Source organism: Staphylococcus sp. Z5-21 (assembly GCF_056529615.1).
In genome coordinates, this window is the sequence record NZ_CP096462.1 from 1,384,116 (window position 1) to 1,499,458 (window position 115,343).

Annotated in this window: 107 protein-coding genes, 1 pseudogene and 1 riboswitch (1 of these 109 only partly in view); of the genes and pseudogenes, 33 read left to right on the forward strand and 75 right to left on the reverse strand. The window is 31.9% G+C overall.

What is annotated here, in order from left to right:
* The 3 genes and pseudogenes from M1D64_RS06885 to M1D64_RS06895 all read left to right on the forward strand — a co-directional run.
* A protein-coding gene (locus M1D64_RS06885; protein WP_480977432.1) for a Gfo/Idh/MocA family oxidoreductase crosses the window boundary here: on the forward strand, window positions 1-226 show its end. 230 nt of this gene lie to the left of the window's left edge; the window shows 226 of its 456 coding nt (coding positions 231-456); the start codon falls outside the window, past its left edge; the stop codon is at window positions 224-226.
* A 176-nt stretch (window positions 227-402) separates the two neighbouring features.
* Window positions 403-960 (forward strand): annotated as a pseudogene (locus tag M1D64_RS06890) (dihydrofolate reductase family protein).
* Window positions 961-980: 20 nt separating this feature from the next.
* Window positions 981-1,463, forward strand: a complete 483-nt coding sequence (locus tag M1D64_RS06895) for an ATP-binding cassette domain-containing protein (RefSeq protein ID WP_228482877.1) — start codon at window positions 981-983, stop codon at window positions 1,461-1,463.
* 1,138 nt (window positions 1,464-2,601) lie between these two features.
* On the opposite strand, the gene M1D64_RS06900 is transcribed toward M1D64_RS06895, so the two are convergent.
* Window positions 2,602-2,802: a hypothetical protein gene (locus tag M1D64_RS06900; RefSeq protein ID WP_041080683.1), complete on the reverse strand. Its 201-nt coding sequence runs from the start codon at window positions 2,800-2,802 to the stop codon at window positions 2,602-2,604.
* A 217-nt stretch (window positions 2,803-3,019) separates the two neighbouring features.
* Here M1D64_RS06900 and M1D64_RS06905 point away from each other — a divergent pair, with 217 nt between their 5' ends.
* The 6 genes from M1D64_RS06905 to M1D64_RS06930 all read left to right on the forward strand — a co-directional run bounded on the left by M1D64_RS06905 (window position 3,020) and on the right by M1D64_RS06930 (window position 10,227).
* Window positions 3,020-3,832, forward strand: coding sequence for a VOC family protein (locus tag M1D64_RS06905; protein ID WP_480977433.1), 813 nt, complete (start codon window positions 3,020-3,022; stop codon window positions 3,830-3,832).
* Between the two features lie 14 nt (window positions 3,833-3,846).
* Entirely contained in the window at window positions 3,847-4,050 is a 204-nt protein-coding gene (locus M1D64_RS06910) for a DUF6501 family protein (RefSeq protein WP_002483310.1), read from the forward strand.
* Between the two features lie 154 nt (window positions 4,051-4,204).
* A complete protein-coding gene (locus M1D64_RS06915) occupies window positions 4,205-4,996 on the forward strand; it encodes an ATP-binding protein (RefSeq protein ID WP_041080685.1) in 792 nt (263 codons plus the stop codon).
* Window positions 4,997-5,008: 12 nt separating this feature from the next.
* Entirely contained in the window at window positions 5,009-6,901 is a 1,893-nt protein-coding gene (locus tag M1D64_RS06920; protein WP_480977434.1) for a vWA domain-containing protein, read from the forward strand.
* A gap of 122 nt (window positions 6,902-7,023) precedes the next feature.
* On the forward strand, window positions 7,024-8,367 hold the full coding sequence (brnQ3, locus tag M1D64_RS06925) for a branched-chain amino acid-like transporter carrier protein BrnQ3 (protein ID WP_002483313.1): 1,344 nt from the start codon (window positions 7,024-7,026) through the stop codon (window positions 8,365-8,367).
* Between the two features lie 228 nt (window positions 8,368-8,595).
* A complete protein-coding gene (locus tag M1D64_RS06930; RefSeq protein WP_069821984.1) occupies window positions 8,596-10,227 on the forward strand; it encodes a BCCT family transporter in 1,632 nt (543 codons plus the stop codon).
* Window positions 10,228-10,276: 49 nt separating this feature from the next.
* On the opposite strand, the gene M1D64_RS06935 is transcribed toward M1D64_RS06930, so the two are convergent.
* The 3 genes from M1D64_RS06935 to M1D64_RS06945 are packed head-to-tail and all read right to left on the reverse strand — an operon-like array spanning window position 10,277 to window position 12,348.
* Window positions 10,277-11,410, reverse strand: a complete 1,134-nt coding sequence (locus M1D64_RS06935; protein WP_002483315.1) for a toxic anion resistance protein — start codon at window positions 11,408-11,410, stop codon at window positions 10,277-10,279.
* 34 nt (window positions 11,411-11,444) lie between these two features.
* On the reverse strand, window positions 11,445-12,065 hold the full coding sequence (locus M1D64_RS06940; protein WP_002483316.1) for a 5-bromo-4-chloroindolyl phosphate hydrolysis family protein: 621 nt from the start codon (window positions 12,063-12,065) through the stop codon (window positions 11,445-11,447).
* Between the two features lie 13 nt (window positions 12,066-12,078).
* A complete protein-coding gene (locus M1D64_RS06945; RefSeq protein ID WP_037538434.1) occupies window positions 12,079-12,348 on the reverse strand; it encodes an acylphosphatase in 270 nt (89 codons plus the stop codon).
* 347 nt (window positions 12,349-12,695) lie between these two features.
* On the opposite strand from M1D64_RS06945, the gene msaA reads away from it, so the two are divergent.
* Both msaA and cspA read left to right on the forward strand, forming a co-directional pair.
* Entirely contained in the window at window positions 12,696-13,004 is a 309-nt protein-coding gene (msaA, locus tag M1D64_RS06950) for a regulatory protein MsaA (protein ID WP_002483318.1), read from the forward strand.
* A 187-nt stretch (window positions 13,005-13,191) separates the two neighbouring features.
* Window positions 13,192-13,392 (forward strand): cold shock protein CspA, encoded by a 201-nt coding sequence (cspA, locus tag M1D64_RS06955; protein WP_001831260.1) that lies wholly within the window; start codon window positions 13,192-13,194, stop codon window positions 13,390-13,392.
* Window positions 13,393-13,733: 341 nt separating this feature from the next.
* On the opposite strand, the gene lysA is transcribed toward cspA, so the two are convergent.
* The 10 genes from lysA to M1D64_RS07005 form a co-directional block, all read right to left on the reverse strand.
* The gene (gene lysA / locus M1D64_RS06960; protein WP_069821983.1) at window positions 13,734-14,999 is read right to left on the reverse strand and encodes a diaminopimelate decarboxylase; all 1,266 of its coding nucleotides are present in this window, start codon (window positions 14,997-14,999) and stop codon (window positions 13,734-13,736) included.
* 3 nt (window positions 15,000-15,002) lie between these two features.
* Complete coding sequence (locus M1D64_RS06965) at window positions 15,003-16,076, reverse strand: alanine racemase (protein ID WP_480977435.1); 1,074 nt, start codon at window positions 16,074-16,076, stop codon at window positions 15,003-15,005.
* A complete protein-coding gene (locus M1D64_RS06970; RefSeq protein ID WP_041080545.1) occupies window positions 16,073-17,230 on the reverse strand; it encodes a M20 metallopeptidase family protein in 1,158 nt (385 codons plus the stop codon). Before M1D64_RS06970 ends, M1D64_RS06965 begins: the two co-directional genes overlap by 4 nt.
* A gap of 278 nt (window positions 17,231-17,508) precedes the next feature.
* Entirely contained in the window at window positions 17,509-18,228 is a 720-nt protein-coding gene (gene dapD, locus M1D64_RS06975) for a 2,3,4,5-tetrahydropyridine-2,6-dicarboxylate N-acetyltransferase (protein ID WP_069821980.1), read from the reverse strand.
* 22 nt (window positions 18,229-18,250) lie between these two features.
* Window positions 18,251-18,973, reverse strand: a complete 723-nt coding sequence (dapB, locus tag M1D64_RS06980) for a 4-hydroxy-tetrahydrodipicolinate reductase (RefSeq protein ID WP_041080544.1) — start codon at window positions 18,971-18,973, stop codon at window positions 18,251-18,253.
* Window positions 18,970-19,857, reverse strand: coding sequence for a 4-hydroxy-tetrahydrodipicolinate synthase (gene dapA / locus M1D64_RS06985; RefSeq protein WP_002483324.1), 888 nt, complete (start codon window positions 19,855-19,857; stop codon window positions 18,970-18,972). Before dapA ends, dapB begins: the two co-directional genes overlap by 4 nt.
* Before the next feature lies 1 nt (window position 19,858).
* Window positions 19,859-20,848 (reverse strand): aspartate-semialdehyde dehydrogenase, encoded by a 990-nt coding sequence (locus M1D64_RS06990; RefSeq protein ID WP_002483325.1) that lies wholly within the window; start codon window positions 20,846-20,848, stop codon window positions 19,859-19,861.
* Window positions 20,849-20,898: 50 nt separating this feature from the next.
* The gene (locus M1D64_RS06995) at window positions 20,899-22,107 is read right to left on the reverse strand and encodes an aspartate kinase (protein WP_164548945.1); all 1,209 of its coding nucleotides are present in this window, start codon (window positions 22,105-22,107) and stop codon (window positions 20,899-20,901) included.
* Window positions 22,108-22,189: 82 nt separating this feature from the next.
* Window positions 22,190-22,368: riboswitch (Lysine riboswitch) on the reverse strand.
* Window positions 22,369-22,548: 180 nt separating this feature from the next.
* Window positions 22,549-23,379: an aldo/keto reductase gene (locus tag M1D64_RS07000; protein ID WP_002483327.1), complete on the reverse strand. Its 831-nt coding sequence runs from the start codon at window positions 23,377-23,379 to the stop codon at window positions 22,549-22,551.
* Window positions 23,380-23,599: 220 nt separating this feature from the next.
* The gene (locus M1D64_RS07005; protein WP_002483328.1) at window positions 23,600-25,204 is read right to left on the reverse strand and encodes an ABC-F family ATP-binding cassette domain-containing protein; all 1,605 of its coding nucleotides are present in this window, start codon (window positions 25,202-25,204) and stop codon (window positions 23,600-23,602) included.
* Between the two features lie 144 nt (window positions 25,205-25,348).
* Here M1D64_RS07005 and cvfB point away from each other — a divergent pair, with 144 nt between their 5' ends.
* From cvfB to phoU, 6 genes are all read left to right on the forward strand, one after another.
* Window positions 25,349-26,248, forward strand: coding sequence for an RNA-binding virulence regulatory protein CvfB (gene cvfB, locus M1D64_RS07010; protein ID WP_069821978.1), 900 nt, complete (start codon window positions 25,349-25,351; stop codon window positions 26,246-26,248).
* A gap of 417 nt (window positions 26,249-26,665) precedes the next feature.
* Window positions 26,666-27,625, forward strand: coding sequence for a PstS family phosphate ABC transporter substrate-binding protein (locus M1D64_RS07015; RefSeq protein ID WP_002483330.1), 960 nt, complete (start codon window positions 26,666-26,668; stop codon window positions 27,623-27,625).
* Window positions 27,626-27,752: 127 nt separating this feature from the next.
* Window positions 27,753-28,682, forward strand: coding sequence for a phosphate ABC transporter permease subunit PstC (pstC, locus tag M1D64_RS07020; RefSeq protein ID WP_069838000.1), 930 nt, complete (start codon window positions 27,753-27,755; stop codon window positions 28,680-28,682).
* Window position 28,683: 1 nt separating this feature from the next.
* The gene (gene pstA / locus M1D64_RS07025) at window positions 28,684-29,601 is read left to right on the forward strand and encodes a phosphate ABC transporter permease PstA (RefSeq protein WP_011303140.1); all 918 of its coding nucleotides are present in this window, start codon (window positions 28,684-28,686) and stop codon (window positions 29,599-29,601) included.
* Window positions 29,602-29,709: 108 nt separating this feature from the next.
* Complete coding sequence (gene pstB / locus M1D64_RS07030; protein WP_011303141.1) at window positions 29,710-30,585, forward strand: phosphate ABC transporter ATP-binding protein PstB; 876 nt, start codon at window positions 29,710-29,712, stop codon at window positions 30,583-30,585.
* Window positions 30,586-30,592: 7 nt separating this feature from the next.
* Window positions 30,593-31,243, forward strand: coding sequence for a phosphate signaling complex protein PhoU (gene phoU / locus M1D64_RS07035; RefSeq protein WP_002483334.1), 651 nt, complete (start codon window positions 30,593-30,595; stop codon window positions 31,241-31,243).
* Window positions 31,244-31,297: 54 nt separating this feature from the next.
* On the opposite strand, the gene pepF is transcribed toward phoU, so the two are convergent.
* Window positions 31,298-33,109: an oligoendopeptidase F gene (gene pepF / locus M1D64_RS07040; RefSeq protein ID WP_069821977.1), complete on the reverse strand. Its 1,812-nt coding sequence runs from the start codon at window positions 33,107-33,109 to the stop codon at window positions 31,298-31,300.
* Window positions 33,110-33,358: 249 nt separating this feature from the next.
* Here pepF and M1D64_RS07045 point away from each other — a divergent pair, with 249 nt between their 5' ends.
* Window positions 33,359-33,709: a membrane protein gene (locus M1D64_RS07045; RefSeq protein WP_011303144.1), complete on the forward strand. Its 351-nt coding sequence runs from the start codon at window positions 33,359-33,361 to the stop codon at window positions 33,707-33,709.
* Here the strand turns inward: M1D64_RS07045 and M1D64_RS07050 are convergent.
* Window positions 33,691-34,740 (reverse strand): siderophore ABC transporter substrate-binding protein, encoded by a 1,050-nt coding sequence (locus M1D64_RS07050; RefSeq protein WP_480977436.1) that lies wholly within the window; start codon window positions 34,738-34,740, stop codon window positions 33,691-33,693. The two genes, M1D64_RS07045 and M1D64_RS07050, sit on opposite strands and share 19 nt — an antisense overlap.
* 911 nt (window positions 34,741-35,651) lie before the next feature.
* Here M1D64_RS07050 and M1D64_RS07055 point away from each other — a divergent pair.
* On the forward strand, window positions 35,652-36,173 hold the full coding sequence (locus tag M1D64_RS07055) for an HdeD family acid-resistance protein (RefSeq protein ID WP_041080531.1): 522 nt from the start codon (window positions 35,652-35,654) through the stop codon (window positions 36,171-36,173).
* Window positions 36,174-36,539: 366 nt separating this feature from the next.
* On the opposite strand, the gene M1D64_RS07060 is transcribed toward M1D64_RS07055, so the two are convergent.
* From M1D64_RS07060 to M1D64_RS07130, 15 genes are all read right to left on the reverse strand, one after another.
* Window positions 36,540-37,799 carry an aminoacyltransferase gene (locus tag M1D64_RS07060; protein ID WP_041080529.1) on the reverse strand — a complete coding sequence of 420 codons (1,260 nt, stop codon included), beginning with the start codon at window positions 37,797-37,799 and terminating at the stop codon, window positions 36,540-36,542.
* Between the two features lie 27 nt (window positions 37,800-37,826).
* The gene (locus M1D64_RS07065) at window positions 37,827-39,089 is read right to left on the reverse strand and encodes an aminoacyltransferase (protein ID WP_002483340.1); all 1,263 of its coding nucleotides are present in this window, start codon (window positions 39,087-39,089) and stop codon (window positions 37,827-37,829) included.
* A gap of 361 nt (window positions 39,090-39,450) precedes the next feature.
* A complete protein-coding gene (locus M1D64_RS07070) occupies window positions 39,451-40,107 on the reverse strand; it encodes a type 1 glutamine amidotransferase domain-containing protein (protein ID WP_002483341.1) in 657 nt (218 codons plus the stop codon).
* A gap of 135 nt (window positions 40,108-40,242) precedes the next feature.
* Window positions 40,243-40,968: a tryptophan synthase subunit alpha gene (gene trpA / locus M1D64_RS07075; protein ID WP_037538451.1), complete on the reverse strand. Its 726-nt coding sequence runs from the start codon at window positions 40,966-40,968 to the stop codon at window positions 40,243-40,245.
* Window positions 40,961-42,175: a tryptophan synthase subunit beta gene (gene trpB, locus M1D64_RS07080; protein ID WP_069821975.1), complete on the reverse strand. Its 1,215-nt coding sequence runs from the start codon at window positions 42,173-42,175 to the stop codon at window positions 40,961-40,963. Before trpB ends, trpA begins: the two co-directional genes overlap by 8 nt.
* A 3-nt stretch (window positions 42,176-42,178) precedes the next feature.
* Window positions 42,179-42,808, reverse strand: coding sequence for a phosphoribosylanthranilate isomerase (locus tag M1D64_RS07085; protein ID WP_002483344.1), 630 nt, complete (start codon window positions 42,806-42,808; stop codon window positions 42,179-42,181).
* Window positions 42,805-43,587 carry an indole-3-glycerol phosphate synthase TrpC gene (gene trpC / locus M1D64_RS07090; RefSeq protein ID WP_037538453.1) on the reverse strand — a complete coding sequence of 261 codons (783 nt, stop codon included), beginning with the start codon at window positions 43,585-43,587 and terminating at the stop codon, window positions 42,805-42,807. Before trpC ends, M1D64_RS07085 begins: the two co-directional genes overlap by 4 nt.
* A complete protein-coding gene (trpD, locus tag M1D64_RS07095) occupies window positions 43,571-44,587 on the reverse strand; it encodes an anthranilate phosphoribosyltransferase (RefSeq protein WP_041080524.1) in 1,017 nt (338 codons plus the stop codon). The genes trpC and trpD overlap by 17 nt, the downstream gene beginning before the upstream one ends.
* Window positions 44,556-45,152, reverse strand: a complete 597-nt coding sequence (locus M1D64_RS07100) for an anthranilate synthase component II (RefSeq protein ID WP_002483347.1) — start codon at window positions 45,150-45,152, stop codon at window positions 44,556-44,558. Before M1D64_RS07100 ends, trpD begins: the two co-directional genes overlap by 32 nt.
* On the reverse strand, window positions 45,149-46,555 hold the full coding sequence (locus tag M1D64_RS07105; RefSeq protein ID WP_069821974.1) for an anthranilate synthase component I: 1,407 nt from the start codon (window positions 46,553-46,555) through the stop codon (window positions 45,149-45,151). The genes M1D64_RS07100 and M1D64_RS07105 overlap by 4 nt, the downstream gene beginning before the upstream one ends.
* Before the next feature lie 592 nt (window positions 46,556-47,147).
* A complete protein-coding gene (locus M1D64_RS07110; protein WP_069821973.1) occupies window positions 47,148-47,360 on the reverse strand; it encodes a hypothetical protein in 213 nt (70 codons plus the stop codon).
* Between the two features lie 297 nt (window positions 47,361-47,657).
* Window positions 47,658-48,554 carry an ABC transporter substrate-binding protein gene (locus M1D64_RS07115; protein WP_069821972.1) on the reverse strand — a complete coding sequence of 299 codons (897 nt, stop codon included), beginning with the start codon at window positions 48,552-48,554 and terminating at the stop codon, window positions 47,658-47,660.
* A 261-nt stretch (window positions 48,555-48,815) separates the two neighbouring features.
* Window positions 48,816-48,998, reverse strand: coding sequence for a hypothetical protein (locus M1D64_RS07120; protein WP_075339762.1), 183 nt, complete (start codon window positions 48,996-48,998; stop codon window positions 48,816-48,818).
* 47 nt (window positions 48,999-49,045) lie between these two features.
* Window positions 49,046-50,083 (reverse strand): M42 family metallopeptidase, encoded by a 1,038-nt coding sequence (locus M1D64_RS07125; protein ID WP_069821971.1) that lies wholly within the window; start codon window positions 50,081-50,083, stop codon window positions 49,046-49,048.
* A gap of 767 nt (window positions 50,084-50,850) precedes the next feature.
* On the reverse strand, window positions 50,851-51,783 hold the full coding sequence (locus M1D64_RS07130; protein WP_069821969.1) for a D-2-hydroxyacid dehydrogenase: 933 nt from the start codon (window positions 51,781-51,783) through the stop codon (window positions 50,851-50,853).
* A 175-nt stretch (window positions 51,784-51,958) separates the two neighbouring features.
* On the opposite strand from M1D64_RS07130, the gene M1D64_RS07135 reads away from it, so the two are divergent.
* Complete coding sequence (locus M1D64_RS07135) at window positions 51,959-53,050, forward strand: prephenate dehydrogenase (RefSeq protein WP_002483353.1); 1,092 nt, start codon at window positions 51,959-51,961, stop codon at window positions 53,048-53,050.
* A gap of 148 nt (window positions 53,051-53,198) precedes the next feature.
* Here the strand turns inward: M1D64_RS07135 and M1D64_RS07140 are convergent, their stop codons facing one another.
* Complete coding sequence (locus M1D64_RS07140) at window positions 53,199-54,461, reverse strand: Y-family DNA polymerase (RefSeq protein ID WP_002483354.1); 1,263 nt, start codon at window positions 54,459-54,461, stop codon at window positions 53,199-53,201.
* 149 nt (window positions 54,462-54,610) lie between these two features.
* Here M1D64_RS07140 and M1D64_RS07145 point away from each other — a divergent pair, with 149 nt between their 5' ends.
* A complete protein-coding gene (locus tag M1D64_RS07145; protein ID WP_002483355.1) occupies window positions 54,611-54,796 on the forward strand; it encodes a 2-hydroxymuconate tautomerase in 186 nt (61 codons plus the stop codon).
* 136 nt (window positions 54,797-54,932) lie between these two features.
* Here the strand turns inward: M1D64_RS07145 and M1D64_RS07150 are convergent, their stop codons facing one another.
* Window positions 54,933-55,916, reverse strand: a complete 984-nt coding sequence (locus tag M1D64_RS07150; RefSeq protein ID WP_037538458.1) for an LCP family protein — start codon at window positions 55,914-55,916, stop codon at window positions 54,933-54,935.
* Window positions 55,917-56,055: 139 nt separating this feature from the next.
* On the opposite strand from M1D64_RS07150, the gene msrA reads away from it, so the two are divergent.
* A complete protein-coding gene (gene msrA, locus M1D64_RS07155; RefSeq protein WP_069821967.1) occupies window positions 56,056-56,571 on the forward strand; it encodes a peptide-methionine (S)-S-oxide reductase MsrA in 516 nt (171 codons plus the stop codon).
* A 55-nt stretch (window positions 56,572-56,626) separates the two neighbouring features.
* Here msrA and M1D64_RS07160 read toward each other — a convergent pair whose 3' ends face one another.
* The 8 genes from M1D64_RS07160 to M1D64_RS07195 form a co-directional block, all read right to left on the reverse strand.
* Window positions 56,627-57,541, reverse strand: coding sequence for a D-ribose ABC transporter substrate-binding protein (locus M1D64_RS07160; RefSeq protein ID WP_069821966.1), 915 nt, complete (start codon window positions 57,539-57,541; stop codon window positions 56,627-56,629).
* A gap of 15 nt (window positions 57,542-57,556) precedes the next feature.
* Complete coding sequence (locus M1D64_RS07165; protein WP_069821965.1) at window positions 57,557-58,498, reverse strand: ABC transporter permease; 942 nt, start codon at window positions 58,496-58,498, stop codon at window positions 57,557-57,559.
* On the reverse strand, window positions 58,485-59,975 hold the full coding sequence (locus tag M1D64_RS07170) for a sugar ABC transporter ATP-binding protein (protein ID WP_069821964.1): 1,491 nt from the start codon (window positions 59,973-59,975) through the stop codon (window positions 58,485-58,487). The genes M1D64_RS07165 and M1D64_RS07170 overlap by 14 nt, the downstream gene beginning before the upstream one ends.
* 15 nt (window positions 59,976-59,990) lie before the next feature.
* Complete coding sequence (gene rbsD / locus M1D64_RS07175) at window positions 59,991-60,380, reverse strand: D-ribose pyranase (RefSeq protein ID WP_002483361.1); 390 nt, start codon at window positions 60,378-60,380, stop codon at window positions 59,991-59,993.
* 41 nt (window positions 60,381-60,421) lie between these two features.
* On the reverse strand, window positions 60,422-61,387 hold the full coding sequence (locus M1D64_RS07180) for a LacI family DNA-binding transcriptional regulator (RefSeq protein ID WP_129303522.1): 966 nt from the start codon (window positions 61,385-61,387) through the stop codon (window positions 60,422-60,424).
* Between the two features lie 510 nt (window positions 61,388-61,897).
* Window positions 61,898-64,423 (reverse strand): bifunctional lysylphosphatidylglycerol flippase/synthetase MprF, encoded by a 2,526-nt coding sequence (gene mprF, locus M1D64_RS07185; protein WP_075339761.1) that lies wholly within the window; start codon window positions 64,421-64,423, stop codon window positions 61,898-61,900.
* A 271-nt stretch (window positions 64,424-64,694) separates the two neighbouring features.
* Window positions 64,695-65,921, reverse strand: coding sequence for an AI-2E family transporter (locus M1D64_RS07190; RefSeq protein WP_069821961.1), 1,227 nt, complete (start codon window positions 65,919-65,921; stop codon window positions 64,695-64,697).
* A gap of 306 nt (window positions 65,922-66,227) precedes the next feature.
* Window positions 66,228-67,328: an acyltransferase gene (locus tag M1D64_RS07195; RefSeq protein WP_069821960.1), complete on the reverse strand. Its 1,101-nt coding sequence runs from the start codon at window positions 67,326-67,328 to the stop codon at window positions 66,228-66,230.
* Window positions 67,329-67,583: 255 nt separating this feature from the next.
* Between M1D64_RS07195 and M1D64_RS07200 the strand changes: the two genes are divergently transcribed.
* Window positions 67,584-68,153 (forward strand): hypothetical protein, encoded by a 570-nt coding sequence (locus M1D64_RS07200; RefSeq protein WP_002483366.1) that lies wholly within the window; start codon window positions 67,584-67,586, stop codon window positions 68,151-68,153.
* A 163-nt stretch (window positions 68,154-68,316) separates the two neighbouring features.
* Here the strand turns inward: M1D64_RS07200 and glcT are convergent, their stop codons facing one another.
* The 4 genes from glcT to parE all read right to left on the reverse strand — a co-directional run bounded on the left by glcT (window position 68,317) and on the right by parE (window position 75,446).
* Window positions 68,317-69,162 carry a glucose PTS transporter transcription antiterminator GlcT gene (glcT, locus tag M1D64_RS07205; RefSeq protein ID WP_011303175.1) on the reverse strand — a complete coding sequence of 282 codons (846 nt, stop codon included), beginning with the start codon at window positions 69,160-69,162 and terminating at the stop codon, window positions 68,317-68,319.
* Between the two features lie 199 nt (window positions 69,163-69,361).
* Complete coding sequence (alsT, locus tag M1D64_RS07210) at window positions 69,362-70,804, reverse strand: glutamine transporter AlsT (protein ID WP_037538464.1); 1,443 nt, start codon at window positions 70,802-70,804, stop codon at window positions 69,362-69,364.
* 248 nt (window positions 70,805-71,052) lie between these two features.
* Window positions 71,053-73,455, reverse strand: a complete 2,403-nt coding sequence (gene parC, locus M1D64_RS07215; RefSeq protein ID WP_002483369.1) for a DNA topoisomerase IV subunit A — start codon at window positions 73,453-73,455, stop codon at window positions 71,053-71,055.
* Window positions 73,452-75,446 carry a DNA topoisomerase IV subunit B gene (gene parE, locus M1D64_RS07220; protein ID WP_100217393.1) on the reverse strand — a complete coding sequence of 665 codons (1,995 nt, stop codon included), beginning with the start codon at window positions 75,444-75,446 and terminating at the stop codon, window positions 73,452-73,454. Before parE ends, parC begins: the two co-directional genes overlap by 4 nt.
* Before the next feature lie 200 nt (window positions 75,447-75,646).
* On the opposite strand from parE, the gene plsY reads away from it, so the two are divergent.
* Window positions 75,647-76,255, forward strand: a complete 609-nt coding sequence (gene plsY, locus M1D64_RS07225) for a glycerol-3-phosphate 1-O-acyltransferase PlsY (protein ID WP_002483371.1) — start codon at window positions 75,647-75,649, stop codon at window positions 76,253-76,255.
* Between the two features lie 331 nt (window positions 76,256-76,586).
* A complete protein-coding gene (locus M1D64_RS07230) occupies window positions 76,587-76,883 on the forward strand; it encodes a HesB/YadR/YfhF family protein (RefSeq protein ID WP_002483372.1) in 297 nt (98 codons plus the stop codon).
* A gap of 78 nt (window positions 76,884-76,961) precedes the next feature.
* On the opposite strand, the gene menI is transcribed toward M1D64_RS07230, so the two are convergent.
* The 3 genes from menI to M1D64_RS07245 form a co-directional block, all read right to left on the reverse strand.
* The gene (gene menI, locus M1D64_RS07235; RefSeq protein WP_011303179.1) at window positions 76,962-77,420 is read right to left on the reverse strand and encodes a 1,4-dihydroxy-2-naphthoyl-CoA hydrolase MenI; all 459 of its coding nucleotides are present in this window, start codon (window positions 77,418-77,420) and stop codon (window positions 76,962-76,964) included.
* 119 nt (window positions 77,421-77,539) lie between these two features.
* On the reverse strand, window positions 77,540-80,248 hold the full coding sequence (gene acnA, locus M1D64_RS07240) for an aconitate hydratase AcnA (protein WP_002483374.1): 2,709 nt from the start codon (window positions 80,246-80,248) through the stop codon (window positions 77,540-77,542).
* Between the two features lie 261 nt (window positions 80,249-80,509).
* Entirely contained in the window at window positions 80,510-82,153 is a 1,644-nt protein-coding gene (locus M1D64_RS07245) for a BCCT family transporter (RefSeq protein WP_002483375.1), read from the reverse strand.
* Window positions 82,154-82,360: 207 nt separating this feature from the next.
* Here M1D64_RS07245 and mscL point away from each other — a divergent pair, with 207 nt between their 5' ends.
* Window positions 82,361-82,714, forward strand: coding sequence for a large conductance mechanosensitive channel protein MscL (gene mscL, locus M1D64_RS07250; RefSeq protein WP_002483376.1), 354 nt, complete (start codon window positions 82,361-82,363; stop codon window positions 82,712-82,714).
* Window positions 82,715-82,852: 138 nt separating this feature from the next.
* Here the strand turns inward: mscL and sbcC are convergent, their stop codons facing one another.
* From sbcC to sosA, 9 genes are all read right to left on the reverse strand, one after another.
* Complete coding sequence (gene sbcC, locus M1D64_RS07255) at window positions 82,853-85,882, reverse strand: exonuclease subunit SbcC (protein WP_041080502.1); 3,030 nt, start codon at window positions 85,880-85,882, stop codon at window positions 82,853-82,855.
* Window positions 85,883-87,013 carry an exonuclease subunit SbcD gene (gene sbcD / locus M1D64_RS07260; protein WP_069821959.1) on the reverse strand — a complete coding sequence of 377 codons (1,131 nt, stop codon included), beginning with the start codon at window positions 87,011-87,013 and terminating at the stop codon, window positions 85,883-85,885.
* 111 nt (window positions 87,014-87,124) lie between these two features.
* Window positions 87,125-87,592, reverse strand: coding sequence for a CcdC family protein (locus M1D64_RS07265; RefSeq protein ID WP_002483379.1), 468 nt, complete (start codon window positions 87,590-87,592; stop codon window positions 87,125-87,127).
* A gap of 234 nt (window positions 87,593-87,826) precedes the next feature.
* The gene (locus tag M1D64_RS07270; RefSeq protein WP_002483380.1) at window positions 87,827-88,012 is read right to left on the reverse strand and encodes a hypothetical protein; all 186 of its coding nucleotides are present in this window, start codon (window positions 88,010-88,012) and stop codon (window positions 87,827-87,829) included.
* 230 nt (window positions 88,013-88,242) lie between these two features.
* A complete protein-coding gene (locus M1D64_RS07275; protein WP_129320797.1) occupies window positions 88,243-88,467 on the reverse strand; it encodes a hypothetical protein in 225 nt (74 codons plus the stop codon).
* A gap of 190 nt (window positions 88,468-88,657) precedes the next feature.
* Complete coding sequence (locus M1D64_RS07280; protein ID WP_011303187.1) at window positions 88,658-88,897, reverse strand: YneF family protein; 240 nt, start codon at window positions 88,895-88,897, stop codon at window positions 88,658-88,660.
* Window positions 88,898-89,103: 206 nt separating this feature from the next.
* Window positions 89,104-91,092, reverse strand: a complete 1,989-nt coding sequence (gene tkt / locus M1D64_RS07285; RefSeq protein ID WP_069821958.1) for a transketolase — start codon at window positions 91,090-91,092, stop codon at window positions 89,104-89,106.
* Window positions 91,093-91,171: 79 nt separating this feature from the next.
* Complete coding sequence (locus M1D64_RS07290; protein ID WP_069821957.1) at window positions 91,172-91,417, reverse strand: DUF896 domain-containing protein; 246 nt, start codon at window positions 91,415-91,417, stop codon at window positions 91,172-91,174.
* A 120-nt stretch (window positions 91,418-91,537) separates the two neighbouring features.
* Window positions 91,538-91,771 carry a DNA damage-induced cell division inhibitor SosA gene (gene sosA / locus M1D64_RS07295; RefSeq protein WP_069821956.1) on the reverse strand — a complete coding sequence of 78 codons (234 nt, stop codon included), beginning with the start codon at window positions 91,769-91,771 and terminating at the stop codon, window positions 91,538-91,540.
* 142 nt (window positions 91,772-91,913) lie between these two features.
* On the opposite strand from sosA, the gene lexA reads away from it, so the two are divergent.
* Complete coding sequence (gene lexA, locus M1D64_RS07300; RefSeq protein WP_002483386.1) at window positions 91,914-92,537, forward strand: transcriptional repressor LexA; 624 nt, start codon at window positions 91,914-91,916, stop codon at window positions 92,535-92,537.
* 199 nt (window positions 92,538-92,736) lie between these two features.
* Here the strand turns inward: lexA and M1D64_RS07305 are convergent, their stop codons facing one another.
* The 3 genes from M1D64_RS07305 to rpsN all read right to left on the reverse strand — a co-directional run bounded on the left by M1D64_RS07305 (window position 92,737) and on the right by rpsN (window position 95,208).
* Window positions 92,737-93,759 (reverse strand): CAP domain-containing protein, encoded by a 1,023-nt coding sequence (locus M1D64_RS07305; protein WP_069821955.1) that lies wholly within the window; start codon window positions 93,757-93,759, stop codon window positions 92,737-92,739.
* A gap of 3 nt (window positions 93,760-93,762) precedes the next feature.
* Window positions 93,763-94,749 carry a GMP reductase gene (gene guaC, locus M1D64_RS07310; protein ID WP_037538477.1) on the reverse strand — a complete coding sequence of 329 codons (987 nt, stop codon included), beginning with the start codon at window positions 94,747-94,749 and terminating at the stop codon, window positions 93,763-93,765.
* A 189-nt stretch (window positions 94,750-94,938) separates the two neighbouring features.
* Window positions 94,939-95,208: a 30S ribosomal protein S14 gene (gene rpsN, locus M1D64_RS07315; protein WP_002483389.1), complete on the reverse strand. Its 270-nt coding sequence runs from the start codon at window positions 95,206-95,208 to the stop codon at window positions 94,939-94,941.
* Between the two features lie 215 nt (window positions 95,209-95,423).
* Here rpsN and rpmG point away from each other — a divergent pair, with 215 nt between their 5' ends.
* On the forward strand, window positions 95,424-95,573 hold the full coding sequence (gene rpmG / locus M1D64_RS07320) for a 50S ribosomal protein L33 (protein WP_011303194.1): 150 nt from the start codon (window positions 95,424-95,426) through the stop codon (window positions 95,571-95,573).
* 427 nt (window positions 95,574-96,000) lie between these two features.
* On the opposite strand, the gene M1D64_RS07325 is transcribed toward rpmG, so the two are convergent.
* The gene (locus M1D64_RS07325; protein WP_002483391.1) at window positions 96,001-97,488 is read right to left on the reverse strand and encodes a catalase; all 1,488 of its coding nucleotides are present in this window, start codon (window positions 97,486-97,488) and stop codon (window positions 96,001-96,003) included.
* A gap of 225 nt (window positions 97,489-97,713) precedes the next feature.
* Between M1D64_RS07325 and M1D64_RS07330 the strand changes: the two genes are divergently transcribed.
* Window positions 97,714-99,159, forward strand: coding sequence for an amino acid permease (locus M1D64_RS07330; RefSeq protein ID WP_037538480.1), 1,446 nt, complete (start codon window positions 97,714-97,716; stop codon window positions 99,157-99,159).
* 148 nt (window positions 99,160-99,307) lie between these two features.
* Window positions 99,308-99,622, forward strand: coding sequence for a hypothetical protein (locus tag M1D64_RS07335; RefSeq protein WP_011303205.1), 315 nt, complete (start codon window positions 99,308-99,310; stop codon window positions 99,620-99,622).
* Between the two features lie 140 nt (window positions 99,623-99,762).
* On the opposite strand, the gene M1D64_RS07340 is transcribed toward M1D64_RS07335, so the two are convergent.
* From M1D64_RS07340 to M1D64_RS07355, 4 genes are read right to left on the reverse strand one after another with little or no spacing between them, the layout of a single operon-like run.
* Window positions 99,763-100,566: a Cof-type HAD-IIB family hydrolase gene (locus tag M1D64_RS07340; protein ID WP_041080494.1), complete on the reverse strand. Its 804-nt coding sequence runs from the start codon at window positions 100,564-100,566 to the stop codon at window positions 99,763-99,765.
* 47 nt (window positions 100,567-100,613) lie between these two features.
* Window positions 100,614-101,531: a homoserine kinase gene (thrB, locus tag M1D64_RS07345; protein WP_069821954.1), complete on the reverse strand. Its 918-nt coding sequence runs from the start codon at window positions 101,529-101,531 to the stop codon at window positions 100,614-100,616.
* Window position 101,532: 1 nt separating this feature from the next.
* Window positions 101,533-102,594 (reverse strand): threonine synthase, encoded by a 1,062-nt coding sequence (thrC, locus tag M1D64_RS07350; RefSeq protein ID WP_041080492.1) that lies wholly within the window; start codon window positions 102,592-102,594, stop codon window positions 101,533-101,535.
* 5 nt (window positions 102,595-102,599) lie between these two features.
* Window positions 102,600-103,880: a homoserine dehydrogenase gene (locus M1D64_RS07355; protein ID WP_011303208.1), complete on the reverse strand. Its 1,281-nt coding sequence runs from the start codon at window positions 103,878-103,880 to the stop codon at window positions 102,600-102,602.
* Window positions 103,881-104,068: 188 nt separating this feature from the next.
* Here M1D64_RS07355 and M1D64_RS07360 point away from each other — a divergent pair, with 188 nt between their 5' ends.
* Window positions 104,069-105,436: an aspartate kinase gene (locus M1D64_RS07360; protein ID WP_069821953.1), complete on the forward strand. Its 1,368-nt coding sequence runs from the start codon at window positions 104,069-104,071 to the stop codon at window positions 105,434-105,436.
* Window positions 105,437-105,610: 174 nt separating this feature from the next.
* Here M1D64_RS07360 and M1D64_RS07365 read toward each other — a convergent pair whose 3' ends face one another.
* Window positions 105,611-106,204: a hypothetical protein gene (locus M1D64_RS07365; RefSeq protein ID WP_041080489.1), complete on the reverse strand. Its 594-nt coding sequence runs from the start codon at window positions 106,202-106,204 to the stop codon at window positions 105,611-105,613.
* A gap of 110 nt (window positions 106,205-106,314) precedes the next feature.
* Entirely contained in the window at window positions 106,315-106,770 is a 456-nt protein-coding gene (locus tag M1D64_RS07370; protein WP_069821952.1) for a sugar phosphate isomerase family, read from the reverse strand.
* Window positions 106,771-107,038: 268 nt separating this feature from the next.
* Here M1D64_RS07370 and M1D64_RS07375 point away from each other — a divergent pair, with 268 nt between their 5' ends.
* Complete coding sequence (locus M1D64_RS07375; protein ID WP_069821951.1) at window positions 107,039-107,902, forward strand: NERD domain-containing protein; 864 nt, start codon at window positions 107,039-107,041, stop codon at window positions 107,900-107,902.
* Between the two features lie 262 nt (window positions 107,903-108,164).
* On the opposite strand, the gene nucI is transcribed toward M1D64_RS07375, so the two are convergent.
* Window positions 108,165-108,695: a thermonuclease NucI gene (gene nucI / locus M1D64_RS07380; RefSeq protein WP_041080486.1), complete on the reverse strand. Its 531-nt coding sequence runs from the start codon at window positions 108,693-108,695 to the stop codon at window positions 108,165-108,167.
* A gap of 171 nt (window positions 108,696-108,866) precedes the next feature.
* Between nucI and M1D64_RS07385 the strand changes: the two genes are divergently transcribed.
* Window positions 108,867-109,058: a hypothetical protein gene (locus tag M1D64_RS07385; RefSeq protein WP_011303215.1), complete on the forward strand. Its 192-nt coding sequence runs from the start codon at window positions 108,867-108,869 to the stop codon at window positions 109,056-109,058.
* Window positions 109,059-109,140: 82 nt separating this feature from the next.
* Here M1D64_RS07385 and M1D64_RS07390 read toward each other — a convergent pair whose 3' ends face one another.
* The 7 genes from M1D64_RS07390 to M1D64_RS07420 all read right to left on the reverse strand — a co-directional run bounded on the left by M1D64_RS07390 (window position 109,141) and on the right by M1D64_RS07420 (window position 115,236).
* On the reverse strand, window positions 109,141-109,743 hold the full coding sequence (locus M1D64_RS07390; RefSeq protein WP_037538489.1) for a response regulator transcription factor: 603 nt from the start codon (window positions 109,741-109,743) through the stop codon (window positions 109,141-109,143).
* Window positions 109,743-110,834, reverse strand: a complete 1,092-nt coding sequence (locus M1D64_RS07395; protein WP_069821950.1) for a sensor histidine kinase — start codon at window positions 110,832-110,834, stop codon at window positions 109,743-109,745. Before M1D64_RS07395 ends, M1D64_RS07390 begins: the two co-directional genes overlap by 1 nt.
* Complete coding sequence (locus M1D64_RS07400; protein WP_011303217.1) at window positions 110,831-111,565, reverse strand: ABC transporter permease; 735 nt, start codon at window positions 111,563-111,565, stop codon at window positions 110,831-110,833. The genes M1D64_RS07395 and M1D64_RS07400 overlap by 4 nt, the downstream gene beginning before the upstream one ends.
* Before the next feature lies 1 nt (window position 111,566).
* On the reverse strand, window positions 111,567-112,433 hold the full coding sequence (locus M1D64_RS07405; protein ID WP_069821949.1) for an ABC transporter ATP-binding protein: 867 nt from the start codon (window positions 112,431-112,433) through the stop codon (window positions 111,567-111,569).
* Between the two features lie 235 nt (window positions 112,434-112,668).
* The gene (locus M1D64_RS07410) at window positions 112,669-112,866 is read right to left on the reverse strand and encodes a hypothetical protein (protein ID WP_002483408.1); all 198 of its coding nucleotides are present in this window, start codon (window positions 112,864-112,866) and stop codon (window positions 112,669-112,671) included.
* A 640-nt stretch (window positions 112,867-113,506) separates the two neighbouring features.
* Window positions 113,507-114,847, reverse strand: coding sequence for a type I glutamate--ammonia ligase (gene glnA / locus M1D64_RS07415; protein WP_002483409.1), 1,341 nt, complete (start codon window positions 114,845-114,847; stop codon window positions 113,507-113,509).
* A gap of 20 nt (window positions 114,848-114,867) precedes the next feature.
* The gene (locus M1D64_RS07420; RefSeq protein WP_041080483.1) at window positions 114,868-115,236 is read right to left on the reverse strand and encodes a MerR family transcriptional regulator; all 369 of its coding nucleotides are present in this window, start codon (window positions 115,234-115,236) and stop codon (window positions 114,868-114,870) included.
* Window positions 115,237-115,343: the final 107 nt, after the last annotated feature.

Here is a 115,343-nt window from a genome sequence, read left to right on the forward strand (position 1 = left end):
TGAAGCGGGCGAAAAGATAAAAATTGCTGAAGATGAAAAAATGACCGGTAACAAAACGTATTACGGGCCAAGTCACGGAAAATTAATTAATGCCTTTTATGACTGCATCAATAATGATAGTAATAACTACGTTCATCCAAAGGATGCATTAACTTCTATCGCTATGATTGATGCCATACAGAAATTATCAGAATCACTTAAAACAGTACAATTCGACAGTATTTAATACCTCAAAATTTTCTATGGTAGTATCGTCCTTAAGTGACGATGCTACCATTTTTTATTCATCGATGTTGGTTTAATATATTTAAAACGTTGCAATTAAATGTACACACTTTAATTGATATTTGAAAAGCACTTCCATTACACTTGATATAATCTTATCGAAATGAGGGTGTTTACATGAATAACAACTCCAAAATCATATTAGATTTAGCTGTTACTTTAGATGGTTTAATTGAAGGACCAAATGGAGAAATTGATTGGTGTATCATGGAGTCTGAGATGAATTTCACTGCATTTTTAAACTAAATTGACGCTATCATTTATGGTCGTAAAAGCTATGACTTATGGGGATCGTATACGCCTGATGATGAACAAGAAAACGATGATCAATTGATGTGGCAATTAATTCATAGCAAAAATAAATATGTATTTACCAACCAAACACGTTTCAACCATGACCAAACACAATTTATTAAACCTAAGGACATGTATACAACAGTGAATGACATCAAATCACAACAACAAAAAGATATATGGTTGTATGGTGGTTCGGAGCTCATTACGTCATTTATTAAACACGACCTCATAGATGAATATCGGCTATCCATCCATCCCGTTGTACTAGGGACAGGTAAACCACTCTTTGAAAATATCCATAAACAACTTAATCTATCACACATACAAACAAACACATTTAAAAGTGGTGTTGTTCAATTGATATATAGTAAAGATTAATATAAAAAGGAATGATAAGTTTGAATGTAGCAGTCAATGCGAAAAATGTTTCCTTAAAGCTTAATAATAAATATATTGTTTCTAATCTTTCTTTTGAAATACCAAAAGGTTCCATTACGTTAATCAAGGGCGACAATGGTATAGGAAAAAGTGTTACATTAAAATTAATAGCACAATTAATACGACCAACAAAAGGTAAGATTCAGACTAACGGTCGTATTGCCTATGCGCCTGATAAATTTCCAAATAATTTAAAAATAAAAGTCCATACATTTTTAGAAACGATACAAAACTTAAATAATAACTATGACCATAATTGGAAATATTATAGTAAATCATTTAATTTATCTTCATTTGAAAAAGATAAATTAAACCAAATTTCAAAAGGGACATTGCAAAAAATAAATATCATACAAGCATTGTTATCAAATGGAGAAATACTTATTTTTGATGAACCATTTAATGGCTTGGATAAAAAAACAGAGAGTAACTTTATTTCTTAATTAAAAAAACTGTCAAAAACAAAAACAATTATTTTGACTTCTCATGAAAGCAATATCGTTCAATCATTTGCAACACATGAATTAAATTTGCATAACGGCAAATTTAAGACAATAAATACAAACCCTAAATTTAAAGCTATTACATTTTTGACTTCTAAAAATGCATCTATCAATTTTCCTCAAGTATTAGTTCAGAAAATACATAATCAAATTAATATTAATAATAATTCAATAAAAATATACATAGATAGAAATGATACAAATATTATTTTGAATAACTTAATCAAGCATAATTATAAAATACTAGAAGTGAAGGACGAGTAGTATATTACTAACATTTTTAAAATATGAAAATATTAAATTTATTAAATCATTTCAATTCATTGCACCTATATTTTTATATTTAATCTGGGTCGTTGGTATTTATATATACACAGACATTCCTATTTTATCTAGTTATGGATCGACTTCAGTAGGCCTATATATCATTTCAACTTGGCTGACTATAACTAATTTCAAAACTGATTCTATTAATGAACGGTATGTATTTTATATTCAATTATCTTCAAAACTCAAGTATTTAATTTTTAAAATGACTTACATATTTCTTATAGTATTTACGCTAAACATCATATCTCTATTTTATCCAATATTACTTGGTAATTTTGATAAATCAATGACACTCAATTTATTTTTCATAGGATTAATCATCCACATACTTATGGGGGGATTTGGTATTTTGTTAGGTACTTACATAACAAATACAAATATTATTTTTAAACCTTACTGGTGGCTGATTACTGTATTTTTCATTATTGTGTCATTAATCAAAATAATAATTGTTAATAACCTTCCTTTTACAAAATGGATATTATGGATACTACCACCGATCAATAATTTATTATCTTATTTAACAGAGGATTCAATACAAATATATGACCTTAACTTTCTTGTACTAGTGTTAATTTCATTTGCTTACCAATTTATTGCTTTTTGCCCCTTAATATATTTATATAAAAAAAAATAATAGAATGAAAATAGCCCATCGCTCACTTAAACAAGTAATCGATGGGCTATTTTCATGCTTAATCAATTTCATAAAGCTAAGCCTTAATTTAACAATATGAAATTTAAGTATTTACGCTATATATACAAATAATTCTATAATGGCAATAATTAAAAAGACCAAGAATACTATGCCATATATATTATTCTTCTTAACACTTTTAGCGTTGGCATTTTTTTCTTTCGCTTTACTATTTAAATTAGAAAAGAAAGTGATGCCAGAATAAACAGCAATAAGTACCGTTATTGCAAAAACAATCCATACACCAGTCATATTTCTACCTCCTATATATCATATTCCATCTATTTTTTAATCTTTCATTAAAAATTTTAAATACGTTATATATCTATATTAATACATATTTTAAAAACGTCCAATGTATAATCTTAAAAATTCATAAAACGTTCTTTACTAACAAACATCATCATATTAATCACATTAAAAATACGTTATAATAAATTGAAAAGTGATAAATAAAGGGGTTAATATAATGAATGGTCTAAGAAGTGTAACAACCGGGACAGATAATTTAGAAAAAACTAAGACTTTATTTAAAGACATACTTGGATTAAATGTTGCTGATAAAGGCAATGCTTTACGTTTTGGAGACGCTGAACTCACTTCTGGGACACGTATTCATTTTGTAGAAATTCCAAAATATCAAAATGATTATAATCATATTGAAAATATTGGTTTGAGAATTCCAAGTGATGAAGGTCTAGATGAGTATAAAACCATATTAGATCAGCATCATATTGAGCATAGTGAAGTAACAGATTTGAATGGACATAACTATTTTGAATTTCAAGATCAAAATAAACAGTCTTTTAATATTTATTCAAATGAACATAATATAGGTGCACCTTTAGGTATGCCTACATTTGATAGCACTGTTAGCCCACTACATCAAATTCAAGGGTTAGGTCCTGTTTTACTTAAGGTCAATGAATTATTATTAACTCAATCTATTTTAGATAAAGTATTCGGTTTAACACACTTTGCTGAATATGCACCACATCCAGATGCGGATTATAAAGTACAAGTATTTCGTATAGGAGAAGGTGGTTTAGGTGGAGAATTGCATTTATATGCTTCCTCCGAAGAGATTAAAATGCCTGAACATGGTATCGTTGAACAAATTGAATTCGCTACAGAGTCTAAGGCACAGTTCCAGAATGCATTACAACAACTAGAATCTATAGGCATTCCTTATCAATCATTAGATCAAGATGGCGAAAAATCTCTTAGAATTAGTGAAAAAAGTGGTATCACTTTCATATTAACATTAGAAATCAAAGAATAAGCGAGGTATATATTATGTTACATGAAACTTGGAAAAATAATACACCTATAAAGAAAGTAGAAGTCGTACATACAGATGCACAAAAATTTACTGTTTCTGATATGTTAACAATTGGTAAGCAGTATGATGTTATCAATGAAACTGAAGAATATTATCAAATTATAGATAACTCTGGACTTGTCGGTGGTTATTATAAAGATTATTTTAAAGAAGTTTAAACTGAATACTGTACGCAGAACACTGTTTGCGTATTTATAATACTTTTCTAATAAGACTAGGGCAAACGAACGATTAACGATTCATGCCCCAGTCTATTTTTATTGATTGAAAAACTAACTATTTTATCCATTTTAAAAAGGAGATTATAAAGTGATGGCAAATACCAATTATATTAATAGAGATGAAACTGTATTCAATGATGCGCAATCATTAATGCAACTTAATAAAAATATATTACTAAAAGGACCGACTGGATCAGGAAAAACAAAATTAGCTGAAACATTAAGTGAGACAATGAATAGACCTATGCACCAAATTAATTGTTCCGTTGATTTAGATGCAGAAAGTCTTCTCGGGTTTAAAACAATACAAACAAACGAAAATGGGTCACAAGAAATAGTATTTATTGATGGGCCCGTCATAAAAGCTATGAAGGAAGGTCATATTCTTTATATAGATGAAATTAATATGGCCAAACCCGAAACGTTACCTATATTAAATGGTGTATTAGATTATCGTAGAAAATTAACTAATCCATTTACAGGTGAAATCGTTAATGCAGCACCTGGATTTAATGTGATCGCAGCTATCAACGTAGGTTATATTGGTACATTACCAATGAATGAAGCATTAAAAAACCGTTTCGTTGTTATTCAAGTAGATTATATTGATGGAGATATTTTGAGTGATGTAATCAAACAACAAAGCCAACTCAGTGATGACATAATGATTCAAAAAATCATTAAATTCAATGAAGATTTGCGTACAATGACAAAACAAGGTCAAATTTCTGAAGAAGCGGCAAGTATAAGAGCATTAATAGATCTAAGTGATTTAGCTACGATTATGCCTATCGAACGTGCAATACAACGTACAATTATAGACAAACTAGAAGATGAACGTGAGCAACAAGCTATTTTAAATGCAGTAGAATTAAATTTTTAGTGAGGGATAATCATGAGTGATCGTTTTATAAAATTTAATGATGAACAATTAGACGCTAAGCAAGTCATGATGCTTCAAGATTTAGCCCGACTTTTATTAAAAAATGATCAAACACAAGTAAAAATACAAAAATTTCCATATTATGATCCAATAAACAATACCCTAATTACAAGTTCATTTTGGTCACATAGAGATATAGCAATAGAAACTACAGGATTGAAGACCGATGTCATGCTTGCTGCTTATGGTTATCAAATGATGGATGAACAAATCGTTAATGAAGTGATTCATAATACAACATTTCAACATCCAAAATTTTTCCAACAACTATTCAAATTACTTGAAGATCAACGTATTTTAAATGCCATTGCAAGACAACGTCCATCGATTCAACCCGCTATTCAAATGCGTAAAGAGGTACGGTTAAATTATACGAAAACACAAATTAAAGTATATAAAACTAAAACCACTTTCACTGACTTACTATTTTTACATTTAGAAGCATCTTTTATAACTGAAAATTTTTATGATATTCCTCAAATCCATCCACATATTGACGATATTTTAAACAATATGTATATGTATTTGCATAATTTTTTCTATAATCAATCGTCTGAAGACAATATGTATTTAGCAGAAAGAATCATGTATCAAATTGATGACATATTAAAAGAAGATATGTTAAATGAGTATTATCACTTACCTAAAAAAGTATACGAAGCGATTGAGGCACTCAAATTCGAAGACTTAACAAGAACTGATGCCAGTAATTCAGATGGCAAATCAGAAGAGCAAAGTGATGACAATACAGTTAGTGAAGACATGGAATCTAACCATCAAGATAGTGCTTCTCAAGGTGGTGCCTATTTAGAAATGGAATTACATGAAGGTGAAAATAGTGAAGTCATGGGGGACAATGATAACGCACGCGAAGGTGATACAAGCGATGATATGACTGACATGCAAACCAAAAAAGGGAAAGGCCTAACCAATAATCAAATCGATGACGATGAGGGCGGTTCAGTCGGACAAAATCAAGCTTTTGCATTAAAAGGCATCAATGAGCGAGTTGAAATTAAATGGAATATACCAGATATTGAACCACAATATGTACAAGCATACAAAAACGTTGAATCAGATGTTCAATTTGAAATAAAAGATTTAATACAAATCATCCAGAAGACCATAGACAGAGAACATGTTGATGAGCGACATAATTTAACTAAAGGCAGACTGCAAAAGAATTTATTAAATTGGTTCATTGATGACCAATACAAATTATTCTATAAAAAACAAGACTTAAGTCAATCTTTCGATGCTACTTTCACGCTACTTATTGATGCTTCAGCAAGTATGCAAGATAAAATGGAAGAAACAATCAAAGGGGTTGTCCTTTTTCATGAAACCTTAAAATCTTTAAATGTCAAACACGAGATTCTAGCCTTTAATGAAGATGCCTTTGATGCTGACGATGCTAACCAACCAAATATTATTGATGAAATCATTTCTTATGATCATTCAACATTAGAAAAAGATGGGCCAAGAATTATGGCGCTTGAACCGCAAGATGATAATAGGGACGGTGTCGCTATTAGAGTTGGAAGTGAGCGTCTAATGCGTCGCTCACATAATCAAAGATTTTTAATTGTATTTTCAGATGGTGAACCGTCTGCCTATAATTATAGTCAAGATGGTATCTTAGATACTTATGAAGCTGTTGAGATGTCTCGTAAAATGGGTATCGAAGTGTTTAATGTTTTCCTTAGTCAAGAACCTATTACAGAAGACATTGAACAAACAATCCATAATATCTATGGTCAATATGCTTTATTTGTTGAAGGTGTTGAAAATTTACCTGCACAATTGTCACCATTATTAAAAAAACTGTTGTTAAAGTCTTTTTAATAAAACAAATAGTTATAAATGGCTTTTATATTTTTAAATATTCTGAAATTTATATAGACGTTATCTAATCAAACATGATAGAATAGATAATATTATTTTATTGGTTAGAAGGAGAACGACATATGAATAAAAATACATGGATTATAGGTTTCACACTATTTGCAATGTTTTTTGGTGCAGGGAACCTCATTTTTCCACCAAACTTAGGCTTAGACAGTGGGCAATATTTCTGGCCATCCATACTCGCATTTGCATTAACAGGTATTGGATTACCTCTGTTAGGTGTTATTGTAGGTGCATTGGATAAACAAGGTTACATTGGTTCATTAAATAAAATTTCACCTAAATTTTCAATCATATTTTTAATTATTATATATCTTACAATCGGACCACTATTTGCAATTCCACGTACTGCATCTACTTCATTCGAAATGACAGTTACGCCAATAGCAAATACGAATAGTAATTTAGCACTATTTATTTTCACAGTTATTTATTTCTTAATTGTTTTATATTTATGTATTAATCCTAGCAGAATGGTTGATCGAATTGGATCATTATTAACACCGTTACTATTGATCACTATCTTAGCAATGATTGTTAAAGGATTCGTTGATTACGGTAGTAATTCACATAGCCAAGCAACTGATGCTTTCACATCAAACTTCAGTGGTTTTTCACAAGGATTTACGAACGGATATTTAACAATGGATGCGATTGCTGCGATTGCTTTTTCAATGATTGTTGTAAATGCAGTAAAAGCAACGGGTGTCACACATGCAAATAAAATATTCAAACAAACATTGATGGCTGGTATTATTGCTGCCGTAGCACTTATGTTTATTTACATATCATTAGGCTACATCGGCAATCATATGGCAGTTTCTCAAGAAAAAATCGCGAGTTTGACTGCAAATGATCAAAATATCGGTACCTATTTATTAACTACAATGGCAAGTGTTGGATTTGGAACTTTTGGTAAATATTTATTAGGCATTATTGTTGCTCTTGCTTGTTTAACTACAGCTTGTGGTTTAGTCGTAGCAGTATCAGAGTATTTCCATAGAATTTTCCCAAGAATTTCATACAAAATTTACGTAATTATTTTCACATTAATTAGTTTTATCTTAGCTAATCAAGGCTTAAACTCTGTCATTACAATGTCTGTACCTGTATTGAGTATTGTTTATCCTATTGCGATTACATCCGTACTACTTATTTTATTAGCTCGTTTTGTACCAACAAAACCCATTGCACAACAAATACCAGTCGCTATCGTTTCTATTGTATCAATCCTCAGTGTGATCCATACACAAGGTTGGATAAAATTAAGCTTCATTGATAGTTTACCGTTAAAATCATATTCATTAGAATGGTTCCCAATCGCGATTGTAACTACAATTATTGGATATATTGTAGCGGCAATGGTTAAAAAACAAAAACCGATTGTGTATGAAAAAGAATAACTATAATCATCTCTAAAACAAAATATAAATTTTCAAAGAAGATTCCAATTATTTTCGGAATCTTCTTTTACTATTATAAAGCTATTTTTAAATATTTTTATAATTATAGAATCAAATTATTTTAAATGCCCAATTGATTACTTTTCAAAAGTAAGCTATACTCTTTACTTCAAGTGTTTCGTCATAATTAAACTTTTTAACATTTTGGTCTAAAGCAATGTAAATCGTTTGAAAAAGAAAACACGTAACATAGAGGAGTCGAATAATATTAAATATTCTCAATGGAAAGAAAAACTAGATTGGCCAGTATTTTTAATAAGCGGGGGCATACTTGTCTTATTTGTACTGATGTCATCAATATTCACTAAGACAACATCAACATTAGTTCAAAAAGGATTTCAGCTTTCAATTACATATTTTGGTGCTTTTTGGCAAGTTTTACTGCTAGCTACTTTTGCTGTTGGAGCATTTTTAGCTTTTTCCAAATACGGACGCGTAAGATTAGGTAATGCCTCTAAACCTGAAATGGGTTATTTCAGATGGGCTGCTATTGTAATAACATCTGGTTTAGGAGCTGGTGCGATTTTTTGGGCAGCAGCGGAACCAATGTATTATTTTATAGATGTACCGCCAACAATGGATCCAAATATTAAAAATAGCAGTACTCAAGCCATTCCGGCTGCCATGGCACAAAGCTTTACATCCTGGGGATTCACAGCATGGGCAGTTTATGGTGCAGTCAGTGGCATTATTATTATGTATGCACACTACAATAAAAACATGAAAATGCGTCCACGTACGCTGTTGTATCCAATCTTTGGAAGTAAAATTGAAAAGAATAAAATTGGATGGATGATCGATGTATTTTGTATTTTAGGTGCAGTTGCAGGTACAATTGGCACAATCGGCTTCTTTGGTTTCCAATTTAGTTATTGGTTACATAGTATATTTGGTATCCCAGATAATATTATCACCCAAATTTTATCTGTAGCTGGTTTAATGGTCGTTGTTACAATTTCTGCCACGACAGGTATTGATAAAGGGATACAGTTTTTAAGTAAACTTAATGTATGGCTTGCTTTAGCACTTGCCGTATTTATTTTATTAATAGGGCCTGGCCGTTTTATTATTGATACATTCATTTCTTCTTACGGCGTATATCTTACTCACTTTTTAGAAATTAGTACATTCAGAGGAGATGACAAATGGGCTGGAGCATGGATGTTATTCTTTTTCGGCTGGTTTATTGGTTACGGGCCATTAATGGGCATGTTAGTTGCACGTGTTTCAAAAGGGCGTACAATCAGAGAGATATTCTTACTCGTTTCTATAGTAGCTGCTGTTGTGTCGCACTTATGGTTCTCCATACTTGGTGGTAGTGGCCTCTTTTACGAAACTAAAGATAGTGGGGCGATTAGTAACCCGTTAGCTGATAATGGACTGCCAGCAGCAGTTATATCAATCGCATCACATCTACCATTAGGTACTGCACTGGTCATTGTATTATTATTACTAACTTTAATTTTCGTAATCACAACTGCGGATACGATGTCATTCTCAATATCTATGTCAGTAACTGGAGAGGGAGATCCACCTAAAATGATTAGGCTCTTCTGGGTAGTCATTATGGGTGTTATTTCTATTATCTTGATAAATATTGGTGAGGGTAGTATTAACGCTATTCAATCATTTATCATCATCACCGCCGTTCCCATATCAATCATTATGTTACCGGCTATATGGACAGCACCAAAAATTGCGCATAAATTAGCTGTTGAACAAAAAATCACTACTGAAAATAAACAAGATCATACTAAAGATAACATTTTAGAAGAAAGATCTTCAGATAATAAGCACTAAAAAACACGGAATTACTTATCACAGTAATTCCGTGTTTTTATATACTTAATTATTTATTTTCTTTCATATCTAACAATTGATTTTGTAATTCTGTTTCAAGTTCATTTAATTCTGATTCAGCCTGTTTACGTTTCGTACGGCCTTGTTCTTGAATTTGTAACGTTTGTTCAATCGTTTCAATGATATCTTTTTGCGTTGTTTTCAATGTTTCAATATCCACAACTCCGCGCTCATTTTCAGTAGCAGTTGCTAGAGCATTTTGTTTCAACAGCTCGGAATTTTTTAGTAATAAATCATTTGTAGTATCCGTAACTGCTTTTTGAGCAGAAACCGCATTACGTTGTCTCATTAATGTCAGTGCGATAGACATTTGATTCTTCCATAATGGAATACTCGTTAATATTGAACTTTGAATTTTTTCTGCAAGTGCTTGATTCACATTTTGTATCATTCGTATTTGTGGGGCAGTTTGTATAGCAATTTGTCTTGATAGTTGTAAATCATAAATACGCTTATCTAAACGATCAACAAATTGTTCCATATCAGAAGCAGCTTGCACATCCATTTGATTTCCCGTAGATTTCGCTTGTTCTCTCAATTTAGGGATTTCATCTTGTTGCAAAACGTATTGCTTGTGTTTAGCAGCTTCTATATATAATGATAACTCATCAAAATAGTCTTTATTCATATCATACAATTCATCCAACATATCTATATCTTTTTTTAAATTGTTTTTATGTTTATCTAGTTCAATTGAGATACGATCAATTTGTGAACCGACAGATTGCATTTTTGAAAATATCTCATTAACTGATGCCTTTGTTCGTTTAAAAATACGCTTCAGCTTGGATTGGTTTTCCGGATTTAATTCTTCTGGATTGACCGATTTTAATTTACTCATTAATCCGTTTAATGAGTCACCTACAGGTCCCACATCTGTAGTTTTGACTTCATTTAAAATTCGGTGTGAGAATTGTGACATATTCGATTGCGCTTCGGTACCATAATTTAACAAACCATCATTATCCATTGGTTTAATTTGTTTGCTCAATTTATCAATTTTTTGTTGATCTTCATGAGAAAACTGACTTGAACTTTTTATAATTTCAGACCCATTTGCTGAGTTTTCATCAATATACTTATCCAATGGATGCGAATTAATTGAGTCTTGCTCTCTAGCCATAAAATTCCACTCCATTCTGCCTTTAATTATCTATTTATTTGTTGCGTTTCTGCTCAATTTTATTCAATTCCATTTCAATATCTAGCTGGCTATAATCTTCGTCATTAATCCTTCTTAAATCAGCAACCAAAGTTCGTTTCACTTCATCTAATGTGATGCGCGTTTGTTCTAATTTTTGTTTTTCTTCTTTAGATTTTTTAGGTGATTTAGATAATCTCGTATAAGCTTCAATTAAATTTAAAGCATTATCTATATGAGAGTAAAAGAAACTCTCCACCTTGAAAAATGACCCTGGTCGCTGTTTAACAGCAAAATATATTGCACGGGATAAACGATATATCTCGTTGACTTGTTTAAAATCTTTAATCGATCTAACATTCACAAATGTTTTAAATATTCTTCTAATTTTATCCTGAGCATTATTTAATTGACCATTTACAAAATGATAATCTCGACGAGACAAACCAATTTCTCTTAGATACTTTCTAGAAGTTAAACGTTGGGTAGGAAAGTAAAATACAATAAATGTTGCAGCAGCTACTAACACATCGAAAATAAAATATATATCTAATGCAAAGATACTAGCAAACCAAGCAATAACTGCTGCTGGTAAAGCAATAATTGTCCCAAAAATACGAGAAATATTATATCTCAAAATTCATCTTCCTTTATATCGTTCTAAATTTTTTCAATGATTGATCATAATCTAATGCTTCTATTGTGTAATCTTCAACATGTGATGCTGGAGAGGCACCTTCTGTAACAGCGTTAATAAATTCAGTTAAGGATGGCTCATTACCTTGAGCATAAATATCAACATAATTATCAATATTTTCAACAGTACCAACTATATTGTGTTTTTGTGCTATTTTTTCTGTATAATAACGAAAACCTACGCCTTGTACCATTCCAAATACTTTAATATGTTTACGTTGCATAAAATCACCTCTTAATAACATTATACGAAATTTCACTCTACAAAACTAATATTTACGTTTATAATCCAGTTGTATATAGGCCAAAAGTATGAGACAGATAACTTGATTTTGTCGCTTAACTCGTTAGAATATTACACATAGGCAAAAATTGTACGTCTCTGAATTTAAATAATGAATTCTATATTTAGTCTTATTCATATTCTATTTATAAACATGGGGGATTTTTATTTAGAGTGAATGTATCATACAACATACATATGTATATCCAATTTGCACTATAAGTCTAAAAGGTATGCATTATAATACCAAAAATTCATTTTAGACTAATTGTGAAAGGGTGAAATAAAATGTGGACAGTTGCAAAAATTCGAGCTGATTATGAAGGCTGGTGGTTATTTAGTGACTGGACTGATCAAATCGTGGAACAGCATAATTTCGAGACTTATGAAGCAATGATGGCTTTTTATAATGCTTTAATTTTAAAAAGTAAACGCCACTATGATAATTACTTAGTCGGCAAATACAATATACATGCATTTTATAATAATTGTGAATTAGGATTTTGTGAAGATTGTGATGAAGATTTACAAATATTCTATAGTTATATTGTTTTAAATAATAATGAAGTTTATTATAATTTACCTAATATTGAATAAACAGTTTATTCATATTAGTCTTGCAATTTACTAAAAAATGCTTTATAATATTAGTCAAGCAATTGTTTTATTCCATATTGCAAAGAATATTGTACGAGTAATTTTTTATAATACTGTGTCATTGTATTTTTTGTAATATGCGAATAACGCATATTGAATGAATATTAGTCTTGGAGGTTTCACATTTATGAAACAAGGTACAGTAAAATGGTTTAACGCTGAAAAAGGTTTTGGTTTTATCGAAGTTGAAGGAGAAAACGACGTATTCGTACACTTCTCAGCAATTAACCAAGAAGGTTATAAATCATTAGAAGAAGGTCAATCAGTTGAATTTGAAGTAGTTGAAGGCGACCGCGGTCCTCAAGCTGCAAACGTTGTAAAACTATAATATAGATGCAATATTGACTTATCTAAAGAACCTTGTTAAAGGTTCTTTTTTTTATAGAGCCCCTTATCTCTTTATGAGATTAGGGGCTCTTAATGCATGCGAAACTGCATGTATACCACTTTATCCCTTATCTCTTTATGAGATTAGGGGCTCTTAATGCATGCGAAACCGCATGTATACCACTTTATCCCTTATCTCTTTATGAGATTAGGGGCTCTTAATGCATGCGAAACTGCATGTATACCACTATATACTTTATCTAATATCTTAATGCATATATCTACACTATAGGACAATAAAAGGTGACTGAGCGCCTTTTCAGAGACACAGCCACCTTTGGATTATTTAGTATCATTGATAATTAATTGACGTAATGATTGACGTTTAATAACTTCTCTTGCTTTACCATCTTTTAAGAAAAACACAGACGGTTTCTGCATTTGATTATAATTAGATGCCATAGAATAATGGTATGCACCAGTTGAAAGTATCGCTAGATAATCTCCACGCTTCACTGTGCTTGGTAATTGGGCATCTTTTATGATAATATCGCCAGATTCACATAACTTACCAGCGATTGTTACTGTTTCGTCTTTAGGATCATTTCTATTAACTAATAAGGCCTCGTATTTTGCATCATAAAGCGCTGTTCTAATATGGTCGCTCATACCACCATCAATGGAAACATACTTATTGACCTGAGGAATTTCCTTGATTGTTCCAACTTCATATAAAGTAATACCTGCTTCACCAACAATTGAACGACCTGGTTCGATACCAATCTCTGGTACCGGATAATCTGCATCTTCGGCAATTGATTTAATAGCAGCAGTAATCTCTGCGATGCCTTCTTCGATAGGGAAACTTACATCACCCTCAACATATTTAATGCTAAAGCCACCGCCTAAGTTAATTAAATCAACTTTGATATCATTTGCTTTCAACCAATTAATCACAATATTAGCAGTTTCAACCATAGCCTCTGTGCCTTCAATTTGAGATCCAACATGGAAATGAACACCTTTGAGGTTTAATTTTTGAGTATCTCGCACTTTTTCAATACCTTGAATAGCTAAGCCGTGCTTAATTGATAAGCCAAATTTACTATCTTCTTGGCCTGTTTGTATAAATTCATGCGTATGGGCTTCAACGCCAGGATTCAATCTTAAAACAACATCAATTTCTTCACTTGCATATCGCTCAATCAGATCGATTTCCTCTAATGAATCAATAACAATGTAACCAACTTTGCTTTCTAAAGCATATTGAATTTCATGTTTTGTTTTGTTGTTACCGTGAAAATGAATATGTTTTGGATCGAAACCAGCTTCTAATGCTGTATATAATTCTCCTTCAGACACTACATCTAATTCAAGTCCTTCTTCTTGTACTAATTTAACCATTTGTAAACATGTGAATGCTTTTGATGCATATGAAATATTGTATGCTAATCCACTTTGTTTGAACGCTTCATGATAACGTCTCATTTGGTTTCTAATTTGTACTTCATCATATACAAAAGTAGGGGTCCCAAAACTTTGCGCTATCGTTTTTAGACTTGTGCCTCCCATTGTAAGTTCGCCATTGCTATTATATTCTACTACCATAATTTATCTATACTCCTTTATTAATGAGTCGTGATTCATTGCACTTAATTGTTCTGAATTAGCGCCAACGCCTTTAAAAGTAAATTCATCGACACGTATATGGTTATTATATAGTATCACTTCATCTTGTGCATTGACACTGTCATCAACTTCTACAAACATATGACTCATCATAAGCGCACGAATAGGGTAGCGCTTATGATTTATCAAAGCCTCATGTTGTGCTCTTGCTTTGAGTATACCATCACCATAACCAACATCAACGACTGCCAATTTTGTGTTATTTTTTGTCGCTTCAAAAACAAAACTGTAACCACAAAATTCTCCCGCATTGACTTCACGCACTTGTATGACATTACCTTTAACTGTTAGCGATTGCTGTATGTCTGATTCATTGATTGTACTATAGGGTCTAGAACCATACAATGCAATACCAATACGCGCATGCGTATGGTTAGGTAATACACCTTGCTCACGATAGTAGCTTGCACTATTCTGTGCATGTATCATCTCAAATTCATATCCTTCATCAAGTAGCGTATCTACAATCTCTAACCACGCGGCACGCTCTAAATTATAATCTGGAACATCAAATTCATCTGCGTATCCAAAATGCGTCCACAAACCACTAATGTGCATTTTATGTTCATTTTTATTCTGATTATGATGGTGAATGACTTCTTTAATTTCATCAAGTGTCTTTAAACCTGAACGATGTAATAAATTTTCATATTCCAAGTGAACTTGTATGTCATATAATTCGTTAATATTTTCATAATAAAAAGAAAGGGAAGGCAAAGTCATTTGAATCTGATTCTCACGTATCTTATCAAATTCATAAACTGCATTCATCAAAAATATAGTAGCATTTGGCGCTAATTTGCGAATTCGAATTGCTTCTTTAAGTGATGTGGTACTAAATGTATTTATCCCTATATCTAAAAACTGTTCTACTGCAAATTCAAGTCCATAATGGTACGCATTATTTTTTACTACTGCCATTATTTGGTTATCTTGTTTAACATTTTTAGCGTTTTCTTTAAATAATTGTCGGTTTACTGACCATGTGGCTGTCATTGCGATTGTACCTCACTATAAGATTTGAGTATTTGTTCATAGTAATCTGCAATACGTATTAATATAGATTCATTAAAGTTTAAATGAGAAGTGTGTAAACCAGTCACGTATCCTTTTGCTTCATCTCGAACTCCAACAAATACAAAATAGCTTGGTGCAATTTGACTATAGAAACTAAAGTCTTCACCAAATAAGTAAGGTGTAGGTTTATCAATCACTTCAAACTCAGCATTTACTAATCCATTTTCAACATGTTTGCGTAATTGAGGATCATTAAAAGTAGGAGGGTAACCTTCTTCAAATTTCACTTCACACTCGACATTAAATAATAATTTAACGCTTTCGCTAATTTTCGTCATTTGCTGTTTTACAATCTCTAAATCTTTCACATCATATGTTCTAATAGTACCTTCTAAATAGCCGTTACTTGGAACCGTATTTATGGCTTCACCAGCTTCAAAATGTCCCATATGGACAATGTTTCGTTTCAATCCATTTAAATGATATTGCTGTATCTGTCCTACTTGAGTCAATACATGTTGTAATGCCTCACCGCATGAATGCCCTTGCTCTTTATCAGCAACATGACTTGAAAGACCATGCAAATAGAATCTATACTCTGTAGCACTTGCTGTAATTTCTTCATCTCTAATCACAACACGGCCTTCATTTTCAAATGGCATGACATGTATACCAAAAACTGCTTCAATAGGATATTTTTCAAATGCACCAGCACGTATTAAACGATTCGCGCCACCTCCAGTTTCTTCTGCAGGTTGAAATATGAAGACGATATTTTGAGGAAGTTCGCCCTTATCAGCTAAATTTTTACATCGTTTAACAAATAGCATAAGGGCAGTTGTATGGCCATCATGTCCACAAGCATGCATAACATGATCTACTTCACTTCGGTAGGATACGTCATTTTCTTCGTAAATCGGTAATGCATCTATATCAGCACGATATGCAATCGTATGTGTACTATTTCCAGATAAATAGGCGATAACGCCTGTATCTAATGGACGCTCATATGGCACACCTAAATCATCTAAAAAATGCGCAATATACTTTGTTGTTTCATATTCATGTAAACTTAATTCTGGATGCTTATGTAAATAACGTCTATGTTCTGTTACAAATTCCAACTCAGTCATCGATATCAAATCCTTTAAATTATTATATTAATTACACTAAATAAGCATAATTGTTAGTTTGCTATGTATTATGTATTTAATTTATAAAAATAGGAGGATAGACAAACTTATCGAAACAAAGCGTAGTTTAACACTTAGCAATAGATAAGGGGAGACATCATAGTAAAATAAATATTGTCTCGTCTAAACCTCCTATATTCAACAAAATAATTCCGTATCATTTTGTGTAAAATACATACGGTAATATATAACTTGTATAAGTTTATATACTTAGTACTCTAGTCGTTTAATTTTCTTAGTGCCGAAACGATTTCACGTTTTGAATCTTCGACTTCAGTTGTTTGTTTAATCACTTTTGCTGGCGTACCAGCTACAACTGCGCCTGCGGGTACATCTTGAGTAACAATGGCACCAGCAGCGACAATGGCACCGGCACCGACACGCACACCTTCAAGAATGACTGCATTAGCACCAATAAGTACGTCATCTTCAATAATAACAGGTGAAGCACTTGGTGGTTCGATTACACCAGCTAAAACTGAACCAGCACCGACATGTACATTTTTACCTGTTGTAGCACGTCCGCCTAATGTAGCATTCATATCAACCATTGTGCCTTCTCCAACAACAGCACCAATATTAATTGTTGCACCCATCATGATTACAGCACCATCTTCAATAATGGCTTGTTCACGAATAAATGCACCAGGTTCAATACGTGCATTCGTATTTGTTAAATCTTTCAATGGAATAGCTGAGTTGCGTCGATCCATTTCAACTTCAATTTCATCAATAACTGATTGATTAGACTCATAAAATGGTTTCCAATCATCTGCTTCACAAAAAATAACTTTGGAATCAGATGAACCAAATACTTTAAAATCACTTGGGAAAGTAATGTTTTCAAAATCACCATTGATGTAGACTTTTAATGGTGTAGATTTTTTTGCATCACTTATATATTGAATAATTTCTTCTGCCGTTAAATGTTGTACCATAATTAAATTCGCTCCTTAGGGTTTATAAGTTATCAAATGTATAATAACCATTTTTATTTTGTACTAGTTTTTCTGCTGCGCCAATCGCACCGTTGGCAAATATATCTTTAGATTGTGCGCGGTGTGTAATTTCAATTGTTTCATCCGTACCTGCAAAAAGCACATCATGTTCTCCAACAATCGTGCCGCCACGAATAGAATGAATACCTATTTCATCTTGGGTACGTTTTTCAGTCGTTTCATGTCTATCATATACAGGCGTTGTAGTCTCACGTAAAGACTCAATAGCATCATATAATTTCACTAATGTACCACTCGGTGCATCAACTTTTTTATTATGATGTGCTTCTGTAAGTTCAATATCAAAATCTTGCAAGAGCGGTACAGCTGCTTCTAAGATTTTTGTAAGTGCATGTACACCATAACTCATATTCGCACTGAAAAACACTGGCATATCTGTACTCAACGCTTTTAATTTATCTATGATTTGTTCTTTCTCACCCGTTGTAGCAATGACAACTGGTAAATTAAAGTCTTCTTCTAATAATGGTAAGAGTAGTTCAGGATTTGAAAAGTCAATAGCAACATCCGCTTCTGTAGCCTCTGAAATATGTTCAAAAGTAGGGTAGGGATAGTGCTTTTCACTGTTTCTCACAATAACCCCAACGATTTCGTGATTTTTCTCTTCTGCTAACCTTGCTACGCGTTGATTCATAGCACCATATCCAATCAATAAAATCTTCATGAATTTCCACCTGCTTTAAATTGTTCGTAAGCTTGTTCTAATTTTTGGCGATCACTGTCTTCAAGTGTAACAAGTGGTAAGCGTACTTCATAGTTACCAAATCCTTCAACTGCTGTTAATGCTTTTACAGGAATAGGGTTAACATCTACTGCTAACGCATCTAATAACGTTTGAATAGGCTGGAATTGAGACTGTATGTTTTCGTCATTTTGTTTTGCATCATATAAAGATTGGAAAGCATTTGGAATAACATTGGCAACCACCGAGATAACACCGTGACCACCTTGATTGAAATAATCAACAATATTATCGTCGTTGCCACTATATAAAGCAAACTCATCTAAATTAAGGCGTTGTTTTAAGTCTTCTAAGTAATCAAAATCATTTGTCGCATCTTTTAATGCAACGATATACTCATTTTCACTTAAAGTTTCCACTGTTTCTGCATCGATTGTCATATTAGTACGTGACGGTACATTATATAATACAACAGGCAATTTCACTGCATCTGCAATTGTTGTAAAGTGGGCAATTAAACCTCTTTGATTTGTCTTGTTATAGTATGGTGTAATAAGCATAATCGCATCAGCACCAATTTCTCTTGCACGCACAGAAGCTTGAATAGACTTTTGAGTATTATTCGTACCAGTACCTGCAATGACAGGCACACGACCATCAACAACATTGACAACGACTTCTAAAATTTGATCCTTCTCTTCATCAGTTAATGTTGGATTCTCAGCTGTAGTACCATTGACTACGATTGATTTGGCATTATTATCTAGTAAATATTTCACATGTCTTCTCAATGCATCAAAGTCAACTTCATTGTGTGTAAATGGTGTTGCTAGTGCAACACCTACACCTTCAAATATATGTCCCATATTATTTTACTCCTTTCAAGCTCATAACTTGTTCAAGTATTTGTACTGCATTTAATGCTGCACCTTTTAATAAGTTGTCAGAAGTACACCATACATGGAAAGTATTGTCTAAGCTATCGTCACGACGAATGCGTCCAACAAAGATTTCATCTCTACCAGTTGAATGAATTGCTAATGGATATTCATTGTTTTGAGGATTATCTACAAGTACAACACGATCATCTTTTTCAAATAACTCTTGAATGGCTGAAACTGTTGCTTCTTTTTCTAATGTTACACTCATGTGTACACTATGACTGTCTTGTACAGGTACACGGACGCAAGTAGCTGTTACCTTTAAATGATCATCTTGTAAAATTTTACGTGTTTCATCAATCATTTTTTGTTCTTCTTTTGTATACCCATCTTCGAGAAAAGTATCTATATGTGGTAACACATTATTATAAATAGGGTGAGGGTATGCCTCTGGCGCTTTACCATTTGCTCCTTCAGCTAAATCTTGTTTACCTTTCACTCCTGAACCAGATACTGCTTGATAAGTTGTATATGCAACACGTTTTAATCCAAATGCTTCTTGTAATGGTTTAAGTGGCACGACAGATTGAATCGTAGAACAGTTTGGATTGGCAATGATTTTTCTATCTAATTTAGGTTCATTCACTTCTGGTACTATTAAATCAATACCTTCAGTCATTCTCCATTGACTAGAGTTGTCAATCACGATAGCTCCTGCTTGTTCGAAAATAGGGGAATAATGTTCACTTGTACTACCACCCGCACTCATTAATACATAATCAAAAGGTTCGCTAGCTGCTTCATCAGTCAATTCACGTACTGTGTATGTTTTACCTTGAAATTCAATTTGTTCTCCCGCTGATCGCGCTGAAGAGAATAATACTAACTCATCAAAGGCAATGCCTTTTCTATCTACTGTTTCTAACATTTTTCTTCCTACTAATCCTGTTGCACCTGCAATAGCTAATCTAGTCATATACAAAACACTCCATTTTTTATTAGTTGATTTTAAAAAGTTTTGAAAATTCAGATATCAAAAGCTTGATATAAAGTCTGTACAGCACGTTCACCGTTTTCAGCATCGATGACACATGAAATACTAATTTCCGATGTTGTCGTTTGATAAAATGAGATATCATTTTCAATTAAAGTAATAAATGCTTTTGAAGCTACACCAGACATATCTCTCATACCTGAACCTATTAAAGAAATTTTAACGTATTCTTCATTAATTCTGAAGTCCAAGGCACTAAAGTCTTCTTTTAAAGTTTCCAGTATAGATGAAATTTGTGCAACATCCGTATCTTTAATTGTAAAAGACATTTGTAAGCCTTCTAAATTAACAATTTGAGATATCATATCTACATTTACAGAACCATCTTCTAATTGACTGAATAATTTTGTGAGTAATTTATTATCTGGTAAGGGGTAACTAATTGTAACATGCATCATATGTGTATCTAATGCAACACCTGTGACGGCTTTCTTTTCTAAAATTTCTGTTTGTGGCATAATCCATGTTCCTTTCACATTTGATAAAGTTCTACCTAAATATAGGGGAATGTTATAATTATTTGCTAATTCAACACTTCTTGTTTCTAATACGCCTGCACCTAAAGCACTCATTTCCATCATTTCTTCATACGATACATAATCGAGTCGCTTCGCATCTTTATATAGGCGAGGATCTGTAGCATAAACACCATCCACATCTGTATAAATTTCACAAGGCGTATGATTACTCGCAGCTAATGCAACAGCAGTCGTATCAGAACCTCCACGTCCTAAAGTCGTTACTTCTAAATCATCATTAACACCTTGGAAACCAGCCACAACAAGCACGTCATTTTCTTCAAATGCTTGTTCAAATGTTTCAGGATTAATTTCAGCTATACGACTTTTCAAATGGTGCCCAACCGTTTTGATACCAGCTTGATAACCTGTCATAGCTTTAGCTCGAACGCCAATGTCATTCAAAACCATCGATAAGTATGAAACGGTTTGTTGTTCACCAGTTGTGAGTAATAGCGCTAATTCTTGATCCTTTGGACTAGTGGTTAATGTAGATACATTTGCCATTAACTCATCGGTCGTTTTACCCATAGCACTTACTACGACAATAAGTTGTTCTCCTTGTGCAATTCTCAAACTTAACATCTCAGCTATATTTTTAATTTTAGTAAAATCACTAACTGAAGAACCACCAAATTTCAAAACACTTCTTTCCAAATTCATATCCTCCTCGTTGAATAGGGGAGAATCACAGTTATATAAAAAAAGAACAAGTCCGAAATGCGAACCTGTTCTATATTATATATACAAGTGATGCACTCCATTATCTTAAAATAATGACAGACTCTTAGCTCTTAACCATAAAGTCCAACATGTTATAAGCTGCTATTATAACCGTTTCGGCATCTCACCCTTTCAAAATTAGCTGCTAGCAGTCAGATTCTTCTAATCTTTACTAATGATTGATGCGCCTCATCAAAACCTTATTAAATTTTTGTTTATGTTTCACATTATACATAGGCTTACATGTACTGTAAACCGCTTTTCTTTAATTTTTTAAATTTACTGAAAAATATGACATTTAAGGAGTGTTTTTTACCTCAAGAGTGTAAAATGATATCTTTTTGAGGTGTTGCTTTTTTAAAACACAAAATGATGATTCTTTTAAAATTCCTCGTACGATGCCGGATCTTGACCTTTTAGTCGGCCATCTTGCTGTGTCAGACTATTAATTTTATCAATATCTTGTTGTTCTAAAGTAAAATCAAATATATCTTTATTTTGAATTTGTCGCGCAATCGATGTTGATTTAGGAATAGGGACAATACCATTTTGTACATGCCATTTTAAAATGATTTGAGGGATTGTTTTATTATATTTTTCTGCTATAACAGCAATATCTTTATCCTTAATCACCTCAGATGCACGACCTAAAGGACTCCAGGCTTGTGTAATGATGCCTTTTTGATTATGATATTCAATCATGTCCTGCTGATTAAAATAGGGATGCAGTTCAATTTGATTAACTACAGGCAACACACCTGTTTCTTTTTCTAAATTTTCAATATGTTCTGGTAAGAAATTACAAACACCAATAGATTTTATCAAGCCAGCTTTTTGCGCATCTATCATTGCTTGCCATGCTTCTACATACTTGCCTTGTTTAGGATTAGGCCAGTGGATTAAGTATAAATCTAAATACTCAACACCTAAACGATAGATTGATTCTTGAATCGCAACCATAGCTGCATCATAATCTTGATAACGACCTGGTAATTTTGAAGTAATGATAACTTGATCTCTTGTCACATGACTATTGTCAATCGCTTTGCCCACAGTACCTTCGTTTTCATAATTATATGCTGTATCTAACAAGCGATATCCTTGATTTAATGCATTCGTTATTGCGTGTGCACCATGCGCACCATTAAGCTTATATGTACCAAATCCAATTTGAGGTAATACTTGACCGTCAATCATATTTAAATTTTTCATTTAAACATTCCTCCTACAGTTAATTAATTATGATTATATAATTGTGAAAATGCTTTTTAAAGCAATCGGCCTATACCTCTTTTTAAAGTAGGGGAATGAAAAAACGTGACAAAAGTCTATTTTCAAAAATGTGATGTCATAACTACAATAATTAGGTGATGATATGAAAAAAGCGTCTAAAACATTTATTTATGTCTTAGACGCTTAAATATGATTACAATTATTTAGCTAATACACCAGTTTCTTCTAAATAGGCTTCATAAGAAATCTCTTTTGAAACTGCACCAGCAGGATTTAAATCAATAACACGGTTCGCGATTGTGTTAATAAATTCAAAATCATATGACGTAAAGATGATTGAACCTTTGAAGTTCTTTAATCCATCATTTACCGCAGTAATACTTTCTAAATCTAAATGGTTTGTCGGTTCGTCTAACAATAGCACGTTTGCACTTGATAGCATCATTTTACTTAGCATACAACGTACTTTTTCTCCACCTGAAAGCACACTTGCTTTTTTCTTAACTTCTTCACCACTAAATAGCATACGTCCTAAGAAGCCACGTAAGAATGTTTCAGTTTGTTCGTCTTCCGGTGCATACTGACGTAACCAATCTACTAGATTCATGTCTACACCTTCAAAGTAGTCAGAGTTATCTTTAGGGAAGTAACTACGTGAAGTTGTGACACCCCATCTTACTGAACCTTCATCTGGTTCCATCTCACCAGCTAAGATTTTCAATAATGTTGATTTAGCAAATTCACTATCTCCAATTAATACAGCTTTATCATTAGGATCCATTGTAAATGAAATATTGTCTAGAACTTTAACACCATCAATTGTTTTTGAAAGGTTTTCTACAAACAATAAGTCATTCCCAATTTCACGTTCTGGAGTGAATTTAACAAATGGGTAACGACGCGATGAAGGTTGAATATCATCGAGTTCGATTTTTTCAAGTTGTTTCTTACGACTTGTTGCTTGTTTTGATTTTGAAGCATTTGCAGAGAAACGCGCAACGAAATCTTGTAATTCTTTGATTTTTTCTTCTTTTTTCTTATTTTGATCTTGTGCCATTTTCATTGCTAATTCACTAGATTGATACCAAAAATCATAGTTACCAACGTAAACTTTAATTTTCCCATAATCTAAATCGGCAATGTGAGTACATACGTTATTTAAAAAGTGTCTGTCATGAGAAACTACAATAACTGTATTTTCAAAATTAATTAAGAAATCTTCTAACCAACTAATTGCAGGGATATCTAAACCATTGGTAGGCTCATCTAGTAGCAATACGTCTGGTTTACCAAAAAGACTTTGAGCCAATAAGACTTTAACTTTTTGATTATTTTCTAATTCTGACATTGTTTTATCTTGTAAATCTGCTTTTATACCAAGACCAGATAGTAGGGAACCAGCATCTGCTTCTGCATTCCATCCATCCATTTCTGCAAATTCGCCTTCTAATTCTGCTGCTCTAATACCATCTTCATCGCTGAAATCAGGTTTCATATAGATCTCATCTTTTTCTTTCATAACAGCATACAAACGTTCGTGACCTTTAATAACAACATCTATAACACGTTCATCTTCAAATGCAAAATGATCTTGTTTTAATACTGCTAAACGTTCATTTTTCCCCATTGAAACATGACCAGTTTGTGCATCTAATTCTCCAGATAAAATTTTCAAGAACGTTGATTTACCTGCACCATTTGCACCTATCAAACCATAGCAATTGCCATCTGTAAATTTAATATTTACATCTTCAAATAGCTTACGATCGCCAAATCGTAAACTTACATCAGTAACTTGTAACATGCATTTACTCCTTTTCGTTAATCTACCGCACAAATTATAACACACTTATCTTGCACTTTCGACCTTTCGCGCTAGACTGATGCTTGTTTTCCTATAGCATGTTATAATATAGAAGAATAAATTTTATGAACGAAGGAGAAAAGTATGGCCCAAGATGAAAAAGATATTGTAGGTTCAATAGAATTCCTTGAAGTTGTAGGTTTAGAAAGTTCCACTTACAAATTAAAAGGACCCAATGGTGAAGAAGTTAAATTAAACCAATCTGAAATTAATGATGAAGATGAATTACAAATAGGTGAAGAATATAGCTTTTTTGTATATCCTAATAGATCAGGTGCATTATTCGCTACTCAAAATATGCCTGACATTACTACGAATAAATATGATTTTGTAAAAGTTTTAAAAACTGATAGAGATGGTGCACACGTAGATGTTGGGTTACCACGAGAAGTACTGATTCCTTGGGAAGATCTTCCGAAAGTTAAAGATGTTTGGCCAGTACAAGGTGATGAACTATTTGTTACTTTACGTATCGACAGAGATAACAACATGTTTGCTCGATTAGCGACAGAAACAATCGTTGAACAAATGTATACACCTGTGTTCGATGACGAGAAGCAAAACCAAGTGATAGAAGCAAGACCTTATCGTTTACTAAGAATTGGCAGTTTCTTACTATCTAAAGATGGTTATAAAATATTCGTTCATGAAACAGAACGTAAAGAAGAACCTCGATTAGGTGAAAATGTTAGCGTTCGTATCATTGGTCATAATGAAAAAGGGGAACTAAATGGCTCATTCTTACCCTTAGCACATGAGCGATTAGATGATGATGGCCAACACATATTTGACTTATTAGTTGAATATGATGGGGAGTTACCTTTTTCAGACAAATCTAGTCCAGAAGCAATCAAAGAAATATTTAATATGAGTAAAGGCTCATTCAAGAGAGCAATAGGCCATCTTTATAAAAATAAAATTATCACGATCGAAAGTGGTAAAATTGCCTTAACCCAAAAAGGTTGGGCAAGAATCGAAAAATAGTTTCTTCTATTATAAAGCAGTGAACGATTGAATTAATGAAATTTAAATCACACTTCATTATTTAAGCACTTTATTACAATTGCTATTCATTGATTCAGTAAAACATCATACAGCAATCAATATTAAAACCTAAAAATACTACTTTTTTGTAGTTATTTTTAGGTTTTTTTGTATTTTAACATTACAAATTCAAAACTTCTGTAATATTAAAAGAGGAGTATAACGTTGATTTAAAGCGATTTTTGAACCAAAGTGATCACCTAACATTACAAATATAAATATTGTAAACAACAACAATAATTCCTTAACAAAACATTTACATTATCTATATTTGTATTTAATAAAAGGTGTGTAGTATAGAGACTGTAAGAAATACATATAACTTTTGGGTTATTCACTTATTAGGAGGATGTTTCAATGAAAAAATGGCAATTATTTGGTACTACAGCAATCGGTGCTTCACTTTTATTAGGTGCTTGTGGCGGCGGAGGTAACGCTGATTCAGGTAAAGGCGAAGGAGAAGTTAAAGGCGATGGCTCATCAACAGTAGGTCCAATCATTGAAAAACTTAACGAAAAATTTGCTAAAGATAATAAAGATGTAACAGTATCATCAGGTACTTCAGGTACAGGTGGGGGATTTGAAAAATTCATCTCAGGTAGCACTGATTTTTCAAATGCATCTAGACCAATAAAAGATGAAGAAAAGAAAAAATTGGATGACAAAGGTATTAAATACGATGAATTCAAAATTGCTCAAGACGGTGTAACAATCACAGTCAATAAAGATAATGATTTCGTTGACGAACTTACTAAAGAACAACTTAAAGAAATTTACTCAGGTAAAGCTAAAACTTGGAAAGATGTAAATCCAAAATGGCCATCTAAAGAGATCAAAGCTTACTCACCTGACCAATCACATGGTACTTACGATTTCTTCACTGAAGAAGTTATGGACAAAGGGGATATCAAAGCAGAGAAAAATGCTGATACAAATGTAATTGTACAATCTGTTCAAAAAAATGAACAAGGTATTGGTTACTTCGGTTATAACTTCTATGAACAAAATAAAGATAAATTAAAAGAAGTTAAAGTTAAAGATGATTCAGGTAAAACAACTGAACCAACTAAGAAAACTATCCAAGATGGTTCATATGCATTGAGTAGACCATTGTATATCTACACTAACGAGAAAAAATTAAAAGATAACAAAGGATTCCAAGACTTCATGAAATTTGTTCTTGAAGACAAAGGTAAATCAGCTGAAGATGCAGGATTTGTTGCATTACCTAAGAAAGACTACACAGAACAACAATCTAAATTAGATGACATCATTGGTAAAGATAGTAAAAAAGACGACGACAAAGACAGTAAATAATTATAGTAAGATCGTTTAGGGTTGGGATTCTGGAATGGGGCAAAGTTAGATTCGTACGCTACTTTGTCATTTTTCCAGACCCAACTTTTTTAAATAATTGGGAGTTTACAAGAAGGAAGGAATTCACATGGCGAATAATAATCTTTCCGTAAGTGAAATGATTGAAAAAAACAACGCTAAAAAGAATGGTACAAGCGATAAAATTGCACCGGTCATTTTAGGAATCATTGCAGTTTTTTCTATTTTAGCAACTATCGGAATTATCGTGACACTTTTAACTGAAACAATTACATTCTTTACACGAGTTTCATTTGCAGACTTTTTCCTAACAATGGACTGGAATCCATTTTCATCAACACCTAAATATGGTATTTGGGCATTGATTCTAGGTACATTGAAAATTACAGTTATCGCGACTATTGTAGCTGTACCAATTGGTTTAGGTGCTGCACTTTACTTAAGTGAATATGCTTCAAGTAGAGCAAGAAGCATTATCAAACCTATACTAGAAATCTTATCAGGTATTCCAACAATTGTATTTGGTTTCTTTGCACTTACATTCGTAACGCCTATACTACGTTCTGTCTTTCCAGAACTAGGTAGTTTCAACTCTATCAGTCCCGGAATTGTAGTAGGTGTCATGATTATACCTTTAATTTCAAGTATGAGTGAAGATGCTATGTCATCTGTACCAAATAAAATGCGCGAGGGTGCTTTAGGCTTAGGCGCTACTAAATTTGAAGTTGCAACTAAGGTTGTTTTACCTGCTGCAACATCAGGTATCATGGCTTCAATTGTATTAGCAATTTCTCGTGCAATCGGTGAAACGATGATTGTATCATTAGCTGCAGGTAGTACACCGTCTTCATCATTAGATTTAACAGGATCTATTCAAACAATGACTGGTTATATCGTGCAAGTAGCAACAGGTGATGCGACATTCGGTTCAGATATTTATTACAGTATTTATGCAGTAGGTTTTACATTATTCTTATTCACATTAATTATGAACTTAATTTCACATTGGATTACGAAACGTTTCAGAGAGGAGTATTAAAATGGCTGAAGTTAACAACAATAGTAAAGCACTTGTCGATCAAAACACCGTTGAAAAGAAACTCTCTGGGAGATTGTCGATAAATAAACTTAATAAGTGGGCATTCTTTGCATGTACAATGATCGGCTTACTCGTCTTAGCGGCATTAATTATTGATACTTTAATTAAAGGTGTTGGACATTTAACTCCTTCATTCTTTACGAGCTTCTCATCTTCAACACCATCAATGGCCGGCATCAAAGGCGCCTTGATTGGTACTGTATGGTTGATGATTACAATTATTCCTATTTCTATTATTTTAGGCGTAGGTACAGCAATTTATTTGGAAGAATATGCAAAAGATAATGCATTCACAAGTTTCATAAAAGTAAGTATCTCGAATTTAGCTGGTGTACCATCAGTCGTATTCGGTTTACTAGGCTTAACAATTTTTGTAAGAGGTATGGGTATCGAATCATTAGCACTAGGTAATTCCATATTAGCTGCCGCACTCACGATGTCACTGCTTATCTTACCAGTAATTATTGTTGCGAGTCAGGAAGCAATCAGAGCAGTACCTAATTCAGTAAGAGAAGCATCATATGGATTAGGTGGTAATAAATGGCAAACAATACGCCGTGTAGTCTTACCAGCTGCAATCCCTGGTATTTTAACTGGATTTATCTTGGCACTATCACGTGCGTTAGGTGAAACGGCACCTTTAATTCTAATTGGTATCCCGACAGTATTATTACAATTACCATCAAGTATCTTTGATCAGTTCCAAGCTTTACCAATGGCTATATACAACTGGGCGAAATTACCACAAGCAGAATTCCAAAACGTCGCATCAGCAGGCATTATCGTATTGCTCGTCATCTTATTATTGATGAACGCAATTGCTATTTTCTTAAGAAACAAATACAGTAAAAAATTCTAATCGTACTCAAATATAAAGTGTATTTAACCAAGGCTAGTCTACTGGGAATATACTATGGATATTAAATCTATAGTCTGGCTAGCCTTATATAAAAAAGGAGTTTTAATTATGGCTAATAAACAAATAATTGATAAAAATGATGACTTACAAGCACATACAGATCGCAATGATAAACCTATTGCAACAATTGAATCGAATCATAAAGAGAACAAAATTCCAGATAGTGAAAAGAAAATTGTCTATTCTACAAAAAATTTAGACTTATGGTATGGCGAGAATCACGCACTTAAAAATATTAACTTAGACATTCTAGAAAATAATGTCACTGCTATTATAGGACCATCAGGTTGTGGTAAATCAACATATATCAAGGCTTTAAACCGTATGGTAGAACTTGTACCATCTGTTAAAACTGCAGGTAAAATTTTATATCGTGATAAAAATATTTTTGACGACAAACATTCAGTAGAAAAATTAAGAACAAATGTAGGTATGGTATTCCAACAACCAAATCCATTCCCTAAATCAATTTACGATAATATTACGTATGGTCCAAAAATCCATGGCATTAAAAACAAAAAAGTTTTAGATGAAATTGTTGAAAAATCTTTACGTGGCGCTGCAATTTGGGATGAGTTAAAAGACCGCTTAGATACAAATGCCTATAGCTTATCAGGTGGTCAACAACAACGTGTATGTATTGCACGTACATTAGCAATTGAACCAGATGTTATTTTAATGGATGAGCCAACATCTGCATTAGATCCAATTTCAACATTAAAAGTTGAAGAATTAGTACAAGAATTAAAAGAAAAATATTCAATTATTATCGTTACACATAACATGCAACAAGCAGCACGTGTATCAGATAAAACAGCATTCTTCCTTAACGGCTATGTAAACGAATACGATGATACAGATAAAATCTTCTCTAATCCTTCTGATAAACAAACTGAAGATTATATCTCAGGTCGTTTCGGTTGATTAATCTATGGCTATAATCAGACAAAAATACGAAGGCCAACTCGATGATTTAATGAAAGATCTGCGTCGGCTTGGTCTTCATGTATATCATAATATTGAATTTGCATTAATGTCGTTAAGTGAAGAAGATAGAAACTATGCAAGAGAATCTATTGCAAAAGATAAAAATATTAATGAACTTGAAACTGAAATTAATGAAAAAGTTATTATGCTGATTACTAAACAGCAACCAATTGCTACTGATTTAAGATTGATGATGGCAGCATTAAAAATTGCTTCTGATTTTGAACGTATAGGAGATAACGCTGCTAATATTGCTGAAATTAGATTAAGAGCAAAGATTATAGATAAATATGTGCTAACAAGGCTCAACACAATGGGTAAATTAGCATTGTTAATGTTAAAAGATTTAAATGATGCGGTTAGAAACAATGATATCACACTTATTAAAGAAATCATTGAACGCGATGAGGATATTGATGATCTATATAAAAATATTGTTAACACTACCTATCTCATTGATAATGATCCTTTTGTTGCCGGACAAGCGCATCTAGCAGCACGTCATTTAGAACGCATCGGAGATCACATTACGAATATTGCTGAAAATATATATTTCTTTATTACTGGTAATCGTTACGAATCTTACAATAAATAACAAAGAAAAGCGCAGTGAGTGTGAAATTGATTTTCTACTCACTGCGCTTTTCTTTTATTGTTCTGCTTCAATTTCGTCTGTCAGCATTTCTAATTCGTCAACAAGCTTGCCAATATAACCAATGGTTGATTTCAATGGCGCATCTGTTCGAATATCAATACCTGCAATGTCAGCTAATTCAACTGGTGATTTACTGCCACCAGCTTTTAATGTTTCTAACCATGCATCGACGGCAGGTTGGCCTTCAGTTTGAATACGTTGTGACATAACTGTACCAATAGTTAATCCTGCAGAATAAGTATAAGAATATAACCCCATATAATAGTGTGGTTGTCTCATCCAAGTCAATTCTGTACCTTCAGTTAATTTCACACTATCTCCAAAAAATTGACTATAAACATCTAACATAATTTGATTTAACACAGGTGCTGTTAACGACTCACCATTGTCGACTTTTGTGTAAACTTCTCTTTGATAGGCTGCTTCTAGTAAATGTGTAACCATATTATGATAATACGTTCTAGAAATAATTGAACCAATTACCCAACGTTTAAACTTCGGATCATCACTATTTTTAAATAAATAGTTAGACATCAACATCTCATTCATTGTAGAAGGTGCTTCAACAAAATACATTGATGCTTCTGATTCCAAATAATTTTGGTGTTTTTGCGCTAATGTAAAATGGCCAGCATGACCCAACTCATGCGCTAAGACAAATGTTTCAGTCATTTTACCTGTCCAAGAAATAAATACATAAGAATGTGAAGCATAAGGACTTGCACAATAAGCGCCTGTATCTTTACCTTTGTTTTGTGCAAAATCAATCCATCTTTCTTCATATGCAGCTTCGACCATCTTCAAATAATCTTGTCCAAGTACATCTAATGCACCATAGATATATTGTTTTGAGTCCTCTATGGAAATCTCTGGCTCATAATTTGGATCAATAGATACTTTTAAATCTTCAAAGCCCATAACATCAAGACCGTGCACGCGTTTGATTAACTTAGCATATTTTTGCATAATAGGCGCTAAATCACTCATAATTACATCAATTTGTCGATCAAACATATCACGTGTAACTTCTTGGTCTTGTAATAAGTAATCAATAACCGACTCGTAGCCCCTTAAATCAGCTTCAATTTTTTCTTGTTGAACTTGTAAATTATAAGTTGCTGCTGTTGTATGCTGATATTTACGTAGCGCATCACTAAAATATTTAAAGCTTGTTTCTCTAAAACCTCTATCCGGATTATCTTCGTATTCATTTTCAAATGTTGCATAATCTAAAGGATAATTTTGATTATTGTGCTCAAATGATTCAAAGTCAATATCTAGCATTTTAGTTGTTCCATATAAATCAAAAGCACCGTCAAAAGTAGGGGATAAACTAGCTAAAACTTTTTCAACTTCTGGAGATAATTTATATGCTTTTTTAGCTTTAATTTTTGTTAAAAAATGTGGATATTGTGATGTTTTAATTAATTCATCTAATGTCGTATCTGAAAGTTCGATAATCTCTGAAACAACAAATGATAATTCACTTGCTATCTTTCCATAGGAAGTTGAAAATTTAGCACTCAATGTTTGTGCTTGTTCATTAGCCGTATCGACACTTAAATTCAATTCGGCGTAATTTGCCATTCTGTCCAATTGAATTAATATATCAGAATATGCATTGAGTGCAACTTCAATCATTTCAGCATGATTCAAACGTTCTGTATATTGTTTATTAAATGCTTTGGCTGCTTCTAAAGTTTCATCTAACACTTGATAAAATGCTTCATCAGAACTAAATAATTCAGTAATATCCCAAGTTTCGTCTTTAGGGACATCACTTCTAAACTGTAATGTTCTAGTCATTTAATCACTCCTTCACATAATTTAGGTTTCATATTGATTATACATGAAAGACGATAACAAAGCACAATTGCAAGTTTAATTATCATTGAAACAGGGAAGGTAATTAGATGAAATGTATGGAATCTTTTGTCTTTAAAACAAAAGATTAGTACATACTACTATAGTCCGAATAAGATTGTGGTAAATTGTAGTATAATCTTAATCATTAAGTTAAAATTATAAACAAAAGATATGTAAGGAGTGCAACACATGACAATATTTGATATGCCTAATTATTTATGGATTTCAGTAGTTGCTGTGATATTAGTAACTATTTTCTGTAATCTAGCTTTAAATAAATGGTTTGTCCCAGCTGTATTAACAATCGTCGTATTAGGAATAGCTGCTTTCTTGATTCCTAATTTTGAAGATATTACATATGAACCATTATTAGGATTTGCGGCATTTATGGCTGTAATCAGTTTAATTATTAGTTTCTTAATTTGGTATTTCACACGCAATTGGAGACGAAGCCGTCGCGAGAAAAAAGCGAAAAAAGAAATTCGTAAACGTGGTGGTATTCCTAAAGATGAAATTGAGAACTATCGAGAAAAAAGATAGATATAATAAAAGCCATTGTAGTGGGTTACATTACAATGCCTTTTATTATTGCCACTAAATAGGATAGTTTTGATACCACCTTCACCGAAAAACCAACTGTTTGCTTCAAATAATGTAACGTCATTATTTTTAATTGCCTTTGAATTTTTTATAACATCATTCTGTAACGCTTGCGGCATACTTTCACTTTTTACATTTCCATGTTTAGTTCGATCAATGACAAATAATTTGTCTGGATTCATTTCATTTAAATATTCATTTGAAATAAGTATACCACTTGAGTTCGGTTTCATTTTTTTATCAGCATGTTTAATGCCTAAATCTTCATTTAAAAAACCACCGAATCTACCAGTAGTACCATAGGTTTTTATACCTTTATCATCTACATTTAGAAATAATACAGATTCATTTTCAATTCTTTTTTTAGTTTCAGCAACCTTATCATCCAGTTCTGTAATTAATGCCTTTGTTTCTTTTTGCTTGTCAAAAATTTTACCTATATTTTCAGTATTTTTCTTAATTGAAGCTATGTAATCATCGTTTTGAGGACTAATAAAAACAATTTTAGCATTTGGTACAGCTTTTTTCATTTCTTCTAAAGTTTTAGTATGTGCTTGCCTGAAAGAAGCAAAAACAACATCTGGTTTAGATTTTGCTAATTTATCGTAATTAGGTTGACCTGGGTTGCCAATATTGTTGTATTGGCTGCTTTTAAATGCTTTTAGGCTGTCTGGTAAAAATGAAGCACCTTGACCCTTAGCAATAGCAACGATATGGTCTTGCAATTTTAATTGTTGCATCACATCTAACACACCGTAATCCATTACTGCAACGCGTTTAGGATTAACCGGAACCTCTACAACTTCATGCTTAATTTCGCCTTTATTATGATCTTGATTTTTATCTTTAAACTCATAAGAAGTTTCAATTTTAACTGTTTCTTTAGATGCTTTATTACTTTGGGTATGACTACAAGCACCTAAAAATAAAAAGCAAAGGGCGGTTAATGCAATACATATAAACTTATTCATATACAATCTCTCCTTTAATATAAAAGTTAATTATATATTAATTGAAAATCATTATCAATTAGAGATTTTAGAAATACTAAATGATTGTGTGAAGTTCATAGCAATTTCGAATTAACATACCAATGCAATGATTAAGTCTAATGATTAAGTCTACAGGAAATAACACATATGAGATTATCAATATACGTATAATTATCATATTAAAGAAAGTCAACGAGCAATAATGATTTAGCAAATTATAATCAAGCTAAAACAATGTGAAGCATATGTAATGTATTCATATTAGCATAGAAATTATATAGATAGTACAAGCATGTACTAAGAAAAAGGGTTCCGAAATTGGAAAATATCTCAATATACATAACTTCCTATAATATATATTATGTAAACTAAAATACAGAAAATATTTTTACTGGAAAATTATTATGCTTTCATAGCATTTAACCTTAACTTAGTAACTATAATGAATTACCTGATTTTTATACTTAATTGTTCTGTTTAATGTTACGTATGATACACATGATTTTAAATTTGATTCTCACTTAAGTTATCTATTTGTAAATCATTTCTTTGTTATAGATAATTTCAACACTTATTGTTATGACTACAAATGGCCATTTCATTTTAAGTTACTTATTTGCAATCACATGAACAAAGTACCCACAATATCATTTTAAAATGCTCAGAAATGCAAATCTCAGCGCCTATGTTTAACGCTTACTAAAATAATTACTAAATAAGATATCCAATCGCTATCACAATCTCAGTAATCCTTAAATAAATGGTTTTTATTAAGTTCAAACTACATTATAGGTTTACATAATATAAATATGATAATCTTAAAATCTTTTAGTGTTCCTTTTCTTTTTTTGGGTATATACTGTTTAGAGAATATTTTAGGAGTGAAATTTATGCAACGATCTTCAGGTATTAAATGGTCAAGTTTGATCATTGGTGTTATTTTCTTAGTTATTGGCGTATTTATCGTTAGTTTTCCAGAAGAAAACTTATTTGCTATAACTTGGTTAATTGGTCTTTTATTTATTATTAATGGTTTTATAGAAATTTTCATCCGTCGTATAATGAAAAAAGCGACACAAAGGGGCTCCAAATTACTGATTATACTTGGTATAATTAATATAATCATCGGTTTGTTAATCCTATTTAATGTCGTAACGAGTACAACCTTTATTATTTATTTATTTGCTATTTGGTTTATTATTAATGCTATTTTCAATATATTCACCGTAACACCAGCTGAAAAGTCGAATAAAGCTTTCCATACTTTTTCAATTTTACTAAATGTAATTGAAATTGTTTTTGGTATTATTTTATTATTCAACCCGTTAATCGCTGCGGTAATTATTGCTATATTTATGTGTATTGTATTCTTTATCATAGGTATCACATATATTATTGATGCTTTGAATTAATTTAATATAGCAAATGAAATTTTATATTTTAACTAGGGCGCTTAATCATAAAAATCAAAAACCATAAAAACCATGTTGTGATTTGTCGAATTACAACATGGTTTTTTTAACCTATTTTATTACTTACACCGAGTAAATATATATATTTTTTATATTTACTTTTTTAAATCATTATGCTATTGTTATATTGATATTATATAATTTTATGCTATAATAAAAAATGTGGCTAACAACTAGAATCAACCTCATAGAATATGCCACATACTAGATTACCGTTATATTGGAAAGCCATCCTTTTATAACGAATCCTAAACAAAAGAAAGCATACTGATATACGCTTACAACCAGTATGCTTTCTTTTTAATATTATTTTTTAATTTTCTTTCTAACATTATTCAACGTATTAAATAACCAATATTTCGATTTCTTAATTGGTTTATAGAAATCACCAATCAATTCCTCAATTTGTACGTTAAAGCCTCGTTTAAAGCGATATACACCGTAATCTTCGCTATTTTCAGTAAAGTCACCTGATAGACCATAGAAATTATAACGACCATAGCCATGATCAAAGCAATAATTCATCATATACCAGTGCATCATATAGGGTCCCATATATTGATTATATTTTTCTGATGAACCACCTGAGAAATAATTCACTTCATATGCATTTGCAAAATAAACACCCGCGGCTAAGTTTAAAACAGCACCGTCAGTTAGTCTTAACTCACTCGCATGAAGTAATTCTTTTTTATCATGTTCAATCTGTTTGTCTAGCTCTGCAATTTTCTTCAATTGCTTATCAGATTTATTCTCATTTTGCATCATTTTATCGCGGCGTGATTCTTTTTCATTAATGCTTTCTTGAGTATGATTAATATATTCATCCAAATCAATGTATGCCAATGGGATTAATGCTTTATCACCGTAATTGTCTATAAAGTTATAAAAGTATTCATCCGTTTTAGAAACAAAACCAGTACGTTCTTCTGTTTCACGATACAATTCTAAGAAAATATCAAATTCATCTCTTGTTAGTAACCTTACCTTCACGCCAAAATTAATTGCCTTGTTTATATTACGTTTTCTTTGGCTATCAAATTGTTTTTTTAATGAAGCTGGTGTTTCACCATCAAGGTTTAATACGCCCATCCATCTAACTTGGCTAGATGTATCATACGATGTTGTAAATCCGTGATGTATATAACGATGAGATTTGAATAAATTAACGAGTGCATCATTCTTATCATGATTAGGTGATGGATTAATATCCTTATCATATATTTGATAAATCCAATATGGATCCATTTTGACATATAAACAATTATGCTGTTGCAAATAAGTGTCTAATTCACGTAAATAGAAATCTACTAACCCCAAATCATTATAATCCATAACTGGACCGCGATTTGAATAATAAACATAGCTTCCCATTGTAGGAATTTTAGAGAAAAGACTAGCAGCAATAACTTGATTATCGTCATCTTTTAAGCCTAATAATACAACTTGAAATCCATCTTCTTCCCTTGTCGCAATATTTTCTTTCACTTGAAAATAATGACTCTCTAATGCTGGATTCTGTACAAAATTGTCATATTCTTTGACAGTTAACTCTGTAAATTTCATTCTAGCTTAGTTCCCTTCTATTTATGTTTATTTCTTTTTATCCTTAATTTTTTTCAATGTCGTATAAATTTTGTACATTGGCTTATTAATCGGTTTAATAAAATCACCAACATATTCTACTACATCTGCATTAAAACCTTTTTTAAATTTAACAACACCTGCATCTTCTGCATCTTCAGTAAAATGACCACTAATACCATAAAAATTATATCTATCTATATTATGATCTATAGCATAATTAATCATCTTCCATTGTATTGCATAACTACCAGCAAAATGTCTAAATTCATTAGATGTACCACCTGCATAGTAAACGACTTCATAAGGATTAATAATAAAGTAAGCTGCAGAAATCGGTAATTCGTTACCATGCTTTTCTTGTAACGCAGTGGCTTCATCTATTTTTTGTTGGTTTGCAATCAGTTGTTGTTCTAAATTTTCTTTTTTATTATACGCTTTTTTATTTTCTGGTCTTTTTTCTATATCCTTAACTGCTTTATTTATATCTTTACTTAATACTTCGCGTTCAGCCTTTAATTCTGTTATATATTCATCAAAATCCATATAAGCTAATGGGACAAGCACACGATCTTTATAATACCTTAACCTATTATAATAAAAATCGTCATCTCTATCGTCAAAATCCTTTGTTTCAGAAGTATCTTCCATGAATGAGCGGAATATTGGCAACTCATCTTCACCTAAAAATCTTACTTTCACACCATTTTTCTGTACTTTTTTAGTATTTCGTTTACGTAAACTATCCATACCATTAAGTACGTCTTTAGCAGTTTTTCCAGCTAAATCTAAAACAGAATGGAATCTTATTTGAAGTATTGGGTCAAAGCCAGTTAAAAAACCTTCATGCTTATAACCGAGTTGTTTCATTTTATCAAAAATCCAATCGTGACCCGCATTTGCTAATACTTCACCATCATGATTACGATATTGATAAGCAAGATAAGGATCTACTCGTAAATATAAGGCATTATGTTTTTTTACATATTTTGCTAATTCGTTAAAGAAGTAATGCACGAGTTCTTTATTTTCAAAATCTATGACTGGACCTCTATTGGAATAAAAATACTTGAAGAATTTCATAACAGGCACAGCTGTAAGTAAACATGCTGCAATTACTTCATTATCATTATTCTTAATTCCTACTAGGTGTGTTTCTGTACTTTCTGCAATTTTCAATTCATAATTTCCAACCATTTGCGTAAAATGACTATTCGGCATTTTATCCGTAAATGCACCGAACTCTTTTGCAGTTAAATTCGTAAATTTCATTTTTTATATACTCCTATTTATCTATAGTTCTATTTTCGAGTTTAATTCTCAATCTAGATTATTATACAATATTCATTTATAAAACTAAATCATTAGCCTGTACATAATCTTTCTAATGCAATGATTACACTGCGTTTTATGTATTATTTAATTATATCACTACTTTTATTTTAACAAAGCGTAAGCATTTATTCATATTTAACATGTTAGATTTATAATTTAATTATGAATAACTTTTGGTTTTATTACCTTAATTATATATTTACTGTCATCTTCACTTAATTTATTTGTAAATACATGATAAAACCGGAGAACTTATCTCGTTCTCCGGTTTTATATTATTTCAAGAAAAAGTTTCTAATTATAAAGCATCTCTGATTGCTTTACCTATTGCTACACTTGATTGTGGATTTTGACCAGTGATAAATTGGGCATCAGATTCAATATGCTCTGTAAAATCATCTTTTGTCACAAACTTAGCACCTTGATTTTCCAATTCCGTTTGAGTTAAAAATGGAACTTTGTCTTCCAAGCCCATCGTACGTTCTTCATTATCTGTAAATGATGTTAATGTAACACCTTTAACTAAGAAATTGCCTTGTTTATCTTTGGCACCCACAAATGCACTTGGTCCGTGACATACTGAAGAAATAATTTTCTTTTCTTCTTTAAAGTCTGCAAGGATATCTGCTAATTGTTGGTTATGTGCAAAATCAAATACGGTACCATGTCCACCAGGTAAATAGACTGCATCGTACTGTGATACATCAATATTTTCAATACTTGGTACTTGTTTTAACTTTTCAACAAAATTAGCATACTGATTTAATTCATCATTTTGTGTAGAATTTGGATCTAATGGAATTTCTCCACCTTCAATCGACACGATATCCACATCAATACCTGCTTCTGTTAATATATTATAAGGTTCGCTCGCCTCTTCTAACCATAGTCCAGTTGGCGTGCCATCATCATATTGACTTCTACTCGTAATTATGAATAATACTTTTTTACTCAAATTAAGTCACCTCTTTTAAAAATAAAGGTATGAACGATAAATAATACCAACGATACTATTTATCTAACTCTTCCTCTGATATCATATTACCCTTATTTTTAATGCATACACATAAAAATATATGACAATCTTTGCTTAATTCAAGACATTTCTTATTGTTTTTAAATACTCAATGGTAGTTTGTTTATCGTCATTTTCAAAGCGTTTTACTATTTCACTACCTATCACTACGCCATCTGAAGCTTCAATAATATCTTTTACATGTGCTGCTGTTCTTATACCAAATCCAGCTACTACAGGAACTTCAGTATGTGCTTTTATATCTTTAATTCTATTTTTTAGCTCTGGATGAAATTTACCATCTTCGCCTGTAGTCGCATTCATCGTTACAGTATAAATAAATCCTTCTGCATCCTTAGCTATTTGATGACTTCTAGTATTTGAAGTTGTCATAGCAATTAATGAAATAATATTTGTTTTTCGTTCTGGATGACGCGCTTTAAGTTGTTGCACCAACTCATGAGGCAAATCAGGTATGATCAAACCATACACACCTGCTTCTTCACAAGCATTCAAAAATGCTAATTCACCATAATGATTTATGATATTGTAATATGTCATTAACACATACTTACTTTGAATCTCATCTTGATTTTCTGTAAGTTGATCGAAAATATATTGTATATTAACGCCTTCTTGAATTGCTTTATTACCAGCATTCATGATTACCGGCCCATCAGCAACAGGGTCTGAAAATGGAACACCCACTTCAACTATATCTGCACCTGCTTCACTTAGTGTTTTTACATTTTCAATAAAGTCTCTGTTGCCCATAACATAAGGTACAAATAATTTATGCATGCGTGTCACCCTCCTGTTTCATATAATTTCTGATCGTTTCCATATCTTTATCACCGCGGCCTGATACTGTAACCACAAGTATTTCATCTTTACGCATCGTAGGTGCCAATGTTTCTACATAACTTAAGGCATGTGCACTTTCGATAGCTGGTATGATACCTTCCGCTTTAGTAAATCGCACTAAAGCATCCATCGCTTGTTTGTCACTTGCAGTAGCATATTTCACTCTTCCAATGTCATGATAATATGAATGCTCTGGACCAACGCCAGGATAATCCAATCCTGCAGATATTGAGTGTGCTAATTGTATTTGACCATCATCATCTTGAATTAAATACATTTTTGTACCATGTAACACGCCTTCTTTACCTTTATTTATAGCAAGCGCGTGTTTATCTGAATCTATTCCGTCGCCCGCTGCCTCAACACCGTAAAGCTTAACATCATCCTTTACAAATGGATAAAACGTCCCGATGGCATTAGAACCACCGCCTACACATGCGACAATAGCATCTGGTAATTGACCTTCTTTTTCATGAACTTGTGCTTTAATTTCTTGACCAATAATTTTTTGAAAGTCTCTTACAATAGTAGGAAAAGGATCAGGTCCCAGTGCAGAGCCTAGCAAATAATGCGTATCATCAACATTGCTTACCCAGTACTGTAATGCTTTATTGACTGCATCAGATAATGTGCCTTGTCCTTCAGTGACTGATTCCACTTTTGCGCCTAATAGTTCCATTCTAAACACGTTTAATGATTGTCTTTTGATATCTTCTTCACCCATAAACACAACGAGTTCCATATCAAATAAGGCAGCTACAGTTGCACTAGCAACACCATGTTGCCCCGCTCCAGTTTCGGCTACTAATTTATTTTTTCCCATGCGTTTAGCTAACAGTGCTTGACCAAGTGCATTATTAATTTTATGTGCACCCGTATGGTTTAAATCCTCACGTTTCAAATAGATTTTTGCACCACCAAGTAATTCCGAATAAGACTTAGCATATGTTAGCGGTGTTTCACGACCTACGTAATCTTTTAAGTAATCATCAAGTTCTATCTGAAATTGAGGATCATTTTTAGCGTCCTGATAAGCTTGTTTCAATTCTTGTATTGCGGGCATTAATGTTTCTGGTACATATTGTCCACCATAATTACCGAAAAAACCAAATGCATCTGCTTCTGTTTGTATATTTTCAATCATAGTTTATTGAGCTCCTTTTAAAAGTTTTATAATTTCTAACATTTTATTTAAGTCTTTTTTATGATTCGTTTCTATGCCACTTGCAATATCATAACCAGTATGATGAAGTGATAAGTTTTCTATCTTTTGTATATTTTCATAATTAATGCCACCTGCAATTAAATAATCAACATCATGTATGGTATCTAAAATTTTCCAATCATACGTTTTGCCAGTACCACCATAGGATTGTGATGGTGTATCAATAATAAATTGGTCAACTGAATGCTTGTAATCATCTATTGATGTTAATAATGTTTGTTGATTTACTGCAGGTAATGCTTTAATAATTTTTAAGTTACTATTTTGTTGTCTAATATATTGCACCGTACTTATAGGTTCGTTTCCATGAAGTTGTATTGTTGTAATACCTGTATGATTAATTATGCTATCTATTGTAGCGCGTTCAGGATTTACTAGAATAATCACTTTTTCCTTATCATTTGGTATAATATCTGTAAATTGTTTAATCGTTTGAATATCAACAAATCGCTTACTCTCAGTAAAATGTATAAAGCCCATAGCGTCGATATTCAATGCTTTTGCCTTTTCAACATCTTCTAACGTACGAAATCCACAAAATTTTATTTTCACTTTGTCACCTTAGTTAATTTCAATCCTGGTAAAAATTGACTTAAATCTTCACATTTCATTAACGATTCACCTATTAACAGACCATCAATACCTGACTCAACCACATTCGCTACATCCTGTGCATCCCGAATCCCACTTTCCGAAATATAATGGTAGCCCTCTTTTTTGTTTTCTAATATTTCATTTGTATGCAACACATCTGTGACAAATCGTTTCAAATCTCTATTGTTTACACCAATAAGTTGCGGGCTTAATTTGTAAGCGCGTTCCAATTCTTCTTTATCATGTACTTCTACTAGTACTTCTAAATTTAGTGATGTCGCATATTGATATAAATCTTTCATTTGTTGATCTGTTAATACATTAACGATTAACAATATGATTGATGCTCCGGCTTTTTTTGCTACATCAATTTGAATTTTATCGACAACAAAGTCCTTACATAGTACCGGTAAAGTCGTTTGTAATGTTAAATCTTGCAATCTTTCATAGCTACCTCCAAAGTAATGCTCATCTGTGAGAATTGAGACTGCATTTGCACCGTTAGCTTCGTAATCCTTAACTTGTTGTGCTAAATCTCTATTTGGTAATTGATCTAATGTTGGACTTTTAGATTTAATCTCTGCGATTACTGCTAATTGGTTAGACTCATCTAATTGCGACTTAAACGAAGATTTATGCGTAATGTCTACCTCATTTAATGTCTTTAATTTCTCTTCATAGTAACCTTCTTTTATTAAATTTCTTTTATAATCCACGATTTCATCCAATATAGTCATATGTCATTCCTCCCATTTTGTTGTATTGTGCAATAGCATTGCCATTATCAATTAAGCGTTGTGCTTCAATTACACCTTGTTTAATAGAACTGACCTTCTCAGCAACATATAAAGCGATACCCGCATTAAACACCACTACATCACGTTTTGCGCTTCGATCAACACCCGTCAAAATATTTTTGGTAATCTCTAAATTTTCAAGTGGTGTACCACCAATGAGCGCTTCATTTGGTGCATACGCTAAACCAACGTCCTTTGGATTTACAGTATAATTTTTAGTAGCTTCGTTTTCATTTACTTCGTATATCATATTATCACCAGAAAGCGTTGCTTCATCCATGCCATTGGCTCCATAGACAACGATTGCTTTTTTACGGCCTAAATCTTTAAGTGTTTGAGCAATCTTTTCTAATTTTGATGTTTCATATACACCCATCACTTGATAATCTAATTTAAATGGATTAATAATCGGACCAGTTATATTAAAAATTGTTGGGTTAGTCATCATTTTTCTAATAGGTTGAATGCTTTTCATAATCGGGTACGTATCTGTTGCACTCAAGAAAGCTAAACCAACTTGATTCAATTGACTTGGTGTTGCTTCAACAGAACTTGTATTTATACCCATTGCCTCTAGCAAATCTGTACTACCTGATGATGAGGTAACACTCTTATTGCCATGTTTAATCACAGGGATATTTGCGCTAGCAATTACAAATGAAACTGTCGTTGAAATATTAAAGCTATTTGATTTATCTCCCCCTGTACCACAAACACACATACCATTCGGATAATAAGGCTGCTGTCGATACATAGAATGAATCAAACTTTTTGAAATATATGTTAATTCTTCTTGAGTAATCTCTTTTTCTGAGAACGATGATAATAAATTTGCTTTTACTTCGTTTGATATATCATCAGCAATAAGTAGTTCTATAAATTCATTCATTTGTTGCTGATTTAATGGTTTATACTGTTTTAATTGTGCTTGTAGTTCCATTACTTTTGTCCTCCTTTACTATATTCAAAAAATTATTGATGATTTGTACACCATCCGCTGTTGCAAAAGATTCAGGATGATATTGAATTCCGAAGTGTAACAATTGACTATGTTCAAATGATTGAATACAATCTTTTGTTTCTGCTGTTATAATAAATGCTTCAGGTATTGTTTTTGAATTACTAATCAGTGAATGATACCTCATTATTTCAGAATATTCTGGAATATTTCTATACAACTTTGTATCTTTTATGATTCTCATTTGATCCGTTTTACCATGCATGATGAATTCACTTTGAATAACATCTCCACCGTGATAGCATGTTAATGCTTGAGCACCTAAACATACACCTAAGATTGGTTTATTTTCATAATGCTTTATAATTTTCATTAAATCTTCTTTATCTAATGGGTGCCCTGGCCCAGGTGATATGACTACACCATCTACATCTAAATGATAAATCTCCGGATCATCAGGATATTTCACTATCACTTCATTATTTTTGGCTATCATATCTACTAGGTTATAGGTAAATGAATCATAGTTATCAACGATTAATATCATGGTGACACCTCCAATAAACTCTTAGCTTTTAACTTTGTTTCTTCTAGTTCTTTTTCAGGTATTGAGTCATAGACAACGCCACATCCAGCTTCAACATTTACATGTGTTTCATCAATCATCATTGTACGTATTGCCAAGGCGAAATCTAAATCATGATTACAATTGATGTAGCCTATACCGCCACTATAGACACCTCGTTTTTGTGGTTGTGCTTCATAGATACGTTGAATGGCTCTTAGTTTTGGAGCACCCGACACTGTACCAGTAGGTAGTAAGCTCGCAATCACAGACATTGGAGAATAGTCTTGCTTAAGTTGTCCTGTTACTTCACTTACAATATGCATAACATGTTCATAACGCTCAATTGCCATTAACTTTTGTATCTTAGAAGTACCTCTTTCACTTACTCTGTGAATATCATTTCTTCCTAAATCAACTAACATGCGATGTTCACTTAATTCTTTGTGATCGTTTTTCAATTGTGTTTCGTTTGCATTGTCTTCTTCCAGAGTGCTTCCTCTTTTTATTGTTCCAGCAATAGGATTGGTCACTACTGTTTGACCTTGAACTTTTACAAAACTCTCAGGTGAACTGCCGACGACAATGCGTTCATCCATGTTCAAGTAGTACATATACGGACTTGGGTTTTGACGTTTTAAATTTTGATACAACTGATAAGATAATTGATGTAACTGTTGTCCAAAATTGTGTTCATAGCTGTATATGATAGATGGCACAACTTGGAACATATCACCTTGTTGTATAAGATGCTTCATTTTTTCTACTGTTGCTATAAATTGTTCCGTTGCCATATTAGATTTTATGTTTTTTTCTGTTACTTTTTGTTCATTTCGTAAAGGATAGATATTAATTCGTTGTAATTCTTCTACACGACGTTGCACACGTGCTTTCAATTGTTCATCACTTTGATTAGAAAATAAATTCGTTGCGATGACGTATAAATGTTCTTTGTAATGATCAAAAACATAAACATCTTCTACCATATATAATTTTGCGTCGTGTTGTGGGTGATCTGTTAATTCAATTTCTTTTAAAACAGGAAATGCATGTCTTACCAAATCAAAACTACACGAACCAACGAAACCTGAAATAAAAGGTAAATCTTCTAATATTGCATCCTCTATATTAGTTTTATATCGATCTATAAAAGCTTGCATTTTTTCATAAGGTTGATTCTGTTCTATCGTTTTGTTAGTAGCTGTTTGAATAGTCATTTCATCATTATCCAAAGTAATTGCTCCATAAGTGTCAAAAATCACTATAGAATAACGTCCTTTTAATTGTGATTGATCTGAGCTTTCTAAAATCATTTTATTTTTTCTTAATCTTGCTAATGCTTCTGGGGTAACTTCAGCATTTAACTTTTGATATTGTACTTTCATTTAACTTTCCTCCTTATAAAAAAACAGCGCCCTTAAACTATGTTAAGGACGCTGACGCGCGGTACCACCTAAAATTAGTAGATAAACAATTAATTTAAAATCATCTACTCGCTCTTTGTTTTATTCGTTTTAATCCAACAAAACCCAATTTCAGTATATGTGGGTGTTAGTTTGCATCAACCACTAACTTTCTGTAACTACCCTGCCATAACTTACTTCATTTTGTTTTCTAATTCAGTTCAAATTTAATATAAAAAAACACCACATTAACGCATACATACTGTAAGGACGCGTTACCGTGGTGCCACCTTAGTTAACAAATTCATTGTTCACTTTCATTGCTATTAATTTAGTACATTTAAAAGCCCAATTCACAATATATGCAGTGCTAATTTTCATCAACCATTAGCTTTCTTTTTGCTACATGACATATTTGCTACGTTATCTTTCAAATGGCAACTTTCGTTGCAAAAAGTAATTACCTAGAATCCTACTAGGATAAAATCAATTTGTCAATCATTAATTTCATTTTTATACTTTCCGTGCTATTGAAAAATACATCGATTATATTACAAAGCCATATTTGGTAAGCCTATTCTAGCTTGTCTTTATTATTTTGATATTTTTCATAATTATCTTTTGGAGCGACTTTTTTGATTAAATTTGCACCCATGGCAAATAAGAATAAAAAGATAATTGGATGATATTGAAATTTATGGTCAGCAAATGTTACATACATCGCATATAGTAAAACTAATATCCAAAATATCGTTAACAATAACGTTCTTAAACTCGGTTTTTTCATGATTTTATACTCCCATATTACATTTGATTGCTTTTTTTATAGTTAGTCGTTAATTCTATTTTAATGGTATATACATCGAGATGCCAACAGTTACCCTTAAATTGTTATAAACGGCTCATTATTATTAAAAAAGCTAATAAAGCAGCGTTTTCTTCAGTTTAAAAACCACCCTACGCGTTATTTAAATCATTTTGGCCATTGAAATTATCTTTCTTTAATAAGTAATATATAGACATCTTTGATTAGTACAATTTTATATACCATAATCAAAGATGTCACTTCAATATCATCATATGTTTATTTTTGCTCTAGCAATCTATCCTTGAAATAATTTGAAAGTTTCTTAAGCGATGAAGGATCAGAATAGGTAGCCTCATTTTTAGGATAATAATATATATGATTATTTTTATAAGCTGGCTGATTTTTCCAAAGCGATGATTCTGTAAATTCATTGTTGATAGGGTTACCTTTTTCAGTCGGAATTAATATAAAATCAGCAGTATATTTGCTATATTGCTCATGTGGTATTGTTTTAAAGCCATCTTTATCAAGCATTCCCTTTACACCTTTTGGAAATGGTAATTGATATTCTTGATATATTATTGGCGTGCCTCTACCAAAATTTTCACCAAAAATTGAAAGTTGCTTAGGTTTGATTTCCATTACGGTAAAAGTTTTATTTGAGCCTATTTTATCTTTAATTACCTTTCCATCAGATTGAAGTTGTTTCTCCATATCTTTAATTTGTTTTTTAGCTTCATTTTCTTTATTTAGTATTTTCCCTATTGCAAGATGCATTTCTTTATATGAATAATCATTGTATTTTATTGGTATTGTAGGTGCGATTTTTTGATATTTTTTTATTTTAGTATTTACATCATAAGTCAAAATTAGGTCTGGCTTCAATTTTGCAACACCTTCAACATCTTCTGAACCTACACGTTTAGCACCTTTTTCATTGATATATTTTGATTTTGGAAAATCATTATTAACACCCACAGGTGTAACGCCTAAATCTTTAAAATTACCGAAATTTGAAGTTAAAACTACTATCCTTTTTGGGTGCTTTGGTATTTTAATACTCTTTCCTGATTGCGTTTTAAACGTTTTTGTTTCTTTATTCGAGTCTTTATTTTGACCACAAGCAGACAAAATAATTAATAAACTTAAAAATAAAACAATTAATCTTTTCATCCTATCATCCCTTTTAGTATATTCTTTCAATATCATTTTATTATGCAGTAATTGATATTGATTATCAATAAGATGTCTGAGTTTTCATTTAAATTTATTTATTGTTTAAGTTGTTCATTAACTTTGTTGAATTCACTTACTAGACTGTTATGATTTTTCAAACCAAAAAAAGAGCCATAAATGGCTCTTTTTTTAATATATCTATGTTTTTATGGCATCAAAGATTCTAATTCCATTAACATAGCTGGTACTTCATTTAAATTATAACCTATTTCTATAATTATATATACAAGAAGCAATACCTAAACCAACAAGTAAAATAGTCATCAAATAAATAGAATAATTGTCTGTTTGGATATACATCTTAAAAAATATGAAATGTAGCGCTGCTACTATGAAATACACAGGTATGAATTTTCTTGACCAAAGTAGTGACTGTTCCACTCAAATTCTCCTTTTCAACTAATAATTTAAACAATTAGTATAAACATTTAGCTCTGTATAGCTGCTAGACAATAAGCCTGTAACAATGCTTGCGTTGCCTTTATAGAATCGATATGTGTCCGTTCTAATGCATGAGAGGATTCAATGCCTGCACCAAATAAACCGTGCTTGATATCAGCACCCGCTTTTAATGCTGCAGAAGCATCAGAACTATAATATGGATAAATATCTACCTTGTACGGTATTTGATTTATCTTACATAATTCAACCAATTGCTCTCGTAACCCTTTATGATATGGACCAGATGCGTCTTTTGCACAAATAGAAACTGTGTATTCATCCGATGCTTGTCCATCTCCTAATGCTCCCATATCAAATGCTATAAATTCACTTATTTTTGGAGATATAGACGCATTAGCACCATAACCAATTTCTTCATTATTTGATATATAGAATTGAATCGTATGTGGTAAAGTTAAATTTTTATTTTTTATAGTCTTTAAAAATTCAATAATCATGGCTACGCTTGCTTTATCATCTAAATGGCGTGATTTAATAAAACCTGATGATGTAATCTGTGTTCTTGGATCAAAACTTATAAAATCGCCTACCTCTATACCTAAACTTTGAGTTTCTTCTTTGGTTGAGACTTTTTCATCTATTCTTACTTCCATATGTTCAATATCTCTCGAGATATCGTCATTATTGCGATATACATGTACACTTGTTTCATGTAAACAAATGGTTCCTGTATAGATTTGTCCTGACGAAGTTTCAATTTCACAATATTCCCCTTCTATTGCGTTATAACTAAACCCACCGATTAAATCTAGTGATAAACGACCATCCTCCTTAATTTCTTTGACCATAGCGCCAAGCGTATCCACATGTGCTGTAACACATTTTTGCGCTTCATCATTTTCACCTTTTGCTGTGATTAATAGCGCTCCTTTGTTAGTCACTTCTGTTGGGTAGCCTAATTGTTCTGCTTCACCTTTTACGTATTGAATGGCTTTTTCTGCGTACCCCGACGGACTATTTATTGCCGTCAATGCTTGAATTGTATTAAAAATTGATTCTGACATCTAATCCCCCTCCAAATATATTATATATATAGTCTAACGTTTAAATTTTAAAAATAATACCATTAATACTATATCCCTTTTAAAATACATAGTTGAATTTAAAAATTTATGTTACATTGCATACAACAACATTTTTAAATATTATTTTGAAATTCTAAATAATATGTATTAAATAATCATTATGCTTTAGGGGTGTATATAACTTTATGAAAAATGACAAACTTTTAAAATTGGAAGTTAGATTAAGATATACGATATCTATAATCTTTTTTATTTTATATGTATTAAATATCTTTCTGACTTCAAGCTCAACAAAATATAACGTTTTCACTAGTATGATTGCAATAAGTTTTTTATTAATTTTAGGTTTATTAAGCCTTCTCAAATTCTTCGGCTCAGCATCAAATAAACTTAAACGAAAAATAATGACTCATGTTTATATTTATGTTTATACAAATATCCTATTGATGATTATAATACTATATTTTGATTTGCCTCATTTACTTGGAAATATTGGCACTATTTTTTTAGTTGTTTTAGTTAATTTTATTTTTATATCTGTATTAGAAAAAAGGTTAAATATAAATTCTAAATCTAAAAATATACAATAACATTTTAAAACCATATGCTAAATTGATGTTGCCAAACATACTTAAATTTTAATTATAAAGCTACTATCCTTTACATAGAGATGATGATAGTAGCTTTATTTTACTTTTAGAAACAGCTTTATGATTGCTTTTGTTATATGTACAGCTTGTTCGTTGTTAATAGCCTCTTTTTAAATCCACTTGATTTTCAAGTATTTCACCATGCTCTATATTTTTCAAAGTATGATAAAAACATGTGACAGCTTCATTCAAATCGGTTAATGCAGAAATATGAGGTGTGATAGTGATATCATTTCTTTGCCATAATTCAGAGTTTTTGTGTAATGGTTCTGACTCAAAAACATCTAATACCGCATGTCTGACGTTACCTTTGTTTAAAGCTGATTTTAAACTTTCTTGATCCACCACTTGTCCCCTACCAACATTGATAAAATAAGCTTGATCAAATGCTTCAAACATAGTTTGATTGAATAATTTTTCTGTTTTTGTTGTTAGTGGCAAAGTACTGATAATATAATCTGCTTGCTGAACTAATGTCTTAGCTTTATGGATAGGAAGCATTTTTTTAAAATAGGCTTTTGCTTTCCCACTATTAGAAATACCGTAGACAGTCATACCTAATAATGAAAATATCTTAGCAATGGTTTGTCCAGTTTCTCCAGTACCAAAAATAGTTATAGTTTGATCTCGCAATGCTTGTGGTGATTGTTTGAGCCAAATGTTTTCATCTTGCTGTTCTTCAAATAACTTATGATGTTGTAAATCAGCTAATATATAGCTCAAACAATATTCGCTCATTTTTTCTCCAAAATCACTAATTGTTCTTGTGAGTAAAGTTTGCGATGTTTGCCAGTCGTCTATAGCTAAATAGTTATTGATGCCTGCATTAAACGTATGCACCCATTTCACCTGTGATGGTTTAAATTGCTCACATGGCTCAAATCCCACATAAGCATCTGCCCAATCTAAATCTTCATTTGTAATTGATTCAACTGACTTAAAACTTAATTGGTAATTCTTTAAATCCTTTAAATATTTTTGGAAAATTGATTTATAGTCACCGGCTATTAAAATATGATTTATTTCCAATGCCTTCTCTCCTAATCCATGCTATGTTTATTTTAGTAAGCATAATATGTTTACTTTAGCATACCTTCTATAAAGTTATTCACTTTTACTTCTACTTTTAATTCATATTGCGAAATTGTATACGCTACTATACAATGTTACTATTCTGAAAATTTTGATAGAGGTGGTTTGTTAAATGAAACAAATTCTTTTCGTTGGCTTAGGCCTTATTGGCGGAAGCTTAGCGAGTAACTTAAGATATTATCATGATGATATCGAAATAACCGCCTTTGATGCGGATACTTCACAATTAGATAAAGCATTGTCTATTGGTATCATAGATTATCAATCAACTGACTATAAAACTAGTGTTGAAAATGCTGACATTATTATTTATGCAACACCGGTACAGCAGACTGTTAAATACTTACAAGATTTACCAAACTATCAACTAAAAAAACATGTAATTATTACAGATACTGGAAGTACAAAGTCAACGATTCAACAATATGAGCAGTTTCTTTTAAATCATGATATTCATTTGGTTGGTGGCCATCCTATGGCAGGAAGCCATAAATCTGGAGTATTAAATGCAAAAAAACATTTATTTGAAAATGCTTTTTATATTTTAGTTCATAATGAAACTGATAATGATGCTGCTTTTGAGGAAATACAGCACTTATTACAAACAACGAGTGCTAAATTTATTTCTACAACAGCGGAAGAACATGATTTTGTCACTGGTATTGTGAGTCACGTCCCTCATATCATTGCTTCAAGTCTCGTTCATTTGAATGCGCAACATGTCGAAGATTCTTCACTTGTTAAGACGCTTGCAGCTGGTGGTTTTAGAGATATTACTAGAATCGCAAGTAGTAATCCTATTATGTGGCGTGATATTACTATTGAAAATAAAAATACAATATTGCGCATTTTAAAAGAATGGAAAAATCAAATGTCTGATGTCATTAATATAATCGAACACAATAATCCTGATGAACTTTATGATTTTTTCAACGATGCTAAAGTTTATCGTGATCAGTTACCCCTTAAACAACAAGGTGCACTATCTGTGGAGTATGATCTATATGTAGACATTCCGGATAAACCGGGTATGATAAGCAAAGTTACAAACATCCTAAGTTTACATAATATTTCTATAAGCAACTTGAGAATATTAGAAGTTCGTGAAGATATTTATGGTGCACTTCGAGTTAGTTTTAAAAACCCACAAGATCGCAAAGATGGTGCAGATGCGCTTAGTGATTTTGATACTTATTTTGATTAATATATGAAATTTTATGAGTGGGACAGCGAAATCATTTTTGGTAAATTTGATTTTCGTTGTCCTACTTGTTTAATGGATGAAGCAGTATTTTTTAGATTTACCTGAGCTACCTTCCATGTATAAGCCCAGTAGAATGCTATTTGGGACTTTACATTTTATGGCCAGCCATAAGCCCTAATCTCCCGTGTTTTGTTCCTGCTTCAGTGTAAGAAGCAGCTTTAGATACAATACCTCGTCCAAATTTGCGATGCAATGCATCAATCGTTTTAGCTAATTTTTCATTTCTCTTTCTTTCATATTCATCTATAAACAAATTCAATTGTCTATCTGTCTCTTCTATAAACTGTGTTAATGAAATACTTACTGTACGAATCAATGCGGTACGATCACATAATTTATCAGCAAAATATTCGACAACTTTAAAAATACTGTCTTCTAAATTCGTCGGTTCTTCTAATGTATACTGTTTATTTATGCCACCCTCATCACTATAACCAAATGAAAAATGAATTGTTCTTGCCAATTGATTTCGCCCTCTAACACGACTCGCCACATCTTCAATTAATTCTCGCATCACTACTTTAGATTCTTCATAACGATAATCACGCATCAGTATCTGACTCTTACAAATAGATGGATTCATTACTCTATATTTATCTCTCACTCTACTTTGATCGATACCATTCGCATGTAAATGTAAATCCACACCTATAACACCTAAATCTCTTTTTAAGTATTGGTGAGGATAATGTGCTAAATCGCCTATCGTAAAAATACCTCTTTTATTCAATTTCGCTTCAATTTTTCTACTAATTCCCCAAAATTCTCTTAATGGTTGGATTGGCCAAAGTTTTTTTGGAACATCTTGATAACGCCATTCTGCAATTAGACTTTTAGTATGCTTTGCTTCTACATCCATGGCAATCTTACTCAATAACATATTAGATCCTATACCTATAGAACAATTGATGCCTGTTTCTTCTTTGATTTCAAATTGCAATTTTTGACAAAAAGATTGAACCGTACTACTAAACCTATGATAACTATTGGTCACATCCATAAAAAACTCATCTACACTATACTGATGTAAATCTTCAGGAGCAATATAGCGCAATGCAATTTTTGATATTGCTACAGAAACTTCTAAATACTTTCTCATACTTGGATTAATAATATATATGTCATTTCTATGTGGTATTTCAAATAATCTAGATCCCGTTTTTACACCTAATGCTTTCAAAGGTCCCGTTGCTGCTAACACAACTGAACCTTGTCTTTTAGTATCAGCAACAACAGCTAATTTTTCTTTCATTGGGTCTAATCCTTTTTGTATGCAAGAAACGCTAGCAAAAAAACTTTTTTGATCTATACACAATACATCTCTCTCTTCCACCAGATTATAATCATACATATCTCATGCCTCCCTCAATTAATTTTATTATATACGAACAAATGTTCTATTTCAATAGCGATAAGAACAAATGTTTCGATTTGATATGTTTATAATTTTCCGAATTTTCATGCTATAATATCTTTAAATTATTAAAGGAGGAATTACATATGCCAATCGTAAATGTAAAGTTATTAGAAGGACGTTCAGATGAACAACTTAAAAATTTGGTAACTGAGGTTACAAATGCTGTAGAAAAAACAACAGGTGCTAATAAAGAGGCGATAAAAGTTGTCATAGAAGAAATGAAAGCATCTCACTATGGCGTAGCTGGTGTGAGAAAATCTGATCAATAAAAACAGAATTAATGATCAAAAATGTAATCAAGTTCATCACCTAACCCACCTGATTACAAATGAAAAATTTTCTATATAAAAAAAGCGTACGCTATCCATAGGGTAACGTACGCTTTTTATTTATGTCGAAACTATCTTAATCTTCTTCAAGGAATTTTTTAACTTCAGCTTTATTTTTGGCTTTATCAATTTCTAAAGCACTACCGTCCATTGGTGTTTGAATATCCTGATAAGTACCTTTAATAGGTAATGTAACAGAGTCGACTTTCTTATCACCACGGATACCAAAGTTTAAACCTGATTGTATTAATGCAGAATCTGGCATATTCGTATTTAAATAACCTCTTAAAATACCAGCAACTTTTGGTAACTTCGGTAATGTATCCAAACTTGCGAGTTCTTGCTTAAGAGACTGCATTACTTGCTGTTGTCTACGTACACGACCAAAATCGCCTTCTGGATCATGTCTAAATCTAGCATAACCTAATAATTCTTTACCATTCAGACGATGATGTCCTTTTTTCAATGACACGCCAATATTTTTTGACATATCTTTCTCAACATCAATTGGCACACCATTAGGTTCTAGTTCATCTATCATTTTTTCAAATCCAGTAAAATCTAAGATCGCATAATATTCAGGATCAATGCCAAGATTTTTCTTCAATGTTTGTCTTAACAATTCTGGTCCACCGATAGAATATGCAGAATTTATTTTATGCTGTCCGTTTCCAGGAATATCAGCATAAATGTCACGCATCACAGACATCATTTTCATCTTTTTGTGAATATAATCGTATTGCGCTATCATAATAGAATCCGTTCTAGAAATTCCGCCTTGTTCTTTATCAGCACCTAGTACCATAACCGTAATTTTACCATCATTCTTTACGGCACCATTAAATTTATGCTGTTTCAACGTTTTACCATGATCTTTAGCATATTTTATGCCGGAATTATAACCATGTACGGAATAGCCTATGATAATTGCTAAAATAATAATACCAATCAAAATAATAAATGGTAGTTTCCTAAACCGCTTCTTTTTCCCCCTACGCATTGGCGGAGGATTAGTATTGCCTTGTGTGTTCTTACTACTTCTTAGTTTGTCTTCATTCATTAGTATCAACCTTATATCTTCAAAATTGCACTTCTATGTACTATAATTAACATATATTAAAGTTATATAAAAAGAGTATAAAAATCAAGTAATATCTTAATATATGGTACTAAGGTCTAATACGGAAAGGATGTTAAGCATGAATATAAACAAAGCCTACTTCGCAGGAGGTTGCTTTTGGTGTATGGTTAAACCCTTCGACACATTTGAAGGTATTGAAAGCGTAACCTCTGGCTATATGGGAGGATATGTGAATAATCCTTCATATGAGCAAGTTAAGACAGGCAACACTGGACATTTGGAAACTGTTGAAATCGAATATGATGTAGCACTGTTTTCATACAATAAATTATTAGAAATTTTCTTTTCAGTAATAGACCCATCAGATGAAGGCGGACAATTTCAAGATAGAGGTGCACAGTACAAAACTGCTATCTTCTATACCAATGAAGACCAAAAAAATGTTGCCGAAGAATATATTGAACAACTCAAAGAAACAATCGATAAAGATAAAGCTATTGCAACACAAGTATTACCTGCTGCTACATTTTATGAAGCAGAGCCAGAACATCAAGATTTTTATAAAAAAAATCCAGAACGTTACGCCAAAGAACAACAAGACCGTCAAAATTATAAGCAACAGACAGATAAATAAACAAAAAGCCGGAAACAGTACGATGATCACTGTATCCGGCTTTTTCTCATAAATCCTATTTTTGTTTTTTCATTTCTAAAGGTATCTTATTTTTTTCTTGAACTTTTTTACCATTAAATAAATCCATAACTGTTTTAATACTTTCTTCTCCCATTAAATTGGGTTGTTGTGCGACTGTTGCAAATAGTTTGTTGTTTTCAACAGATTTTATTGCATCTTCATTACCATCAAATCCAACAACTTTAATATCTTTATTACCAACCGCTTCAACAGCCCCTAAAGCCATTTCGTCATTTTGTGCAAATATTGCTTTAATATCAGGATGCGCTTGAATCATATTTTGCGTTACATTTAGACCTTCTGTTCTATTAAATTTGGCACTTTGTTTTGATACGACATCTAACTCATCATCAGCAACGTTGTGGAATCCCTTACCACGCTCACGAGTTGCACTAGCACCTGGTATGCCTTCAAGCTCTACTACTTTTGTACCTTTACCAAATTTATCAACAATGAGCTTGCCGCCCATTTCTCCACCTTTAACATTATCTGAAGCAATAAACGAAGCAACTTTTCCTTTAGCAACCTCTCTATCTAATGTGATAACAGGAATATTTTGATCATTCGCAATTTGAACACTACCTGAAATAGCATCTGAGTCAGTTGGATTCACGATAAGATAATCTACATTTTGCTGTATTAAATCATCAATATCATTAGATTGCTTTGCTGCATCGTCTTGAGCATCTGCAAATTGAACCTTAATACCTTGTTTCTTCGCCTCAGCTGATATACCATCTTTAATTTTCACAAAAAATGGATTATTCAATGTAGAAATACTTACACCAACCACAATATCTGATTTTTTCTTGTCTGATTTACCACTATCTTGCTTTTCTAGAGGAGACTCTAAAGAACAACCAGCTAACAACAGTATCATTGCCATCATACTTAAAAATAATTTTTTCATGATAAACCTCCTACTTTATTTATTCTTTCTATCAATGAGTACTGCAATAATAATGACAACTCCTTTAACTACTTGTTGGTAAAATGAAGAAACCCCTAATAAATTTAGTCCATTATTCAACACACCTATAATTAATACACCTATTAATGTGCCAAGTATACGTCCCTTACCACCTGTTAAAGATGTACCACCCAATACAACAGCAGCGATTGCATCCAATTCATATGACATACCTGCAGTTGGCTGCGCTGAGTTTAAACGAGATGTGAGAATCGCACCAGCCATTGCAGACATTAAACCAGCTAGACTATAAATCATGATTTTTAATTTATTCACTTTAATACCAGAGATAAAAGCTGCCTTTTCATTACCACCCATAGCATAAGTTTGTCTACCAAATATTGTTTTATGTAAAATGATATACAAAATAATGAAAGTAATAAACATTGTCACTGCTGGAACTGGAATACCTAAAAAATAACCTCGTCCAAATAATTGAAAGGCATAGCTGCCATTTAAATTAGTAATTGGATTGCCATCTGTAATAACCAGTGTCAAACCTCTAAAGACAGTCATTGTAGCCAAAGTCGCTATAAATGGTGCCATCTTACCAAGCGTAATTAAAAGCCCGTTAATAGCACCTAAAATCGCACCAAAAATACAGCCTACTAATAGCGCAATCATAGAATCTACACCTGAGACCATTAAAATAGCTATAAGCGCACTGGATAACGCTAGTGTAGAACCAACAGATAAGTCTATGCCGCCCGTTAAAATTACAAATGTCATACCAAATGCAATTAATCCATTTATAGAAACTTGTCTCAATAAGTTAAACAGATTAGATGGTTCTAAAAATGCACTATTTAATACACTAATGATAATGACTAATAATATTAAACCAATAAATGGAATAATTTTTTCTAAATATGAAAATGATAAGCTAGATTGTTTCATTGATATTCCCTCCTGTAGCTAATGTCATAATACGTTCCTCAGTTAGATCTTTTTTATTTAAAACACCTGCAATATTACCTTCATGTACAACGGCAACTCTATCACTCATTCCTATCACTTCTGGTAATTCTGATGAAATCATAATGATAGACATACCACGTTCTGTCAGTTCATTCATTAATTGATAAATTTCACGTTTTGCGCCAACGTCAATTCCCCTAGTTGGTTCGTCTAAAATCAAAACGTGTGGTGCAGTAGCAATCCATTTAGCCAAAACAACCTTTTGTTGATTTCCTCCAGATAAATCCATACAAATATCATCTTTTCCACCTTTGATATTCAAACGCTGAATCATCTGTTCTGTATAATTGTTCATCGCTGTTGGTGTTAAAAAAACACCCTTTGAAAAACTTTTCAATGCAGGTAATGAAATATTTTCTATAATAGAATCTTGTAAAACTAAACCTTCTTCTTTTCTATTTTCAGTAATAAACGCTAACCCGTGCTTTATGGCCGTCTTAGGATTATTCATGTGAATGGTTTTACCATTAAGTGTTACTTGCATTTGTCCTTTGTCTAGGCCAAATAACACGCGCATGATTTCAGATCTACCAGCACCCATAAGTCCACTGAATCCTAAAATCTCACCCTTGTGTAACTCAAAATGTACATCATTTAAGTCATATACCGTAGAACTTAACTGATTAACTGACAGCACTAATTCATCTTGCTTATAATTTCTTTCTGGATACTGGTTATACAAATCTCTACCAATCATGGCTTTTACAATTTTTGCATTAGAGGTCTCTTGCGTGTTCGAAGTTAATATAGACCGGCCGTCTCTCATCACTGTAATACGGTCTGCAATATTAAAAATTTCTTCCATTCTATGTGAAATATAAATAAATGAAACACCTTTAGATTTTAATTTATTAATTTGTGTGAATAACACTTCAATCTCACTAGTCGTTAAAGCTGCCGTTGGTTCGTCCATAATAATGACTTTAGAATCTTGCATTAATGCTTTACTAATTTCTAACATTTGTCGCATACCTACTGATAACGTCCCAGCCATTTGATTCAAATCAAGCTGTATATTTAAATTGTTAAATATTTCCAACGCTTGCTTTCTCATCACTTTATGATCAATTATCCCTAAAAACTTCGTTGGTTCTTTACCTAAAAATAGGTTTTCTAAAACCGTTAAATTAGGCCAAATATTTAATTCTTGTTGAATAAATGACACACCATGTTGCTCAGCGTCTTTTGTATTTTTAAATTGAAGTGGTTTACCATCTTCTAAAATTTGTCCACCATTTGCTTCATAAACGCCGGTTAAAATTTTCATTAACGTACTTTTGCCGGCACCATTCTCCCCCATCAATGCATGAACTTCGGCATCCGCAATATCAAAATCCACACCTCTAAGAACATCATTCTGACCAAAAGATTTATAAATATTCTTCATTTCAATCATCCATTGATCCCTCCTTTAAAATAAAACGTCACTAGCTAATATGACATTCGCATAAGGTTTCGCTTCACCCGTACGAATGATAGCTTTTACATGCTTACTATGTTGCTTTAATAATTCATGGGATTCAGTAGTCAATTTAATTTCTTCTTCTTTTAAAACGTTATAAAGTGATTCATTTTCAGTTTTCATTTCACTTGCTAAAGTCATTTTTTCGATGGCCATATGCGATTTCACAATATGAAATACATCTAAGAATGATGGTTTACCAAAATCCAATGCTAAATCTATTTTTTTAACACCGTTTGGAATTGGAAGACCACAATCAGCAATCATAATTTCATCTGTATGACCTAAATCACTAAGTAATTTTGAAATATCGCTATTTAATATCCCTGTTTTATACATAAAATTTACCTCCTTATATGTAACCCGTTACATAATGTCATTTAATTACGTGTACTTCCTCTATGTTTAACTGCAAGTGCCAATTGCTTATGGTTGTTTGTTAAATTATCCGTATTCAAACCTAATAGTTGGGAAACGGCAATTTCACCTAAATGATATGCTGATTGATCTATAGTAGTAATTTGTGGATAGGTCATTTCTGAAAATGGAATATTATCATATCCAATAATTTGTATTTCTGCTGGAACTTTAAAATGATATCTTTGTAAAATGCCTAAAACGTTTATCGCTAATAAATCATTACTACAAATAATACTGTCGATGCTAAGTTCCTTAATTAAGTCAATAAATTTTTTATCATTATCTAATAACGTTGCTTCTAACATTTTATAATCGATACGCTGTTGATCTAATATGTACTTAATACCTTGGACGCGTTGATGAAATGCATCGATTAATAAATTTTCATGTACGATTAAAACGTTTTTACCCTTACCTTTTCGTACTACCTCTGCCTGAAGTTGACCACCTTTAAAGTGATTCGTTGAAATCCCATTATGCTCATTATTAATACGATCTATAAAAACAAATGGAATGTGATGATCAGTCAGTGTGTTCTCGATAATATTTTCATTAAATGCTGTAGATATCATGCCTGTACAATTGTGTGATACGAATGTTGCTAAGTAGTCTTGTGCTTTTTTTATATCATTTTCACTATTACCAATAAGTACTTGGTAACCATGTGCTAAAGCAACATCTTCAACGCCACGAGCGATAAGTGTAAAAAAAGGATTACTCATATCCGGCAGTAATAAACCTATTAGTTTAGACTTTCTTTTATATAATGTGCGTGCTGCTTCATTTGGTTGGTAGTTTAATTCGGCAATTGCTTCTTCTATATGAAGTCGTGTTTTTGCCTTAACATAACCATTGTTATTAATTGCCCTTGAGACAGTTGCTACAGAACATCCTGCTAAAGTCGCTACATCTTTAATCGTTGCCATGTTTCACCTCTTTTATGTAACCGTTTTCATGTTAACATAAGATTTTACTATTTAATAGTCTATTTTCATAAACTTGTTATTTAATTATTTTTTCACACTATAATTATAATGCTTAAAATTGTTATTATTGATATAACATAAATAATTAGGATAGCTATTTAGCTACAATAAAAATCATTTCGAATAGATAACATTAGATTCATAGTGTAATAATACCTTTAATATTTAAAAAGAATATATAGAGATAATATGTTAAAAAGAAAAGAAATAATATGGTAATACCTTGTTGAAAGCGTTTTCTATTGGTGGTATATTATGGTTATACCTTAAGTAACAAGGTAATGTTAAATTCATAGTTAGAGTCAAAATGATATTTAGAAATTTTATAGTTAGTTTATTAATGTAATTAATAACTTCTCCAGTAATTAATTACACCAAAACCATTAAGCACTATCAACTCCTAAAAACACCCCACATGCTGAGCACATGTGGGGTGTTTTGTCATTCATATTATTTATGTTTTCTAATGACACGCATTACTTTTATCATACTAAGCCATAAGGAATGACGTTTTCTATAAACAAGAAACCTTGGTTCCCAATTTGGATTAAATTTCTCTTTATATTTTCTCAAACCTTGAAATCTATATAAACCATTAAAATGTTCGAAAACACGACCTGCAATACGTTCTCCATAGAATGAATAAGGTAATTGACCTACATTCGATAACGTAGCCATTCCCATATTAAAATGTTGATAATTTTGTTTTTGTGACCATAACAACATATTTAAATATAAACCATCCATTAATGGCAATGTGCAATCTGGTTTCCAACGTATGAGATCAACAGAAATCGTTCCTTTATAATAAGTTGGCATCAACGTACAAAATGCAATAATAAGTCCATCACTGTCTTTTATAATTGCAATGGGTGCTTTTGATAAGTACGATTCATTGAAACTACCTACTGAAAAATGCATTTCTTTTTTATCGGCGAGCCATTCATCACTAATTGTTTTCAAATCCGTAATTAAAGCTTGTGTAAATGGAGGTTCTATAACTTCAAAAGTATATTTTAAATCATCTAACTTATTTAAAGTTGCCCGTAAACCACGTTTTTTCTTACCAGAAATCGTAAATTCATTCAAATCGATAACCGCTTCTTCACCTAATTTAAAGAATTGATTACCGAAACTGTGATAAAGAGACATATTTCTATCCGTTACTTGATAAAAAATAATATCATAGCCAAGATACTCTGCTTCTTGATAGAAAGACTCTAGTAAACTATAGAAAGATTGGGGATTACCTATAGGATCTCCAAGTACAATGTATGCATTGCGTTGATAACGATACATTATAAAGGCATCTTCATTTTCATTAATAAAAAATTTTTTATCGCCACTATACATGAGATGACTTAAATAATTACCACCGTATTGTTTTACAATAGACGCACATATTTTAGTATCTTCTCGTGTATTAGATATTCTATAACGATATTCAAACCACCAAACAATCAGACCAACAATAACCGCTACCAATAAGATAGTAAACCAGAAATAATATCTCAAAATAGAGGTGTCTATCTCAATATGATAAATGTCTAATGTATAAAACGTACTCGCAATAACAATATGATTAATATAAAGTACGAGCGCACCCATTATAAAACTTAAGCATAATTTTAAATATCTAAATGGACGTTTTATAACTCGTGCTCTTCTGTAAAAAATGAACAATAAAATTAACATTACAACAAGCCAACTAAGTAATATAAATGAAGCATACGTATAGGCTGTTACAATAAAAATTAATATAATAGAAATAATCGAAAATAAGATGGCACGTTTAGATAAGCGATATACACCTACCACATTTAAAAGTAATAATAAGCATGCACATGTGTGAACCGATACGATAATGTAATAGATATAGTGATTCGGATCATATAGGCCATCGTAGATAATAGTTAGATTATTCAAGAAAAATAATAGACTCGTAAACATTAATAAAATAGCAATTGAAAACGAGGGTGCACGTGCAATAATATCCTTTTGGTAAGATGATAATAATGATGTCATATCTCTCACCGGAACAAGTATTCTTGCATCTTCCCAGTAGTGTTTAGCTGTACCACGAAATTCAAATGTAGATAAAATTAAAGCAACGAGCACAGGAAATAGATAATACGCAAAACGATAAAGTAATAACCCTAAAACTATAGATTCTTCATCTATATTCAAATGCTTAAGCCCAAGTAATACTACTAAATCAAATGTACCAAATCCACCAGGTATAAAACTGATAAGTCCTGATAAAGCTGCAATGATAAATATGCCCATAAATATTGAGATTGGTACATGAACGCCTACCATTGTTAAAGCCATATATAAAACGAGTGCCGCAACAAGCCATTCAACACTTGATACAATCGTACAATAAACACCTAATAACTTTTGATTTTCTTGTAATGGTCGTAAAATCGTAAAAATTACAAACACCGGTAAGAACAAGGCTACAACATACATTAGCCATTTAATCCATGGGTATGGTGTAAATAGATGTGATACATCAAATACATGGATGACTACTAAAATGGATAATAAACTTAACCCTGTTAACATAGAAATCAATACAATAGAAATCGTGTGCAGTAACGCTCTTTTATCATCGGTGGCATTTTTGTAAAATAAAAAACGCACGCTTGCGCCAATAAAACCACCAAAACCTACGACAGCATTAAGCGCATTGACAATATACCCAACACGTATCGTTTTTAATAAAGAAATCTTTAAATTTAATGATTTCGCTAATATGACATCATACATCGAAAGTACAACAATGGATGCCCCGCCAATTACAAATAAGGCGACTAACCATACACGATTAATTTTTCCAAACGACTGAATCGTTTCTTTAATATTAATATGCGACAATTCCTTATATAAAGTAAACACTACGATACTAAATAAGGCCACCGCAAACACAACTTTTAAAATAGAAAATAATCTACTTCTCATTTCTTTAGACATGTTTTCACTTCACTTTTTAATAATCTAAGCTCAATAAAAAATATAGCACAATAATAATATATAAGAAATAAAATTTTAATAATAACTTCTAACATAATTGTTAGGCCCGTAAAAATGAAAAATCGTTTCTTTAAACAAGTGACACTTTACATTTTTAATTCCGTTAACTATTTCCTAAACGAAAAAGAGTCCGAGACACCTATTTTTGTCCCAGACTCATTTATCAATCTCTTACATGTATGATGAATAATGAAGTATTCAGTTGTAAATTCTAGCGTATTTGTTCATCGTTTGTAATTTCATATTCACCTGCATCATCGCCATAATATTTATTATATCTGCGTTTATACATTGAATATAAATGTGACACTAACACTTTTAATATAGCGTAGGCTGGAATACCTAAGATGACACCAACAACACCTAAAAGATTACCTGCACTCAATAAGATAAAGATAATTGTGAGTGGGTGGATCTTCAGCGTTTTACCCATAATATTAGGCGATATGAAGTGACCTTCTATAAATTGAACTGCAGTCCATACTATGATTAATTTCAAGAGCATAATTGGAGAAGTAATTAAAGCAATAATGATAGCAGGAGAAATTGCAATTGTAGGCCCTAAATATGGTACAACACTCGTCACAGCAGCTATAGATGCTAAAATTAAACTATAATCTAATCCGATAATACTATAACCAATAAATAGTAAAATACCGATACAAAATGAAACAATAATCTGTCCTTGGATATAAGATCCAACTTGTACACTCATTTTGTCTAATAAATCATGATAATCTTTTCTGAATTTTGGTGGCGTTAATTTCGTAGAATATTCTTTGAAATGATGGCCATCTTTTAACATAAAGAATAAGACAAATGGTGTTGTGGCAATGACTACCCCTACATTTACAATAGCTTCAGCAAAGTTTTTCACTTTTGAACCGAAACCATTAAAATAATCAGAAACCATTGATGGTACCTTGTTAGCTAAAGCATCTAATTGTTCTTGTATTTGTCCATAAAAGTTAGAAATCAAGGAATTTCTAGTAAGATTATCAATAAATTGATTCACTTTATCTACATAATGCGGAAAATTATTACCGAAACTTTTAAATTGAGTACCAATGACTGGTATCAATAAATTAATTGCTAACGCGATAACCCCAATAATAACTAGGAATAAAATAATAACGCCCCAAAGACGTGATATATTATAGCGTTCCATCAAATTGACTAATGGATTGAATAAATAGTATAGAATGATGGATACAATAATCGGTGCTACAATCGTATTAAATACAATGATAAATGGTTTAAATATATAGGATACTTGATCAAATATAAATATCGCAATACCAATGAGTATCAGCATGATTAAGGCGAATAATAAATCTTTGCCTCCCATAAATTTCATGAAGCGGGTCTCTGGAAAACTAAGTCTCAATTTTTCTTTTTTATTTTTTGTTTCTTGTCTAACATTGTCTTCATTCGACATATATAACTCACCATACCTTAACTTAATTCTTAAAAATTATAATCATATAATCTACCAGATAAAAAATACTGTACAAAATTATATCATAGAATGCTTTAATCGTCTTAATTACTAATCCTCATCATATCACATTATTAACATTTCACATATCTATTTTTATAACATATATGTACCCTAATTCATACGTCTTAATAATTCTAGTTTAAATATATCCCCAATAATATAAAACCATTGTCATACCCTTTTTCGCATAAAAAAGCCTGAAACATTTATCATCAATGCTTCAGACTTTATTTTATAATATGCTCATAAATTATAATTAGGTGTGTTTTTGCTTTGAGTAACTTTCTTTTTGTCTACATCTGTGGTTTGCGTTGCTTTTTTCTTTGGAATTGGAACAATATAGTTACCATAGGGGATTTTACCTATTAGATAAACAATCAATACAGATACTGCTACTGTTAATATAAATACGCCCATAAATTTACTTTGTGGCACGATATCTTCAATTATAGGCAAACGTTTTACGAATTGAATTGCCACGTAATGCACTAAATAAATTCCCATAGAATAATTACCAATTAAGGTTAAGGTTTTTAAAATGGTGTGATTCTTTTTAACATGTTCATATAAATAATTTAGAAACACAATGAAAAATGGAATATAAATCATATTCGACACAGTAATTGAACTTTGTAAATGATCCAAATCAATACTCAATAGGAAATCGATAAATAATATACCTATAATAGTAGATAATATGGCTTTGTGCTTAAAGATGAGGATTCTAATTTCATTGTAAAATTTAGCATATACAATACCTAACATAAAGAATGATATCCAATTCATAATGAATAATTTATCATTCACAAAACGTTCGACACCACCGCCACCTAATGAAACTGGCCCCATTCTAATCCAAATGATATTAGCGATTGTCGCTAATATATACACTATAATAATAGGCCAACCTTTTTTGATTTTCTGTAATAACGGAAATAAAAAGTAAAACTGAATAACAGTCAAAATAAAATACAAGTGGAAATTTGCTTTTCCATACACAAAGTAATTCAATAATTTCCCATCATCTTCAAGATTATGTAAATAAAAGGCTCTATATAATAAGTAAAATACTGTCCAAATGATATAAGGAATAAATATTTTACTAAAACGTGATTTAACAAAATAATCTAAATTAAACCCTTTATTCACTACTGAGATTGTTAATAAAAACGCACTTATTACAGCAAATATAGGCGTTCCTAACCTTGCTATTTGGTTAACGTAACCTAAGCCATCTGATGTAAATGTCCCTCCTGACAAAGCTATACTATTAATTGTATGTATCGCCACAACTAACATAGCGGCAACAGATCTTATTATCGGTACCTCATCATAATACTTCATACACGTACGTCCCCCTAAATTCAAATCAGACAGAACACCAAGTATAAGATGATTCAATATACTTGTAAATAGAATTTACAATCAAATTATAAATCTTAATAATTACATTACACACAATTAACAAACATTAATCATTTTCTTTTAGTTTTACACCAATTAATATATTATTTTTCATTAATCATCTTTATTTATTCATTTTATAATCGTATAATATAATTACACATATAATACACGACTTAAAATAGGAGCATTTCATTGAAAAAGACAATAGTCATTATATTAATTCTTCTAATCGGTTTAGCTGGTTACAGTTATACCAAAAGTTCAAAAAAGCAAATGACAGATCCACTGATATTTGCTAAAGCTGAGATAGGTAGCACATTTTATTCTAAAAATAATGATACTACTTATAAATCAGTTCAAAAATATACAAATAACCATTCATCTAAAACAGGTATAACATCAACAAATAACAAAACTTTTAGAACAGCATTTTCCTATTTACTAATTGAAAATACAAAGACACATGACCTTTATTTAGGATATTTTGGTGACGTTATAAATGAAACACCAGTACCTATAAAATATACTGGTGATGTAAAAATCATATTAGATAAAAAAACAAAATTAAATATGCCAAAATCAACCACTCTAGTAGATGAGTTAGACTCAGGTACTAAGAAACGTGGCTATGCATTCACTAAATTAGATTCACAAAAACAACCAAAACAAATAGAAATTGTACTAAATAAACCTATAAATACATATGACCAACAATATTATGGCAAAAACATTCATATCAGTCTTCACGCCAGCGCTAACTAATAAATAATTAAATTGTTATATCCTATGACGCCTATCATTTATGGATATGATTCACAAATACAAAAAACAAACCAGATGGCAAATATAGCATCTGGTTTGTTTTTATTATACATTCAATTATCAATCCACTTTATATATGACTTTCTGTTTAACTACTATCTTGTTAAGATTTATGGTTTTCCATAAAGTGGTAGACATGTAGCGTTAAATAGATAACCTCTGCCTCATACACTTTTATTTTCAATTCTTGTTGTAAAAGTCGCATGATTTTCAATGCAATATTAAAACATAATGGATATTGTTCTTTGAGTAGTGCTTCAAAAGCATTGGTTTTCTTTAATGATTCACCATTTCGTAATCGTTTAATTAAGAATTGAATATGTCTTATAAAACGTTGATATTGAATAGTATCCTTATCTATCGTTTGTTTCAAATCATTTTCTAAAATAAAAACACTCTTATTAATCAGTTCGTTGATTAAATCCATCTCACGCATGGACAATGATTCAGTATTCGAAGCAATATGTAATGCAATAAAACCAATTTCATCTTCAGGAAAGTGAACCTCCAATACGTGATTTAAACGTTCAATTACTTTTTCAGCTATTTTGTATTCTTTGCTATACAACTGTTTAGTTTCTACAATAAAAGGATTATTAATCAACTGATTTTGCTTCAACCGCTTATAAGCAAAAATAATATGATCGGTTAATGAAATGACTAATTTTTGGTTATCTACCTTCATTTCCGAATTCGTAATAATATTAACTGCTTCTATCACTGCTTGAATTAAAGTATCATTTGCTAGCTCCATTAATGTTTTATAATGGTCTTGCTGTGATTTTTGATCCAATATGTATATTTTTTCTATCGTTTGATTCTCTTGTAAAATCATGCCACTTTTTTTATTAAACCCAATGCCTTTTGCAATTAATACATATTCCGCTTGTGCTTTTGTACAAATAATCACATTATTATTGAGAACCTTAGTTATTAAGAAATCATTCACATCAATCATCCTTATCTTTATCTTACTCAATATTATATAGTGACTAATTATAAAATGAAAGAATTATTCTATTCTAATTAATAAATATGCCTTACGAGTTGATTAAAAAAACAAAAAACGCCTCTAAGATGTCACTTTATCGTGACAATCTTAAAAGACGCTTTAAGCTTTGATATTTATGAACTAATTATCAATTTGATTATTTTTTCATGCCCCAACTTTCAATACCAAATAAATTGATTTCTAATTCTTCTGGTTTGAAAACTGGTTTTTTGCCAGCTTTACGTTGATGTTGGTAATCGTTCATAACAGCAAATGCAATGTTTGAAAGACCTATGATTGCTACTAAGTTGACAATCGCCATCAATCCCATAAATACATCTGCAGTACTCCAAACAGTTTCTGTCTTAATTACTGCACCAACAAACACTAATACGACAACTAAACATCTAAAGATAAATAATATTGTTCTATTTTTTGATAAGAACTCAATATTAGATTGGCCGTAGTAATAATTACCAACTACTGAAGAAAATGCAAAGAGTGTAATGGCAATCGTTAAGAATATACCACCAGCACTACCAAGATGCTCATTTAAAGCTGATTGCGTTACGGCAACACCTTGTGATGCATTTTCACCAAACTCTAAACCGCTATAAAGCAATATCATAATAGCCGTTGCTGTACAAACTAGCATCGTGTCAAAGAATACACCGAGTGCTTGAATTAAACCTTGTTTAACAGGGTGTGGTGGTGCTGCTGTCGCTGCTGCGTTAGGCGCAGAACCCATACCAGCTTCATTAGAAAATAGACCACGTTTTACACCTTGTAGTATGGCAGCACCAACTGCACCACCTGTTACTTGTTCAAATCCAAATGCACTTTTAATAATTGTAGAAATCATTGGAATAATTTGATCATAGTTCATGATAAGAATCACTAGAACTAAACCGATATAAATAATAGCCATAACAGGTACAATAACTGAAGATAAATTGGCGATACTACGTACACCACCAAATATAATGATAGCAGTAAGTACCGCTAAAATAATGCCTGTTATTATAGGATCTACATTATATTGTGTTTTCAATGATTCAGCAATTGTATTAGATTGAACTGTATTAAATACAAAAGCAAAAGTAACCGTAATTAATACAGCAAACACGATACCTAACCATTTTTGATTTAAACCTTTAGTTATGTAATAAGCTGGTCCACCACGGTAACCGCCTTCTTCATCAGGCACTTTGTATACTTGTGCTAAAGTTGCTTCAATAAACGCACTCGCTGCACCTATAAATGCAATAACCCACATCCAAAAGACTGCACCAGGACCACCAAGTACTATAGCTGTAGCAACACCCGCTATATTACCAGTACCAACCCTAGAACCAGCACTTATCGCAAATGCTTGGAATGGAGAAATACCTTTTTTACCGTTATCTAATGTTTCAGGTTTTTCACCAATAGCACGAAACATTTCTGGAATCCATCTTAATTGCACAAATTTAGAGCCGATAGTAAAGAATATACCCGCTGTTATTAAAAGTCCAATTAGATATTGTGACCAGATTAAATCATTCCCGACTTGAACAAAAGCTTTGAACCAATCTGGAATTAAACTATCAAAATCTTTCAATTTAATCCCTCTCATCTATGTAATATTTAATTTCAAATTAGAGCAAGAGATTTATAGACAGTCTTATAAGGAATTGTAACATTTCATTACATGCCACTTATAAAATGATGAAAAAGTACGCCCTAGTCATACGCCTAATACGATACTTTTCACACTGCTATAAACCTCTTTTTTAATAATTTATTGCACCTAACTGGTATTTTATCACCATATAGCTGTATTTACTAATAATTTTTAAAAAATTACCCCTAATTAACTTCTAAGTCAATAATTTCACCAAATTCACTTGTATCTACAATAAAGCTGCCATTTGTATATTGTTCAGACAAATGAATATCTTTAATGGCGCCAGATTCTTGTTGTTTATCAGAATAAATCGTGTAAGTCGTGTGCTCAGGTTGAATTACGTCAGCCGCTACAATACGATGCGGTGATTTTTTCAATTCTTTCAGTAATGTAATTCCACGTTGTGCACGTTTGGCTGTTTGTAGTACTTTGAAACCAATACGTTTTAGTGATCCTCGTTGTGTTGCCATTAAAATTGAGTTGTTTGCACTAATGACCTGTGTTAACACGGCGAAGTCTTCATCTTTTAGATTAATTGATTTAACGCCAGCTGCTCTCAATCCTGTATCAGAGAGTTCATCACTACTATAGGTTAATGACATACCTTTGTTTGTAATAACAGTAATTAATTGAGTAGAGTCTATGCGCATGACATTAATAATTTCGTCATCATCTTTCACTTTCATTGCAACGAGAGGTTTATTGAATCGTGATGTTTTAAACATAGAAACATTACTGCGTTTAATCATTCCATGACGCGTAGCTAAAATATAAAATGCGTCTGGTTTAAAATCACTTTCACAATACGCATCGATGATAAATTCACCTTCATCAAGTGGCACAATTTGAGAAACATGTTGACCTAATTCTTTCCATTTAATTTCAGCTAATTTATGTACTGGAATAAATAGATAACGCCCTTTATTAGTAAAGACCAATGCAGTATCAAGTGTATTGACTTCTTGATGTTTCATAAGTACATCACCGTCTTTTACACCAATTTCATTTACGCCACTGGCATTATAACTACGTAATGAAGTGCGTTTTATATAACCGTGTTTTGTAACACTCATAATAACCGTTTCACTAGGAATCATAACTTCTTTATCAATTTTAATTTCAGAAATCTCTGCTTCTATTGAAGACAAACGCCCTTGTTTAAAACGATTGCGAATTTCTGTTAATTCTTCTTTTATTACATTTAAAAGTGCACTATGATCATCTAAAATATTTTTTAAACGTCCAATTAGTGATTTTAATTCATCGTGCTCTTCTTGTAGTTGCACAATATCTGTGTTCGTTAAACGATATAATTGTAGTGTTACGATCGCTTCGGCCTGTGCCTCTGTAAAATCAAATTCAGCGACTAAGTTGTCTTTAGCATCTTTTTTATTCTTAGAAGCTCTAATTAACTTGATAACTTCATCTAAAATAGATAATGCTTTCATAAGACCTTCAACAATATGCATTCTGCTTTCAGCATGATCTAATTCATAACGTGTACGTTTAGTCACAACATCAATTTGATGATTTAAATAACTATCAATAAATTGACGAATCCCCATTAATACTGGTCTACCTTCACTAATAGCAACCATATTAAAGTTATAAGCAACTTGTAAATCTGTATTTTTGTATAAGTAATTTAATACAGCTTCACTATTTACGTCCTTTTTCAATTCAATGGCAATACGTAATCCAGTACGGTCTGTCTCATCTCTTACCTCAACAATACCATCCACTTTTTTATCAGCACGTAATTCATCCATCTTTTTAACAAGTGAACTCTTATTCACTTCATATGGGACTTCAGTAACAATTAATTGCTTTCTGCCATTTCTTAATTCTTCATCTTCGACTTTTGAACGAACAATAATTTTACCTTTACCAGTTTCATAAGCTTTTTTTATACCATCTATACCTTGTATAATGCCACCTGTTGGGAAATCTGGTCCTTTAACATACTTCATCAACTGAGCTACTGTGATATCAGGATTATCGATAAATTTAAGTGTAGCCTGAATCACCTCACCCAAATTATGTGGTGGAATATCTGTTGCATAACCAGCAGAAATACCCGTACTTCCGTTAATTAATAAATTAGGTAACCTTGCTGGTAATACCATCGGTTCCAAAGTAGTATCATCATAGTTTGGCATGAATGGTACTGTTTCTTTATTAATATCTCTTAAAAGTTCTTCAGAAATACGACTTAACTTAGCTTCTGTATAACGCATTGCTGCAGCCGGGTCATTGTCGATACTACCGTTATTCCCTTGCATTTCTATGAGCACATGACGCAGCTTCCATCCCTGACTGAGTCTTACCATAGCATCATACACAGATGAGTCGCCATGAGGGTGATACTGTCCAATTACGTCACCGACTGTTTTAGCACTTTTACGGAAATTTTTATCATATGTGTTACCACTAGAATACATAGCATACAAAATACGTCTTTGAACAGGTTTGAGCCCATCACGAACGTCTGGCAATGCACGCTCTTGAATGATGTATTTACTATATCTACCAAAACGATCGCCAATAACATCTTCTAGCGATAAATCTTGAATTATTTCACTCAATTGATTTCCTCCTCATTAGGATGTTCCTGTTCTAAAATTTGGATTTCATTATTGTCTAATATACTTTGTTCTTCTTGTAATCCAAATTCAACATGGTTTTCTATCCATTCACGTCTAGGCGCAACTTTGTCACCCATTAATGTTGTTACACGTTTAGAAGAACGTAATTCATCTTCAACTTGAACTCTGATGAGTGTTCTTGTATCTGGGTTCATTGTCGTTTCCCATAATTGATCAGCGTTCATTTCACCTAAACCTTTATAACGTTGTAATGAGAAACCTTTGCCTAATTTTTTTTGTAATTTTTCTAATTCTTCATCAGTCCATGCGTATTCGATTTTTCTTGAGGGGCCTTTCCCTTTTTCTAATTTATAGAGGGGGGGTAAGGCAATAAATACCCTTCCAGCTTCTACAAGTGGTTTCATATATTTAAAGAAAAATGTTAATAACAGTACTTGTATATGTGCACCATCCGTATCCGCATCAGTCATAATAATTATTCTGTTATAATTACTATCTTCAATTTTAAATTCATTTCCAACACCAGCACCAATAGTATGAATAATCGTATTAATTTCTTCATTTTTAAATATGTCATCTAGACGTGCTTTTTCTGTGTTAATGACTTTACCTCTTAAAGGCAGAATAGCCTGGTATTTACGATCTCTACCTAATTTTGCTGAACCACCTGCTGAGTCACCCTCAACAAGATAAAGTTCTTTCTTCTCAGTATTTTTACTTTGAGCTGGCGTTAATTTACCTGAAAGTAAAGTATCTTTACGTTTATTTTTCTTACCGGAACGTGCATCTTCACGAGCTTTACGCGCAGCTTCTCTAGCTTGTTGTGCTTTCAGCGCTTTTTTAACAAGTGATTTTGATAACTGACCTTTTTCTTCTAAATAATATGGAAGTTTGTCTGCTACTACAGAATCCACTGCACTTCTAGCTTCTGGTGTACCCAATTTAGACTTTGTTTGTCCTTCAAATTGAAGTAACTCTTCCGGAATACGGATGGAAATAATAGCTGTTAACCCTTCTCTAATATCATTTCCATCTAAATTTTTATCTTTTTCTTTTAGTTCATTAATACGGCGTGCATAATCATTAAATACACGTGTCATTGCAGATTTGAAGCCAACTTCATGTGTACCCCCGTCTTTTGTACGCACATTATTAACGAAGCTCAAAATACCTTCTGAATATTGATCATTGTATTGGAATGCAACTTCAACTTCGATATTATTAGCTTCCCCAGAAAAGTCGGCTACATCATGTAAAACTTCTTTTCCTTCATTAACATAAGCAACGAATTCTTTAATACCATCTTCATAGTGAAAAACATCTTCACGTTCTTTTCCAGCTCTTAAGTCTTTCAATGTTATTTTAAGACGCTTAAGTAAAAAAGCTGACTCCTGAAGTCGCTCACTTAAAACATCATAATTAAAAGATGTTGCTGATTTAAATATCTCTGGATCTGGTTTAAATGTCACCTTAGTTCCAGTCTTTTTAGTCTTCCCGTGTTTAACCAAACCAGTTGTTGGTTTACCACCTTGTGCAAAACTTTGAGTATAGATATTGCCATCTCTGTATATTTCTACTTCTAACCATTCACTTAATGCATTAACAACGGATGCACCAACACCATGTAATCCACCTGATGTTTTATATCCGCCTTGTCCAAATTTTCCACCAGCATGAAGTATTGTGAAAATGACTTGTACTGTAGGTTTTCCAGATGTATGTATACCTGTTGGCATCCCACGACCATTATCTTCAATTGTAATGCTTTCATCTTTATTAATTGTAACTTGGATTTCGCTACCAAAACCATTTAATACTTCATCGACGGAATTATCGACAACTTCATATACTAGATGATGTAATCCACGTTTATCGGTAGAACCAATATACATCCCAGGTCTTTTTCTTACGGCCTCTAATCCCTCAAGTACCTGAATGGAATCATCCGAATAATTATTTTTCTTATTCATTGCCAATCGTTTCGCCCTCCTACAAACGTACGTTCGTTTTTAAAACTATACATTAGTTATTCTTATATAAATCTTGATAAAATGCAAGTATCAAATGAATTTTCAATTGAGAAATAATACCCATTTTAAATTTTCATTCGTATTATCCTATGCTTATATGGTAAAATAATTTTAATGTCATTAAAGGATGTGGATTATATATGATGATTGTAATCATGTTAATACTAAGTTACCTTATCGGTGCTTTCCCAAGTGGCTATGTAATAGGTAAACTATTTTTCAAAAAAGATATCCGTCAATTCGGAAGTGGTAACACTGGGGCAACAAACAGCTTTAGAGTATTAGGAAAACCTGCTGGATTTCTTGTAACTTTCCTAGACATATTTAAAGGGTTCATTGTAGTGTTCTTTCCACTATGGTTACCTGTCCAAGCTGAAGGCCCAATAACTACATTTTTCACAAATGGACTTATTGTTGGTGCTTTTGCAATTTTAGGCCATGTATATCCAGTTTATCTTGGATTCAAAGGCGGAAAAGCCGTTGCAACAAGTGCTGGTGTCATACTAGGTGTCAATCCTGTCTTATTATTAATATTAGCAGCAATTTTCTTTGGAATATTATATTTAACAAAATATGTATCGTTATCAAGTATCATTGCATCTATTTGTTGCGTCATTGGTGCATTATTAATTCGAGACTATATCCTATTTATTGTTAGTATTGGTGTCGGTGTATTGCTTATTATTAGACATCGAACTAATATTGTAAGGATATTTAAGGGTGAAGAACCTAAAATTAAATGGATGTAACTATTACAATAGTCGTTCTACAAAATAATATGTTGTAAACAAAATTTGAGCTGGGGCGTTAATGCCTCCAGCTTTTTTATATCACATATTGAATCGTAAGATTTAAACACAGCTTTATGATCATTAATTCTATTATACTACTTATATGTATCATTATCATGCGTTATATATATTTCTCCGCATTGTAGAATGATTTGACATAACTAATTGAAAAATTATGTTATACTACTTTTAATATTACTGAAAGTGGGTAGTATATAAAAATACTAATTCAATTTAGTTGCCAATAGTCATAAGTTAAGTACTTGTGAACCGAAAGGAGACTTTTATTATGGAAATAGAACTTTCAAATAATGCCGTGTCTTGGTTTAAAGAAGAACTTGAATTACCTGAAGGTGACAAAGTCTTACAATTCTTTGTACGTTATGGTGGCGAATTCCAATTAAAACAAGGATTCAGTCCTGCATTTAGCGTTGACAAAAAAGAGGATGTTGAAATTGGTTATGAAAATCATTACGACGGTTTAGATGTCGTAATTGCTGAAAAAGATTTATGGTATTTTGAAGACCATAATTTATTTATTGACGTAAATGATGGCATTGATGAAATTTCATATGCTACAAAATAACCTATATAATAAAAAGCGCCTGGCTCAAGTGTCAGACGCTTTTTATTATATATAGATATAGATATTAACCACTTCGTTTTATAAGCCGTTTATGACCTCTAAGCACTCTCCAGCCTTGTTTCTTTTATCAACTTCACTATAAGTTGCATGCCACTCAGGGAAATATTTATCTAATCTAATTGGTTTGAAATCTTCTTTTTTTATACAAGTCAATGCCGTTGAACCTGTTGTTGCAAGTTCCCCTGCTTCATTATAGATTTCATATTTATATATGGATCGCAAACGTGAATATCTTTCAACCCATGTTTTTATTGTTACTTTTTCCGGATAAAAGATCGATTTAATATACTTGATATCTAAATCGATTACTGGCGAAATAATACCACTATCTTCCATATCCTTATAACTAAAACCTAGTTTAGAAATATAATCTGTTCTTGCTACTTCAAACCACGTAGGATAATTACCATGATAGATTACACCCATTTGATCAGTTTCTGAATAACGTGCTTCAATTTGTGTCATACTGTAAATCATTTTTGCATCCTCTTTTCAATATTTCTACTGATACATATCATACCTTAAATATTAACATAAAAAAGATGGACTAGCATATGGCCAGTCCATCAGTAAACTTATTATACAGGTTTGTTTTTTTATTGTTGTCCAGCTAGTTTATTTCTTAATACAAGTTGTAAGATACCACCATGACGATAGTAATCCATTTCTACATTTGAGTCGAAACGAGCAATAGCTTTAAATTCAATTACCTCACCATTGTCTTTTTTAGCTTGGACTTTAACTAAGTCGTGTGGCTTAACATTTTCATCAATGTCTACAGAGATAACTTCAGTACCATCGATACCTAAACTATCAGCTGATTCGCCCTCTTGGAATTGTAGCGGCAATACGCCCATCATTACTAAGTTTGAACGGTGAATACGTTCGTAACTCTGCGCAATAACTGTTTTAACGCCTAATAAGTTTGTACCTTTGGCTGCCCAGTCACGTGAAGAACCCATACCGTAGTCGTTACCTGCTAATACAACTAATCCAGTACCGTTTTCCTTATATTTCATAGCTGCATCAAATATAGACATTTGTTCACCTGTAGGCCAGTAAGTAGTATAGCCACCTTCAGTACCAGGTGCAAGTTGGTTTTTAATACGAATATTCGCAAATGTACCCCGCACCATAACTTCATGGTTACCACGACGAGAACCATATGAGTTAAATTGACGAATTGGCACGCCATGTTCAATTAAATATTTACCTGCTGGTGTATCTTTACCAATCGCACCTGCTGGAGAAATATGGTCTGTCGTTACAGAATCACCAAATTTACCCATTACTCGTAAATTATTTAATGAATCAATTGTTCCTGGTTCTTTAGATAAACCTTGGAAAAATGAAGGATTTTGGATATAAGTTGATTCTGGATCAAAATCATATAAAGGTTGATCTGTTACATCAATTTCATTCCACATTTCGTTATTGTTATATACAGTTTCGTACTCTTCTTTAAATAAATCTGGTGTAACAACAGTATCAACTGTGTCTGAAACTTCTTTGATTGATGGCCAAATATCTTTTAGATATACATCTTCGCCATCTTTACCTTTACCAAGTGGTTCATTTTGTAAGTCAATATCTACTGTACCAGCTAAAGCATAAGCAACCACTAATTGTGGTGATGCTAAATAGTTAGCTTTAACTAATGGATGAATACGACCTTCAAAGTTACGGTTACCTGATAAAACAGAAGTAACAAGTAAATCTTCTTCAGCAATCGCTTTTTCAATTTCTTCTAATAATGGACCAGAGTTACCGATACATGTTGTACAACCATAACCAACAAGGTTGAATCCTAAGTCATCAAGATATTCATTTAAACCAGAATCTCTTAAATAACCAGTAACAACTTTTGAACCTGGAGCTAATGATGTTTTAACATATTCAGGTACTTTAAGACCTTTTTCAACTGCTTTTTTAGCAACAAGCCCAGCACCTAACATAACATATGGGTTAGATGTATTCGTACATGAAGTAATCGCAGCGATCGCTAAATCACCCGTCTTCATAGTTGTTGAAGTGCCATCTTTAAATTCAATTGTTGCAGTTTTATCAAATTCACTCTTATCAAAACCATGACCTTGGTTACCCGCTGGTGCAGTTACTGATTTTTCGAATTCTTTTTTCATGTCACTCAAGAAGATTAAATCTTGTGGACGTTTAGGACCTGATAATGAAGCTTCAACAGTAGCTAAATCAAGTTCTACAACATCTGTGTACTCAGGATCTTCTTTTTCTACAGTAAAGAACATGCTATTTTCTTCTAAATATGTTTTAACTAAGTCAATTTGTTCTTCAGAACGACCTGTTAAACGCATATATTTTAATGCTTCTTCATCTACTGGGAAGAAACCACAAGTAGCACCGTATTCAGGAGCCATATTAGCAATTGTTGCACGGTCAGCTAATGGTAAATGTTGTACACCTGGACCGAAGAACTCAACAAATTTGCCTACAACGCCTTTTTTACGTAACTCTTGTGTTACACGTAATGCTAAGTCCGTTGCAGTAGCACCTTGTGGTAAAGCATTTGATAGTCTAACACCAATAACTTCAGGAATTGGGAAGTATGAAGGTTGACCTAACATACCAGCTTCGGCTTCAATACCACCGACACCCCAACCTAATACGCCAAGACCGTTAATCATTGTCGTATGTGAATCGGTACCAACTAATGTATCTGGGAATGCAACAGTTTCACCATCAACTTCACGTGCATGCACAACGTTAGCTAGGTATTCTAAGTTAACTTGGTGTACGATACCCGTTGCTGGTGGAACAGCACTATAATTATTAAATGCTTTAGTTGCCCAATTTAAGAACTGGTAACGTTCATAGTTTCTTTCAAACTCTAATTTCATATTTCGTTCTAGTGCTTCTGGATTAGCATAGCTATCTACTTGTACTGAGTGGTCGATAACTAAATCAACAGGCACTTCTGGATTGATCTTATTTAAGTCGCCACCTACATCATTCATGGCTTTACGTAATGAAGCTAAGTCTACGACAGCAGGTACACCTGTGAAATCTTGTAGAATTACACGTGAAGGTTTGAAAGGCACTTCTCCTTTTGCACCTTCAGTAAAATCAGATAACGCTTTGATGTGTTCATCTGTAATTACAAAACCATCTTCTTGTCTTAAAACAGATTCTAGTAATACTCTAATTGAATATGGCAGTTTCGCTACTTTAGTTAAACCTTGTTCTTCTAAAGTGTTTAAATCATAATACGTGTATGATTTCCCATTTAAGTCAAACGATTTTTTCGCTTGCTGTTTAATATTAGAAGCCATATAAATCCCCCTTGAATTTTTTTAATATATGCCGTTAGTTAAATTGTATAATTATATGTAGTTTAAAACAACTAGATAGAGCCAGAAACATGGCTAAATTAGATTTGATTTTTCAATCAGTATACATAAGCAAAACTTATTGCTAAATGCAGGTGTAATAAGTTATTATTATCAATTGAGAATCATTATCAGCTAATTTCATTATCCTACAAAAAAACTGAGAACCCAATTGGATTCTCAGTTTTTGACTATTAATCAATATTATTTTTCTGCTTTTTCTGCATCTCTTAATGGTGTACGTTTTTCAATAATATCATCTTCATAATCTTCTTGTTGATGTTGTACATAATCTTGCAATCTATGTTTATTTGGTGTCAAAGTAAGTCCTAAGAACTTACGCTCTTGGTTCGCATCTTTGTAGAATGAAATCATCATCATGATCACTACAAAGGAGAACGGTAAGGCACTTATAATGGCGGCACTTTGAATCGCATTCAATGCTTCAGCACCATTACCTCCACCAGCAAATAATAATACGAATGCAATTAATGATTGTGCGATACCCCATGTAACTTTAATCATAATAGAAGGCTCTAATGAACCATTTGTCGTTTGCATACCTAATACAAATGTTGCTGAGTCAGCAGAGGTAATAAAGAATGATGCGATTAATACTAATGCAATAATAGATAGTATAATACCTAGTGGAATTTCATTGAACACACCAAAGAGTTGTGTTTCAGCAGTCATATCGAATAATTCTGGATTTTTCTTACCAGTTTCAATTCCAAGTACACCGAATACACTGAACCAAACGAAACTTACTAACGCTGGTACTAAAAGTACCCCAGCAATAAATTCACGAATAGAACGTCCTTTAGATACACGTGCAATGAAAATACCTACGAATGGGCTCCAACTTAACCACCAACCCCAATAGTAAAGTGTCCAACTAGACATCCATTCACGTTTTTGAGGGTTTAAAGCTGCAGTGTCAAACGTATTTAATAAGAATGAGTTCAACAAACTACCTGTAGAACTTGTCATCATATTTAAAATCAATACTGTCGGTCCAATGATTAAAACAGCAATCATTAAAATTGCACCTAAACTAATATTTAAATTACTTAAATATTGGATGCCTTTACTTAAACCAGACCAAGCACTCATAATAAATAGAATAGTTACAACTACAATAATAATTGCTTGTACCCAAACATTATTTGGTATGCCAAATAAATAGTGAAGCCCACCATTGATTTGCAATGCGCCCATACCTAGTGATACGGCAACACCTACTACTGTAGCGAATACAGCAAGCACATCAATGATTGTCCCAATTGGGCCTTCAACTTTATTTCCTAAGATAGGACGTAATGTTCTAGAAATTAATCCAGGTTCGCCTTTTCTAAATTGGGCATAAGCGAGCGCTAATGCAACTACGCCATAAATTGCCCATGCATGGAATCCCCAATGGAAAAATGTTGAACGTAAGGCCTCGGTATAAGCTGCTGCAGTTTTCGGATCCGCATTTGGCGGCGCTGCAAAGTCAGCCATTGGTTCTGCTGCACCATAGAATACAAGCCCAATACCCATACCAGCACTGAACAACATAGCAAACCATGAAATTGTATTAAATTCAGGTTTGTCGTTCGGTTTACCTAACTTCAATTTACCAATCGGGCTAAAGATTAGGAAAATACAGAAGAATACAATAAACGTTGTAAGAATTAAGTAATACCATCCTAGTTTATCTGTAATCCATAGTTTAATTGTATTCGTAACATGATCAAATTGTTCCGGTAACACTGCGCCGATAATAACAACAATCGCTACGATAATCGCACTATAGATAAAAACTGGAGATATCTTCTTACCATTAGGTTGGTTACTAGAAGAATTCATAATTAATTACTCCCTTTCTTATCATATTAAATTTTCGAATCTAAAATAGAATGATTAGAATTTCTAAACACTACTATTTTATGTAATAGCCACGTATTACAATAACAAAACAATGAGTTAATATCAAATTTCATTAAATAAACTATTTTCTAAACTTTACATATAATGTATAATAAACTTTAAATTTAATTAAGAGGAGTTAATTATATGTTAAAGGAATTCAAAGAGTTTGCACTTAAAGGTAATGTTTTAGATTTAGCAGTTGCTGTAGTTATGGGCGCAGCATTTAATAAAATTGTTACTGCTTTAGTTTCATACATTATCATGCCATTAATTGGTTTAATTTTCGGTACTGTTGACTTTGCTGAAAGCTGGTCATTTATGGGTATTAAATATGGTATGTTCGTTCAATCAATTATTGATTTCATCATCATTGCATTCGCTTTATTCCTTTTCGTTAAAATTGCTAATACGTTAATGAAGAAAGAAGAGGAAGAAGAAATCGAAGAAAACACTGTATTATTAACGGAAATCCGCGACTTATTACGTGAAAAAAATTAATTCGATTTAATTAGTATAAAGCGAAAAAAATTAAGCTTTTTTAAAAATTTTCATAGTTCGCTCTAGTTTAAATCAAAAAAGCCAAGACATTTCAAAATGTCTTGGCTTTTTTCTTATTTAAATATATTTTTTTATACTCTATTGTTTTTTAAAATGCGTTGTACTTTGATATTGTTCTGTGGTTACTTCCAATATAAGCGGTATTCTTTGCTTGAGTTCACTTACGTGAGAAATAATCCCAACCATGCGACCCGTTGATTTTAAACTTAGCAATGTATCTAGTGCAGTTTCTAGTGTTTCCTGATCTAAAGTACCAAATCCTTCATCTACAAACATTGAATCAAGTGAAATCCCACCTGATTCTTGTTGCACAATTTCACTTAATCCCAATGCTAATGCTAATGATGCCTGAAATGTTTCTCCACCAGATAACGATGTAATGTGGCGTGATTGATTTGAATGTGCATCGAACACATCTATTTCTAGTCCACTATAGCCTTGAGATATTTGAGCTCGTCTCGTTAATTGGTATCTCTGTCCCGTCATAATTGCTAAGCGCTGATTAGCTTGAGTAAGAATACGCTCCAAGTAATATATTAATACATAATTTTCCAACGTTAATTTTTGTTCATTTTTCCCTGCTAAAATTTCTGCTAATTGAAATACTTCTTGTTGAGATTGCAATTCACTATTTAACTCATCTATAATTTTATTTATTTCAGTTGTTTTTTTAGAATTAAACTCCATTTTATAGTCATGTTGACTTAATTCAGTTGAAGCTGTTTCATATGCTTGTTGCATTTCTTCAAATCGTTCTTTTAGTTGTTGTGTATCATCTAGCTTCTTATTATTTGTTTCAGCTTTTAGTTGCGCTATATATAATTCGTAAGATTGTTTCTCTTTTTTGAAAGTTTCAATTTCTTTTTCTAAATTTTGCTTTTCTGATGCTTGTGCTGTTACTTTTTCAACTTGTTCTAATGATGTAAAACCAATACGTTGCATTTCCTCATTGATTTTCATATCAGTCTCATTGATTTCAGTTTCTATTTCAGCAAGGTTATTTTTTAAATAAGTTACACTATTTTTTTCTATTGCTAAAGTACTCTTATAATTTTGTATTTTTTGTTCAATTTCATTTAGCGTTTGATCAAATTGGCGTATTTGATTATAAGCATCTTCAAATTTTGTTAAAAATTCATCAACCCGTTTATAACCTGTTGTATTTTCAAAATCGTTTATCGCAGTTTCATTTTCTTTTAATATGTGTTCTTTTTTTTGAATATTCATCTGTAAATCGTGTGAACTTTTTTCATATTGTTGTAATTGGTCTTTTAATTTTTCTATTTCATTATTTTCTTCATCTATTTTTTTCTTTTCTTGATATTTCTTCTCAACTTCATCTTCTATAGCTTCATAATTTATATTTTCCAATGAAGCTATAGTATATTTTGATAATTGCTCCTCAATGTGTGACAATTCACTTTCACATTTAATAATATCTCCTTTTACAGTAGCTATTTTTTCTTCTAATAGCGTGAGCTGTTGATGTCTTTCCATTATTTCATCAAAATCCACGTGACTCGATAATGTATGAATTTCATTACCACAGATTGGGCAAGTTTCACCAGTATGTAGAGCTGCTTGTACTGTTGCAATTACATCTTGTTTGTTGTTTAAATCTAATTTAGATTTATCAATATTATTATATTCCTCATTGAGTTGCACACGCTTTTGACTTAAATCTTTAAGATTACGTTGCTTTTGCATTTTTCTTTTCTGTAATGCATCATACTCAATTTTATCTTTTTCATTTTGCTTCAATTGTTTAATATCATTATTAAGGTTGTATATTGCTTCCGTAATTTGTTCTATCTTTCGATAATCAGGCTGACGTTGATTTAATTTAGCTGTAGTATCTTTGATTTCCTCATTTTTTTGAGTTAAATACGCTTCTAAATCTGTAAATGCTGTTTTCGTGAACTGATAATTGTTGTAGGCATCTTTATATTTATTTGCTTTTTCAAAAAACAATTGCGTCTGTTCAATAAAACGCCTTAGTTCCTCAATATCATCTTGCTTCTCTTTAAGGTTATCCGCTTCAAGGTTACTTTGTTTTATCTTATCCTCCAAATCAAAGATACTTTTAGATTTTTCTTCAATACTTTGCGCTACTTTACCTTTTTTGGAAATTGTATTTTCTTTTACTTCTAATAAATTCGTAATGGGTCTTACTTCGTTGATTTCTGTTACACGCTTAACTTTTTCTTGGATTTCGTGTTCATTAACTAATAATGCTTCATATTTTTGTTGATTTTCATTGAGCTTATTTAAAGCATCCTCTAATTTAATATTATTATTTAAAGCATTTTCTGTACTGTTGACTTTATTTTTTAATATTTCTTTTTTCTGTTCAAAGTCATCTCGTATTATTTGTGCTTTCATTTTAAAATCTGGTAATACCTTAATGATATTGTTCGTTTGTCTAGCACTTATTACTTTATGCTCGCATAATGTTTCATCATCAAAAGTTTCCAATTCTTTCCAATGATTTTCTAAATCGTTGTACCTTTTTTCTATTTGCTCTCTTACTTCTTTTACATCATCAGATAATTTTTTTTGAATTTCTTCAAATCTCTGACTGTTAAACAGTGTTCTTAATATATCTTGTTTTTCCACACTTTTCGAGAGTAAAAATCGTTTAAATTCACCCTGTGGTAATATAAACAGTTGTCGAAATTGTTCAGCATTCACACCTAGTAGCGCTTTGATAAATTGATTACCACTATTAATTTTACTTTCTCTAAGTGCATAATCATCTTGTTCATATTGATAAACTGCTAGTTGCCCTAGTGTTTTATTTTTATTACCTTCCTTTATAAATGCACCTTGTCTTTGAATTTTAAAATATTGATTTCTTAATTTAAATTCAAATTCGACAACCATTGGTTTTTTACTTTCAGCAAAATGACTCCTTAAATCGCTTTCTTTTCTATCTTTTGTGGAAGCTTCACCAAATAATGCAAACACAATAGCATCAAATATCATCGTCTTGCCTGAACCAGTTTTTCCACTGATTAAAAAGAGTTGGTTATTTTCTACATTATTAAAATCAATTGTTTCATTTAAAAAGGGACCGAAATTAGTTAAATTCAGTTTAATGGGTCTCATTTATTTAGAACCCTCCTCAAGTAATGCTGTCATAATTTTTTCTATTTTTTTACTTTGATTCGTAGTTAAATGTTCATCCGTTATACTATTATAAAAATTATCAATTATTGTTTCATCATCTAATTTTTGAATTTCAATATTTTCATGGTGTATAGATATATTAAAATCAAACGTCTGATTGGTTAACGCTAAAGTATTAGGATAAATTTGCTTCAAATGCATCATAGGATCACTCACATGTGACATATGCTTTAATTTAAAATGTAAATAATTTTCTTTATGTTTTACTTCTAACTTTTCTTGTATTGCATCTTCATAATTACCTTCAATCACTTCTAATTGTCTTAGAGGCTTTAATGGTATAAATTTGTCTGTTATTTTTTGATTTTTAATTTCTACTATTTTATAACCTTTTGGTTGTTTCGTTTCTGAAAATGAATATTGTAACAATGAACCACTGTAATTTATAAAATTAGATTCAATACTGAAAGGATGATGTAAATGTCCAAGCATAACTCTATCAAACTGATTAAATAGATTCTCATCAACTGACTCAACTGTACCTATAGTCAACGGCCTTTCAGATTCAGAGCGAATTCCACCTTGTACTGTTAAATGACCAACAAAAATATTCACTTTATTCTCATCTATGACTTCATGCATATATGCCAACACTCTGTTTAAAGCCTGTTGGTGTGTTTCTATAGCTTTGTCATCAAAGAAATATTGCATTTCATTTATAGTGGCAAAAGGCATTGTGTAAAAATCAACGTTCCCAATCGTTACTGGTTTATTCATATCATTAAGGTCAGTACGTATGTACATATGTGATTTTTCAAACCATTTTGAGCCATAATTTAATCTTTCCTTACTATCATGGTTACCATTAATCATAATTAAAGGAATACTCATTTCTAAATTTAATATATCAATTGTCTGTTCAAGTAATTGAATCGCATCTTTATTTGGATAACTTGTGTCATATAGATCACCCGCAATGACAATAACGTCTGGTTGTTCTAATTTCATTGCCTCAATAAATTTATCTAGTATATACGCTTGGTCTTCTAGTAACGACTTCCCATTTAATATTCGCCCTAAATGCCAATCCGCAGTATGTATGATTTTCATTATATCGCCCTCTCTTAGAACGTTTGTTCGTATTAATAGTTTATTATATTTTTCATAACGCTTCAAGTATATTAAAAGAGCCGTTTACCTTTATAGATAAACGGCAATAATTTATTGAATTAAATTACTTTTAACTTTTTTGAATTTATATAACATTGCTATTCTCCAAGGTACAATCATGCAAAATGCTAATAAGAAAAACATACCTGCAATTTCCCCTGGATCAATTTGGTTACTTATAAATATTTTGATTACTGTACGAATTAACAACAATGATATAAGAATAATTGGAAACGCTTTTGAACGTTTCATGTAAATTTCACTACCCTGTGTTTCGAATCTAGATGTCCAAATTAATATGGTAGAAAATAATAACCCCATAATGATACATTCTAAAATCTCAGTTCCAGTTAATCTAAAATAAGGTACCACGTACATCAATGCACCTGTTGCCATAAAAAATGGAGGTAGTATAATTTTCTTTTCATTTACGGGAAATTGTTGTGCTTTCATTCTGACTATAATGACACCAATACCCATTAAAAATGCGAAAACTATTGAAAATACTAAATACAACATGCTTACACCTTCTTTGCGTTTCTACAAGATGATATTTACCTTGGATAGTATATCACTTAATAAATTAATAATCAGTATTTATAGCCTAATTTATTATTTAATCTTCAAAATTTAAGGCTTAATGTTCATATCATGTCTTTTAGTTATGTAGAAAACGACATAGTCAAATGCTTATTCACAATATACACAAAATAAAACCAGCTTATATTTAAGCTGATTTTACTACATGTTTATTTATATTGCATTTGTTTGTGTACATGCGGACAATGCATCGTTTAAAGTGTATCTAAGATAATTCATATCATGTAATTGCATCGCGTTATGATATTTCTTAAATGCTTCGTCGGTCTGAAAGTTAATATGCATATTTGCTAGTCGATCAAGTACTTCTTTATCTTCCATGGCATAAGCATCCTTCACTTATTACTACCTCCCTTATATTCATATTATAACAAATTACAATCTATAATCAATTATTTTTCTGAATATTCCAATTTTTATTGTTATACTCTCCTACACTAATTACGTATTCATTCTATAAATTACCTATAAGAATATATTGTAAATTGATTATTGTATTCTTATTTTTCAAAAAGAATGTTATATAACTTATTTTTAAAATTCTCAATATCCTCATTCATATATTCATCTTATAACTTTTGACTTACACTATCTGTTGGGTAGTGAATTTTATCTTTTTCATCAGTTACAGCTGTGAAGGTAACCTTTGCAACTTGAATCGAATTTGGGAATTGAGTGTTACCATCGAGCAACCACTTCCTTTGATTTTTTGATGCACTTTCATACCCTTTATTATCTACATTTGTAGTATTAAGAAAAGGTATATTTTCATCATCTGAAATTATTATTTTCAAAAACATTCCAAATGCTTTTAATTCATAATTTTGTACCCGAATAATGAAAAAGAAGTTATGAAATACTAAACAATGTATTTATAAATGCGATTTAAAAATTCATAGTCATTTTGCCACTGTGTTGCCAGAGCAAAAAATAAAGGGCTGAAAGTTACTTTTTACAAGTAGCTCCCAGCCCTTTAATGATGTTCTATTTAGATTTTTTCAATTGATCTTGTTGATTTTTATTCATCATTGTCATCATTTGATTTATTTTCTTTTGAGAAGGTTTTTGACCCATTTGCATCATCATCATTCGTAGCATTTCTTCATTGATTGGTGGGTTCTTTTTAAGATAATCCATCATATATTTTCTTGCAAGGAAAAATCCACCTACTAAACCTAAAATTAATGCTAACACGATTAATACGATTGCTAACCAAGTTGCCATTGTTTCACCCACTTTCCTATCCTAATGAATTTTACTAAAATTAGTGCTCATTTTCAAGAGCAACTCTATTTATATAAATTATCGACTCATGTATTATATCAATTTCAAAATCAATTTGTAAATATAAGCTTATTTTAATTATAAAATAAAAAATGGTATGAGAACTTAAGTTCTCATACCAACAAAATCAATTTTCACTACACTAATTAAAATGTTTGAATTTGATTTAATACATTTTCTTTAGTAAAGCCATATTTTTCAACAACTAAGTCTCCAGGAGCACTAGCACCAAATCCGTCGATACCAATTACTTTACCTTCTGTACCTACATATTTGTGCCAACCAAGTGGTGATGCCATTTCAATAGCAACACGTTTAGTAATTGATGATGGTAATACAGATTCTTTATATTCATCAGGTTGTTGGTCAAAAGCGTTCCAGTTTGGCATAGAAACAACACGTGCACCTTTACCTTGAGCTTCTAAATCTTTAGCAGCTTCTATAGCTAAGTTAACTTCAGAACCAGTAGCTAATAGTAAGAATTCTGGTGCTTTATCTGATTCAAATACTACATAAGCACCTTTACGAACACCTTCTTCTACAGTTTCTTTAGAAAGATCCATAGTTGTAAGATTTTGACGTGTTAATACTAATGAAGTTGGTGTGCCTTCTGATTCTAAAGCAACTTCCCAAGCAACACGTGTTTCGTTACCATCTGCTGGACGAATAACGTTCATATTTGGAATTGCACGTAAACCAGCTAATTGTTCGATTGGTTCATGAGTTGGACCATCTTCACCAACAGCGATTGAGTCATGTGTAAAGATAAATGTTGAATTTAGACCCATAATTGATGATAAGCGTAATGCTGGTTTTAAGTAGTCGCTAAATACAAAGAATGTTGCGCCATATGGATGTAATCCGCCGTGAGCAGCCATACCATTTACAGCGGCACCCATTGCAAATTCACGTACACCAAACCAAATATTTTTACCTTCTGGCGTTTCTTTATCGAAATCAGGTGCATCTTTAACATTTGATTTATTTGAACCAGCTAAATCTGCTGATCCACCAAAGAATGAAGGCACTGTTTTACTTAATGCTTGAATCACTTCACCTGAGTCTGCACGTGACGCGCCACTGTGTCCAGCTTCAAAATGAGGTAATGCTTCACTATAATTGACAGGCAATTTACCACTGATTGCTAATTTAAATTCTTCTGCAAGCTCAGGATAATCTTTACTGTAAGTTTCTACAAGTTTATTCCATGCTTCTTCTTTTTCATTTGCACGTTTTAACATGCTTTGTTGGAAGATTTCATAAACTTCTTCTGGTACATTAAAGTGTTTTTCTGGATCTAAACCATAGTTTTCTAACGCTAATTTTCTTTCATCTTCTCCAAGTGGCGCACCGTGCACACCGTGAGAACCTTCTTTATTAGGCGCACCGAAACCGATTACAGTTTTAATTTCTATAATTGTTGGAACATCTTGTGATTTAGCTTCTTCAATAGCTTTATCAATTGCATCTAAATCATTGCCATCTTTAACTAAAATGTGTTTCCAACCGTAAGCTTCGAAACGACCTTTTACATCTTCAGAGAATGCTTTATCTAAATCTCCATCTAACGAGATATCATTTGAATCATATAAAACGATTAATTTATCTAATTGATTATGACCTGCTAAAGAAGCTGCTTCATGAGAAATACCTTCCATTAAGTCACCGTCAGAAGCAATAACATATGTGTAATGATCAACAACGTTAGCATTTTCTTTATTAAATTTACCAGCTAAGTGTTTTTCAGCCATCGCCATACCTACAGACATAGCAAAACCTTGTCCAAGTGGACCAGTTGTTACTTCAATTCCATCTGTATGTTTAAATTCTGGGTGTCCTGGTGTTTTAGAACCCCATTGTCTAAATTGTTTTAACTCTTCTAATTCTAAACTACCTGAAACATGTAATAAACTATATAATAAAGCAGAACCATGTCCAGCAGATAATACAAAGCGATCTCTATCAAAGAAATCTTTTGATTGGGGGTTAAAATTTAAATGGCGTGTCCATAGTGTATATGCCATTGGAGCAGCACCCATTGGTAATCCAGGGTGTCCTGAATTGGCTTGTTCAACAGCATCGATACTCAATGCTCTAATCGTATCAACCGCTAATTGATCTTTTTCTTTATTCATCTAAATGACTTCCTTTCTTCTAACAAGATTCTATATCATTATACCTTATTTAATATCTATTTAACAAAATATTGATTTTCTATTTATCTTCTTTCTCTTTCGCATCTAAAATTTTCTTCACTTTATCCGGAGTGACATCATTACCTTCAGGATCAATGACTCTTGTACTTTCAATTTGTTGTTTAAAGTTTTTTCTAAAAGATTCTAAATAAGCTTTTCGCAATTTCGAATGTTCTTTAGCTTCATTTTCTGTAAGTCCTTGTTCCTTTTTCTTTTTTGCTAATTTATTAATTCTTTTTATATCTACACCATCTTTTTGAGACATTATAAACCTCCGTTATTATTAATATAAAAAATATAACAAAAAAGTGAACGAAACTAAATTGTTTCGCTCACCTTAACCCAACCTTATTATCATCATTAATCATTGTCTTTTATATATATTTTAATACATTGATGCCATTACGGGTTGTGAATCTTGTTCGCTTTTCTGCTCCAATTTAGTATTGTTTTGTTCGCTATTGTTAGATTGTTGCGTTATTTGGTGATCTGTCATTTCGTACGTCTGTTCTGAATTAGCGTTGTTATAAGCACTTAATATAAAAATTGCGCAAAGAACCATAGTTGCAATTAACACCATTGTATAAGCTTTTATTTGAGATTTATATATTTTTATCATTTATAGTCACTCCTAGAACGTTTGTTTGTATAGTTACTTTATCAGAACATTTGTTCTATGTCAACACCGGAACGAACAAACGTTTGTAAAACAGATATACACATGCTATAATTAGGTTAAATTAGATTAGGGAGTGCCTATTATGAGAGAGTTAACTAAACGACAAAATGAGATTTTTGAATATATAAAACAAACTGTTCACGCTAAAGGATACCCACCAAGTGTTAGAGAAATCGGTGAAGCTGTTGGTCTCGCATCTAGCTCAACAGTTCATGGTCATTTATCTAGATTAGAAGAAAAAGGTTATATTAGAAGAGATCCTACTAAACCACGTGCCATTGAAATAGTAACTGAACAATTAGGTGAACCTATTAATATGGAAGAAACAATTCATGTTCCTGTAATTGGTAAAGTAACAGCAGGTATACCAATAACTGCTGTTGAAAATGTTGAAGAGTACTTCCCATTACCAGAACATTTCACATCTACACACAATAGTGATATTTTTATTTTAAATGTAGTTGGAGATAGTATGATTGAAGCAGGTATTCTTGATGGAGACAAAGTCATTGTTAGAAGCCAAACAATTGCCGAAAATGGTGATATTATTGTCGCTATGACTGAAGAAAATGAAGCTACAGTCAAACGCTTCTTTAAGGAAAAAGCACATTACCGTCTACAACCAGAAAATAATTCAATGGACCCTATTTATTTAGATCAAGTTACTGTCTTAGGAAAAGTGGTCGGATTATTTAGAGAAATGTAATTGGTAATTTAGAGCAATTTAAGACACTCTCAAAAAAATAGGCGAATGCGCAATTGCGCATTCGCCTATTTTTTTCTATTCTTTTCTAAAACTTCTTTAACTTTTTCAAGTATATCTTCTGTTTTATCTTTTTTATTTGTTGTCATAACTTATCCATCCTCACAAATCATGGATACCCGTATACAACTATAATAAAACATTAGCCTGTATAATTTTCTGTCCAGTAAGGTTGCCTATTTTTATTAAAATCGACACCCACACCAAGAGTATTAAATTCTTTTTTAAGTATATTTTTTCTATGACCTAATGAATTCATTAAACCTTGGTGTGCATAAATACTATTTGCTTGACCATATGCTAAATTTTCTCCTGCTGCATTGAAATCATGTCCATCTGCCTCCAATCTATCAAAAGGAGATTCTCCTGATAAATTGTTATGATCAAAATAGTTATTATCAGCCATATCTTTACTGTGTTTTCTGGCAGTATCTGAAATACTAGATGAATAGCTTAATGTATTTAAATTATGTTGAACCCTTTCAGCATTTACTAAATCAAAGTTTTGTAGTTCGAAACTTTGGGCTAAATTATCAGAAGGTGCACCATATTGTTGTTGTAAACGATTTTCCATTTTGTCACTAACCTGTAAAAGCGCAGTTAAGTTATTGTTCTCATGTTTATCATAAAATGCCGTTGTATAAATACTGTCTTTATGAAAATTATCATATTCATCGTCTTGAACATCAAATTTTACGTTACCTTTTTGTTTATCTTTAATTGGTTCGCCAAGTCTATCTCGCACAATTTGTTTAGGTGTACCGTATTTAATTTTCGATTTAGAAGAAATTAGATTTTGATTACTATAAAGTGCATTCACTCTATCATCAATATAACTTACCATTACAAATGCTCTATAATCATCAGAATAATACGTATGCCACTGTGTGCCATATTCATTTGATGTCACTCGTTTAGCTTTGCCAAGTTTGTTATCGACGTCCTGTTTTGACATATTCATTTGAATATTATTCACAGCAAAATCTTGTTTATTAGGTACTTTCAGTTCATCGTTCGTTGCTGTTTCGCTTGAAGTCCAACTATCAACACTCGATTTGAGTTGCTGCTGTAACGATGTCATAGGTGCCGTTTCTTTGATAGGGACGACTAATACAATAATCAAAAAAATGACTATATATAATAAAAGTCTTCTGATTTTAAACACCTACTATAATTTTTGGTCTCTATCACCATTAAAAATTGAGTTTCTTACGATAACGTAATCTACTTTTCTTAATGAATTTAAGTCTTTGCCACCTGCATATGAAATTGAACTTTGTAAATCTTGTTGCATTTCAGTTAAAGTACTAAAAAGTGAGCCTTTATGTTCAACAAACATTTTTTTACCTTCGACGTTTTTATGTTCACCTTTTTGGAATTCAGATGCGCTACCAAAATATTCTTTATACATTTTGCCATCTAATTCCACTGTTTCACCTGGTGATTCTTCATGTGCAGCAAATAATGATCCTACCATAACCATTGATGCACCAAAACGAATTGATTTTGCAATATCACCATGTGTTCTAATACCACCATCAGCTATTATTGGTTTACGCGCTGCTTTACTACAATGATTTAAAGCAGATAATTGCCAACCACCTGTACCAAATCCAGTTTTAATTTTAGTAATACATACTCTACCTGGTCCAATACCTACTTTTGTTGCATCAGCGCCTGCATTTTCTAATTCACGTACGCCTTCTGGTGTACCTACATTTCCAGCAATTACAAATACTTCTGGAATATGTTTTTTAATATGTTTAATCATATTGATAACTGAATCAGAATGTCCATGAGCGATATCAATCGTAATATACTCAGGAATCACGTTTTCAGCAGCTAATGATTCAACAAAACCAAATTCGCGTTCTTTAACACCAACTGAAATTGAAGCAAATAAACCTTTTTCTTGCATCTTTTTAATAAAAGGAATACGACCTTCTTCATCAAATCTATGCATAATATAGAAATAATCATTCTCAGCGAACCATTCCGCTAATGTTTCATTCATTACTGTTTGCATATTTGCCGGTACTACAGGTAGTTTAAAACTTCTAGGTCCAAATTGAATTGTTGTATCACATTCCGAACGACTGTTTACAATACATTTATTTGGTACAAGTTGTATATCTTCATAATCAAAAATTTTCATTTTAACAAACCCCTAACATTTTTAATAAAACTTTTATATAATGGTAAGATTTTCATGATGTTAATGAGCATTATTATTGAAATAATTGATAATTTTATCATTTTTCCGAACAATAACTTTTTTATTTATCTTTTCCAATAGATAATATACATTGTTTTATATCAAATGTAAACTGACTTTAGTCGTAAATTACCAACTAGATTTTTTCACTCCTGGAATTTGCCCTTTATGTGCATAATCTCTTAATGCAATGCGTGACATACCAAATTTACGATAAACACCTCTAGGTCTGCCAGTTACTTTACATCTTCTTGTTAATCTCGTAGGAGAACTATCTCTTGGCAATTTTCTTAAAGCTTCATAATCGCCCTTATCTTTTAGTTCTTTTCTCAATTCGTAAAACTGTGCAACCAACTTTTCTCTTTTCTGCTCTTTTGCTATTTTAGATTTTTTTGCCATCTATTTTTCTCTCCTTTTTACAAATCGCAATTATTACGTTTTATATCATAACATATTTTTCTATCTATTCAATCTTTAATCTTTAATTAATTTTTAGTGGATATGTATTTTAATGTAATCCTTCAAATTGCACATTATTAAAATGTTGAAAGATTAAATTTTATGTGGTAATATTATAAAACGTAATCATTACTATTAAGAAAGAGGTGTTAACTTTGCGCGTAAATATTACATTAGCATGTACTGAATGTGGCGATCGTAATTATATTTCTACAAAAAACAAACGTAATCATCCTGAACGTATTGAACTTAAAAAGTTTTGTCCAAGATTAAATAAATATACGTTACATCGTGAAACTAAGTAGTACATTTCATTACTTATCTTTTAAATACGACATTTAAAAATTGGAATTTGTAATATATGTTGTTTTTTTAATTTAAAAAGCAGCATATTAGTCTAATGTTCTGAGTTTTGAACAATAGAGTCTGGGACAAAAATAGATGTCTCAGACTCTTTTTCGTTTAGGCAGTAGATGACTGAATAGAAAATGTAAAGTCCCACTGCTTTAAAGAATTACTACTTCTATTTATGAAAATTAGTAGTTCTTATGTATAAAAATGCTAGTAGACTTATACATGCGCTTCAGCTCTCAAAACTTTTCAATCCTAGTCATCCTACTTTTGTTAATAAAATTAAGCCTTACCTCAAAAAAGCCAGCGAAATAAATTTCGTTGGCTTTAAATATGATGTTTATTCAACTTGTGCTTATTTTATTCTTAAATTGTGTTAAATTAGTCTTTAACTTCAAGATCAACATCATTAATGTCAATGCCTAATGCTTTAGCTACACCTTTACCATATTCACTATCCGCTTTATAACAATGACGAATATGACGGTGTTGTACTTCTAATGTTGTACCTTGCATTTCATTCGCTGTATTTTCAAAAATACGCTCTTGTTGTTCTTTAGATTGTAATCTGAATAAACGTCCTGGCTGTTCGAAGTAGTTATCGTCATCTTCACGGAAATCATATTCGTAAGCTTCGCCTTCTACTTTTAATCCAGGTTTTTTAAATTCAGGTTGATCTTCAAATGCACCTTCACTGTTTGGATAATAGTGTGTACTACCACCTTGATTGTTATCCAGAATTCTCATTTGACCATCTCTACTAAATGGACAGATATTTTCAATCCCTACACCTTTAGGTTGGTTTACTGGAATTTGCCAATGGTTCACACCTAATCTATAACGTTGTGCATCACCATATGAGAATAAACGTCCTTGTAACATTCTATCTGGAGAGAAGTCAATACCAGGTACAATGTTAGTTGGTGCAAATGCTGCTTGTTCTACATCTTGGAAATAGTTATCTGGATTGCGATTAAGTTCCCATTCTCCAACTTCGATTAGTGGATAGTCGCCTTTATACCATACTTTAGTTAAGTCAAAAGGATTATCTTTATGATTTCTTGCTTGTTCTTCAGTCATTACTTGGATATACGTTTTCCATTTTGGATAATCTTTATTTTCAATTGCTTCGAATAAATCTCTTTGTGAAGATTCTCTATCTTCTGCAATTGTTCGTGCCGCTTCCTCCGGTTGTAAGTTTTCAATACCTTGTTGTGTTCTATGATGGAATTTAACCCAAACACGTTCACCTTTATCATTGTACATTGAGTACGTATGTGAACCAAAGCCATGCATATTTCTAAAGCCTTTTGGAATACCACGATCTGTCATCAAGATTGTTACTTGATGTAAAGCTTCTGGTAATGATGTCCAAAAGTCCCAATTGTTTTGAGCACTACGCATATTTGTTCTAGGATCACGTTTAACTGCGTGGTTTAAACTTGCGAATAATTTCGGATCTCTAAAGAAGAATACTGGTGTGTTATTACCAACTAAGTCCCAGTTACCTTCATCCGTATAGAATTTCAATGCAAAACCACGAATATCACGTTCTGCATCAGCTGCACCACGTTCACCAGCTACTGTTGAAAAACGTGCGAACATTTCTGTTTGTTTACCTACTTCAGAGAAAATACTTGCTGAAGTATATTGTGTAATATCATTTGTTACCGTAAAAGTACCAAAAGCACCTGAACCCTTAGCGTGCATACGGCGCTCCGGAATCACTTCTCTATCGAAGTGTGCCATTTGTTCTAAAAAGTACCAATCTTGCATTAATAACGGTCCTCTTGGACCCGCTGTCATACTGTTCTCTCTATCTGAGACTGGCGCACCGAAAAGGCTTGTCAATTTTTTATTATTGCTCATTTTACTTCCCCCTTACTTCATCTAGATAATAATAATTATTATCTAGTATTTATTTTAATGTATCCTCCACGTAAAAGCAAACATTGGCTCACTAATTTTATTGACAATTTTCGCAATATTTAAACATTTTGTAATTATTACTCACAAAAAGCATTGCTTGTATTCAGTAAAAGCATTAAAATGGATTGTATATATAAAATTTCAATCGAATATAGGAGACTTTTTATGGCACAAAACAATATGAATCGCGGTCTAAATTCTCGTCATATTTCAATGATTGCAATTGGTGGTGCCATTGGTACTGGACTTTTTGTTGCAACTGGGAATGTCATTTCTCAAGCAGGACCTGGTGGCGCTATATTAGCTTATTTAATTATTGGAATTATGTTGTATTTCTTAATGTCATCAATCGGGGAGCTAGCAACTTTCTATCCTGTTTCTGGATCGTTTAGTTCTTATTCTACAAGGTTTGTAGATAAATCATTAGGGTTTACCATGGGTTGGCTATATTGGGCAATATGGCTACTTGTAACGAGCGTTGATATTATTATTTCTTCAAGTGTACTTTATTACTGGGATGCTTTTCAATTTTTCAGTCCTGTCACATGGAGCATTATATTCTTATGCTTACTGTTCTTATTAAATATATTTTCTGTTAAAGCATTCGGTGAAACAGAATTTTGGTTATCTCTCATCAAAGTTGTAACCATCATCGTGTTTATTCTCATTGGTGTATTAACGATTGTAGGAATATTAGGTGGGAAAACTTATGGATTATCGAATTACACAACTGGTGAGGCACCATTTGTTGGTGGTATTTCAGGTTTTCTAGGCGTCCTCTTGGTAGCAGGCTTTTCAGTTGGAGGTACAGAAGTCGTTGCTGTTACTGCAGGCGAATCTTCTAACCCTGATCGCTCAATGCCAAAAGCTATCAGACAAGTTTTCTGGAGAATTTTACTCTTTTATGTATTATCAATCGCAGTTATATCAGCAATTATTCCTTATACAGACCCAATGTTATTGAATAAAAACGAATCGGTTTCTCAAAGCCCTTTTACTATTGTGTTTGATCGTGTTGGCATTGCATTTGCAGCTTCAGTAATAAATGCAGTTATTTTAACTTCTTTATTATCAGCAGCTAATTCTGGGATTTATACTACAAGTAGAATGTTATTCTCTATGGCAGAAGATAGACAAGCACCTAAGTTCTTATCTAAATTAAACAAGACTACAAAATTACCAATGACTGCATTAATTGCTACATTTGTAATTGTATTGTTCATCATAATACTAGCGCAATTCAAATCAGATATAGTGTTCTCGTTATTAAATATTATAGGATCACTCGTTATTGTGATTTGGGCGTCTAGTATCTTATCACAAATTAGGTTACGCTCTGCTATTAAGAAACAAAATAAAGATCCAAATGAAGTGTTGCCTTACAAAGCACCGTTTTATCCATTTGGACCAATTATTGTCATTATAGCGTTATTATTCTTATTTGTTGGTAACTCGTTAGATGCTGCTTTATCTGGAGATTTTGCCGCACTATTTAGAAATTTAGCACCTATGATTATTTTATTTGTAATTTATATCGTTCACAAATTTATTAAGAAAACTAAAATCGTCAAACTCAGTGAGATGGATTTGAAGAGACACGATTATAATTAAAATTAAAACATCGGAATAAACTGTTATGTGTTTATTCCGATGTTTTTTAATTTGCTAACAATTTAATTATAGAAGTAAGGATATTTTCACTGGTCAAGAAGTGTAGTATAATAACATATAATAATGACTTAACCTAGAGGTGGAAACTATGGTTGGACAAACGAATTTATTTGATGACATATTAGAGACTGAAGAACGTTTCGTTATAGTTGTGCAATCACTTGAGGAAAAGCATCAACGCTTAATTAAACGCACACTAAGAGAATACAGTAGTTTAGAGCATTCACAAATGGAAAGCCTCTTTGAACATTTAAAAGACCTATTTTTAGAAGAAACATTTGAGGAGGATCAGTCCGCATTTTCAATCACTGTTTATACAAACCTAGATTATGCTGCAGACCATGTCTATGCACATGTAAAACGACATCGAGGTAAAAATGAATGGACACATACTGCAAAATAAATACATCTATTAAAAAAGAGGTTAGGACTTTTATTTGAAGTTCTAACCTCTTTTTTATTAAATACTACAAATCGTAATTTCAGTGCGCATACAAACAAATAATTACAAAAACGATATTAATACATTAAACGCTTTAACTTTTATAAAATCTGTCTCAATGTATGTGGAATGCCATTGTCACTATTGCTCAATGTAATTTCATCAGCAACTGCTTTCACCTGGTCATTGGCATTGCCCATAGCAACAGCATGACCGACCACTTGCAGCATAGAAATATCGTTTGAACTATCTCCGAATGCAACTACTTCAGATAATGCAATATCTAATTTTTTAGATAAATCTGTTACTGCATTACCTTTAGAAACACCCTGTGCCATAAATTCTAAGAAATACGGCTTACTTGTTGTCACATCTATATCTTCATTAAAGTGACCAGCTAAGTCAGTGTTAAGTTTTGAGATAGTTGATACATAATCTACACCCATTACTTTAGGCACGTCATCCTGGATGAAATCCTTTAAATCATTTACATGTTCCATAGGTAACCCAGTTAATTCCGATTCTATATTCATATATTCATGTTCACCTTCGTAAACAATATGACCATCTTCATATGTTAAAATGAATAAATTATTTTTGCGACAATAATCCACAATTAAATCGAAATTTTCCTTAGTTACCGTTCGACTTTTTTCTACAGTTTCAGTATTCACATTGACAGTTTTACCACCATTATAGCTAATTACATAACTTTGATATGTATCAAGTTTTAATTTTTTAGCAGTTGGTAACATGCCTTCAGTAGGTCTACCAGATGCTAATACGACTTTATATCCTTGTTTTTGTATATCTAATAAATAAGATTCTGTTTCTGGACTCATTTGATTTTCATTATTCATCAATGTGTCATCCATGTCCATGACTACCATTTTATACTTACCCATGTTGCTAATCTCCCTTCAACGTCTATATTCTATATTACAACAGATTATTAACGTTGGTACAATACTTTAGTCGTTGCACCTGTTTCATTGATTGTAACAAGTTCTGATCTACAATCTTTAAATTCACGCTTTAGTGCACGTACTAATTCGCCGCTTCGTTCAGGTGCTATTAATGTGAGTACTGTTGGGCCGGCACCACTAATTACTGTTGCGTATGCTAGATGTTGTTTCGCAATACCTTTAATTGTTTGAAATTCTGGAATCAAATGTTGTCTATAAGGTTCATGGAAACCGTCTTGTTCCATCATTTTTCCAGCTAATTCATAATTATGTTGAATTAATGCACTAATCATCGTATTACTAATTGCACTATTTTGAACTGCCTTTTCATGAGAAAATGTATCAGGTAATGCGTTTCTTGCATCAATTGTTTTTAATTTATAACTTGGTATCGTTATAATAATATCAATTTTAGGTGTATCAATGTAGGAGACATCTGTAACTTTTGTATCACCGTTATAATAACCAAGCACAAGACCACCATAAATTGTTGGCGCTACATTATCTGGATGCCCTTCAAAATCCGTCGCAAGTTGTAATAGTTCATATTTAGATAGTTCAATATCTCCAAAGTAGTTAGCGATATACAATGCACCCACTAAAGCCGAAGCAGATGAACCTAATCCTCTTGCTAAAGGAATTTCACTTCTCATTTCTACATTTAAATTTGGCAATTCAACTTCATATGTTTCAGCAACTTTTTGTGCGATTTGGTAAATGTAGTGGCTCTCATCATTAGGCAGTTCATCTACATTAGGTCCAATATGATTAAAAGACCATTGATCTTCATCGTTCACAGTAACGTCTAAATATAAGAATTTATTTAAAGCCATTCCTATAGAATCAAATCCGACACCTAAGTTAGCTGTAGATGCCGGAATTTTTAAATGTAACGCTTCTTTCATGCTATAGTGCCCCTTTGATGTAATCTAAAATACTCTGTCTATCATTTGGTAATGGTTTAATTGGATTATCTAATAGTGAAATGGCTGTATCAGGGTCTTTCAGTCCATTACCTGTTAGAACTGCAACAACTTTTTTGCCTTGAGGCAATTTACCAGCGCGATGTAACTTTATCAATCCTGCAATTGATGCATTACTTGCTGGTTCACTAAATACACCTTCATTGCGAGCCATTAATTGGTATGCTTCTAAAATTTCTTCATCTGTCACACTATCAATATAACCATTTGATTCTTCTAGTGCATTCGTCGCTTTATCCCAACTTGCTGGATTACCAATTCTAATTGCTGTTGCCACTGTATCAGGATTTTTAACAACTTTATTTTGAACGATAGGAGAGGCACCTTCTGCTTGAAAACCATACATGTTAGGCAATTGAGTGCCATTTTTATCCCTATATTCTTTAAAACCTTTCCAATATGCAGAAATATTTCCTGCATTACCAACCGGTATAGAGAGTATATCAGGCGCCGAACCACCCAATTGTTGAATAACTTCAAATGCGCCAGTTTTTTGACCTTCAAGTCGATAAGGATTGACTGAATTAACTAATGCGATTTCTCCATTTTTTGCAACTTCTTGCACGATTTCTAATGCTTCATCAAAATTACCTTCGATTGAAACAATTTCTGCGCCATACATAACAGCTTGTGATAATTTACCTAGTGCAATCTTACCTTCAGGAATTACTACGATTGCTTTTAAGCCAGCTCGAGCAGCGTATGCAGCTGCAGATGCTGACGTATTACCTGTCGATGCACAGATTACGATTTTTTTCCCTTCTTCTTTGGCTTTGGCCATCGCCATAACCATACCTCTGTCTTTAAAAGAGCCTGTAGGATTCGAACCTTCATATTTCACATGGAGTTCAATGCCTAATTTTTCAGACATCCGTTCACAATATATGAGTGGCGTATGTCCTTCATTTAATGTTAGTGATGGTGTTGCTTCATTTACAGGTAAATATGTTTTAAATTCTTCAACTAAACCTTGCCAGTTTTTCATAGTTATTAAACTCCTTCTACTGGATAAATTTTCTTAACGATATATCCAGATTCTGTGATGGATGCTTCAGGATTTTCATCTATACCAACAATTACAACACCAACCGTATGAGCATCTCGCTCAGTTACGGCCAATGATTTATGAAACGGTAATTGACCTTTAAGTAACGTTTCAACTTTATTTACTTCTTCACCATCAGTTTGAACTACAACATAATAACTTTCTTTCTCTTTAAGTGAAACAGTTTCTGATTCATCCATCAGTTCTTTGGTTTTTTCAGTTTTTAATTCAAAGTGAGGCGGTAATGTATGCAAGTTAGTTTCAAAATTCAATGTGACATTTAATAAATCACTGACTACAGCACTACCAGTTGCTAAACTGCCTGCACCTTTTCCGTAAAACATTGTTTCTCCAACAGCATCGCCAATAACATAAATTGCATTAAATTCATCTTCTACCGCTGCAAGTTGGTGCGCTTTATTAATGAACGTCGGTGCAACTGAAGCTTGTACCTGTCCATTTTCATATGTACCTTTACCGATTAATTTAATTTTGTAACCTAATTGATCTGCAACTTGAATGTCTTCAGATTCAACATCACTGATACCACGTCTATCGACATCATTTAAATTAATAACCTGGTTAAATGATAAATAAGAAGTAATGACCACTTTTCTTGCCGCATCAATACCTTCTACATCATCTGTAGGATCTGCTTCTGCAAAACCTAATGCTTTAGCCTCGTCTAAGGCAGCTTCAAAACTTGTTTGCTCTTTAGTCATTTTACTTAAAATAAAATTAGACGTACCATTCAGTATGCCCATAAATTTGCTAATGTTGTTTGCATTCAACCCATTATTTATAGCATTTACAATAGGAATACCACCTGCAACACTTGCTTCATATTTCAACGCAACATCATTTTCTTGCGCTAAATCTTCTAATACATTTAAATGGACTGCTAATAAGTCTTTATTTGCTGTTACGACGTGTTTCTTCTGACTTAATGCACGTTTTAGCCAATCCACAGTTGGTTCAATACCACCCATAACTTCTACAATGATATCAATTGAATCATCATTTAATATTTCATCAATATCTTCTGTTAAATGATAACTCGACACATTTATTGGTCTTTGTCTTGATTTATCTCTAACTAAAATGTGTCGAATATTGATATCTTTATTCATTGTTTCTTTAATTTGTTCTCTATTCTCTTCTATAATTTTAACTACACCAGAACCTACAGTTCCTAAACCAAGTAAGGCTACGTTTAATTCTCTCATAACTTCATTCCTCCGTTGTTCTTCTTAAAAATACAATTGTACAGTTGAAAAATACTTGAATATGGTATAGTATAAATTCATTCATTATTTTTGTAAAGGTTCAATATTTAATCGTATATCTATCCTATCACTCCCGTGATAAAAACTAAACAAAATTTTCTGATTTTTTAGAAAGGTTGGTATTTACAATGAAAGTAGCTAAATTTGGAGGAAGTTCTGTTTCTAATGCAGAACAGATAAAAAAAGTATTAAATATCGTAAATTCAGATGTTGATCGGAAAATTATCATCGTATCAGCACCGGGTAAACGTCACAGCGAAGATGTAAAAACAACGGACTTACTAATTCGTTTGTATGAAAAAGTGATTGATAGATTAGATTACACGTCTAAAAAGAAAGAAATCATTCAAAGATACGCAGATATCATAGATGAATTAAACATGGATTATCATTTACTAACTTCAATTGATGAAACATTAGAGTCATACATTGCTACATTAAAAGATAAACCTTCTCGTTTATTAGACGCATTACTATCCTGTGGAGAAGATTTTAATGCGCAACTCATTGCAGAATATAACAATAGCCAAGGTATTCCTACAAGATATGTATCTCCTGGTGAGGCAGGCATTCAAGTTACTGATTTACCACAAAATGCACAAATCTTAGAGCAATCTTATAATACGCTATATAAATTACGTGAATATAATGAAAAACTCATAATTCCTGGATTCTTTGGGGTTTCACGACAAAATTATATTGTTACATTTCCAAGAGGTGGCTCTGACATCACAGGTGCTATAGTAGCTAGAGGTGTACGGGCAGACTTATATGAAAATTTCACTGATGTCTCTGGTATTTTTAGAGCAAATCCTACGATTGTTAAAAATCCTGAAGTCATCGATGAAATTACCTATCGAGAAATGCGTGAACTTTCTTATGCTGGATTTGGAGTGTTTCACGATGAAGCTTTACAACCTTTACACAAAGATAGAATTCCAGTTGTCATAAAAAATACAAATAGACCTGATGATATTGGTACATATATTCGCCATGATAGAGAAATAAATTCTAATAACATTGTCAGTGGTATTAGTTGTGATAAAGGGTTTACAGTTTTAAACATTAAAAAATATTTAATGAATAGACAAGTTGGTTTTACAAGAAAAATATTAGCTGTCTTAGAGGATTATGATATTTCATTTGATCATATGCCATCAGGTATAGATAATATTAGTATTATTATGCGCTCCAAAGAAATCCAAAATAGAGAAGAACAAGTCTTAAATGACATTCGAAAAAATTGCGATGTTGATGAGTTAAGTGTGGAACATGATTTAGCTATCTTAATGATTGTTGGTGAAGGTATGCATAGAATTGTCGGTACTGCAAATACAATTACGCACGCGTTAGCTGAATCGAATATCAATTTAAAAATGATGAATCAAGGGGCATCAGAGATATCAATCATGTTTGGTATACATGTCTCTGATGCCGATAAAGCAGTCAAATCCACTTATGAATATTGTTATAATGGCATATGTTTAAAATCTTAAGTAGCTTTTATTATCGTTATATAAATCAAAAGATACTTAAAGTAGTTTTAATGATATGATTGAAGTCATACAAATTCAAACTCGCTTTAAATAATATTTCATAAATCAAGCCAAACAAAAATCCTTCAAATTCATTGTATCTGTTGGTTAAACTTTCCAATGATTTGAAGGATTTTATATGGCTTTTTTCTCTGATATAAGCACTTGATTAATTCTTTCATCGCCCACTACTAAACGTAGTATTACAAATTGATAATAACTCAATGAATCTATAACACTTCTATAATTTGGTAATTGATGATAATCAATAGGATCTAATAATTCATACATTAAAACGATTTCTGGCTTAATATAGTCTACATCCCATTTAATAGAGTGAAAATAAATATTTTTTTCTGGCAATCGAATATTATGATTCCATCTAAACATCCATTCTTCATCTTCAACATCATAGACAATGATAGTCATAATTAATTTTTCACCATCAAATATTTCTGCATGTGTAATATTTTCGAAATTTAATTCGTCATAATTAGATGATGCGTGATTGGTATCGTGGAGCACCTTACGATTGTCATTAGGAATATATTTTAAGACCTCACCTAAAAATTTTCTTTCAACGCTGATATCAACTTTACCATTCAGGTTAAATTCGTCACGTAAAAATAGTTGTTTGGCAACTTCACCATTAAATTTAAATAAGTTAGGTACATTTTCATTTAAAGATTTTACAATGTCTTTAACTTTTTCATTATTTTCATTATCCAAAAGTGCACCTCCTATAAAAGTAAGCGTTTTCAATAATACATATTATATAATTTGTATGCGCATTTTTCAATGCATTAAGCGCAAAAATGTGAAATAAAGCACAAATAATTTTAAAAATCACCAATTTCTATGTATTGACCATTTGAATCTCCAATAATAGGATCTGGTCTATTCATTAGGAGCACACTATGAGTACAGTTCTTTATCGTATTTTGTATTTCTGCTATTGCAGGTACGGTTTGATATAACTTATCTTCATTCATAAAAGGTGCTGAAACAAAATAAAAGCGAATTTGGTATTTTGAAAAGGTTTCTAATACACCTTTGCCTATTATCACATGACTAGCGCTATCAACTATACCATTTGGAATGATTATATTAAAATCTGTATATTTTGATACATACTTTATAATATCTGTAGAATAACTTATTACTGATATTTTTATATTTGCTTTATATAGTTCATCTATCATTTTATAAGCAAACGGATGATTATCAAATGCAATAATATCGTCCCACTGGATCGTTTCTATGATATGTTCAAAATATTGTTTTATATTGCTCAACTTGCTATTCACCTTCTTCATTGAAAGATATTGTGCGTAATTCATTATAACTGTTTAATGACTTGAATTATACAAATTCCACAACAGTTTTAAAGAACCAATAAAATTTATTTAGTAATATTACATCAAAATATTGCTTTTGTAAGTAATGGTCTTTCTATTGTCATAGCACTAATATACTAATTTAAAATTATAGAATTTGTGCTAAACTAAATAAAAGCGTAAAATAAGATATAATAAAAAATTAAATAAGATTAGGATGATACATATGTTTTTCCCTTTAATATTAATTGTAATTATAATACTATTAATTGTTATTGTAATAATTGACCATCGAGTAATGCAAAATAAACTTGAAACTGAAACGTATTCAAAAGATCAATTAGTTACAAAAATAAGTACAGTAACTCGAGAAAATACACAATTAAAAAATCAAATGCTGAATATAGATGGAAACAATGATACGCACCATCATGGTTTAAGAAAAGCGAAGCAAGATTTAAATAGTATCTTAAATCAATATAAAAACGAAGGTGTCATTCAACATTTTGATATTATAGCTACTGGTAACTTAGCTGTAAAACATCCCCTTTTTGAGTACGCTAGAACTTTCGATTATGTTGTAATTACAGAAAAAGGCATTTTTAATATCAATGTTAAAAATTGGAAGCAAAAAACATTTTATCATTTCACTGCAGATACAACAAACAGCAATGAATCTAAAGTGAATGATAATATAGACCAAACTGTAGGACGTTATATTGCTAATCAATTTCATAGTCAGTTTCAATCAACACGTTCGACAACGTATACATTCATTGAACGTATTAAAAATAATTCTGTAACCTATGATTTTTATAATTATGATCCTTTTGAACAATCATCTATCAATACACAGGCTTTAGAGGCTAAGATATATGAGAAACTCAATCAACAAATCAAGAATATTGGACTTGTTTATTTCACTGATGGTAGCGTAAATATTATTGACGGCCCGTCTACAAGAGGTGATTACGTTGAAACAGTCTCATCTAAATCTTCCTTACAACAAATTATTGGAGATACTGTTCAATCAACAGATCAGGCATTGACTAAAAAGCAATATGATAAATTAGTAGCACGTTTTTATTAAATTAATATACTATATAGGAAAGAAGAGTCTGGGACAAAAATAGATGTCTCAGACTCTTCAAACTTTAGCTAAAGCCTCCGTCTTTGTGGGCAGTTTTTTGTGCACGCTTTCCGTGGACACAACCTTAGCCTGTAGTCTTCGGCCAGTGCTTTTCCACAGGAGTCGGCCCAAATTACTGCCAATACGTTATGAAAAATATAATATTATAAAGCCGAGACATTAATATACGTCTCGGCTTTTTTTCACATTATAAATTCAAAGTTTAACTCCAAATATTTAATTTTTTCTCTTTAGCAATGTCTTCAGACTTTTCAAAGGCTTCTCTATATTTTCCATTTGGAGAATAATATTTTTCTCTAGCTAAGCCTTGTTTGACTAATTGCTCATTATACATTGTCTTATTATCAAGCCAAACATAAGCTAATGTTCTACCGTATCGGTCTTCTTTTTCTTTATCGTACTCTAAATACACGTCTTTATTTGTTAAATGCTTTTTAGTATAATCAGAAGCCTCTTTCCCATAAGGTTGTACCGGTGTATTGGGTTTAACTGTTTCGGGCGTATCAACGCCAATCAGTCTAACTTTCAATTGCTCATTATTGTCATTTTCAGCAACGAATGTATCTCCATCTACAACACGTGACACATGAACTTTTTCAGAATCTTGTGGTCCTGTTGACGTATCTGCACCATTATTTTGAAATGGTCCTGTTTGATTAATATATTGAAAAGCTAATACACCTAACACTACTACGATAACGACTAAACTAGTCATTTTTTTCTTAGATTTCATTGTTGCACCCACTTCTTTTAAATATTCCAAATTATCATATAGAAAAAGCAAACTATCGTCAAGACCACATTATACACTAACTCATAAATTAGCTGATGTTTTAAATAACATGATATTGTTTATCTATGTAAATAACTCGTGCTATAATAATCTTGAATAGGAGTGAACAAATTGAGCATTTTCAAAGAAAACATGATAACGATTATTGCAGTTGTCATTGCCGTCATCGTAGGTCTAATCTTACAAAACCAATTTCAACTACCGCTAATGGTTTCTGCCGTTGTAGCAGTTTTATTAGGCATATTAATCGGATTTATCATTTTCATTATCCAATCTATCGCATCCAAAAATAAACGTAAATAATAAAAACTGCCGTTATAGACTTATCGGCAGTTTTTATTATTTAATTTGAACCATACAACATATTTAGCAAGTGCTAAATCATTTAAATCCATCCTTTATTTCTAGCAATATTCCATGCTTCAAATCGATTTTCGGCATCAAGTTTATCAATAATCGTAGATGTATAATTTCTAATTGTTCCATAAGATAAAAAGAGATGCTTGGAAATCTCTTTACTCGTATGGCCCTCACCTATCTCTCTTAAAACCAATTGTTCTTTAGGCGTTAATGGATTTTTTTCTTTAAATAGCGACGTCATCAGTGCTTCACTATATTCTTTTTCGTTATTCAATACTTTATAAATCGTTGTGACTAATTCATCTATAGAGCGTTCTTTCAATACATAAGCATCTACATCGTTCGCTACCGCTGATTCAAAATAACCGGGTCTCTTGAATGTTGTAACTATAATTACTTTCACATCAAGTTGTTGTTCTTTAATATTTCTCAATATTTCTAAACCTGTCATGCCAGGCATTTCAATATCTAAGATAGCAACCTGTGGTTGTCTTACTTTAATTAATTCATACGCTTCTTTTCCGTTACCTGAACTTCCAACTACTTCTAACTGTTCATTTAAATTAATAAGCTGAACCATTGCTTCTCTTAACATCGTTTGATCTTCTGCTAGTATGATATTTATCATCATGCGTCACCTCGAGATATTTTAATGGATATACATAAGCCATGATTCGATTGTATTTCAATCGATCCATTCATAAGGGCTACACGTTCTTTAATACTCTTCAAATCATGCTCTTTTAAATCATCCATGCCAATCCCATTGTCAATAATAGTCAATGTAATATCATTTTGTGTCTCTATTAATGAACCAGTTACCGATGTTGCATGAGCATGTTTCAACACATTATTAATTGCCTCTCTCAAAATCATCGCCAAAATAGCTTGTTTAGCTGGACTAATACCTTTTGCTAGTTCGGCATTAAAAAATTCAAAATTTAAATTTGCATTTTTTAACAACGTTTCCATCGAAGCTACTTCTTCTTCAAATGACTGTATTTTCAAATCATTCACGATACTGCGAACTTTATTTAATGATTCCTTAGATATATTGTTAACTTCAATCATTTGTAATTTTGCTTTTTCTGAATCGCTATCAATCAGTTTGATTGCTAGTTCTGATTTTATGCTTAAACTTGCAAAAACATGACCTAACGTATCATGTAAGTCTTGTCCAATGCGATTTCGTTCTTGTTCGGCAATGAGTACATTGATATGCTTATTCTTTTCTTCCAGTGCATTTTTCATTTTTATTGTTTCACTCTGTTTGAAGTTTCCAACAGTTATAAGTAATATAGCGATATGCATGACTGCTATAAAGCCTAAACTTAGCGGATCTGTGACATAAATTAAAATAAAATTAATAAGCATGACAACAATGAAAATTAAAAAGGCTATAGATTTCATTTTCACTTTCAATACATATGGTAAAATAAATGAACTAAAGAAAAAGAATAAACTCGTCGCTGGCCCGACACTATAAACAAAATAAGTGATACCAATATAATGTAAAATTAGAAAAGTATATATCATTTTTGTTGATAACACTTCCGTAAATATGGCCAAAGCAGTATATGAAATTGTAAAAATAATAAATATAATAACATACATCCAATATGACCCTTTTAAGTCAAATGTAAACAATGGTATCACTGCAAATATGAGATATACTAAACTCGATAAATCAATTACATTGACTTTCAATCTTTTAATCATATATCCACGTCTCTTCTCTTTTGAATAATAAGTGCAACTACTAAAAAGAGTATACTATAACCAACTAAAACAAAAAGTGATAAATAGTCTAGCGTCCCTCCTTTACCAATTTCATAAGCGACTTGCTTCAAATGGTAAGTCGGTGTGACATAAGCAATCTTGCGCATCCATTCAGGAAATTGACTTACAGGAAACCATAGACCTCCAAGAATAGCTAAACTTAAATACAAAATATTACCAATACTACTTGCTTTTTGAATTTCATTGATTTGTGATATCAATACCCCAACAGATAAAAAAGTACTCGCCCCAATCCATAATATTAAACCGGAAAGTAACCAATCTGAAGTTGACATTTCAACACCTTTCATAAAGTGTGCGACAATAAAAATAAGTAAGATGGCTAAAATAAATTGGAACATCATTTTAAAGACTTTAGCCATATAATATTGATGTGACTGTAGTGGTGTACGCATTAAATTTTTATACCAACCTGTCGTCTTTTCATTAATTAAATCTATCGGGAATTGCATTAAACAAAAACTCGATAAACTAAATGCCGTCATACTATACATATATTCTTTATAAAATGGTTTTTTCGCTTCTTCAGGCAAATCCAGTATAGATGTAAATAATAAATATAAAGCAAGTGGTACCAGTATAGATAGCACCAAATACACTTTCTTTCTAAATAATAATTGAATTTCTGTCTTTAAGTAATAAGTTAACATACTACTTCACCTCTTCTTTATTAAATACGGTTTCTAACAGACTTGCTTTATTGATCTCTATTTCATTCAAATCGACATGTATCGAAATGAGATATTCAATGATCATTTGTACATCTGTCGTAGTTATCCGTATTTTATGATTCTCTAATGTATATTCGAAGTGCTTACTAGATAAATTCGTTTCAACTTTGTCTTGGTATTTGCTTGGTAAACTAATGATTGATGTATGTTGACGTGTTCTTATCGTTTCCGGATTGTCATTTAAAATCACACGTCCTTTTTCCAAAACAATTACTCGGTCAGCCATACGCTCTACTTCTTCTATATAATGGGAGGTGTAAAATATCGTTACCCCGTCGTCCTTCAGCTTCGTTACAACTTCCCAAAAATGGCCACGCATTTGTACATCCATGGCACTCGTCGGTTCATCTAAAATTATACATTGGGGTTTACCTATAAGTGCGAGTGCAAAATCAAGAATCCGCTTTTGCCCACCCGATAATTTATTAGCATATTGATTTAATTGACTTTCATTAAAAAGTGTAATTTCACTAAACTCTTTTAAAGTAATGGCATCCGTATATAAATGAGCAAACAGTTGGTAAAGTTCCTTTACTTTTATTAAATCTGGAAAATTTGTTTTTTGAAACATAATCCCTAAATTCTTAGAATCCAATAATTGTGCCGTATCTAGTATTTCGCCTTTATTTGCATGTCGATCACCTATAATCATGTCTATAAGCGTAGATTTACCAGCGCCATTCGGTCCTATTAATGCAGTACAATGACCTTCATTTATATCAAACGTCACATCATCAACGACTTTTACTCGTTTATAAGTTTTAGTTAAATGTTTTATTTTAATCATTTTATACACTCCTTTCATTTCCTACTTTAAGTATGACGAATCTAATAGAAAGGCAGTAGTGAATATTGTCATAAATTACATATGACAAATGTCATTAAGTAAAATGAATATCATGAAATTATAAAGTTTACATAATATTATTATAGTTGTTTATATATTAGCTTTGGCACAAAAAAATACTGCGCAGAAAGAAATTAATCTTTCTACGCAGTATTTTCAATTAATGATATGCCATTTAAATATCTTTTGTAAATGTTAAAAATGCATGAAATTCTTGCTCGTTAGCTGAAAATGTACGTTCTTCAACTTCACGTACAGTAGAATTTAATAATTTATAACCAGATATTTCGTCTGTTTTTAAATAGTTATTAATTTCTTTTTCTAAATCATCTAGTGAAAGTGCTTTTAATGTTACTAATTTTACTTCTTGCATGATTCCATCCCCTTATGATAAGTAAATTTTATTAAGTATATTATACTATGGGTTTATATTGCACACAAATTTTAAAGGTAATTAGTCAATCTTCTTCCCATTAATAAGTCAAAGTTGACTGATAAATTCGCTTGTTCTACAATTAAAGTTCACTAAACATGAGTGAGGTGATTATCTTCTTTAAGTCAAAAGAAGTGCGTGCGTTTATTATATACTTTTTAGTAAGTCTTACATTAATCGTCTTATATTTAATACCATTTTCGCACGCAATATTTGGTTAAGCATTAGTTTCATCACTAATGTTTAAAGATAGAATGGCTCGTTAACTTTTACGAGTGCATTCTATCTTTTTTATTAAATCTGATAAATCTAATATAGCTTGAATAACTCAAATATTTGATCATTTTTTATTATTCTTATTGATACATACAAATTGGTAACACACTGTGTGTATCGGTTAATTACATGCTTTAAAAAAACGATACAGTTTTATGATTATTTTATTTTTATGACCATCTATAACTCGCTAAAGGTATAGTTGGTTATTTTTAATGAGTGGGCGCAAAAAAGCAACCCAATCTATTCATAAAGAATAAATGGATTGCTTATATTCCTAGTGTTTAACCCCTTTGTTTAGCACCTAGTAAAGCTTGATGTATTGTTCTCTTTCCCATTCAGAAACTTGAGTTCTGTAGTAATCCCACTCAATTGATTTAGAGTTAATAAATTGGTGATAGATGTGATTACCAAGTGCTTGTTTGATTGGTTCGTTGTCTCTCATTGCTTTAATTGCAGTATATAAAGTTGAAGGTAAATCTTGTATACCAACCGCTTCACGTTCTTCACGGTTCATTTCATAGATATTTTGATTCACTGGTTCTGGTACTTCAAGTTTATTTTTAATACCATCTAAGCCAGCTTGTAATATTGCTGCTAATGCTAAGTAAGGATTGGCAGCCGGGTCTACTGAACGCACCTCAACACGTGTTGATAGTCCACGAGATGATGGCACACGAATTAATGGTGAACGGTTCTTACCACTCCATGCAATATAACACGGTGCTTCATAGCCAGGAACAAGACGTTTATATGAGTTAACTAATGGATTACATACGCCTGTAAATCCACGTGCATTTTTTAAGATACCTGCTACGAAATGGAAAGCATCTTTAGTCATTTGCATATCACCATTTGGATCAAAGAACGCATTCTCTTTACCTTTGAATAATGACATATTAAAATGCATACCGCTTCCGTTAACGCCAAATAATGGTTTTGGCATAAATGTTGCATGTAAGTTATGTTGACGCGCAATTGTTTTAACTACAAGCTTAAATGTTTGAATATTATCACATGCTGTAATTGCATCTGCATATTTGAAATCAATTTCATGTTGTCCAGGTGCAACTTCATGGTGACTCGCTTCAATATCAAAGCCCATATCTTCTAATTCTAATACAATATCACGACGACAATTTTCACCTAAATCCGTTGGTGCAAGGTCAAAGTAACCACCATCATCATTTAATTCTAATGTTGGCTCTCCTTTTTCATCTAATTTGAATAAGAAGAATTCTGGTTCAGGTCCTAAGTTCAATTCAGAAAAACCTAATTCTCTCATATCATTTAAGACACGTTTTAAGTTTGCACGTGGATCCCCTTCAAATGGTGTACCATCTGTTTTGTAAATATCACAAATAAGTCGTGCAACTTTTCCTTGACCAGCAGTCCATGGGAAAATAACCCAAGTATCTAAATCTGGATATAAGTACATATCAGATTCTTCAATACGTACGAACCCTTCAATTGAAGATCCGTCAAACATCATTTCGTTATCTAATACTTTCTCTAATTGACTTACTGGTACTTCAACGTTTTTAATAACGCCTAATATATCTGTAAATTGTAGTCGTAAGTATCTTACATTTTCCTCTTTAGCAAACTTATGAATATCTTCTTTTGTAAATGAACGTTTTGGCATAATATATGTCCCCCGTATTTTTATTTAATAAAACGTGATAAGTCACCACGATTTATTGGAATTGCTTCTCGCTGTGGTTTCTGTGTAGCTTCAACTATCATTTGTTTTCTTGTCTCTTGTTCATCATCAGTAAGGTGATCTTGTTCATCATTAATAATTTGTTTAATACCTTTAATATTGAACCCTTTTTCAATTAACTTCTTAATTTCAAGTAAGCGTTCTAAATCATTTAATGAAAAAAGTCTTTTGTTTCCTTCTGATCGTTGTGGCTTAACGAGTTCATGTGTTTCATAATAACGAATTTGCCTAGCAGACAATTCACTTAATTTTGTTACAACACTCATAGGGAAAACGGGCATACTTCGTCGTAATGTATCATTTGACTTCAATCCGATCACCTCTACTTTTGAACTTGTAATAAATTTAGCATAATAATCAGATTAATTCAAAGATATGTAAGGTTTTCTAACATGAAGTTCTCATCCCTTGATATGAC

Coding starts and splice junctions, on each gene's coding strand:
- M1D64_RS06900 (WP_041080683.1), bottom strand. CDS start 2,802: ATGACTGGTGTATGGATTGTTTTTGCAATAACGGTACTTATTGCTGTT.
- M1D64_RS06905 (WP_480977433.1), top strand. CDS start 3,020: ATGAATGGTCTAAGAAGTGTAACAACCGGGACAGATAATTTAGAAAAA.
- M1D64_RS06910 (WP_002483310.1), top strand. CDS start 3,847: ATGTTACATGAAACTTGGAAAAATAATACACCTATAAAGAAAGTAGAA.
- M1D64_RS06915 (WP_041080685.1), top strand. CDS start 4,205: ATGGCAAATACCAATTATATTAATAGAGATGAAACTGTATTCAATGAT.
- M1D64_RS06920 (WP_480977434.1), top strand. CDS start 5,009: ATGAGTGATCGTTTTATAAAATTTAATGATGAACAATTAGACGCTAAG.
- brnQ3 (WP_002483313.1), top strand. CDS start 7,024: ATGAATAAAAATACATGGATTATAGGTTTCACACTATTTGCAATGTTT.
- M1D64_RS06935 (WP_002483315.1), bottom strand. CDS start 11,410: ATGGCTAGAGAGCAAGACTCAATTAATTCGCATCCATTGGATAAGTAT.
- M1D64_RS06945 (WP_037538434.1), bottom strand. CDS start 12,348: ATGCAACGTAAACATATTAAAGTATTTGGAATGGTACAAGGCGTAGGT.
- msaA (WP_002483318.1), top strand. CDS start 12,696: ATGTGGACAGTTGCAAAAATTCGAGCTGATTATGAAGGCTGGTGGTTA.
- cspA (WP_001831260.1), top strand. CDS start 13,192: ATGAAACAAGGTACAGTAAAATGGTTTAACGCTGAAAAAGGTTTTGGT.
- lysA (WP_069821983.1), bottom strand. CDS start 14,999: ATGGTAGTAGAATATAATAGCAATGGCGAACTTACAATGGGAGGCACA.
- M1D64_RS06965 (WP_480977435.1), bottom strand. CDS start 16,076: ATGACAGCCACATGGTCAGTAAACCGACAATTATTTAAAGAAAACGCT.
- M1D64_RS06970 (WP_041080545.1), bottom strand. CDS start 17,230: ATGACTGAGTTGGAATTTGTAACAGAACATAGACGTTATTTACATAAG.
- dapD (WP_069821980.1), bottom strand. CDS start 18,228: ATGGTACAACATTTAACGGCAGAAGAAATTATTCAATATATAAGTGAT.
- dapB (WP_041080544.1), bottom strand. CDS start 18,973: ATGAAGATTTTATTGATTGGATATGGTGCTATGAATCAACGCGTAGCA.
- dapA (WP_002483324.1), bottom strand. CDS start 19,857: ATGGGACATATATTTGAAGGTGTAGGTGTTGCACTAGCAACACCATTT.
- M1D64_RS06990 (WP_002483325.1), bottom strand. CDS start 20,848: ATGACTAGATTAGCTATTGCAGGTGCAACAGGATTAGTAGGAAGAAAA.
- M1D64_RS06995 (WP_164548945.1), bottom strand. CDS start 22,107: ATGAATTTGGAAAGAAGTGTTTTGAAATTTGGTGGTTCTTCAGTTAGT.
- M1D64_RS07000 (WP_002483327.1), bottom strand. CDS start 23,379: ATGAAAAATTTAAATATGATTGACGGTCAAGTATTACCTCAAATTGGA.
- M1D64_RS07005 (WP_002483328.1), bottom strand. CDS start 25,204: ATGTTACAAGTTACTGATGTAAGTTTACGATTTGGCGATCGTAAGCTA.
- cvfB (WP_069821978.1), top strand. CDS start 25,349: ATGGCCCAAGATGAAAAAGATATTGTAGGTTCAATAGAATTCCTTGAA.
- M1D64_RS07015 (WP_002483330.1), top strand. CDS start 26,666: ATGAAAAAATGGCAATTATTTGGTACTACAGCAATCGGTGCTTCACTT.
- pstC (WP_069838000.1), top strand. CDS start 27,753: ATGGCGAATAATAATCTTTCCGTAAGTGAAATGATTGAAAAAAACAAC.
- pstA (WP_011303140.1), top strand. CDS start 28,684: ATGGCTGAAGTTAACAACAATAGTAAAGCACTTGTCGATCAAAACACC.
- pstB (WP_011303141.1), top strand. CDS start 29,710: ATGGCTAATAAACAAATAATTGATAAAAATGATGACTTACAAGCACAT.
- phoU (WP_002483334.1), top strand. CDS start 30,593: ATGGCTATAATCAGACAAAAATACGAAGGCCAACTCGATGATTTAATG.
- pepF (WP_069821977.1), bottom strand. CDS start 33,109: ATGACTAGAACATTACAGTTTAGAAGTGATGTCCCTAAAGACGAAACT.
- M1D64_RS07045 (WP_011303144.1), top strand. CDS start 33,359: ATGACAATATTTGATATGCCTAATTATTTATGGATTTCAGTAGTTGCT.
- M1D64_RS07050 (WP_480977436.1), bottom strand. CDS start 34,740: ATGAATAAGTTTATATGTATTGCATTAACCGCCCTTTGCTTTTTATTT.
- M1D64_RS07055 (WP_041080531.1), top strand. CDS start 35,652: ATGCAACGATCTTCAGGTATTAAATGGTCAAGTTTGATCATTGGTGTT.
- M1D64_RS07060 (WP_041080529.1), bottom strand. CDS start 37,799: ATGAAATTTACAGAGTTAACTGTCAAAGAATATGACAATTTTGTACAG.
- M1D64_RS07065 (WP_002483340.1), bottom strand. CDS start 39,089: ATGAAATTTACGAATTTAACTGCAAAAGAGTTCGGTGCATTTACGGAT.
- trpA (WP_037538451.1), bottom strand. CDS start 40,968: ATGCATAAATTATTTGTACCTTATGTTATGGGCAACAGAGACTTTATT.
- trpB (WP_069821975.1), bottom strand. CDS start 42,175: ATGATTGAAAATATACAAACAGAAGCAGATGCATTTGGTTTTTTCGGT.
- trpC (WP_037538453.1), bottom strand. CDS start 43,587: ATGACTATATTGGATGAAATCGTGGATTATAAAAGAAATTTAATAAAA.
- trpD (WP_041080524.1), bottom strand. CDS start 44,587: ATGGAACTACAAGCACAATTAAAACAGTATAAACCATTAAATCAGCAA.
- M1D64_RS07100 (WP_002483347.1), bottom strand. CDS start 45,152: ATGATATTAATCGTTGATAACTATGATTCATTTACCTATAACCTAGTA.
- M1D64_RS07105 (WP_069821974.1), bottom strand. CDS start 46,555: ATGAAAGTACAATATCAAAAGTTAAATGCTGAAGTTACCCCAGAAGCA.
- M1D64_RS07110 (WP_069821973.1), bottom strand. CDS start 47,360: ATGAAAAAACCGAGTTTAAGAACGTTATTGTTAACGATATTTTGGATA.
- M1D64_RS07115 (WP_069821972.1), bottom strand. CDS start 48,554: ATGAAAAGATTAATTGTTTTATTTTTAAGTTTATTAATTATTTTGTCT.
- M1D64_RS07125 (WP_069821971.1), bottom strand. CDS start 50,083: ATGTCAGAATCAATTTTTAATACAATTCAAGCATTGACGGCAATAAAT.
- M1D64_RS07135 (WP_002483353.1), top strand. CDS start 51,959: ATGAAACAAATTCTTTTCGTTGGCTTAGGCCTTATTGGCGGAAGCTTA.
- M1D64_RS07140 (WP_002483354.1), bottom strand. CDS start 54,461: ATGTATGATTATAATCTGGTGGAAGAGAGAGATGTATTGTGTATAGAT.
- M1D64_RS07145 (WP_002483355.1), top strand. CDS start 54,611: ATGCCAATCGTAAATGTAAAGTTATTAGAAGGACGTTCAGATGAACAA.
- M1D64_RS07150 (WP_037538458.1), bottom strand. CDS start 55,916: ATGAATGAAGACAAACTAAGAAGTAGTAAGAACACACAAGGCAATACT.
- msrA (WP_069821967.1), top strand. CDS start 56,056: ATGAATATAAACAAAGCCTACTTCGCAGGAGGTTGCTTTTGGTGTATG.
- M1D64_RS07160 (WP_069821966.1), bottom strand. CDS start 57,541: ATGAAAAAATTATTTTTAAGTATGATGGCAATGATACTGTTGTTAGCT.
- M1D64_RS07165 (WP_069821965.1), bottom strand. CDS start 58,498: ATGAAACAATCTAGCTTATCATTTTCATATTTAGAAAAAATTATTCCA.
- M1D64_RS07170 (WP_069821964.1), bottom strand. CDS start 59,975: ATGATTGAAATGAAGAATATTTATAAATCTTTTGGTCAGAATGATGTT.
- rbsD (WP_002483361.1), bottom strand. CDS start 60,380: ATGTATAAAACAGGGATATTAAATAGCGATATTTCAAAATTACTTAGT.
- M1D64_RS07180 (WP_129303522.1), bottom strand. CDS start 61,387: ATGGCAACGATTAAAGATGTAGCGACTTTAGCAGGATGTTCTGTAGCA.
- mprF (WP_075339761.1), bottom strand. CDS start 64,423: ATGTCTAAAGAAATGAGAAGTAGATTATTTTCTATTTTAAAAGTTGTG.
- M1D64_RS07190 (WP_069821961.1), bottom strand. CDS start 65,921: ATGTCGAATGAAGACAATGTTAGACAAGAAACAAAAAATAAAAAAGAA.
- M1D64_RS07195 (WP_069821960.1), bottom strand. CDS start 67,328: ATGAAGTATTATGATGAGGTACCGATAATAAGATCTGTTGCCGCTATG.
- parE (WP_100217393.1), bottom strand. CDS start 75,446: ATGAATAAGAAAAATAATTATTCGGATGATTCCATTCAGGTACTTGAG.
- plsY (WP_002483371.1), top strand. CDS start 75,647: ATGATGATTGTAATCATGTTAATACTAAGTTACCTTATCGGTGCTTTC.
- M1D64_RS07230 (WP_002483372.1), top strand. CDS start 76,587: ATGGAAATAGAACTTTCAAATAATGCCGTGTCTTGGTTTAAAGAAGAA.
- menI (WP_011303179.1), bottom strand. CDS start 77,420: ATGATTTACAGTATGACACAAATTGAAGCACGTTATTCAGAAACTGAT.
- acnA (WP_002483374.1), bottom strand. CDS start 80,248: ATGGCTTCTAATATTAAACAGCAAGCGAAAAAATCGTTTGACTTAAAT.
- M1D64_RS07245 (WP_002483375.1), bottom strand. CDS start 82,153: ATGAATTCTTCTAGTAACCAACCTAATGGTAAGAAGATATCTCCAGTT.
- mscL (WP_002483376.1), top strand. CDS start 82,361: ATGTTAAAGGAATTCAAAGAGTTTGCACTTAAAGGTAATGTTTTAGAT.
- sbcC (WP_041080502.1), bottom strand. CDS start 85,882: ATGAGACCCATTAAACTGAATTTAACTAATTTCGGTCCCTTTTTAAAT.
- sbcD (WP_069821959.1), bottom strand. CDS start 87,013: ATGAAAATCATACATACTGCGGATTGGCATTTAGGGCGAATATTAAAT.
- M1D64_RS07265 (WP_002483379.1), bottom strand. CDS start 87,592: ATGTTGTATTTAGTATTTTCAATAGTTTTCGCATTTTTAATGGGTATT.
- M1D64_RS07280 (WP_011303187.1), bottom strand. CDS start 88,897: ATGGCAACTTGGTTAGCAATCGTATTAATCGTGTTAGCATTAATTTTA.
- tkt (WP_069821958.1), bottom strand. CDS start 91,092: ATGAATAAAGAAAAAGATCAATTAGCGGTTGATACGATTAGAGCATTG.
- M1D64_RS07290 (WP_069821957.1), bottom strand. CDS start 91,417: ATGTCTCAAAAAGATGGTGTAGATATAAAAAGAATTAATAAATTAGCA.
- sosA (WP_069821956.1), bottom strand. CDS start 91,771: ATGATAAAAATATATAAATCTCAAATAAAAGCTTATACAATGGTGTTA.
- lexA (WP_002483386.1), top strand. CDS start 91,914: ATGAGAGAGTTAACTAAACGACAAAATGAGATTTTTGAATATATAAAA.
- guaC (WP_037538477.1), bottom strand. CDS start 94,749: ATGAAAATTTTTGATTATGAAGATATACAACTTGTACCAAATAAATGT.
- rpsN (WP_002483389.1), bottom strand. CDS start 95,208: ATGGCAAAAAAATCTAAAATAGCAAAAGAGCAGAAAAGAGAAAAGTTG.
- M1D64_RS07325 (WP_002483391.1), bottom strand. CDS start 97,488: ATGAGCAATAATAAAAAATTGACAAGCCTTTTCGGTGCGCCAGTCTCA.
- M1D64_RS07330 (WP_037538480.1), top strand. CDS start 97,714: ATGGCACAAAACAATATGAATCGCGGTCTAAATTCTCGTCATATTTCA.
- M1D64_RS07335 (WP_011303205.1), top strand. CDS start 99,308: ATGGTTGGACAAACGAATTTATTTGATGACATATTAGAGACTGAAGAA.
- M1D64_RS07340 (WP_041080494.1), bottom strand. CDS start 100,566: ATGGGTAAGTATAAAATGGTAGTCATGGACATGGATGACACATTGATG.
- thrB (WP_069821954.1), bottom strand. CDS start 101,531: ATGAAAGAAGCGTTACATTTAAAAATTCCGGCATCTACAGCTAACTTA.
- thrC (WP_041080492.1), bottom strand. CDS start 102,594: ATGAAAAACTGGCAAGGTTTAGTTGAAGAATTTAAAACATATTTACCT.
- M1D64_RS07355 (WP_011303208.1), bottom strand. CDS start 103,880: ATGAGAGAATTAAACGTAGCCTTACTTGGTTTAGGAACTGTAGGTTCT.
- M1D64_RS07360 (WP_069821953.1), top strand. CDS start 104,069: ATGAAAGTAGCTAAATTTGGAGGAAGTTCTGTTTCTAATGCAGAACAG.
- M1D64_RS07375 (WP_069821951.1), top strand. CDS start 107,039: ATGTTTTTCCCTTTAATATTAATTGTAATTATAATACTATTAATTGTT.
- nucI (WP_041080486.1), bottom strand. CDS start 108,695: ATGAAATCTAAGAAAAAAATGACTAGTTTAGTCGTTATCGTAGTAGTG.
- M1D64_RS07390 (WP_037538489.1), bottom strand. CDS start 109,743: ATGATAAATATCATACTAGCAGAAGATCAAACGATGTTAAGAGAAGCA.
- M1D64_RS07395 (WP_069821950.1), bottom strand. CDS start 110,834: ATGATTAAAAGATTGAAAGTCAATGTAATTGATTTATCGAGTTTAGTA.
- M1D64_RS07400 (WP_011303217.1), bottom strand. CDS start 111,565: ATGTTAACTTATTACTTAAAGACAGAAATTCAATTATTATTTAGAAAG.
- M1D64_RS07405 (WP_069821949.1), bottom strand. CDS start 112,433: ATGATTAAAATAAAACATTTAACTAAAACTTATAAACGAGTAAAAGTC.
- M1D64_RS07410 (WP_002483408.1), bottom strand. CDS start 112,866: ATGCAAGAAGTAAAATTAGTAACATTAAAAGCACTTTCACTAGATGAT.
- glnA (WP_002483409.1), bottom strand. CDS start 114,847: ATGCCAAAACGTTCATTTACAAAAGAAGATATTCATAAGTTTGCTAAA.